General features: G+C 71.6%; 105 protein-coding genes and 6 pseudogenes (2 of these 111 cut by a window edge). 53 read left to right on the forward strand and 58 right to left on the reverse strand.

The genetic code is table 11. From position 1 onward, the window contains the following. A protein-coding gene (locus ACWDLG_RS24200) for an MFS transporter (RefSeq protein WP_449923458.1) crosses the window boundary here: on the forward strand, positions 1-1,108 show its 3' portion. Its footprint begins 386 nt before the window's first position; 1,108 of the gene's 1,494 nt are visible here — the last part of the coding sequence; the start codon falls outside the window, past its left edge; the stop codon is at positions 1,106-1,108. A 94-nt stretch (positions 1,109-1,202) separates the two neighbouring features. Here the strand turns inward: ACWDLG_RS24200 and ACWDLG_RS24205 are convergent, their stop codons facing one another. Next, entirely contained in the window at positions 1,203-1,931 is a 729-nt protein-coding gene (locus ACWDLG_RS24205) for an SDR family NAD(P)-dependent oxidoreductase (RefSeq protein ID WP_449923461.1), read from the reverse strand. 82 nt (positions 1,932-2,013) lie between these two features. Here ACWDLG_RS24205 and ACWDLG_RS24210 point away from each other — a divergent pair, with 82 nt between their 5' ends. Beyond that, a complete protein-coding gene (locus tag ACWDLG_RS24210; RefSeq protein ID WP_449923464.1) occupies positions 2,014-2,943 on the forward strand; it encodes an AraC family transcriptional regulator in 930 nt (309 codons plus the stop codon). A 52-nt stretch (positions 2,944-2,995) separates the two neighbouring features. Here the strand turns inward: ACWDLG_RS24210 and ACWDLG_RS24215 are convergent, their stop codons facing one another. Beyond that, the gene (locus tag ACWDLG_RS24215) at positions 2,996-3,994 is read right to left on the reverse strand and encodes a helix-turn-helix transcriptional regulator (protein ID WP_449923467.1); all 999 of its coding nucleotides are present in this window, start codon (positions 3,992-3,994) and stop codon (positions 2,996-2,998) included. Positions 3,995-4,054: 60 nt separating this feature from the next. Between ACWDLG_RS24215 and ACWDLG_RS24220 the strand changes: the two genes are divergently transcribed. Both ACWDLG_RS24220 and ACWDLG_RS24225 read left to right on the forward strand, forming a co-directional pair. After that, positions 4,055-4,642, forward strand: a complete 588-nt coding sequence (locus ACWDLG_RS24220) for a DinB family protein (protein ID WP_449923470.1) — start codon at positions 4,055-4,057, stop codon at positions 4,640-4,642. After that, positions 4,639-5,100 (forward strand): VOC family protein, encoded by a 462-nt coding sequence (locus ACWDLG_RS24225; RefSeq protein ID WP_449923472.1) that lies wholly within the window; start codon positions 4,639-4,641, stop codon positions 5,098-5,100. Before ACWDLG_RS24220 ends, ACWDLG_RS24225 begins: the two co-directional genes overlap by 4 nt. A 95-nt stretch (positions 5,101-5,195) precedes the next feature. Here ACWDLG_RS24225 and ACWDLG_RS24230 read toward each other — a convergent pair whose 3' ends face one another. Beyond that, the gene (locus ACWDLG_RS24230) at positions 5,196-5,849 is read right to left on the reverse strand and encodes a maleylpyruvate isomerase N-terminal domain-containing protein (RefSeq protein ID WP_449923475.1); all 654 of its coding nucleotides are present in this window, start codon (positions 5,847-5,849) and stop codon (positions 5,196-5,198) included. Between the two features lie 140 nt (positions 5,850-5,989). Continuing rightward, positions 5,990-6,895, reverse strand: a complete 906-nt coding sequence (locus tag ACWDLG_RS24235) for a LysR family transcriptional regulator (RefSeq protein WP_449923478.1) — start codon at positions 6,893-6,895, stop codon at positions 5,990-5,992. 131 nt (positions 6,896-7,026) lie between these two features. Between ACWDLG_RS24235 and ACWDLG_RS24240 the strand changes: the two genes are divergently transcribed. Next, entirely contained in the window at positions 7,027-8,349 is a 1,323-nt protein-coding gene (locus ACWDLG_RS24240) for an aspartate aminotransferase family protein (RefSeq protein WP_449923481.1), read from the forward strand. A 301-nt stretch (positions 8,350-8,650) separates the two neighbouring features. On the opposite strand, the gene ACWDLG_RS24245 is transcribed toward ACWDLG_RS24240, so the two are convergent. Continuing rightward, positions 8,651-9,286 (reverse strand): class I SAM-dependent methyltransferase, encoded by a 636-nt coding sequence (locus tag ACWDLG_RS24245; RefSeq protein WP_449923483.1) that lies wholly within the window; start codon positions 9,284-9,286, stop codon positions 8,651-8,653. 374 nt (positions 9,287-9,660) lie between these two features. Between ACWDLG_RS24245 and ACWDLG_RS24250 the strand changes: the two genes are divergently transcribed. Next, positions 9,661-10,956 (forward strand): UDP-glucose dehydrogenase family protein, encoded by a 1,296-nt coding sequence (locus ACWDLG_RS24250; protein WP_449923486.1) that lies wholly within the window; start codon positions 9,661-9,663, stop codon positions 10,954-10,956. 172 nt (positions 10,957-11,128) lie between these two features. On the opposite strand, the gene ACWDLG_RS24255 is transcribed toward ACWDLG_RS24250, so the two are convergent. Beyond that, positions 11,129-11,836 carry an SDR family oxidoreductase gene (locus tag ACWDLG_RS24255; RefSeq protein ID WP_449923488.1) on the reverse strand — a complete coding sequence of 236 codons (708 nt, stop codon included), beginning with the start codon at positions 11,834-11,836 and terminating at the stop codon, positions 11,129-11,131. A 102-nt stretch (positions 11,837-11,938) separates the two neighbouring features. On the opposite strand from ACWDLG_RS24255, the gene ACWDLG_RS24260 reads away from it, so the two are divergent. Further along, positions 11,939-12,769 carry a helix-turn-helix transcriptional regulator gene (locus ACWDLG_RS24260; RefSeq protein WP_449923491.1) on the forward strand — a complete coding sequence of 277 codons (831 nt, stop codon included), beginning with the start codon at positions 11,939-11,941 and terminating at the stop codon, positions 12,767-12,769. A gap of 89 nt (positions 12,770-12,858) precedes the next feature. After that, complete coding sequence (locus ACWDLG_RS24265; protein WP_449923494.1) at positions 12,859-13,521, forward strand: helix-turn-helix domain-containing protein; 663 nt, start codon at positions 12,859-12,861, stop codon at positions 13,519-13,521. Between the two features lie 152 nt (positions 13,522-13,673). On the opposite strand, the gene ACWDLG_RS24270 is transcribed toward ACWDLG_RS24265, so the two are convergent. From ACWDLG_RS24270 to ACWDLG_RS24280, 3 genes and pseudogenes are all read right to left on the reverse strand, one after another. Further along, entirely contained in the window at positions 13,674-14,096 is a 423-nt protein-coding gene (locus ACWDLG_RS24270) for a hypothetical protein (protein ID WP_449923497.1), read from the reverse strand. A 97-nt stretch (positions 14,097-14,193) separates the two neighbouring features. Continuing rightward, a pseudogene (locus ACWDLG_RS24275) lies at positions 14,194-14,457 on the reverse strand (hypothetical protein); the annotation flags it as partial. 79 nt (positions 14,458-14,536) lie between these two features. After that, on the reverse strand, positions 14,537-15,127 hold the full coding sequence (locus ACWDLG_RS24280; protein WP_449923500.1) for a TetR/AcrR family transcriptional regulator: 591 nt from the start codon (positions 15,125-15,127) through the stop codon (positions 14,537-14,539). 45 nt (positions 15,128-15,172) lie between these two features. On the opposite strand from ACWDLG_RS24280, the gene ACWDLG_RS24285 reads away from it, so the two are divergent. Then, positions 15,173-15,727: a GNAT family N-acetyltransferase gene (locus tag ACWDLG_RS24285; RefSeq protein WP_449923503.1), complete on the forward strand. Its 555-nt coding sequence runs from the start codon at positions 15,173-15,175 to the stop codon at positions 15,725-15,727. A gap of 150 nt (positions 15,728-15,877) precedes the next feature. Continuing rightward, positions 15,878-16,948 carry a glycerophosphodiester phosphodiesterase gene (locus ACWDLG_RS24290; RefSeq protein ID WP_449923506.1) on the forward strand — a complete coding sequence of 357 codons (1,071 nt, stop codon included), beginning with the start codon at positions 15,878-15,880 and terminating at the stop codon, positions 16,946-16,948. Positions 16,949-16,993: 45 nt separating this feature from the next. On the opposite strand, the gene ACWDLG_RS24295 is transcribed toward ACWDLG_RS24290, so the two are convergent. Further along, positions 16,994-17,692, reverse strand: a complete 699-nt coding sequence (locus tag ACWDLG_RS24295; RefSeq protein WP_449923509.1) for a winged helix-turn-helix transcriptional regulator — start codon at positions 17,690-17,692, stop codon at positions 16,994-16,996. 148 nt (positions 17,693-17,840) lie between these two features. Here ACWDLG_RS24295 and ACWDLG_RS24300 point away from each other — a divergent pair, with 148 nt between their 5' ends. Beyond that, positions 17,841-19,256: an FAD-binding oxidoreductase gene (locus ACWDLG_RS24300; protein ID WP_449923512.1), complete on the forward strand. Its 1,416-nt coding sequence runs from the start codon at positions 17,841-17,843 to the stop codon at positions 19,254-19,256. Here the strand turns inward: ACWDLG_RS24300 and ACWDLG_RS24305 are convergent. Next, a complete protein-coding gene (locus tag ACWDLG_RS24305) occupies positions 19,253-19,564 on the reverse strand; it encodes a helix-turn-helix domain-containing protein (protein ID WP_449923515.1) in 312 nt (103 codons plus the stop codon). The two genes, ACWDLG_RS24300 and ACWDLG_RS24305, sit on opposite strands and share 4 nt — an antisense overlap. Positions 19,565-19,600: 36 nt before the next feature. Here ACWDLG_RS24305 and ACWDLG_RS24310 point away from each other — a divergent pair, with 36 nt between their 5' ends. After that, on the forward strand, positions 19,601-19,822 hold the full coding sequence (locus ACWDLG_RS24310; protein WP_449923518.1) for a hypothetical protein: 222 nt from the start codon (positions 19,601-19,603) through the stop codon (positions 19,820-19,822). Positions 19,823-20,149: 327 nt separating this feature from the next. Beyond that, positions 20,150-20,488 (forward strand): annotated as a pseudogene (locus ACWDLG_RS24315) (class I SAM-dependent methyltransferase); the annotation flags it as partial. Positions 20,489-20,500: 12 nt separating this feature from the next. Here ACWDLG_RS24315 and ACWDLG_RS24320 read toward each other — a convergent pair. Then, entirely contained in the window at positions 20,501-21,352 is an 852-nt protein-coding gene (locus tag ACWDLG_RS24320) for a helix-turn-helix domain-containing protein (RefSeq protein ID WP_449923521.1), read from the reverse strand. Positions 21,353-21,615: 263 nt separating this feature from the next. Here ACWDLG_RS24320 and ACWDLG_RS24325 point away from each other — a divergent pair, with 263 nt between their 5' ends. The 7 genes from ACWDLG_RS24325 to ACWDLG_RS24355 all read left to right on the forward strand — a co-directional run bounded on the left by ACWDLG_RS24325 (position 21,616) and on the right by ACWDLG_RS24355 (position 29,050). Continuing rightward, positions 21,616-22,593 (forward strand): AraC family transcriptional regulator, encoded by a 978-nt coding sequence (locus ACWDLG_RS24325; protein ID WP_449923524.1) that lies wholly within the window; start codon positions 21,616-21,618, stop codon positions 22,591-22,593. 97 nt (positions 22,594-22,690) lie between these two features. Beyond that, positions 22,691-23,914, forward strand: a complete 1,224-nt coding sequence (locus ACWDLG_RS24330; protein WP_449923527.1) for a styrene monooxygenase/indole monooxygenase family protein — start codon at positions 22,691-22,693, stop codon at positions 23,912-23,914. Next, positions 23,911-24,393, forward strand: a complete 483-nt coding sequence (locus ACWDLG_RS24335; protein WP_449923530.1) for a flavin reductase family protein — start codon at positions 23,911-23,913, stop codon at positions 24,391-24,393. The genes ACWDLG_RS24330 and ACWDLG_RS24335 overlap by 4 nt, the downstream gene beginning before the upstream one ends. Positions 24,394-24,522: 129 nt before the next feature. Continuing rightward, a complete protein-coding gene (locus ACWDLG_RS24340; RefSeq protein ID WP_449923533.1) occupies positions 24,523-25,953 on the forward strand; it encodes an alpha/beta hydrolase family protein in 1,431 nt (476 codons plus the stop codon). A gap of 111 nt (positions 25,954-26,064) precedes the next feature. Next, positions 26,065-27,996, forward strand: a complete 1,932-nt coding sequence (locus ACWDLG_RS24345) for a fumarylacetoacetate hydrolase family protein (protein ID WP_449923536.1) — start codon at positions 26,065-26,067, stop codon at positions 27,994-27,996. Next, positions 27,993-28,607, forward strand: a complete 615-nt coding sequence (locus ACWDLG_RS24350; RefSeq protein ID WP_449923539.1) for a DUF2867 domain-containing protein — start codon at positions 27,993-27,995, stop codon at positions 28,605-28,607. The genes ACWDLG_RS24345 and ACWDLG_RS24350 overlap by 4 nt, the downstream gene beginning before the upstream one ends. After that, complete coding sequence (locus tag ACWDLG_RS24355; protein ID WP_449923542.1) at positions 28,604-29,050, forward strand: hypothetical protein; 447 nt, start codon at positions 28,604-28,606, stop codon at positions 29,048-29,050. Before ACWDLG_RS24350 ends, ACWDLG_RS24355 begins: the two co-directional genes overlap by 4 nt. Positions 29,051-29,119: 69 nt before the next feature. Here the strand turns inward: ACWDLG_RS24355 and ACWDLG_RS24360 are convergent, their stop codons facing one another. Both ACWDLG_RS24360 and ACWDLG_RS24365 read right to left on the reverse strand, forming a co-directional pair. Continuing rightward, a complete protein-coding gene (locus tag ACWDLG_RS24360; protein WP_449923545.1) occupies positions 29,120-30,400 on the reverse strand; it encodes an MFS transporter in 1,281 nt (426 codons plus the stop codon). After that, positions 30,397-31,626, reverse strand: coding sequence for an aminotransferase class V-fold PLP-dependent enzyme (locus ACWDLG_RS24365; RefSeq protein ID WP_449923548.1), 1,230 nt, complete (start codon positions 31,624-31,626; stop codon positions 30,397-30,399). Before ACWDLG_RS24365 ends, ACWDLG_RS24360 begins: the two co-directional genes overlap by 4 nt. Between ACWDLG_RS24365 and ACWDLG_RS24370 the strand changes: the two genes are divergently transcribed. The 3 genes from ACWDLG_RS24370 (at position 31,625) to ACWDLG_RS24380 (ending at position 36,406) form a co-directional block, all read left to right on the forward strand. Next, the gene (locus tag ACWDLG_RS24370) at positions 31,625-33,016 is read left to right on the forward strand and encodes an aminotransferase-like domain-containing protein (protein ID WP_449923551.1); all 1,392 of its coding nucleotides are present in this window, start codon (positions 31,625-31,627) and stop codon (positions 33,014-33,016) included. The genes ACWDLG_RS24365 and ACWDLG_RS24370 overlap by 2 nt on opposite strands. Before the next feature lie 253 nt (positions 33,017-33,269). Beyond that, positions 33,270-35,963, forward strand: a complete 2,694-nt coding sequence (locus tag ACWDLG_RS24375) for a DNRLRE domain-containing protein (protein WP_449923553.1) — start codon at positions 33,270-33,272, stop codon at positions 35,961-35,963. Next, the gene (locus tag ACWDLG_RS24380; protein WP_449923556.1) at positions 35,960-36,406 is read left to right on the forward strand and encodes a hypothetical protein; all 447 of its coding nucleotides are present in this window, start codon (positions 35,960-35,962) and stop codon (positions 36,404-36,406) included. The genes ACWDLG_RS24375 and ACWDLG_RS24380 overlap by 4 nt, the downstream gene beginning before the upstream one ends. Positions 36,407-36,482: 76 nt before the next feature. Here ACWDLG_RS24380 and ACWDLG_RS24385 read toward each other — a convergent pair whose 3' ends face one another. Further along, positions 36,483-36,689: a hypothetical protein gene (locus ACWDLG_RS24385; protein WP_449923559.1), complete on the reverse strand. Its 207-nt coding sequence runs from the start codon at positions 36,687-36,689 to the stop codon at positions 36,483-36,485. A 315-nt stretch (positions 36,690-37,004) separates the two neighbouring features. Further along, positions 37,005-37,646, reverse strand: a complete 642-nt coding sequence (locus tag ACWDLG_RS24390) for a TetR/AcrR family transcriptional regulator (RefSeq protein ID WP_449923562.1) — start codon at positions 37,644-37,646, stop codon at positions 37,005-37,007. Positions 37,647-37,731: 85 nt separating this feature from the next. Here ACWDLG_RS24390 and ACWDLG_RS24395 point away from each other — a divergent pair, with 85 nt between their 5' ends. The 4 genes from ACWDLG_RS24395 to ACWDLG_RS24410 all read left to right on the forward strand — a co-directional run bounded on the left by ACWDLG_RS24395 (position 37,732) and on the right by ACWDLG_RS24410 (position 41,173). Continuing rightward, positions 37,732-38,976: an NAD(P)/FAD-dependent oxidoreductase gene (locus ACWDLG_RS24395; protein WP_449923565.1), complete on the forward strand. Its 1,245-nt coding sequence runs from the start codon at positions 37,732-37,734 to the stop codon at positions 38,974-38,976. A gap of 56 nt (positions 38,977-39,032) precedes the next feature. Then, on the forward strand, positions 39,033-40,247 hold the full coding sequence (locus ACWDLG_RS24400) for a cytochrome P450 (RefSeq protein ID WP_449923566.1): 1,215 nt from the start codon (positions 39,033-39,035) through the stop codon (positions 40,245-40,247). Positions 40,248-40,287: 40 nt separating this feature from the next. Beyond that, on the forward strand, positions 40,288-40,488 hold the full coding sequence (locus ACWDLG_RS24405; RefSeq protein ID WP_354917836.1) for a ferredoxin: 201 nt from the start codon (positions 40,288-40,290) through the stop codon (positions 40,486-40,488). 289 nt (positions 40,489-40,777) lie between these two features. Beyond that, a complete protein-coding gene (locus ACWDLG_RS24410; RefSeq protein WP_449923570.1) occupies positions 40,778-41,173 on the forward strand; it encodes a hypothetical protein in 396 nt (131 codons plus the stop codon). A 40-nt stretch (positions 41,174-41,213) separates the two neighbouring features. Here ACWDLG_RS24410 and ACWDLG_RS24415 read toward each other — a convergent pair whose 3' ends face one another. Further along, positions 41,214-42,524: a serine hydrolase domain-containing protein gene (locus tag ACWDLG_RS24415; RefSeq protein WP_449923573.1), complete on the reverse strand. Its 1,311-nt coding sequence runs from the start codon at positions 42,522-42,524 to the stop codon at positions 41,214-41,216. A gap of 226 nt (positions 42,525-42,750) precedes the next feature. On the opposite strand from ACWDLG_RS24415, the gene ACWDLG_RS24420 reads away from it, so the two are divergent. Beyond that, positions 42,751-43,167: a hypothetical protein gene (locus ACWDLG_RS24420; RefSeq protein ID WP_354917827.1), complete on the forward strand. Its 417-nt coding sequence runs from the start codon at positions 42,751-42,753 to the stop codon at positions 43,165-43,167. A 206-nt stretch (positions 43,168-43,373) separates the two neighbouring features. Further along, entirely contained in the window at positions 43,374-43,928 is a 555-nt protein-coding gene (locus ACWDLG_RS24425; protein ID WP_449923922.1) for a helix-turn-helix domain-containing protein, read from the forward strand. A 116-nt stretch (positions 43,929-44,044) separates the two neighbouring features. Here ACWDLG_RS24425 and ACWDLG_RS24430 read toward each other — a convergent pair whose 3' ends face one another. From ACWDLG_RS24430 to ACWDLG_RS24450, 5 genes are all read right to left on the reverse strand, one after another. Continuing rightward, positions 44,045-45,214 carry a macrolide family glycosyltransferase gene (locus tag ACWDLG_RS24430; RefSeq protein ID WP_449923577.1) on the reverse strand — a complete coding sequence of 390 codons (1,170 nt, stop codon included), beginning with the start codon at positions 45,212-45,214 and terminating at the stop codon, positions 44,045-44,047. Positions 45,215-45,478: 264 nt separating this feature from the next. After that, positions 45,479-47,002, reverse strand: coding sequence for a carboxylesterase/lipase family protein (locus ACWDLG_RS24435; protein WP_449923580.1), 1,524 nt, complete (start codon positions 47,000-47,002; stop codon positions 45,479-45,481). Between the two features lie 404 nt (positions 47,003-47,406). After that, complete coding sequence (gene cydB / locus ACWDLG_RS24440; RefSeq protein ID WP_449923582.1) at positions 47,407-48,411, reverse strand: cytochrome d ubiquinol oxidase subunit II; 1,005 nt, start codon at positions 48,409-48,411, stop codon at positions 47,407-47,409. Between the two features lie 12 nt (positions 48,412-48,423). After that, positions 48,424-49,803, reverse strand: coding sequence for a cytochrome ubiquinol oxidase subunit I (locus tag ACWDLG_RS24445; protein WP_449923585.1), 1,380 nt, complete (start codon positions 49,801-49,803; stop codon positions 48,424-48,426). Positions 49,804-49,937: 134 nt separating this feature from the next. Then, positions 49,938-52,289, reverse strand: a complete 2,352-nt coding sequence (locus ACWDLG_RS24450; protein ID WP_449923588.1) for a DUF4838 domain-containing protein — start codon at positions 52,287-52,289, stop codon at positions 49,938-49,940. A 158-nt stretch (positions 52,290-52,447) separates the two neighbouring features. On the opposite strand from ACWDLG_RS24450, the gene ACWDLG_RS24455 reads away from it, so the two are divergent. Then, a complete protein-coding gene (locus ACWDLG_RS24455; protein ID WP_449923591.1) occupies positions 52,448-53,203 on the forward strand; it encodes an alpha/beta fold hydrolase in 756 nt (251 codons plus the stop codon). A 98-nt stretch (positions 53,204-53,301) separates the two neighbouring features. Here the strand turns inward: ACWDLG_RS24455 and ACWDLG_RS24460 are convergent, their stop codons facing one another. The 4 genes from ACWDLG_RS24460 to ACWDLG_RS24475 form a co-directional block, all read right to left on the reverse strand. Next, the gene (locus ACWDLG_RS24460) at positions 53,302-54,798 is read right to left on the reverse strand and encodes a hypothetical protein (RefSeq protein ID WP_449923594.1); all 1,497 of its coding nucleotides are present in this window, start codon (positions 54,796-54,798) and stop codon (positions 53,302-53,304) included. Positions 54,799-54,800: 2 nt separating this feature from the next. After that, complete coding sequence (locus ACWDLG_RS24465) at positions 54,801-58,412, reverse strand: outer membrane protein assembly factor BamB family protein (protein WP_449923925.1); 3,612 nt, start codon at positions 58,410-58,412, stop codon at positions 54,801-54,803. A 181-nt stretch (positions 58,413-58,593) separates the two neighbouring features. Next, positions 58,594-59,265, reverse strand: a complete 672-nt coding sequence (locus ACWDLG_RS24470) for a hypothetical protein (RefSeq protein ID WP_449923596.1) — start codon at positions 59,263-59,265, stop codon at positions 58,594-58,596. A 146-nt stretch (positions 59,266-59,411) separates the two neighbouring features. Then, positions 59,412-60,107, reverse strand: a complete 696-nt coding sequence (locus tag ACWDLG_RS24475) for a response regulator transcription factor (protein ID WP_449923599.1) — start codon at positions 60,105-60,107, stop codon at positions 59,412-59,414. 87 nt (positions 60,108-60,194) lie between these two features. On the opposite strand from ACWDLG_RS24475, the gene ACWDLG_RS24480 reads away from it, so the two are divergent. Then, positions 60,195-60,815, forward strand: coding sequence for a M15 family metallopeptidase (locus ACWDLG_RS24480; protein WP_449923602.1), 621 nt, complete (start codon positions 60,195-60,197; stop codon positions 60,813-60,815). Positions 60,816-61,172: 357 nt separating this feature from the next. Here the strand turns inward: ACWDLG_RS24480 and ACWDLG_RS24485 are convergent, their stop codons facing one another. Next, complete coding sequence (locus ACWDLG_RS24485) at positions 61,173-62,699, reverse strand: alpha/beta fold hydrolase (protein WP_449923605.1); 1,527 nt, start codon at positions 62,697-62,699, stop codon at positions 61,173-61,175. A gap of 620 nt (positions 62,700-63,319) precedes the next feature. Further along, positions 63,320-64,240: an NADP-dependent oxidoreductase gene (locus ACWDLG_RS24490; RefSeq protein WP_449923608.1), complete on the reverse strand. Its 921-nt coding sequence runs from the start codon at positions 64,238-64,240 to the stop codon at positions 63,320-63,322. 177 nt (positions 64,241-64,417) lie between these two features. Here ACWDLG_RS24490 and ACWDLG_RS24495 point away from each other — a divergent pair, with 177 nt between their 5' ends. After that, positions 64,418-64,822 (forward strand): winged helix-turn-helix transcriptional regulator, encoded by a 405-nt coding sequence (locus ACWDLG_RS24495; RefSeq protein ID WP_449923611.1) that lies wholly within the window; start codon positions 64,418-64,420, stop codon positions 64,820-64,822. A gap of 49 nt (positions 64,823-64,871) precedes the next feature. Here the strand turns inward: ACWDLG_RS24495 and ACWDLG_RS24500 are convergent, their stop codons facing one another. The 3 genes from ACWDLG_RS24500 to ACWDLG_RS24510 form a co-directional block, all read right to left on the reverse strand. Next, positions 64,872-65,525, reverse strand: coding sequence for a pyridoxine/pyridoxamine 5'-phosphate oxidase (locus ACWDLG_RS24500; RefSeq protein WP_449923614.1), 654 nt, complete (start codon positions 65,523-65,525; stop codon positions 64,872-64,874). A 99-nt stretch (positions 65,526-65,624) separates the two neighbouring features. Further along, complete coding sequence (locus tag ACWDLG_RS24505) at positions 65,625-66,569, reverse strand: hypothetical protein (protein ID WP_449923617.1); 945 nt, start codon at positions 66,567-66,569, stop codon at positions 65,625-65,627. A 124-nt stretch (positions 66,570-66,693) separates the two neighbouring features. Next, positions 66,694-67,176 (reverse strand): RrF2 family transcriptional regulator, encoded by a 483-nt coding sequence (locus tag ACWDLG_RS24510; RefSeq protein WP_449923620.1) that lies wholly within the window; start codon positions 67,174-67,176, stop codon positions 66,694-66,696. Positions 67,177-67,260: 84 nt separating this feature from the next. Here ACWDLG_RS24510 and ACWDLG_RS24515 point away from each other — a divergent pair, with 84 nt between their 5' ends. Then, positions 67,261-68,007, forward strand: coding sequence for an SDR family oxidoreductase (locus ACWDLG_RS24515; protein ID WP_449923623.1), 747 nt, complete (start codon positions 67,261-67,263; stop codon positions 68,005-68,007). 110 nt (positions 68,008-68,117) lie between these two features. On the opposite strand, the gene ACWDLG_RS24520 is transcribed toward ACWDLG_RS24515, so the two are convergent. Further along, positions 68,118-68,378 (reverse strand): hypothetical protein, encoded by a 261-nt coding sequence (locus ACWDLG_RS24520; RefSeq protein WP_449923626.1) that lies wholly within the window; start codon positions 68,376-68,378, stop codon positions 68,118-68,120. A 377-nt stretch (positions 68,379-68,755) separates the two neighbouring features. Continuing rightward, positions 68,756-69,301, reverse strand: coding sequence for a TIGR03086 family metal-binding protein (locus tag ACWDLG_RS24525; RefSeq protein WP_449923629.1), 546 nt, complete (start codon positions 69,299-69,301; stop codon positions 68,756-68,758). Between ACWDLG_RS24525 and ACWDLG_RS24530 the strand changes: the two genes are divergently transcribed. The 4 genes from ACWDLG_RS24530 to ACWDLG_RS24545 all read left to right on the forward strand — a co-directional run bounded on the left by ACWDLG_RS24530 (position 69,300) and on the right by ACWDLG_RS24545 (position 74,429). Beyond that, positions 69,300-70,127 carry an AraC family transcriptional regulator gene (locus ACWDLG_RS24530; RefSeq protein ID WP_449923632.1) on the forward strand — a complete coding sequence of 276 codons (828 nt, stop codon included), beginning with the start codon at positions 69,300-69,302 and terminating at the stop codon, positions 70,125-70,127. The two genes, ACWDLG_RS24525 and ACWDLG_RS24530, sit on opposite strands and share 2 nt — an antisense overlap. 661 nt (positions 70,128-70,788) lie before the next feature. Then, on the forward strand, positions 70,789-72,612 hold the full coding sequence (locus ACWDLG_RS24535; RefSeq protein ID WP_449923635.1) for a serine hydrolase domain-containing protein: 1,824 nt from the start codon (positions 70,789-70,791) through the stop codon (positions 72,610-72,612). A gap of 18 nt (positions 72,613-72,630) precedes the next feature. Continuing rightward, complete coding sequence (locus ACWDLG_RS24540) at positions 72,631-73,767, forward strand: sensor histidine kinase (protein ID WP_449923638.1); 1,137 nt, start codon at positions 72,631-72,633, stop codon at positions 73,765-73,767. Beyond that, entirely contained in the window at positions 73,764-74,429 is a 666-nt protein-coding gene (locus ACWDLG_RS24545) for a response regulator (protein ID WP_449923641.1), read from the forward strand. The genes ACWDLG_RS24540 and ACWDLG_RS24545 overlap by 4 nt, the downstream gene beginning before the upstream one ends. Positions 74,430-74,432: 3 nt before the next feature. On the opposite strand, the gene ACWDLG_RS24550 is transcribed toward ACWDLG_RS24545, so the two are convergent. From ACWDLG_RS24550 to ACWDLG_RS24580, 7 genes are all read right to left on the reverse strand, one after another. Continuing rightward, positions 74,433-75,350 carry an SPFH domain-containing protein gene (locus ACWDLG_RS24550; RefSeq protein WP_449923644.1) on the reverse strand — a complete coding sequence of 306 codons (918 nt, stop codon included), beginning with the start codon at positions 75,348-75,350 and terminating at the stop codon, positions 74,433-74,435. Between the two features lie 69 nt (positions 75,351-75,419). Continuing rightward, positions 75,420-76,394, reverse strand: coding sequence for a CapA family protein (locus tag ACWDLG_RS24555; protein WP_449923646.1), 975 nt, complete (start codon positions 76,392-76,394; stop codon positions 75,420-75,422). A gap of 676 nt (positions 76,395-77,070) precedes the next feature. Continuing rightward, on the reverse strand, positions 77,071-77,250 hold the full coding sequence (locus ACWDLG_RS24560; protein WP_449923649.1) for a hypothetical protein: 180 nt from the start codon (positions 77,248-77,250) through the stop codon (positions 77,071-77,073). A 383-nt stretch (positions 77,251-77,633) separates the two neighbouring features. After that, a complete protein-coding gene (locus ACWDLG_RS24565) occupies positions 77,634-80,306 on the reverse strand; it encodes a hypothetical protein (RefSeq protein WP_449923652.1) in 2,673 nt (890 codons plus the stop codon). 903 nt (positions 80,307-81,209) lie between these two features. Then, positions 81,210-82,364 (reverse strand): NAD(P)/FAD-dependent oxidoreductase, encoded by a 1,155-nt coding sequence (locus tag ACWDLG_RS24570; protein WP_449923655.1) that lies wholly within the window; start codon positions 82,362-82,364, stop codon positions 81,210-81,212. 69 nt (positions 82,365-82,433) lie between these two features. Further along, the gene (gene sigJ / locus ACWDLG_RS24575) at positions 82,434-83,306 is read right to left on the reverse strand and encodes an RNA polymerase sigma factor SigJ (protein ID WP_449923658.1); all 873 of its coding nucleotides are present in this window, start codon (positions 83,304-83,306) and stop codon (positions 82,434-82,436) included. Between the two features lie 396 nt (positions 83,307-83,702). Continuing rightward, positions 83,703-84,485 (reverse strand): SDR family NAD(P)-dependent oxidoreductase, encoded by a 783-nt coding sequence (locus tag ACWDLG_RS24580; protein ID WP_449923661.1) that lies wholly within the window; start codon positions 84,483-84,485, stop codon positions 83,703-83,705. A gap of 104 nt (positions 84,486-84,589) precedes the next feature. Between ACWDLG_RS24580 and ACWDLG_RS24585 the strand changes: the two genes are divergently transcribed. From ACWDLG_RS24585 to ACWDLG_RS24605, 5 genes are all read left to right on the forward strand, one after another. Further along, positions 84,590-85,171 carry a TetR/AcrR family transcriptional regulator gene (locus ACWDLG_RS24585; RefSeq protein ID WP_449923664.1) on the forward strand — a complete coding sequence of 194 codons (582 nt, stop codon included), beginning with the start codon at positions 84,590-84,592 and terminating at the stop codon, positions 85,169-85,171. 747 nt (positions 85,172-85,918) lie between these two features. Beyond that, the gene (locus ACWDLG_RS24590; protein WP_449923667.1) at positions 85,919-86,470 is read left to right on the forward strand and encodes an ArsR/SmtB family transcription factor; all 552 of its coding nucleotides are present in this window, start codon (positions 85,919-85,921) and stop codon (positions 86,468-86,470) included. Further along, positions 86,451-87,668 (forward strand): MFS transporter, encoded by a 1,218-nt coding sequence (locus ACWDLG_RS24595; RefSeq protein ID WP_449923670.1) that lies wholly within the window; start codon positions 86,451-86,453, stop codon positions 87,666-87,668. Before ACWDLG_RS24590 ends, ACWDLG_RS24595 begins: the two co-directional genes overlap by 20 nt. Positions 87,669-87,925: 257 nt before the next feature. Continuing rightward, positions 87,926-88,573, forward strand: coding sequence for a response regulator (locus tag ACWDLG_RS24600; protein ID WP_449923673.1), 648 nt, complete (start codon positions 87,926-87,928; stop codon positions 88,571-88,573). Positions 88,574-88,653: 80 nt separating this feature from the next. Continuing rightward, positions 88,654-89,313 carry an adenylate kinase family protein gene (locus tag ACWDLG_RS24605; protein ID WP_354917726.1) on the forward strand — a complete coding sequence of 220 codons (660 nt, stop codon included), beginning with the start codon at positions 88,654-88,656 and terminating at the stop codon, positions 89,311-89,313. 526 nt (positions 89,314-89,839) lie between these two features. Here ACWDLG_RS24605 and ACWDLG_RS24610 read toward each other — a convergent pair. Further along, positions 89,840-90,190 (reverse strand): ArsR/SmtB family transcription factor, encoded by a 351-nt coding sequence (locus tag ACWDLG_RS24610; protein WP_449923676.1) that lies wholly within the window; start codon positions 90,188-90,190, stop codon positions 89,840-89,842. A 42-nt stretch (positions 90,191-90,232) separates the two neighbouring features. Between ACWDLG_RS24610 and ACWDLG_RS24615 the strand changes: the two genes are divergently transcribed. Further along, a complete protein-coding gene (locus ACWDLG_RS24615) occupies positions 90,233-91,504 on the forward strand; it encodes an MFS transporter (protein ID WP_449923679.1) in 1,272 nt (423 codons plus the stop codon). A 62-nt stretch (positions 91,505-91,566) separates the two neighbouring features. On the opposite strand, the gene ACWDLG_RS24620 is transcribed toward ACWDLG_RS24615, so the two are convergent. Then, entirely contained in the window at positions 91,567-91,923 is a 357-nt protein-coding gene (locus ACWDLG_RS24620; protein WP_449923927.1) for a Tn3 family transposase, read from the reverse strand. Positions 91,924-92,068: 145 nt separating this feature from the next. Beyond that, positions 92,069-92,833 (reverse strand): annotated as a pseudogene (locus ACWDLG_RS24625) (GAP family protein); the annotation flags it as partial. Between ACWDLG_RS24625 and ACWDLG_RS24630 the strand changes: the two are divergent. Then, positions 92,832-93,305 (forward strand): pyridoxamine 5'-phosphate oxidase family protein, encoded by a 474-nt coding sequence (locus ACWDLG_RS24630; RefSeq protein WP_354917714.1) that lies wholly within the window; start codon positions 92,832-92,834, stop codon positions 93,303-93,305. The pseudogene ACWDLG_RS24625 and the gene ACWDLG_RS24630 sit on opposite strands and share 2 nt — an antisense overlap. A gap of 229 nt (positions 93,306-93,534) precedes the next feature. On the opposite strand, the gene ACWDLG_RS24635 is transcribed toward ACWDLG_RS24630, so the two are convergent. From ACWDLG_RS24635 to ACWDLG_RS24670, 8 genes and pseudogenes are all read right to left on the reverse strand, one after another. Further along, positions 93,535-94,494: an Acg family FMN-binding oxidoreductase gene (locus ACWDLG_RS24635; RefSeq protein ID WP_449923683.1), complete on the reverse strand. Its 960-nt coding sequence runs from the start codon at positions 94,492-94,494 to the stop codon at positions 93,535-93,537. A gap of 189 nt (positions 94,495-94,683) precedes the next feature. Next, positions 94,684-95,387 (reverse strand): annotated as a pseudogene (narI, locus tag ACWDLG_RS24640) (respiratory nitrate reductase subunit gamma). Continuing rightward, on the reverse strand, positions 95,384-95,986 hold the full coding sequence (gene narJ / locus ACWDLG_RS24645; protein WP_449923686.1) for a nitrate reductase molybdenum cofactor assembly chaperone: 603 nt from the start codon (positions 95,984-95,986) through the stop codon (positions 95,384-95,386). The pseudogene narI and the gene narJ overlap by 4 nt, the downstream one beginning before the upstream one ends. Continuing rightward, positions 95,983-96,165 (reverse strand): annotated as a pseudogene (gene narY, locus ACWDLG_RS24650) (nitrate reductase subunit beta); the annotation flags it as partial. The gene narJ and the pseudogene narY, both read right to left, overlap by 4 nt. Further along, a pseudogene (locus tag ACWDLG_RS24655) lies at positions 96,111-96,557 on the reverse strand (nitrate reductase subunit alpha); the annotation flags it as partial. The pseudogenes ACWDLG_RS24655 and narY, both read right to left, overlap by 55 nt. Before the next feature lie 245 nt (positions 96,558-96,802). Continuing rightward, on the reverse strand, positions 96,803-97,249 hold the full coding sequence (locus ACWDLG_RS24660; RefSeq protein ID WP_449923689.1) for a hypothetical protein: 447 nt from the start codon (positions 97,247-97,249) through the stop codon (positions 96,803-96,805). A gap of 188 nt (positions 97,250-97,437) precedes the next feature. Then, positions 97,438-98,571, reverse strand: coding sequence for a sensor histidine kinase (locus tag ACWDLG_RS24665; RefSeq protein WP_449923691.1), 1,134 nt, complete (start codon positions 98,569-98,571; stop codon positions 97,438-97,440). Beyond that, complete coding sequence (locus ACWDLG_RS24670; protein WP_449923930.1) at positions 98,568-99,221, reverse strand: response regulator transcription factor; 654 nt, start codon at positions 99,219-99,221, stop codon at positions 98,568-98,570. The genes ACWDLG_RS24665 and ACWDLG_RS24670 overlap by 4 nt, the downstream gene beginning before the upstream one ends. A gap of 112 nt (positions 99,222-99,333) precedes the next feature. Between ACWDLG_RS24670 and ACWDLG_RS24675 the strand changes: the two genes are divergently transcribed. Continuing rightward, a complete protein-coding gene (locus ACWDLG_RS24675) occupies positions 99,334-99,675 on the forward strand; it encodes a hypothetical protein (RefSeq protein WP_449923693.1) in 342 nt (113 codons plus the stop codon). A gap of 94 nt (positions 99,676-99,769) precedes the next feature. Here ACWDLG_RS24675 and ACWDLG_RS24680 read toward each other — a convergent pair whose 3' ends face one another. After that, positions 99,770-100,642 (reverse strand): universal stress protein, encoded by an 873-nt coding sequence (locus ACWDLG_RS24680; RefSeq protein ID WP_449923695.1) that lies wholly within the window; start codon positions 100,640-100,642, stop codon positions 99,770-99,772. Positions 100,643-100,777: 135 nt separating this feature from the next. Then, positions 100,778-101,443, reverse strand: coding sequence for an AIM24 family protein (locus ACWDLG_RS24685; RefSeq protein ID WP_449923698.1), 666 nt, complete (start codon positions 101,441-101,443; stop codon positions 100,778-100,780). A gap of 198 nt (positions 101,444-101,641) precedes the next feature. Here ACWDLG_RS24685 and ACWDLG_RS24690 point away from each other — a divergent pair, with 198 nt between their 5' ends. Further along, positions 101,642-102,094: a hypothetical protein gene (locus tag ACWDLG_RS24690; protein ID WP_449923701.1), complete on the forward strand. Its 453-nt coding sequence runs from the start codon at positions 101,642-101,644 to the stop codon at positions 102,092-102,094. Then, complete coding sequence (locus ACWDLG_RS24695; protein ID WP_449923704.1) at positions 102,081-102,605, forward strand: DUF3995 domain-containing protein; 525 nt, start codon at positions 102,081-102,083, stop codon at positions 102,603-102,605. The genes ACWDLG_RS24690 and ACWDLG_RS24695 overlap by 14 nt, the downstream gene beginning before the upstream one ends. Positions 102,606-102,609: 4 nt before the next feature. Here the strand turns inward: ACWDLG_RS24695 and argG are convergent, their stop codons facing one another. Next, positions 102,610-104,058 carry an argininosuccinate synthase gene (gene argG, locus ACWDLG_RS24700; RefSeq protein WP_449923707.1) on the reverse strand — a complete coding sequence of 483 codons (1,449 nt, stop codon included), beginning with the start codon at positions 104,056-104,058 and terminating at the stop codon, positions 102,610-102,612. Between the two features lie 142 nt (positions 104,059-104,200). Here argG and ACWDLG_RS24705 point away from each other — a divergent pair, with 142 nt between their 5' ends. From ACWDLG_RS24705 to ACWDLG_RS24725, 5 genes are all read left to right on the forward strand, one after another. Then, positions 104,201-105,058 carry an LLM class flavin-dependent oxidoreductase gene (locus ACWDLG_RS24705; protein ID WP_449923710.1) on the forward strand — a complete coding sequence of 286 codons (858 nt, stop codon included), beginning with the start codon at positions 104,201-104,203 and terminating at the stop codon, positions 105,056-105,058. A gap of 109 nt (positions 105,059-105,167) precedes the next feature. Continuing rightward, the gene (locus tag ACWDLG_RS24710) at positions 105,168-106,346 is read left to right on the forward strand and encodes a tryptophan 2,3-dioxygenase family protein (RefSeq protein WP_449923713.1); all 1,179 of its coding nucleotides are present in this window, start codon (positions 105,168-105,170) and stop codon (positions 106,344-106,346) included. A 64-nt stretch (positions 106,347-106,410) separates the two neighbouring features. Next, the gene (locus ACWDLG_RS24715; RefSeq protein ID WP_449923715.1) at positions 106,411-106,845 is read left to right on the forward strand and encodes an RrF2 family transcriptional regulator; all 435 of its coding nucleotides are present in this window, start codon (positions 106,411-106,413) and stop codon (positions 106,843-106,845) included. A gap of 105 nt (positions 106,846-106,950) precedes the next feature. Further along, complete coding sequence (locus ACWDLG_RS24720; protein ID WP_449923718.1) at positions 106,951-108,141, forward strand: globin domain-containing protein; 1,191 nt, start codon at positions 106,951-106,953, stop codon at positions 108,139-108,141. A gap of 54 nt (positions 108,142-108,195) precedes the next feature. Beyond that, on the forward strand, positions 108,196-108,645 hold the full coding sequence (locus ACWDLG_RS24725) for an ACT domain-containing protein (protein WP_354917660.1): 450 nt from the start codon (positions 108,196-108,198) through the stop codon (positions 108,643-108,645). Positions 108,646-108,692: 47 nt separating this feature from the next. Here the strand turns inward: ACWDLG_RS24725 and ACWDLG_RS24730 are convergent, their stop codons facing one another. The 4 genes from ACWDLG_RS24730 to ACWDLG_RS24745 all read right to left on the reverse strand — a co-directional run bounded on the left by ACWDLG_RS24730 (position 108,693) and on the right by ACWDLG_RS24745 (position 112,420). Beyond that, entirely contained in the window at positions 108,693-110,114 is a 1,422-nt protein-coding gene (locus ACWDLG_RS24730; protein WP_449923721.1) for an amino acid permease, read from the reverse strand. Between the two features lie 91 nt (positions 110,115-110,205). Further along, positions 110,206-110,664: an MSMEG_0567/Sll0786 family nitrogen starvation N-acetyltransferase gene (locus ACWDLG_RS24735; RefSeq protein WP_449923723.1), complete on the reverse strand. Its 459-nt coding sequence runs from the start codon at positions 110,662-110,664 to the stop codon at positions 110,206-110,208. 7 nt (positions 110,665-110,671) lie between these two features. Further along, complete coding sequence (locus tag ACWDLG_RS24740; protein ID WP_449923726.1) at positions 110,672-111,775, reverse strand: MSMEG_0568 family radical SAM protein; 1,104 nt, start codon at positions 111,773-111,775, stop codon at positions 110,672-110,674. A gap of 60 nt (positions 111,776-111,835) precedes the next feature. Next, the gene (locus ACWDLG_RS24745; RefSeq protein ID WP_449923729.1) at positions 111,836-112,420 is read right to left on the reverse strand and encodes a hypothetical protein; all 585 of its coding nucleotides are present in this window, start codon (positions 112,418-112,420) and stop codon (positions 111,836-111,838) included. 148 nt (positions 112,421-112,568) lie between these two features. On the opposite strand from ACWDLG_RS24745, the gene ACWDLG_RS24750 reads away from it, so the two are divergent. Next, on the forward strand, positions 112,569-112,945 hold the 5' end (the start) of the coding sequence (locus ACWDLG_RS24750; protein WP_449923732.1) for an FdrA family protein. It continues 1,072 nt past the right edge of the window; 377 of the gene's 1,449 nt are visible here — the first part of the coding sequence; the start codon lies at positions 112,569-112,571; the stop codon falls past the right edge of the window.

A 112,945-nucleotide genomic window follows, 5' to 3' on the forward strand; every position in this document is an offset into this window, starting at 1 on the left:
GCAGCGCGGGCAGGCCATCGCGATCTGGGCGACCTGCCAGTTCGCCGGCGGCGCGCTCGGACCCGTGCTGGCCGGATTCCTGCTCCAGCACTTCTGGTGGGGATCGGTGTTCCTGGTCGCTGTGCCGGCGATGGCGCTGCTGCTGCTCGCCGGGCCGGTCCTGCTGCCGGAGTTCCGCAGCGACCAGGCCGGCAGGACGGACCTGACGAGCGTCGGCCTGTCGCTCGTGGCGGTGCTTTTGATGGTCTACGGCATCAAGCAGCTGACCGTCGAGAGCGTGCCGGTCGTGCCGGCGGTGACCCTCGTCGTCGGCGCAGCCATCGGATTCCTGTTCGTACGCCGGCAACTGCGGCTGGAGACGCCGCTGCTGGACCTGCGGCTGTTGGCCAACCGCCCGTTCACGGCCGTACTCGTCGCGCTGGTCTTCGCCGGCATCGCCATGGCCGGCACGGGCCTGCTGGTCACCCAGTACCTGCAGAGCGTGCTGGGCTTCTCGCCGTTCGCGTCGGCGGTGCTGTTCGCGCCCATGGGCCTGGGTGTGGCGGTCGGCACCATGGCCGCGCCGGCGCTGGCCCGGCGGATGAAGCACACGACCGCCATCGCCGGAGGGCTGGTGGGATCGGCGCTGGGCAGCCTGCTGCTGGTCGCCGTCGACGGGGCGAGCGCCCTGCCGCTGGTGATGATCGGCATCGCCGTACTGGCGCTGGGCACCGGCCCGCTGTTCGCGCTGGGCACCGGACTGGTCGTCGGGTCCGTACCGCCGGAGCGGGCCGGCTCGGCGGCGTCGATGTCGGAGACGGGCAACTACTTCGGCGGTTCGCTCGGCTTCGCGCTGCTCGGTGTGGTGGCCGCGGTGGTCTACCGCAGCCGGATGGACGGCACGTCCGACTCGCTGGCCGGCGCGGTCGCCGCCAGCCGGCACCTTCCCGCCGGCCAGGGCGCGGAACTGCTGCACACCGCGCGGGAGGCGTTCACCGCCGGCGTGCACGTCACCGGCGTCGTCGCCGCGGTCATCTTCGCCGGGCTGGCCGTCCTGGTCCTTGCCATGCGCCCGGAAACCAGGACCACGCCGGCCGGGCTGCCCGAGTACGAGGCGACCCGCTCGTAGCGCCCTGCCGAGGCAGACATGGTCCTGCGGGCCACGGGCGCGGCGGATGACCGGGCCACCACGATAAGTCATGACGCCCAGGTGACGTTCGGTGTCATCCGTCCATGAGCCCGGCCGGGACGCCGGTCTCATGCCGATTCCGCGTGGCGTGCATGTCCCAGAGGAGGTCGGCAAGCTCGGCGGGGTCGGCGGCGGCCATGTCGGGCACGGGTTCGCCCTGGGCCCGGCGCCGCCGGTGATCAGAGTCGAAGGCGGTGCCGACGATGCGAGCGCCGACGTAGAGCACCCCGACGTGGACGCCCTTGCCGGCGACCTCGGCCGCGAGCGACTGAAGGTAGTTCCGCTGGGCGGCCAGCACCGTGGGCCAGCCGCTCATGTGCGGCCGGCCCCGGACCGCGGCGGCCCCCTGGGCGCTGAGGATGGCGCCGTCGCCCCGCTCGAGCATGGCGGGGAGGAACTCCCGGACCAGGGCCAGGAGCGTGTACATCGTGATCGGCATGCGGTCCTGCAACAGCTCCGGAGTGAGATCGACGGCGGGGACCAGCGCCAGCTCGGTGGGCGCCGGGCCGTAGTAGAGGGCCGTGGGGTCCCCGACGCGCGCGCGGATCCGCTCGGCGAGCGCCGGGACGGCACCGGCCTGGTCGAGGTCGGCGGTGATCACATGGGTGGTGATGCCCTCGCCGGACAGATCCCGCGCGAGCAGGTCCAAGGGGCCCTGGCGGCGGGCGACCAGGACGACTTCATACCCTTCCTTCCCGTATCGGCGGGCGATGGCCTGGCCCACACCTGGACCGGCGCCGAACACTGCGATGGATTTCGTCATGCCGTCCAGCCAACCGCAGCGGCGCCTGGACGATCCATGGGTGAACATCTGAAGTGCCTTTGTGATCGTCTAGGGTGACGGTGTGGACGTGCTGACGGACCTGCTGCACCGAGCCCGCGCGCAGAACGCCCTGGTGAGGCAGCTGATCCAGCGGCCACCGTGGGGGATGACGTACGCCGACGCGCCGCCGCTCACGGTCGCGGCCATGCTCGGCGGCCATGCGTGGATCCGGCTCGGGGACTGCGCTCCCGTGCGCCTCGCCGCTGGTGACATCGCCCTCGTCACCGCGCCCGGCGGGTACACGATCGCGGACGACCCGGCGACCACGCCCCGGTTCGTGATCCGCGACGGACGCAAGTATCTCCCCACCGGCGCCCCGGCCGACCCTCACCCGACACTGGCTCCCCGCACGTACGGCGACGGCCTGTCCGGCGCCACCGTCATGCTCCGCGGCGCGTACGAGTTGCACGGCGACGTGGCTTCCCGGCTGCTGGAGCTGCTTCCGCCACTGGCGGTCGTGCCCGCGGGGCCACGTACCCGGCCGGCCCTCGACCTGCTCTCCGCCGAGGCGGCCCGTGACGAGCCGGGCCAGGACGCGGTCCTCGCCCGGCTTCTGGATCTGGTCCTCGTGATCGCGTTGCGGGCCTGGTGCGCCAGGCCGGAGGCGACGCCGCCCGCCTGGTACCGATCGCTGGCCGACCCCGCGATCGGTGAGGCGCTGCGTCTGCTGCACGAGAATCCCGCCCACCGGTGGACGGTCGCCTCGCTGGCCGCCAAGGCCGGCCTGTCCCGCGCCGCCTTCGCCCAGCGCTTCGCCGCCCTGGTCGGCCGGCCGCCGCTCGGCTATCTCACCGACTGGCGCATGACCCTGGCCGCCGACCTGCTCCGCGACACCCGGCAGACCGTCGCCACGGTGGCCCGCCAGGTCGGCTACCAGGATCCGTTCGCGTTCAGCGTGGCGTTCAAGCGCGCCCGCGGACGCACGCCCTCGGCCTGGCGCGACTCCTCCTGACCGGCCGATGGTCGAGCACCTGACCGCGCGGGGGCGCCGGCGTGGTCGCGGCTCATGACTCCTCCGTGTCCGGCGCCGGGGAGATCGTCGCACCGGCCGACAGCAGCCTTCCCGCCAGCGCGCGGCAGCGCCTCGCGAGCTCCGGAGGGTCGAGGACCTCGAAGTCGTGCCCCAGCAGGAGCACGTGCACGAGCACGAAGTCGAGGCTGCCGGCGCCGCTGAGCACCTCGCAGCGCTCGCTCCCCCGCCGTCGGACGACGGCCGCCGACGCCGGGATCTGCGCGCGCACCGTGTCGGCCGGCGCGTGCACGAGGAAGCGCGCCTGGTGCGGGTAGACCCGGCTGGCCACGCTCTCCTGCACGTACGTCGCCGCGTCGGGCGCCGCGCGCGGGCGGAAGCGCCAGGTCCGCGCCGACACCTCGGTCATCCGGTCGACGCGGAAGCTGCGCCAGTCGTCGCGATCGAGGTCGTAGGCCAGCAGGTACCAGCGCCGGTCGGAGGCGACCAGACGGTACGGCTCGACCCGCCGCCGGCGTACCCGGCTCCCGGACGGGTAGTCGAAGCCGGCCTCGACCTCGTCGCGGCAGGCTCTGGCCAGCGTCATGAGCACCTCGGGGTCGACCGGCGTGCGGCCCCCGCCGAACGACTCCACCGAGCCGGAGAGCGCGCGCACCTCGTGCCGCAGCCGGGTGGGCAGCATCCGGTCGAGCTTGGTCAGCGCCCGGAGCGCGGCGTCGCCGGCGCCGGCGACCGCGCCACCCGCGCCGGCGAGCAGCGATACCGCGGTGGCGATCGCCTCCTCGTCGTCGAGAAGCAGCGGCGGCAGGTCCTGCCCAGGGCCGAGCTGGTAACCGCCGCCGACACCCTGGCCGGCATGCACCCGGTAGCCGAGCGTGCGCAGCCGCTCGACATCGCGCCGTATCGTGCGCGGCGTGACCCCGAGCCGGTCGGCGAGCTCGGGGCCGGTCCAGACCTGGCGCTGCTGCAACAGCCCGAGCAGGGCGAACACCCGCTCCGTCGTACCCCGCTCGGCACCGCTCGCCACGTCCATGTCGGCCACCCTGCCAGATAGCGGACCGATACTGTCCGCCAGGGATGCCAGTGTGGCTCCATGGACGCAGACGAACACGACTGGAACCGGACGCTGCGCGAGCAATGGGAGTTCCACTGGAACCATCAGCTCCGAGCCCGGCTCGACGGCCTCACCGACGACGAGTACTTCTGGTCGCCGGTGCCGGAGGCCTGGAGCGTACGGCAGCGCGGCAGCTCGACGGCGCCCGTGCAGGTCGGTGCCGGGCACTTCACGATGGACTACGCCTTCCCCGAGCCGGTCCCCGCGGCCTTCACCACGATCGCCTGGCGACTCGGTCACGTCATCGTCGGCGTGCTCGCCGCGCGCAACGCGGCGCACTTCGGCGCGCCTGCGGCGTCGTACGAGACCTGGGAGTACGCCGGCAGCGCGGCCACCGCGCTCGACCAGCTCGAGACCCAGCTCGACCTCTGGCTGGCCGGGGTGCGCGGCCTCGGCGAGGCGGGGCTGCGGGTCCCGGTCGGCGCGAAGGAGCCCTTCCCCGAGCTGCCCATGGCCGCTCTGGTGCTGCACATCCACCGCGAGCTGATCCACCATCTGTCCGAGGTCTGCCTGCTGCGCGACCTCTACCTGCACACGAATCCCGCTACGAACGGAGCAACCCGATGAGTCGTCACATCCAGGTCACCTTCGACGCCCACGACCCGCGGGCGCTGTCGTCCTTCTGGCGTGACGTGCTGGGCTACGTCCATCCCGGCCCGCCCGGGGTCGACCTGCCCGAGGACGCCGACCCGCTGGCCGCATGGGACGACTTCCTCGCGCGGATCGGCGTGCCGGAGGAGCAGCGCAACACGAGATCGGCCATCGAGGACCCGGACGGGCACGGCCCGCGGCTGTTCTTCCAGCAGGTGCCGGAGGACAAGGTCGCCAAAAACCGTGTCCACCTCGACGTCCGCGCGGCTCCCGGTCTGCTGGGAGAGGAGCGGATGGCGGCACTGGAGGCCGAGTGCGACCGGCTCGTCGCGCTGGGAGCGAAGCGGGTACGTCGGCACGAGCCCGCTCCCCCGATGAGTGCCGGCTTCATCGTGATGACCGACCCCGAGGGCAACGAGTTCTGCCTGGACTGACGCGGCTCGGCTGTTGTTGTCCGCCTACCGCCGCGCCCGCCGAACGCCGCCGGTGTGATCCGATGACCGGTGAGACAGTGCCCTCACCTCGCGACTCAGCCGAGGATGAGCGGGAGCTTCGCGGCGAGATCGCCCAGCGCGGCCTTCTCCGTGTCGGTCGGGGTGCGACGTCCGGTGCCGATCAGCAGCGTCTCCTTGTCGGAGAACGAGGCGGGAAAGGGGGTCCCGGCGATCTTCTCCAGGGACGCGCGTGCCGCCGCGAGGGTCTCGGCGGGCGGCTCGGCGGCCGACGGCAGATGCGCGATCAGGTCGAGGTGGTGCAGGGTCCATTCGAGCACGTACGCGGACAGGTAGTCGCCGACGGTCAGCACCTCGTCGCGGGTGCTGACCCGGACGGCGGGATCGGCGAGTACGGCGGCGCGGCCCGCGGCGGAACCGACGTCGTCGAGGTGGAACTTGAGCAACCGCGGTTCGCCGTATGCGGCGGCCAGCCGGGGGATCAGCGCGTCGAGCGGGTCCTCGCCGGTCGGGGGTTCGACGAGGTTCCAGTAGGTGACCGCGTCCACGGTCGGTTCGGTTCCGGCGGGCGTGACCAGGGTGATCAGGACGTCCTGGGCGTCGATGACCAGGTGGCACACCAGGTCCCGCACGAGCCAGCCGGTACAGCCGGACGGCCGTTCGAAGTCCTCGTCCGGGGTGTCGGCGACCGCCGCGCGCAGTGCCGTCCAGGAACGTGAGAAGAGATCCACTGCGGCACGGTAGTACCGGACCGGAACGGCGGACAAGCCTCCTCGAAGGGTGGGCTGGGACCGCGGCAGGACGCTTATCGCGGCGACCGGCGCAGCATGGCTGTGGCCGGTGGCGTCATGGAGGTGACCGGCGTCCAGGATCAGTTGTCTCGGGTCCCGCGGGCGCTGTCGCGAAGCTGTGCCACCGCCCGGGCGATGAGGTCGCCGCGGCGTCGGTCCTGGCGGGCGTGGACGACGATGCGCCGCGAGACGGTGGGGCGGACCAGGGGCCTGGCGACGACTCCGTCGGGGAGTTCCGCGACGGCCAGGCGCGGCAGGACGGTGACGCCGATGCCCGCCTCCACCAGTCGCAGCGCCGCCCGGTGATCGTCCAGGCGGGCGGCATAGCGCGGCGTGAATCCGGCGGCCCTGCAAGCGGTCACGATGATCTGTCCGATCGGGCTGTCGTAGATGTCGTGGTCTATCCAGGGCTCGCCTTCGAGGTCCCGGAAGGCGAGTTCGCGGGCATCGGCGAGGGGATGGGCGCCGGGGAGCACGGCGACGAGCTCCTCGACGGTGAGTTCATGACGCTGGTAGCCGTCAAGGTGTACTTCGGCGCCGTTGGCGGGCTCCGTCCGGATGTCGAGGTCCGGTCGTCGGCGGCCACGCCCGTCGACCGGTTCGTTGAGGCTGATCTCGACGGCGAGGTTGGGTTGGTGCCGGCGAACGGTCCGCACGACTTCCGGGATCCACCGCTCGGCCGCGGAAGCGAAGCAGGCGATCGCCAGCTGCTGCGCCTGACCGCTCCGAAGGTCCGCCACGACTCGTTCAAGCCGTCCGAAGTCGGCGAGGAGCGACTGAGCTTGGTCTGCCAGGTGCCGTGCGGCATCGGTGGGGCTGATACCGCGTCCCTGCTTCTCGAAAAGGACCAGTCCGGTCTCCTTCGCCAGGGTGGTCATGTGCTGGCTGATCGTCGCGGGAGAGTAGCTGAGGTTCCGCGCCGCTTTGTTGATCGACCCAGCTGCCAGGACAGCGCGCAGGATCGCGAGGCGTTGCGGGTTGAGCATGGCATCGACAGTAAGGCAATGCCGAATGATAAGTCGCATTTGTTTGCTTGTGACGAGTTTTGTCGTCGATTGAAGATGGCATCGAGCAGAAGATTCGACGTCGTCTCGGACGCGGTGAGAGAGGGTTGGCGATGGACACCACCTTTTGGGACGAGGCGGACCGCCTCCTGGTCCGCTACGGAGCCGGCTTCACCCCGCGGGTCATCGAACGTGCCTCCGGTGCGTATGTCTACGATCGCCAGGGCACGCCGATTCTCGACTTCACCTCGGGACAGATGAGTTCCATCCTCGGCCATGCGCACCCGGCCATCGTGGCAACGGTTTCCTCCGCGGTCGCGTCGCTGGACCACCTCTTCAGCGGCATGCTCAGCACTCCCGTGCTGGAGCTCGCCCACCGGCTCACCGCGACCCTGCCCCCGACGCTCAGCAAGATGTTGCTGCTCACCACAGGAGCCGAGGCGAACGAGGCCGCGATCAAGATGGCCAAGCTCTCCACCGGCCGCTTCGAGATCGTCTCCTTCGACCGCTCGTGGCACGGCATGACCCAAGGGGCCGCCGCCGCGACCTTCTCCGCCGGGCGGCGCGGCTACGGCCCGCCGACACCGGGAAACCTCGCGCTGCCCTCGCCGAACGCCTATCGTTCGCCGTTCCGAACCTCCGACGGGTCACACGACTGGGAGGCTGAGCTCGCCTACGGCTTCGCCCTGGTCGACCGGCAATCGGCCGGGAGCCTCGCCGCCTGCCTCATCGAGCCCATCCTGTCCTCGGGCGGGATCATCGACCTGCCGCCCGGGTATCTGCGTCGCCTCAAAGAGATGTGTGACGAACGCGGGATGCTGCTCATCCTGGACGAGGCGCAGACCGGCCTCGGCCGTACCGGGGCGATGTACGCGTTCGAGCGCGACGGGGTCGCACCCGACATCCTCACGTTGTCGAAGACCTTGGGAGCCGGACTGCCCGTGGCGGCCGTCGTCACGACCGCCGAGATCGAGCAGGTCTGCCACGACCGGGGTTTCCTCTTCTACACCACCCACGTCTCCGACCCCTTGGCGGCCGCCGTCGCACTGACGGTCCTCGACGTCATCGCCCGCGAGAACCTCACCGAACGTGCGGCGACGCTGGGCGATCAGCTCACCGACCGGCTGCTGGCGCTTCGCGACACCTACGAAGTCGTCGGCGACGTCCGCGGCCGTGGCCTGCTCCAAGGTGTCGAGCTCGTCAAGGACAAGAAGAGCAAGGCGCCCGCCGACGCGCTGGGCAACGCGATCACCTCGGCCTGCCTCGAACGCGGCCTGCACCTGAACATCGTCCAGCTACCTGAGATGGGCGGCATCTTCCGCATCGCCCCGCCTCTCACGATCGGGGAGGACGAGCTGCACGCCGGCGTGGACATCCTCGAGGCGTCCCTCAAAGCCGTGCTCGACGCCGGAGCCCGGACGCCCGCCAGGGCCTGACGACCAGCTCATTCCCCGCGTCCTGCTCGTTGCGATCACCGCCGTCATCTGGGCGCGCACGCGACGGACCGGTCCCGCCCTGCCGCCGGACAACAGCCCGTCCAGATCGGCGGCACGCTGACAGGTTCGAACGAACGAACCGACGTGCGCCGGTCCGGAGCCCGACCACAAGGGGTCCGACCTGCGAGCCGGACGGCCCCTCGGACGCTCCCGCGGCGGACCGACCACCGAAAGCCGGGGTCGGCCCCCGGCGTTCCGTCTCACCGGGGTCAGGCGGGTGACGCGCCGGCGTTCGCACAGGTCACCGGTGTCGGGTGGCGCGCACGACGACATCGTGGAGGGGGACCGTCCGGCCCCCGTGGCCGGCGAGCGTGCGGAGGTGCTCTTCGGCGGTGACGATCTCCCACTGCATGCCGTCCAAGCGCGCGGTGATGGCCGCTGAGGTGACCGACGCTTCGGCGGGAGGGTGGTGTCCGTGGCCGGTGGAGCCCGCGGTGTGCAGGTGCCCGACGATGAGCAGCGTGCCGCCCGGAGCCACCCATCCGGCGATGCGGTCGTAGAACTCCAGCTGCGGCATCGCCGGGTGAGCGTAGTGGGTCATGACCAGGTCGAACTGCACGCCAGGGCTCCAGACGCGCAGATCCGCCTCAACCCACTGCAGGCGCTCGGGTGCCCGGCCCGTCGCCGCGCGCTCGGCGGCGCGGGCAAGGGCCTCGGACGAGATGTCGGCTGCGGTGACATGCCAGCCATGGGAGGCGAGCCAGATCGCCTCGGCACCGCCGCCGCACCCCGCATCCAGTGCCGTGCCCGGTGTCAGGCCGCTGGTCTCACGAGCGAGGTACGGGTTCGGCGGGTTGCCGCCCATGGACGCGGGGCCCCCGGCTCGCCCCTGCTGCCAGCGCTGCTCCCAGAAGTCCTTGTCGAATCGGGGCGTCAAAGGTCGTCCTCCTCGTTCGCGGTGATCTATCTCTCCGCCTGCAGCCCCATCGGCGCCGACAGGTCGCGCACCCCCTCGGCGGGCGCGTTCCTGATGGTGCGGACGGACCAGGCGGATCTGCAAATGCTGTTGCCGAATGGCAAAAAGGACGTCGTGGGCGGCGGCTTCGGCCGGCCGGGTGGCGTTGGTCGTGGTCCGGTGCCGCCATGCGGCGTCGCCGCGGCATCTGGTCGTCTCGCCTGCCAAGTCGGACAGCCGAGTGACACCGGGGGTTGCTGGTGGAGCGTATGGTGGAGCGTCCTTCGCAGACGTGGGCAACCCGGGGCAGCGGCCCTGCTGTGACGTTCGACCGCGGAAGAAGTGGATGGTCTGCCATGCATGACAAGCCCGAACGGCGGGTTGCGGTGTTCGGCGCCGGCTACATCGGTCTGGTGACCGGTGCCTGTCTGGCCGAGCTCGGCCACCGGGTGGTGGTACGGGACATCGACCCCGAGAAGATCAGGCTGCTGCGGTCCGGCGATGTGCCGATCTACGAGCCGGGGCTGGGTGACATGATCGCCCGGAACAAGGAGCGGCTGACCTTCACCGTGGATCTGCAGGAGGCCTTGGACGGGGCCGAGATCGTGTACGTGTGCGTGGACACGCCGCCGTCGGCGTCCGGTGACGCGGACCTGTCGCGGGTCTGGGCGGTGGTGAAGTCGCTGGAGGGCGCATCACACCTCCGGGCCGTGGTGGTGAAGTCCACGGTGCCGGTGGGGACGGGCACGCTTGTACGGGCCGCGCTGGATGCGGCCGGTCTCGGGCACGTCGGGTACGCCGCGAATCCCGAGTTCACCGCTGAAGGCACGGCCGTCCACGACTTCCTGCACCCGGACCGCGTCGTCGTGGGAGCCACCGACGAGGCGACCGCACACCTGATCTCGCAGCTGCACCAGGGCGTGGACGGGCCGGTCGTGGTGATGGATGTGCGGTCCGCCGAGATGGTCAAGCTCGCCTCCAACGCCCTGCTCGCCACGAAGATCAGTTTCATCAACGAGATCGCCACCTTGTGCGAGAAGACCGGCGCCGACGTCGAGGAAGTGGCTCACGCTGTCGGCCTGGACCACCGCCTTGGCCGCCACTTCCTGCGTCCCGGCATCGGCTGGGGCGGTTCCTGCTTCCCCAAGGACTCCGAGGCGTTGCGGCAGTTGGCCAGCAACACCGGCTACCACCTGCAGCTGCTCACGGCCGTGATCGAGGTCAACAACCTGCAGAAGCGCAGGGCGATCCAGAAGCTCAAGGACGTCCTCGGCAGCCTGGCGGGCGCGCGGGTGGCGCTGCTCGGGCTGACGTTCAAACCGGGAACCGACGACATGCGGGAGGCGCCCAGCACCGTGTTGGCGGCCCGGCTGCTGGCCGAGGGTGCCGAGGTGCGCTGCTGGGATCCGATGGCTCGGCTGGCCGAACGGGAGCCGTGGACGTCGACGAGCCGCCACGCGAGCCCGGAGTTGGCAGTCGAGGGCGCGGACGCGGCGATCGTGGTGACGGAGTGGCCGCAGCTGACGGAGGTCGACTGGGCGCGGGCCGCTTCGGTGATGCGCAGGCCCGTGCTCTTCGACGGCCGCAACCTGCTGGACCCGGCCGAGATGCGGGCTGTCGGTTTCACCTATCTCGGCGTCGGCCGGCCGTAGGTTCATGCTGCTGCCCGTGTGGCCGACGGTTCCGGCCGCACGGGGCAGCAACCTGCTTGACGGATGGCGGTGGATGCCGGACTGCCCCATCCGGCCGAACTCCTCGGAGAACAGGTCGTCGTGGTGGCCGCGTCCCTGGAAGCCGGCGTACCCTCCGTCCGCCAGAAGGGACCTACCAGGGCACGGTGCCGTCGTCCTGGAGGTAGGCGCCGCTCGGGCCGTCGGCGTCGAGCGTGGCCAGCCGTACCGCGATCGCGGCGCCCTGCTCGGCCGTACGGAAACCGGTGTGCGCGTTGAGGTCGGTCGCGCAGTAGCCGGGGTTGGCGGCGTTCACCTTGATCGGGGTGTCCCAGAGCTCCTTGGCGTAGGCGACGGTGATCATGTTGAGCGCCGACTTGGAGGAGTTGTAGGCCGCGTAGTTGTGCGGCCAGAAGGGGCTGTCGGGATCGATCGCCAGGGCCAGCGAGCCCAGTTCGCTCGACATGTTCACGATCCGCGCCGCGGGCGCCTCGCGCAGCAGTGGCATCATCGCGTTGGTGACGGTGACCACGCCGAACACGTTGGTCTCGTAGACCTGCCTGAACGTCTCGGCCCCGGTGACGCTGGGGCGCGGGTCGTCCTGCCACACCGTGATCCCGGCGTTGTTCACCAGGATGTCGAGCGCGCCGTACTCCTCCTCCAGCCATTTCGCCGCCGCCTGCGCGGAGGCCGGGTCGGTGACGTCGAGCCGCACGTAGGGCTGGCCGAGCCGCTCGGCGGCGGCCCGCCCGCGTTCCTCGTCGCGCGCCCCGATGACGGCGGTGATGCCGCGCTCGGCGAGCAGCCGCGCGATCTCGAAGCCGATTCCCTTGTTGGCACCAGTGATGAGAGCTGTCGTCATGGCGACCACCTTCCGGTCGGCGCGCCAGGAGCGGGAGAGACCTCCGGAGGCTGGGATCGGCAGTACCACCCACGTCGCGCGGACCTGCCGCAGGATGGGGTCATGAACCGTGACCAGCTGGCCGAATTCCTCCGCAGCAGGCGTGCCAGGCTCACGCCGCGCGAGGCGGGGCTGCCGCAGGGCGAACGCCGCCGCACGCCGGGCCTGCGCCGACAGGAGGTGGCCCAGCTCGCGGGCATGTCGGTCGACTACTACATCCGGCTGGAACAGGCCCGCGGCCCGCACCCGTCGCGCCAGGTGCTCAACGCGCTGGCCAGGGCGCTCATGCTCACCACCGACGAGCGCACGCACCTGTTCCACCTGGCCGGCCAGCCGCTGGAGCCGGCCAGACGGCGCGCCGACGTGCCCGCGAGCACATTGCACCTGATCGCGTTCCTGGAGGAGGTGCCTGCCTACGTCCTGGACGCCAAGTACGACATCCTCGCCTGGAACCCGCTCGCCAGCGCGCTGATGGGCGACCTCGACGCCCAGCCGCGCGACCAGTTGAACGTCATCCGCTGGGTCTTCCGCTCCCCCGACCTGGCCGAGCACCTGAGCGACGAGGAGAAGGGCCGCTTCGCCCGCGCCTCGGTCGCCGACCTGCGCTGGGCGGCCGGCCGCTACCCCGACGACCGGGAGATCCAGGCGCTGGTGGCCGAGATGCTGGCGCTCAGCCCCGAGTTCGCCGCGTTGTGGGCCGAGCACGAGGTGGAGGTGCGCAGGGAGCAACGCAAGCGCATCACCCATCCGGCCGTCGGCTCGATCGACGCGATCTGCCAGGTGCTGCCCGTCCCCGAGCGCGACGACCTGCGGCTCGTCCTCTACACCACAGAACCCGGTTCGCCCTCGCACCAGGCCCTGCGCAGGTTGCGGGAGGTGATTCCAAGCTCGTGAGACGACCGGCCGAACCGGCCGTCCTGGTCGCCTACGACCGAGCCGGCGCCCGCCCACCTGACGGCCCGCGAGCACGTACCGTTGCCGACATGACCGACGACCTGCATCGGCTCGTGCGCGGCCTTGAGCAGCCGAAGGCCGGGCGTGCCACTTCGAGGCCCACCTCGGTTGACCGCACTCTTGACGCTGTCGGAGCGAGGTTGAAGCGCCTTCGGCTGCAACGCGACGTCACGCTCGCCGACCTCGCGGCGGAGACCGGCATCTCCACCAGTACCTTGTCCCGGCTCGAGGCGGGCCTGCGACGTCCCACGCTCGAGCAGTTGCTCCCGCTCGCGCGCGTCTACGGGGTCACACTCGACGAGCTCGTCGACGCGCCGCCGACCGGCGATCCCCGCATCAATCTGCGTCCCATCCCCTGCGGCGACGGCTCGGTCGTCCTGCCGCTGACCCGTCGGCCCGGAGGAATCCAGGCCTACAAGTTCGTCCTCCCGGCCGGAAGCGACGACACCGAGCCCGACCTGCGCGCCCACGAGGGCTACGACTGGATCTATGTCCTCAACGGAACGCTCCGCCTCGTCCTCGGGGAACACGACCTCGTCCTCAGACCCGGGGAGGCCGCGGAGTTCGACACGCGCACCCCGCACTGGTTCGGGGCCACCAGCGCCGGTCCCGTCGAGTACCTGAGCCTCATCGGGAAACAAGGCGAACGCGCGCACGTCCGCGCAGCACCGCGACACGTCCCGCCCGAGTAGGAAAGGCCAGGGACCTCGATCCTGGGACCTGCCCAGCTCGTTCACGCTGCGAAGACCCCGCGGGACCGCACGAGCCGCGGGCCGGCGCGGGGGGCCGGCGCCTCCGCGCGGACCCCTCGGTCCTGCGCGAGGCCGCCGGGGCGTGGAGCGGCTCAGGCGGTGCGCTTGAGGAGGAGGGTGACGAAGCCGAGAATGCCGCGGTAGCCGTTCAGCCACATGTCGCGGTGTTCGAGTGCGGCCGCGAGAGCGCGGTCGGCGTCGGGGCCGGGGTGGTCGAGGGCCCAGCGGGTCAGGGTGCCGGTCCAGGACCATTCGTAGTCGTCCCATTCGGCCGGCTGGCTGGTGTGGGCGTAGATCGTGCGCAGGCCCGCGCTCTCGGTGGCCGCGACCGTGCCCGGCAGGTCGCTGTAGTCGTCCGGGGTGGCGCCGAGCTTGGTGAGGGCCTGCGGGGTGGGCGGGCGCTCCCAGAAGCCGTCGCCGATCAGGGCCAGTCCGCCGGGTTTGAGCTGGGCGTGTACGGCGGTCGCGGTCGGGGTGAGGCCGCCGAAGGCGTGCGCGGCGCCGACGCAGAGCACCAGGTCGTACGGCTCGGCGGCGCGGAAGCCGTCGGCGGGCGTCTCGTGCAGGCGCAGGCGTTCGGACAGGCCGCGCGGCGGCGGCCTTGGCGGCGGCGGTGAGGGCGTGGGGGCTGATGTCCACGCCGTCGGCGGTGGCGTCCGGGTAGAGCTCGAGGGCTCGAAGCGTCCAGGTCGCCTCGCCGCAGCCGAGGTCGAGGATCCTGGCCCGGGCGGGGAGTGCGGCGCGGCGCAGCAGCCGTTCCTGGTTGGCCTCGGTGATGGGGGCGGCGATCGGGTGATCGGCGTGGGCGATGGCGCTGATGAGCTGACGATCCATCGGACCACCATGGCGCAACGGAATCACCGGTTGCCACCGCATTTGCCGTACGGAATCTCCGCGGCCGCGGCCCGGTCGGCGAGGTCGCGCCCGGCGTCGAACGGCTACCGCTTCGAGGGCGTCAGCAGGTGAGCGAGGCCAGGAAGCCGTCGACCAACCGGGTCTGCTGATCGGGCGGGAAGCCGTCGGGGTCGAAGAGCGCCTGCACCACCAGGCCGTGCGTGAAGGACAGCGCGGTCACGGCCAGGCGCTGCGCGTCAGCGCTTTCCGGCAGCTCGCCCAGGTGTCGCGCGTCCTCGACGGCGGCGCTCAGGTCGGCGCGGATGCGCTCGTACCTGGCCGTCTGCGCGGCGAAGAGCTTCGGGTCGGACAGGGCCACGTCCCAGGAACCGACCCAGATGCGGTTCATCGCCACGCCCTCGGGGGTCAGCGGCAGGATGTTGAGCAGGTGGGTGCGCAGCGTCGCCAGTCCGGGAGCGGGCGCCTTCAGGCGTGGTCGCTGCTGCGAGCGGGCCTCCAGGATGTCCAGGGCGTGCGCGACGAGCTCCCGTTTGCCCGCGAAGTAGTGGGTGACCAGCCCGGTGGAGGCCCCCATCGCCGCGGCGACCGCACGCAGGGTGAGCCCGGCGAAGCCGTGTTCCGCCAGGACGCGCCAGACGGCCTCGGAGACGTCACGGCGTCGGGCGTTGTGATCGGCACGGGCGGGGCTCATGTCCTGTAGCGTACATACCAAACATTTGTTATGTATGGAGGCCGGATGTTCTCTCTCCCCCTCACCGCCGACGCCGAACTGCGGCCGCTCGACCCCTGGCTGGCTGAGGAGTTCCTGGCCAACCTTGACCGGGCACGCGAGCACATCGCGCCGTGGGTGTCGCCGTCGTTCGTGGCGGCCGACCTCGCCGAGGCGCGTGCGGTGTTGCAGCGCTATGCCGACAAGCGGGCCAGGGACGCCGGCGGCATCTGGGGGATCTGGCTGGAGGGCAGGCTGGTCGGCGGCGTGCTGTTCGTGTCGTTCGACACCGAGCAGGGCGGCTGCGAGGCGGGCTGCTGGCTGGAGCCCGGCGTGCAGGGGCGCGGGCTGATCACCCGCGCCGTCGAACGGATCGTCGGCTGGGCGGTCGAGGAACGCGGCATCCAGCGCGTCGAGTGGCGCGTCATCGCGGGCAACACGCGCAGCATCAACGTCGCCAAGCGGCTGGGCATGAGCCGCGACGGCGTCCTGCGCCAGTCCGTCCGGGGCGAGAACGGCCGGCTCGATGTCGAGGTCTGGTCGCTGCTGGCCGGCGAATGGCGTGCCCGCACGGCTTCATAGCGCGAGCCTGAAGGGCGCGTTCCAGGAGTACGAACTTGTTCCCCCCTGAAGGCCGCTGCTTCGCTGTTGGGGGGATCACGCTGCCTGCCGTTGAGCCGGGCGCCACCTGCCGTGCCTTCGCGCGTCACCGAGCCGGTCTAGCCTGCGCGCATGATTCTGCGCAGGTTGCTCGCCGGTGTTACGGTCGCCGTCGTGCTGATCCAACCCCAGCCCGCCGCGGCCCATGGGCACAAGGACCCCGTCGTCATCGGGCACCGGGGCGCCAGTGCCCACCGGCCCGAGCACACGCTGCTCTCCTACGAGGCCGCCATCGCGATGGGCGCCGACTACATCGAGCCCGACTTGGTCGCCACCAAGGACCACGTGCTGGTCGCCAGGCACGAGAACGAGATCTCCGGCACCACGGACGTTGCCGTCCGGCCCGAGTTCACCGACCGGTACACCACCAAGACCATCGACGGCCGCCCGGTCACCGGGTGGTTCACCGAGGACTTCACGCTGGCCGAGCTGAAGACGCTGCGCGCCAAGGAGCGCATCCCGGACATCCGCCCCGACAACGCCGCCTTCGACGGGCTCGCGGAGATCCCGACCTTCGAGGAGGTCGTCCAGCTCGCCCAGCGGCACGGGGTCGGCGTCTACCCCGAGACCAAGCACCCCTCCTACTTCGACTCCGTCGGGCTGTCGCTGGAGGAGCCGCTGCTGGAGGTGCTGGGACGGTACGGCGTGCGCAAGGCGTTCATCCAGTCCTTCGAGACGGCCAACCTGCGCGAGTTGCGGGGCAAGACACGGCTGCCGCTGATCCAGCTCATCACCTTCGGCGGCAAGCCGTACGACTGGGTCGTCTCCGGCGATCCCCGCACCTATGACGACATGGTGAAGCCAGAGGGGCTGCGCGAGGTCGCCTCCTACGCCAACGGCATCGGTGTCGACACCCGCCGCATCCTCCCCGTCGGGCCGGACGGCAAGCTCCAGCCGCCCACCACCCTGATCGAGGACGCCCACCGGCGGCGGCTGGACGTCCACGTCTGGACCATCCGCAACGAGAACTCCCAGCTCCCGCTCGAGCACCGCCTCGGCAACCCCGACAGCCCCGTGTTCGCGCGCGCCACGGGTGACGTGATGGGCTTCCTCGGACGGCTGGTCTCCCTGGGCATCGACGGCGCCTTCTGCGACGACCCCGCGATGGGCCGCGCCGTCATCGCCAAACCCGCCCGCCCCTGAGGGTTGCCGCGGACTCCCCGCGGTCATGGACGCAGCGCGCGAATGTCAGCCCGGCGTGCTCGCCGCGGTCCGGGAGAGCGGCTTGATGTGGGCGAACATGCTGCGGGCGTTCCAGGTGGGGAAGGCCCGTACGAGCCACCCGGGGCCGTGGAGCTGGATGCGGCGGTCGGCGGTGGCTTCGGCCCAGGTGAGCTGGCCGGCATGCCATTTGACGAAGGCTTCGGCTTCCGCCGTGACGTAGAGGTCCTCGTCGAGGCCGGGGTACTCCTTGCAGATCTCGGTGTCTCCGTGCTCGATCAGCAGCCAGAACCGCTCGCGGCGCCGGCGGCCGGTGAAGTCGAAGCGGATGACGACGCGTCGGTGCGGGAGCAGGTCGCGGCGGAGCGCGTTGCACATCGACCACAGAGCCACGAAGGGGTCGAGGTGCTCGGGGGCGATCTCAAGCCAGGCGGCACCCCATTCGCCGAGCGACGCGCAGACCTTGAAGAGGTCGTGACCCGCTTGGGTGAGCTCGTAGTGGCGCCCGTGCCCGTCGGGCTTGGGCGCCGACTCGACGATGCCGAGCCGTTCGAGCTGCTTGAGCCGCTGCGAGAGCAGGGTGCGGGACAGCCCCGGCGCGCCCTCGAGGATCTCGCTGAAGTTTCCGCAGCCCAGGTGCAGGTTGCGGATGATCAGTGGCGTCCAGCGCTCGGCGAAGATCTCGGCGCCACGGGCGATGGGGCAGTACTGGCCGTACGTCCGCATGACACCAGTGTCGAACGCCCGATTTCGAGTGTGAAGTCCAGATTGTTGACTTCACGGCCGCGGCCCACGGTGCTGCGATGGGACCGTCGAGAGCGGAGGACCGCTGACGACACCGAACCCATCGGCACGCGAGCAGGAGGCGACCGCGATGGAGATCGACGGATTCCGAGGCCGGCTGATCACCGCTGAGCACGCCGGCTACGACAGCGCCCGTGCCGTGTGGAACGGTGCCGTCGACCGGCGCCCCCGGCTGATCGCCCGATGCGGCGGGACCGCCGACGTTGCCGCGGCCGTGCGCTTCGCCCGCGACCACGACCTGGAGATCGCCGTACGCGGCGGGGGCCACAACGTCGCCGGCACCGCCGTGTGCGACGACGGCATCGTCATCGACCTCTCGCCGATGCGAGCCGTGCGGGTCGACCCCGCCGGCCGTACGGCCCGGGTCCAGGGCGGCGCGCTGTGGGGCGACGTCGACCACGAGACGCAGACCCACGGTCTGGCCACCACCGGCGGCATCGTGAGCCACACCGGGGTCGCCGGGCTCGCCCTCGGCGGGGGCATCGGCTTCCTCATGCGCAAGCACGGGCTCACCGTCGACAACCTGCTGGCCGCCGAGGTGGTCACCGCCGAAGGCGGCATCGTCCAGGCGTCCGCCGACGAACACCCCGATCTGTTCTGGGCGCTGCGAGGCGGCGGCGGCAACTTCGGCGTCGTCACCTCGTTCAGGTTCGCGCTGCACCCCGTCGGACCGACCGTGCTGGCCGGACCGGTCTTCTGGGCGGCCGAGGACACCACCGACGTGCTGCGCTTCTACCGGGACTTCGCCGCCGCGGCGCCCGACGAGCTCGGCAGCGTGGTCAGGCTCGGCACCGTCCCTCCACTGCCGACCATCCCCGAGCACCTGCACCATCGGCCGGCCATCGCCGTCGCCTGCTGCTACGCCGGCGGCGTCGACGACGGCGAACGTGCGGTGCGGGCCCTGCGGCGGTTCGGGACGCCCCTCGTGGACCTGCTCGACCCCACCCCCTACGTGGCCCACCAGAGCGGCCTGGACGACACCGTCCCGCACGGATGGCACTACTACTGGAAGTCCACGAACCTATCGGGCCTGTCCGACGGAGCCGTCGACGCCATCGCCGATCACGCCTACGCCGCCGGCTCACCCAGGACCTACGCGGCGATGTTCCACCTGGGCGGCGCCGTCGCCCGAGTGCCCGGCGACGCCACCGCCTACGCCGGTCGCGACGTGGCCCACAACATCATCATCGACGCCGTGTGGCTCCCGGACGAGTCCGGCGAGCACGCCGCGGCCGAGACCGCCTGGGCCCGAAGGTTCCTCGCGGCCCTTCGACCGCACCGGGCCGGCGGCGTCTACGTCAACTTCCTCGATTCCGACGACGACGCCGGTCGCGTCCACGAGGCCTACGGCGATCACATCGTGCGGCTCGCCGAGGTCAAGGCCACGTACGACCCCGACAACGCCTTCCACCACAACAAGAACGTCCGCCCCGGTCGAGCGGGGGCGGGCGCGATCGGCCGGGAAACGGTGGCACCACAGCACTAGGCGGGCGCGGCCGGTCCCTGGCCTGTCCCGGGGCCGAACCGGTGCCGGTACTCCAAGGGAGTGAGCCCGGTCCTGCGGCGCATCAGCGCACGCGGATTGGCGGCGGTGCCCAGCCCACTGTGCCGTGCGACCATCTCGAAGCGCGACTCGCCCCGCTCGATCAGCCGGCACGCCAACGCAAGCCGCTCCCCTGTGAGCCACTGCAGCGGTGTGGTGCCCAGCTGTGCCTGGAAGCGGCGATGCAGTGTCGCCGGGCTGACCGAGGCACGCGCTGCGAGGTCGGACACCGTGAGCGCGGCGTCCAGCACTCACGCCGGTCGCACCCCATGGGCCAGGATTCAGCCGTGAACAACGCCCTGGCCTCCTTCGACGCCCTGTGGAGCCCCCGCATCGTCACGCGCGTCGCGGTGTTCACCGTCCCCCGCGGCACGGAGCACAAGCCGTCCGCTCCCGCCGGAGCCGCGATCCTCATGTTCGAGCCCGCCGGGACACCGACGGTCGGCGACCGCCCTGCCGAGATTCCCGACCACATCGACGCAACGACAGGGCACGCGCTCGGCTCCTGAGGCGAGCGGGCATCCCACTCGGCCGTGTCCACCGCCGTTCGCGCCGGATCCAACCACGGAAGGGCACCGTGACGGGCCGATCGCGTCGCACATCCACATCTGGCGCACCCGGCCACCGGTGTTACCCGCGAGGGCCGTCGAAGACGATCGAGGCCGGTGCGGGCCGACCTGAGCGTTTCGTTCAAGACCGCGGCGTGCCGTGCCGCCGAGACTACGGGCATGACCGGAAACACCTTCACTCCCGCTCTGGGACGCATGGCGCCCACGCGCTTCTACGATCCGATCGTCGCGGTGACCCGCGAACGGCTGTGGCGCACGCTGATGGTCATGTACGTCGCGCCGCGACCGGAGGAGGTCATCGTCGACGTGGGCTGCGGCACCGGTTCGACGGAGCTGTTGCTGAACCGGATCGAGCCGCGCGCACGGGTCATCGCCGTGGACCCGGACCCTGACGTGATCGCGGTGGCACGACGCAAGGCCGAGGCCTCCGACGCGGCGGTCGAATGGAAGATCGGCATGGGCGACGCGCTGCCGGAACTCCTTGGGACCAGTGTCGCGGACACGGTGGTGTCCAGCCTGGTGTTCCACCAATGTTCGCTCGCCATGAAGCGGGCCATCCTCGCGTCGATGTACGCGGTGGTGCGGCCCGGCGGAAAGCTGGTCATCGCCGACTACGGGCTACAACGCACCGGGCTGATGCGGCTGGGATTCCGGCTGGTGCAACTCGCGGACGGATTCGAGGACACCCGGCCCAACGCCAAGGGCATCCTGCCGCACCTGATCGCCCAGGCCGGCTTCCGTGACGTGAGAGAGGCCGAGGTCGTCTCGACACTCACGGGTTCGATCTCGGTGTACGTCGCGTTCCGCCCCTGAGGAGCGCAGCAGCGGGTTCACCACCTTCGGGGTCAGCCCCATCATCTCGCGCATCCAGCGCGTCAGGTGCGCCTGGTCGGCGAAGCCGCTCGTCATCGCGGCGCCGGCCGGCGACTCCCCGTTCCGCAACGCCTCGACCGCTGTGCGCAGCCGATACCAGGCACGCCAGCGCGCCAGAGGCATGCCCAGCTGGCTGCTCGCCAAGGAGCGCAGACGTTGGCGAGACAGGCCGACTGTCGCGGCCACATCCGCCAGCAGGACCGACCCGTCCGCCAGCGCCGTCATGGCCGCGAGCAGACGGGGATCAAGTTCGCCGGCCGGCCGGGCCCCGGCGTGGCGAACGTCGCTCTCGTCGAGATGGCGCAGTTCGGGTACGCCGGTGATCCCGGGACCGTAACGCCGGCGCAGCCGGTCGGCCATCGCGCAGTGGGGTTCGACGAAGAACACCCGAAGGTCGCCCGTCGCGAGCATCCGATGCCGCACCATGGGCGGCACGACGAGCGCGGGCGCCTGATGACGGACGCCGTCGGCGTCCGCCATGGCCGCCTCGCCCACGGCGGCGACGACGATCTGAAAGGCGGCGTGCCGGTGCAGAGAACTGTCCACCGACGGGCCCTGGTAGAAGGCGTAGCCACGGCCGACGACGAAATCCGGCATCAGCCTCCCGCCGCCCCTTTCATCATCACGTGTGGCAACTGTAATCGGCCCTTGGCGTGTGACGGACGGGCGGACAGTCGCCTGTCATCATCGTGCGGAACTACGCGGGTCACTCACCGGCGGGACTGATCGGGGTCGCGGGCCACGCCGCAGTCCTACCGGTCCTCCTTCCGGGCGAACGCCTCCTGAAAGTCGCGGAACCGCCCGGCCCGTGTGCGTCGTTTTACCTGGAACGCCGGCGCCTGGCCCGGGGACCATCGGCTGTGCTTCTCAGCAACCGACCGATCTTCGCCAGCACCGACCTCGACGAGGTCCGCGACGAGGTGGCCAAGGTGTTCTGCGCGCACCGACTGGACCTGGCGGGAGACAGCGCCCCGCTGTCGGCCTGGTTCAACTCCGTCCAGTTCGGCTCGGTCCGCGTCAGCTACCTCGACTACGGGGCCGACGTCCGCATCGAGCCGGGCGACCTGGGCACTTTCTTCCTGGCCATGCTCCCCCTCGCCGGCCGCAGCCTGATCAGGGGCGGCGACCAGGAGATCGTCTCCACCCCGGCCACGGCCGCGCTGCCCTCGCCGGAGCGCCATCTCGACATGCGCTGGGCGGCGGGCTGCCCCCAGCTGCTGGTCAAGTTCGAGCGCACCGCGATCGAGCGTTCGCTGGAGCAGATGCTGGGCGAGCCGCTCGACCAGCCGGTCATCTTCGATCTCGGGGTGGACATGGCCGCGGGCTGGGCCCGGGCTTGGCGAGGCATGATCGACCTGATCGTCCGGGAGGCCGAGCACGACGACGGGCTGGCCGTCCAGCCGCTGGCCGTCGCGCATCTGGAGAACGCGCTGATCACCTCGCTGCTGACCATGCAGCCGTCCAACTACCTGGAACGGCTGAGCGCCCCCCGCCGGCCCGCGGTGCCGAAGGTGGTGCGCAGGGCTGTGGAGTTCATCGAGGGACACGCCCATCTCCCGCTCACCACGGACGACGTCGCCAGGGCGGTCGCGGTCAGCAGCCGCTCGCTCCAGGAGGGTTTCCGCGCCCATCTCGGGCTCACCCCGATGGCCCATCTCAGGCAGGTACGGCTGACGCGGGTGCACGACGAGCTCGCGGCCGGGGACCCGGCGCGGGTCACGGTCACGACGGTGGCGGCCCGCTGGGGCTTCCTGCACCAGGGGCGGTTCGCCGCGCTGTATCGCCGGAAGTTCGGGCGGAGCCCTTCGGAGACGCTGCGCTTCGCGCCAGGTGGATGAGATCCGCGCTCAGCGGATGGCCCGGCCGGCGGGGCCTGCCATACCGTCGGATCAGGCGCCGATCGACAACCACCACCTGACAGAGGGAACACCCACCATGCGCAGCATTCTCGTCGTCGGCGCCGGACAGGCCGGCCTGCACCTGGCCCTCGGCCTCCTCCAGAACGGCTACGACGTCACCGTCGTGTCCAATCGCACCGCCGAGTCCCTCCGGGACGGCCGGGTGATGTCCGGCCAGGCCATGTTCGGCACCGCCCAGGCGCACGAGCGTGCCCTCGGCCTGGACTGGTGGGCGGGCACCTGCCCGCCCGTCGAGGGCATCGAGCTGTCGGTGCCCGGCCCCGAGGGCGGCAAGGCGATCGACTGGGCCGCCCGCCTGCACACCCCGGCGGTCTCGGTCGACCAGCGGATGAAGATGCCGGCCTGGCTCGCCGAGGTGGAACGGCTCGGCGGCAAGGTCGTCATCCACGACGCCGGCGCCGAGGACCTCGAGGGCTACGCCGCGCAGCACGATCTGGTCCTGGTCGCCGCCGGCAAGGGGCAGATCGCCTCGCTCTTCCGGCGGGACGCGGCCCGCTCGCCGTACGGCAGCCCGCAGCGCGCCCTCGCGCTCCTCTACGTCAACGGCCTGCGGCCGCGCCCCGAGCACTCGGCCGTCTGCTTCAACCTCATGCCCGGCGTCGGCGAGTACTTCGTCTTCCCCGCGCTGACCCACACCGGCCCCTGCGAGATCATGGTGTTCGAGGGCACGCCCGGCGGCCCGATGGACTGCTGGGGCGGCCTGGACGGCCCCGGCGCGCACCTGGACCAGGCCCGCCGGATCCTGTCGGACTTCTTCCCCTGGGAGGCCGAACGCTGCGACGGGGTCGAGCTCACCGACGCCAACGCGGTGCTGACCGGCCGCTTCGCCCCCACGGTGCGTCATCCCGTCGCCTTCCTGCCCTCGGGCGCGCCGGTGCTGGGCGTGGCCGACGTGGTCGTGCTCAACGACCCGATCACCGGGCAGGGCAGCAACAACGCCGCCAAGTGCGCGGCCGTCTACCTCCAGGCCATCCTGGAGCGCGGCGACCGGCCGTTCGACGCCGCGTGGATGCAGCAGACCTTCGACCGGTTCTGGGCGCAGGCGCAGCATGTCACCGCCTGGACCAACGCCCTGCTCGCCCCGGCCGAACCGCATCATCTGGCGCTGCTGGGCGCGGCCGGCCGGTTCCCGGCGATCGCCTCCCGCTTCGTCAACGGCTTCGACGACCCGGCCGACTACGCCGAGTGGTTCATGGACGGCGCCCTCGCCCAGGCCTATCTCGACCGGGTGGCGGCATGAGGTCGCTACGTGACGCCTTCGGGCAGTTCGCCACCGGGGTGGCGGTGGTCACCACGGCGGCCGGCGGCCAGCGCGCAGGGGTGACGGTCAACTCCTTCACGTCGGTCTCGCTCGACCCGCCGCTGGTGCTGTGGTGCCTGTCGGACCGCGCCCCCAGCGCGCCGCTGTTCCTGCGGGCCGGGCGCTTCGCGGTCAACGTCCTGGCCGCGGGGCAGGGCGAGCTGTCCCGGCGCTTCGCCACGCCCGCGCCGGACAAGTTCGCCGGGGTGGACCTGCTCGACCACCCGCTGCCGATGCTGGCCGGCACGCTGGCCGGATTCGCCTGCCGTACGGTGCACACCTTCAGCGGGGGCGACCATCACATCTTCGTCGGCGAGGTGGAGCGCTACCAGCGGGCCGGAGGGGACCCGCTGGTCTTCCACTCCGGCCGCTACCGGGAGCTGGCCGCCCCGGTGGCGGTGCCCGCCCACAGTCCCTGACCGCCGGCGGCGGCCGGGCTCGGGTGCGACCCCGATCGCACCCGCCCCCCGGGGGTCATACCGGAGTGGCACACGGGTCTGGGCCCTCGAGCCGATGCCGGGCAGGGGTGGCGCGCCAAGAATGATCACATGTCTGTGACGATTCTCGGGCTGTCGCTCGTGGAACTCCTTGCCCTGGTGGCCGCCGTCATGCTGGCGCTGGCCCGCTGGCTCCCGCCCGGCGCGCGCCGGCCGGTCAGGACGGTCGCCGGCGGGGCGCTCGCGCTGTCCGCGGCGGTCCTGGCGGTGCTGGGGATCCGCTGGCAGCTCCTCCCCGTCCTCGCCGGCGGGGCCATGGCGCTCGCGCTGGCCGCGCTCCCTCTGCTGAGACGGCGTGCCGAGCGGCCCGCGTGGCGGGCCCGGTGGTGGATGGCACTGCCGGGGTCGGTGTCCTGCCTGGCCCTGATCGTCGGCGGGGCGGGGGCGGCGTGGGCGCTCCCCCTGCCCGTGTTCCCCGAACCGTCGGGGGCGTACGGGGTCGGCACCACCGTCATCCAGTGGACCGATCCCGACCGCGACGAGATCGCCACGGCCGCGCCCGACGACCGGCGCACCGTCGTGGTGCAGCTCTGGTATCCCGCGCGCGGCAATCCCGAGGGAGCCCGGCGCGCGCGATACCTCGGCCGCACCGAGCAGGAGGCGCGCCTCGTCGCCGACGGCACGGCGGACTACCTCGGTGTGCCCGGCTTCATGCTGGACGAGGCGGTGCGCGCGTACGCGCGCTCGACGCCCGACGCCCCGGTGGCCGACAAGGGCGGACGGTTCCCCGTCGTGCTGTTCTCCCCCGGGCTGGGCGGCGTGCGCACCCAGAACACCGCCTGGGCCGAGGAACTGGCCAGCCGCGGGTACGTCGTCGCGGCCATCGACCACCCCTACGACTCGGCCGTCGTCACCCTGGACGACGGCCGGACGGTCCGCACCCGGGTCAAGGCGACCGGCGACGACGCGGAGGACACGAGGCGGGCCGCCGGGTGGACGGCGGTCCGGGCCGGCGACCTCAGCTTCGTCCTCACCCAGCTGGGCCGCCTGCACCGCGGCGAGATCCCGGGCCCGCTGACCGGACGGCTGGACACCCGGCGGGTCGCGGCGACCGGCCACTCTCTCGGCGGTGCCGCCGCCCTGCAGGCCGCGCGCCAGGACTCGCGTTTCGCGGCCGTCATCGTCCTGGACGGTTTCCCCCGCGACCCCGCTCCGCGCCCGTTCGACCAGCCCGTGCTCGCGCTCACCCACGAGATCGTGCCGGGCGAGGAGGCGGACTACCTCTCCCGCCTCGCGCAGGTGCTCCAGCTGAGCACAGCGCCGAGCTACCGGCTCACCGTCCCCGGCTCGGCGCACCTCACCTTCACCGACTCCCCGCTGTACCTGCCGCCCCTGCCCTCGCTCGTCGGCTCTTTCGGCCGCGCCGGCGGCCCGCGCGTCACCGTGGCGACCACCGTCGCCTTCCTGGACGCGACGCTCCGCGGCGAGCCGGGCGACCTGGCCGGCACCCTGCGGAGGTACGGCGACCTGACCGCCTACTGACGGAGGCAGGGGCGCGGGCCCGGCAGACGGACGACCCTGGCATGCCGGATGGCAGAGCAAATGTCGTGAGGTATAGCCTATGTCAGCCAACATAGAACTGAGGAGGTTCTCATGCGTTGGGTGACCTATGCGACGGACGCCGGAGACCGCGCCGGGGTGATCGGCGAGGATCGGATCCACCCTGTCGCGCCGGGCGTCAGCCTGATCGAGCTCATCGGCCAGGGCGCGGAAGCGCTGCGCGCGGCAGGGGAAGCGGCGTTGGCCTCGCAGGCGCGGACGGTTCCGCTGGCCGAGGCCAGGTTGCGCGCCCCGATCCCGCGCCCGCCCTCGGTCCGCGACTGCCTGTGCTTCCTGGACCACATGCGCAACTGCCAGCAGGCCGCCGGTCAGCCGCGCACGCTCAAGGACACCTGGTACCAGATCCCGGCCTTCTACTTCGCCTGCCCCTCGACCATCACCGGCCCGTACGACGACGTGACGATCTCCCCCGGCAGCGCCTGGTTCGACTTCGAGCTGGAGATCGCCGCGGTCATCGGGCCGGGCGGCCGAGACCTCACGCCTGAGCAGGCCGAGGAGCACATCATCGGCTACACCATCTACAACGACTGGTCGGCACGCGATCTGCAGCTGCGCGAGACGCCGCTGGCGATCGGCCAGGCCAAGGGCAAGGACGGCGCGACCACGCTCGGCCCGTTCCTGGTCACCCCCGACGAGCTCGAGCCCTACCGCCGCGACGGCAGGCTCGCCCTGCGGGTCGAGGCCACCGTCAACGGCAGGACCATCGGCTCGGGCCGTACCGACGCCATGGACTGGAGCTTCGGCGAGGTCGTCTCCTACGCCTCTCGCGGCGTGGACCTGGTGCCCGGAGACGTGTTCGGCTCGGGCACGGTCCCCGGCTGCTGCCTCATCGAGCACCTGTCCCTCGCCGATCCGGCCGCCTTCCCCGGCTGGTTGCGGGACGGCGACGTCGTCGAGCTGGTCGTCGAGGGGCTGGGCCGTACGCGCCAGACCGTCCGCGCGTCCGCCGTTCCGCACCCGCTGGCGCCCCGGCACAACCCCGACCGGCGGCCTTCACCCCCGCGCGTCAACCGCGCCCCGTCGAGGCTGCCCTACACGCGCGGGCTGCACGAGGTGGGCGCGGGCGTGTGGGCCTGGCTGCTGCCCGACGGCGGGTACGGCTGGAGCAACGCGGGACTGGTCGCGGGCGAGGGCGCCTCCCTCCTGGTCGACACCCTGTTCGACCTGCCGCTGACCGCCGAGATGCTCGACGCCATGCGCCCTATCACCGATCGGCACCCGCTCACCCACGCCGTCATCAGCCACTCCAACGGCGACCACACCCACGGCAACCAGCTGCTGGGCGAGCGCGTCCAGATCATCGCCGCCGAGGCCACCTGCACGGAGATGCGGCACGAGATGCCCCCCGAGATGCTGACCGCCGCCCAGGTCGTGGACATCGGCCCGGCGACCCCCTACTTCCGCGAGCGCTTCGGCGCCTTCGACTTCAGCGGCATCCGCATGCGACTGCCCGACCTGACCTATGACCGGGAGTTCACCCTGGACATCGGCGGCCGCGAGGTGCGCGTGCTGAACCTCGGCCCCGCCCACACCGCCGCCGACTCCGTCGTGCACGTGCCGGACGCGGGCGTGCTCTTCGCGGGCGACCTGCTGTTCGTCGGCTGCACCCCGATCGTGTGGAGCGGCCCGATCGCCAACTGGATCGCCGCCTGCGACCGGATGATCGCCACCGGCGCCGACACGATCGTCCCCGGCCACGGCCCGGTCACCGATCCCGACGGGATCCGCGCGGTGCGCGGCTACCTCACCCACGTGGTCGAGCAGGCGGACGCCGCCCACGCCCGCGGCCTGTCCTTCGCCGAGGCGGTCGAGGCGGTGGACCTGGCCGAGTACGCCACCTGGCTGGACGCCGAGCGGATCGTGGTCAACCTTCACCGCCGCTACCGCGAACTCGACCCCACCGCCACACCTGTCCTGGACCAGATGACGCTGATGGCCATGATGGCCGCAAGAGCGCTCTCGTGAGGCTGCCGAAGACCGCGCACGCCTCCCTCCCGTGGCGTATCCACGAACTCGCGGGTGACTTCTCGATCGAGGACGTGTGGTCGTTCCGCACCCCCGGGGCCCGGCCTGACGACTTCCCGGCGATGCTGGCGGCGATGCGGACGTTCGGCGGGATCGCGGGACAGACCGGGCCGGTGCGGTTCCTGTTCGCCCTCCGGTGGAAGCTCGGCGCCCTGTTCGGCTGGGACGACCCCTCAGCGGGCATCGGTGCGCGGGTCGCCTCGCTCCGCGACCGCCTGCCCGCCGACATCCGCGACGCCCCCCGCGGCCCGGACGACGACCGCATGCCCCTCAAAGCGGTCTACGAGCTCGACATGGAGGCCGCTCGCGAGCTGGCGAACAAGACCGTGCACACCGTGATGCATCTCGGCTGGGTCCAAGGAGCCGGCCGCGACCACGAGCTGCGGATGACCGTCCTCGTCAAGCCCAACGGCTGGTTCGGGCGGCTCTACATGGCCGCCATCGCGCCGTTCCGCTACCTCATCGTCTACCCGGCTCTGACCCGGCAATGGGAGCGAGCCTGGCGCGACCGCGACCGCGCGGGGGCCGGGTACGAAGAAGGGACATCATGATGAACTCCAGGAAGCGGCTGCTCCGCTGGGCGAGCGCGATCATGGTCGTGCTGGGAACAGGGCATCTGTTCTTGCTGGCGCTCATGGCCTGGCAGGACGTCACCGGCTGGGTGGACCGGGGGCTGTGGGCGGCCGTCCCGCTCGTCCTCGCGGAGGGGGGCGCCGTTCCGACGGTGGAGTCCCTGCAGAGCAAGGTCACCTTCTGGGCCGGTCCGGGAGGCTTCGCCGTGCCGCTGATCGTCTTGGGTTGCCTGACGTGGCACCTCGCCGGACGCGGGGTGGCGGTGCCCGCCGGAATCGGCTGGGGCATCGCGACCTGGTGTGTGCTGGGCGGCGTCCTTCTCGTTCCGTCCCCGTTCTTCGCCGGGACCGTCTCCGGGATCCTCATCGTCGTGGCGGCGCGGAAGAAGGACCGGTCGGGAGCAACCCCGGACCTGGCGTGATGGGCGCCCCAGCCGACCCCGCACCCTCCGGAAGCGGCCCGGAGAACGGCGGGGTGGCAGAGGTTCGCGCTACGCGAGCGCCGGCCGGTGGCCCGACTGGGTGTCGACCGGGTCCGGCGTGGGCGCCGGCATCTCGCGCAGCCGGCTCACCGGCGAGACGAACAGGCCGACGACCACGGCGGCCGAGGCGGCGGCGGCCACCGCCAGAGCGGCATGCGCGCCGACCGCCCCGGCGAGCAGGCCCGCGCACAGGCCGCCCAGCGCGCCGCCGCCGAACAGCAGCGTGCGGAACACCGCGGTCATCCGGCCCATCATCGAGGGAGGGGTGACGGTCTGCCGCAGGCTGACGATGATGACCCCGGCGACGCCGAGCCCGAGGTAGGTGGTGAAGAAGGACAGCGTGAACAGCGCCGTCATCACCGGCGGGGGCCCGGCGGCCACGACGACCAGCGTGGGCCCGAGCAGCAGGGCCGACTGGGCGACGAGGTAGACCCGGCCGACGGGGAATCGGCTGATCACCTTGCGGGAGATCAGCGAGCCGACGAGCCCGCCCACGGACGCCGTGGCCAGGATGCCGCCCAGCGTGGCGGGCTCCAGCCCCGCCTCGCGCGTGCCGTACAGCAGGAACATGGTCCACACGGTGACCATCGAGAAGTTGCAGCAGAACCCGACGATCGCCAGCCAGCGCAGGACGGGGTCGGCCAGCACCCAGCGCAGCCCCTCGCGCAGCTCCCTGCCGAGGTGGCGTTCCCGCGGCGCCGGGCGAGGTTCCCTGGTACGGATCAGCAGCAGGGAGATCACCGAGGCCAGGTAGCTGCACGCGTCCACCACCAGCGCCACCGGCGCCGTCAGCGCGCCGACCAGCACGCCCGCCAGGCCGGGACCGGCGACCTCCGCCGCGGACGAGCTGACGCCCATCCTGGCACTGGCCTCCACGTAGTGTTTCGGATCCCGGACCAGCGTGGGCACGTAGGACATCCAGCTCACGTCGAACAGCACCGAGGCGACGCCGACGGCGCAGGCGATGACCAGTAACACGCCCAGGTCCAGCAGATGCAGGCCGTACAGGGCGGGGATCAGGCCGAGCAGCGCCATCCGGGTGATGTTGGCGCCGAGCATCACCCGGCGGCGCCGGGCCCGGTCGACCCACACCCCGAAGATCAGCGCCAGGCCGAGGTAAGGGACGAGTTGCAGGAAGCGCAGCAGGCCCACCTGCTCGTCGGTGGCGTGGAAGGCGTGGATCGCGGTCAGCGGGAGGGCGAGGTTCGTCACCTGCGTGCCCAGCAGGGAGACCGTCTCGCCGAACCAGAAGCGCAGGAAGTCGTGGTAGCGCCACAGGGCCGAGCTCACCGCGCGCCGTCCTTCGCCAGCCCGGCGACCGTGTCGGCCACCCGGTCGACCTCCTCCTCCGTGTTGTAGTAGTGCGGCGACAGGCGCAGCGCCCACTCCACGTCCTTGTCGGCGAAGTCGTACTGGGCGAACTCGCGGAAGCTGAGAGCCGAGTTGATGCCGCGGGCGTCCATCGCCGCCTTGAACGGCTGGGGCCGCCACCCCTCGACCTCGAAGGTGACCAGCGCCGCCAGCTCCCGGCCACGGTCCAGCACGCGTACGCCCGGGACGGCGGCCAGCCGGTCGCGCAGGCGGGAGGCGAGCGCCGGAGTGCGCAGGGAGATGCGCTCCAGGCCTACCCCCAGGGCGTAGCGGACGGCCGCCGCGCAGCCGAGCACCGCCGAGTAGGGGAACTCCCACTCCTCGAAACGCGCGGCGCCGTCCACCGGCTCGTAGCGGTCGGCGGCTGTCCACCGCGCGCCGTACATGTCGATGAACAGCGGTTCGTACCCCTGCGCGAGCACGCGGTCGGAGACGTACAGGAAACCGGAGCCGCGCGGCCCGCGCAGGAACTTGCGGCACGTCGCAGTGAGCAGGTCACAGCCGATCTCCTCGACATCGACGGGGTACTGGCCGACCGACTGGCAGGCGTCCACCAGGTAGAGCAGGTCGAGCTCGCGGCAGTGCCCGCCGATCTCCGCGACCGGCTGGACCAAGCCGGAGTTGGTGGGCACATGGGTCGCGGCGACCAGCCGTGGCCGCCTGGCACGCATCATCGCGGCCATCGCCGCCACGTCCACGCCGCCGCCGTCGGGACGGTCGGGCGCGTGCGCGATCTCCACACCGAACCGCCTGCGCAGCGCCATGAAGGCGATCTGGTTGGAGATGAAGTCGTTGCGCGTGGTCAGGATGACGTCGCCGGGCTCGAAGGGGATGGCCGACAGGGCCTTGCTGTAGGCGTGGGTGGCGCTGCCCGCGAAGGCGACGTTCTCCGGCCGGCAGCCGATCAGGTCGGCGATCGAACCGTAGAAGTCGCGCACCTGGACGGCACGGGCGGCGGAGGCCTCGTAGCCGCCGATGGCCGCCTCGAGCTTCAGGTGGTCGACCATCGCCTCGAGCGCCGGCGTGGGGAGCAGGCCGCAGCCGGCGTTGTTGAAGTGGATGACCTGCTCGCAGCCGGGGGCGTCGGCCCGGAGCGCCTGCAGCGCTTCTCCGCTGAAGAGGAAAGCGTTACTCTTGTCTCTCATGTCCGAGAGTAGCATTACTGAGCGGCTTGTCGTGAGCCTCCGCGCGGAGATCGACGGGCTCGCCCCCGGCGACCGGCTGCCCAGCGCTCGCGAACTGGTGCGCCGCCACGGGGTGAGCCCGGTGACGGTGACCCGCGCCTTCGCGCTCCTGGCGGCCGAGGGCACCGTGGTGACCCGCCCGGGCAGCGGCACCTTCGTCGCCCAGCGGCGGGCCCCCTCCGGTACGGCGCCCGCCGACACGTCCTGGCAGGCGGTGGCGCTGGGCGACCGCAGCGTGGACACCGCGCGGGTGAGCCACCTGCTCGGCCCGCCGCCGCCCGGCGCGATCACGATGTCGGGCGGCTACCTGCACCGCTCGCTCCAGCCGACCAGGCCGCTGGCCGCCGCGCTGGCCAGGGCCTCCCGCCGTCCCGACGCCTGGGACCGCGCCCCCGCCGAGGGGCTGGCGCCGCTGCGCGCCGTCTTCGCCCGTCTGGCCGCCGCCGACCCCGAAGACGTGCTCGTCACCGGCGGCGGCCAGGGCGCGTTGTCGATGGCGTTCCGCGCCATCGCCCCGCCGGGCAGCCCGGTCCTGGTGGAGTCGCCCACCTACCCAGGCGCCCTGAGCGCCGCCAGGGCCGCCGGCCTGCGACCGGTGCCGGTGCCGATGGACGCCGACGGCATCCGCCCCGACCTGCTGGCCGAGGCGTTCGCCATGACCAGCGCCCGGCTGCTGTACTGCCAGCCGACCTTCCACAACCCCACCGGCGCCGTCCTGTCGCCCGAGCGGCGCCGCCAGGTGGTCGAGGTGGCCCGCGCGAGTGGCGCCTTCGTCCTGGAGGACGACTTCGCCCGCCTGCTCGGCCACGGCGGACCGGCCCCCCGCCCGCTGGTCGCCGACGACCGCGACGGCACCGTGGTGTACACGACGTCCCTGACCAAGCCGGCCTCGCCCAGCCTGCGCATCGGCGCGCTCGTCGCCAGAGGCCCGGTGATGGCCAGGTTGCGCGCGATGCGGCTGGTCGACGACTTCTTCATCGCCCGGCCGCTGCAGGAGGCCACGATCGAGCTGGTCAGCACGCCCGCCTGGGACCGGCACCTCCGCGCGCTCTCGGCGGCGCTGCGCGAGCGCTGCGCCGCACTGGCCGCCGCGCTGGCCGAACACGTGCCGGGCTGGCGCGTCACCCGCGTCCCCGCAGGGGGCCTGCACCTGTGGGTCGAGACCGGCCGCTCCCCCGATGCCGCCGAGGTGAGCAGGCGGTACGGCGTGGCCGTCGAACCCGGCCAGGACTTCTTCGCCGCCGAGGCGCCGGGACAGTTCGCCAGGCTGGGCTTCGCGGCCGCGGCCGGTCTGGAGGATCTCGCCGAAGGCGCGCGACGCCTCGGCTCGGCCACGCGGCCTGACGCCTGATGATCAGGCGTCAGATCCTGGTGCACGCCGCCGGCAGTTCGGCCAGGACGGTCAGGAGCAGCCGGCGCTCCCGCTCGTCCTGGCGGGCCTGTCGGCCGTAGCTGCCGCCGCCGTGTGCCGCCACGTCGCCGTGGCGCTCATCTATCTGGACTCAGGTGGTGAATACGGCCCGCAGGTAAACGCTCGTGATCAAATCCGCTCATTACAGCAGCCTTGACAATAATTGACGCACGAATGACCATGATCAGGCTCCTTGATCACCAATTTCTGGAGGAGAACCCTGGTGAGGCGATCGTCCTCGGTCATCCTTGTCGCCAGCACGGTGGCGACGCTGACCACGGCACAGGAGTTACCTGCGGCCGCGAGCCCGACCCCGAACCCAGCGTCCGCAGCAACGCAGACCCCGCCACCTGGTGAGATGCTCGGTGCCGCGGCCCAGAACCGCCGCGTCACCCGACAGCCTGATGGGCGCCTGACCATCGAAACATGGACCCAGCCAGTGCGTGTACAACGCGACGGAGCCTGGCAGTGGATCGACCCGACACTCGTGGAAGCGGACGGTGTACTGCGCCCCAAGGTCACCGCAACGCAGGTCGAGTTCACCTCTGGCGGCGCCGGCAAACCACTGGCGACGCTAACGGCCCCGGACAACAAGCAGATCACCTTCACCTGGCCGACCACCCTGGCCCGACCGACAGTCACCGGCGGCAAAGCCACCTACGACGGTGCGGCGGGGCCCGGCTCGTCGCTGGTCGTCACAGCGCTGGCCACCGGCTTCCGCTGGGAACTCATACTCAAGACTCGCCCGTCGAAGAAGGCCACCTTCACGCTTCCTCTTCAGGCACGCGACCTCACGATCCAGCCAGGCAAGAACGGCGCCGCCACCATCGTCGACCACGAAGGCCGCGAAGTCGCACAGTCTACTCCGGTCTCCATACGATCCTCATCGACACCCGGCCACCGTGCGATCTCCGCCAAGACGACGGCGCAGGCCCTGACCGTCGAACCGGACGCTGCGCTCTTGGCCGACCCGAAGATGAAGTACCCGATCACCATCGGTGCCACCGTCGACACCAGGGCCCACAGCGACGTGGACATCAGTGACGCGGGAACCCCGTCAGACCCAGGCGCGGCCACGCTCACGGCAGGCCGCATCTTCGGCGTCCTCAACCGCTCCTACCTGAGGTTCGACAGTACAGCGCTGGCCGGCCAGGACGTTGTGGACGCCAAGCTGACACTGACCAACACCGACGGCCCCGGATGCGGAGAGACCGCCAGTGGCATTCAGGTACGCCGCGTGACGAGCGGCTGGGACGCGACCACGCTCACGTGGAGCACGGCGCCGTCCTCCACAGCCGAGGGCGCGAGGACCATCACCCAGTCCTACGGCCCGGATTGCGGCATCGGTCCGCTGGAGTGGCCGATCATCGACATCGCCAAGGCCTGGGCGGCAGGCGAACCCAACTACGGCGTGCTGCTGCAGGCTCCCGACGAGACCGGCTCCGACGACGATTACCGGATGCTGGCCTCCACCGAGTACGGCTCGCCGGATCTGACTCCCAAGATCACCGTGACGGCTCAGCCGGCGCCCGGCCCCACCGTGGTAAGCCCCGCCGGACCCGACGGCGTCGAGGTGTTCACCGCCCCCCCGGCGTGGAAGCTCGACTCGCTGCCCGTCTCGACGACCGACACGCACGCCTTGAACGGCGCATACGACCGGGCCCAAGCCAACGCCGCCACCCTGGCGCCGCCCTACTTCGATCCTGCGACCGGAAAGGTCGTGGCGCCGGCGACACCGGCCGGAAAAGACATCGCAGGCCGGCTACTCACCGGCACTGCGACAGCCAACGGCGACGCCGACGAGACCATCCCCGGCGTTCCTGCCCCCGACGAATCGGCAGTAGCCCAAGCCCGCCTTGTGGCTCCCGAGGAGACCGCCTATTCGATCACTCCGACGGTCGTCGAGGTCGCCAACAGCTACCAGGCCCTCAATACCGTCGTCGATGAGGTCCTCGACCTCGACGACACGATCCCGGCAGGCACCAAGCTGTTCGCCACCCACATATGGCCTGAGCGTAACCTCGTCGTGGTGCAGTCCACCGACGCCTCCCCAGCGTTGCGCAAGGCACTCGCCGATCGGTACGGCACCTACAACGTCGCCATCTGGCTGCAAACGGAGGCTGAACGCCTCGGCCTCATCGGCCACCTCAGCGGCCAGACAATGGGCTCTGCCGTCGCCGAAACCCGGCAGAGCGACGTCGGCAAGGTCGACGGTGGGGCCAAGTTCTTCGCGACCACCGAAAACCCCGGCAAGCTGAAGGAGTGCACGACCGGATTCACGATGGGCAGCGGGACCGACAAGCTGGTGGTGACAGCCGGCCACTGCCTTCCCAGGCAAGGCGGCGACACGGACGCAGGTCCCGCCCGGTGGTCCAACTGGCAACCCGGAACGGGCACGGTAATACTCCCCGGCCAACCGACGTATTACGGCGATCTGGGCCTGATCTACGCGGATATCCGCGGCACGAACCCCAAAATCTTCATCGGCGCCGAGAACTCCACCGAAAAGCGATATGTCACCGGACGCTTCTCGATCCCTGCCAAGGAAAACGACCAATACTGCACTGGTGGATTCAGCACCGGCCAGATCTGCCGATGGAAGGTTACCGACATCGCATGGAAGGTCGACATGAAAGACTTCACCACCGGCGCGTCCACAGGGACGACGCGCTGGGTTCAGGTGGGTAAGAAGCGCGGCAGGTGTGTGATCGGCGGCGACTCGGGCGGCCCGGTATACACCTTCCGCCCTGACGGTACCGTCGTGGCCAAGGGGATCACCAGCGGTTCCAACACCAAGACGGAACGGATCAAGGATGTGTGCATTCACACCTTCACCGATTTTCATGACGTCATGAAGGCCGTCGGCAAGGACATCTACAAGAAATGAACCTAGCGAGCCCGTCCTCCTTCCAGCGCGCCGGATGTATCCTCATCCTCGGTGTTGTGACTGCAGCCTGCGCACAGGAGCCAGCCAAACCCTTCGACGCGCAAGTGTCCGTAGTCGAGGTGGCCCCCGGAGGGCGGGCCCTCACCCTGCACGCCAGCGGGATCCAGCAGTCTGACGGCACGATCTGCACCGTGGTTGAACAGGCCGAGGCCATCGAATCACCGACCGGCGTGACCGTGCGGGTATCGCTCCGCCCTGCCTGCCCTGAGTCTTCTGAGCTGCAGGTGGGTACCGGTGTGGACCACGCCGTGCCCGTCGCACTGAAGAAACCTCTGGCTAAACGTAAAGTCTTCAGCCGAACAGGCCAGGAGATCCAAGTCTGCCCCACGACAGCGGGCTCGTTCATCGAGACCATACGACGGTGCAAGGAGAAGCCTCGCTGACGCCGACCTTCCGATAACGGATCACCCGTCTCGGTCCCCACCGACCAGCGGCACGCCGCACCGACCGCCGACGGAATCAGCGCCGACGCCGAGCCTTCGCCAGGCGGGCGCGGCGCGCCCTGGCTTCGACGAGGCCGACGACCTCGCGCAGGTCGGCCAGATCCACCACCTGCGCGACCTCGCGCGCGTCCCGCAACGTCTGCGGCAGGTCCTCCGCCGGGCCGTACGCGTGGTCGAGGGAGGCCCAGTCGATGTCGTCGATGCCGTCGAGGGCGGCCGTCATCCGTGTTCGTCCTTCCCGTCTTCCGACGTGATCGGCGGCCAGCCTAGCCCTCACGACGGCGCCGCCGTGTCCGCTCGTTCGCCGGCCGGTGTGACCGGGGGCCGCCGTGTCCGCTCGTTCGCCGGCGGGTGTGACCGTTCGCCGGCCGGTGTGACCGGGCGTGGCGGGCCTGCCTCCGGCGCCTGGCGCGAGAGGCGCTCCCACAGGCGCATGGCGCGCGGCTTGGCGGGCTCGCCCGTATCGCCGTCGGCGCGCACCTCGATGTCGGCGTCATCGGTGCGGGCGCAGGGCGACGGCCGGGGTCCGGGTCCGGCCTCAGCCGGGCGTGCGGGTGTCTACCTGGTAGAGCGCGTTCAGCAGCGGCCAGGTCAGGGCGGCCATCTCGGCGGGGGGCAGCGGACGGCCGCGCCGGAGCCAGTCGGTGGCCACGCCGATGAGCGCGCTGGCGGCGAAGGCGGCGGGAACGTCGTGCGGGATGTCCAGCGGCATGTCGGCGTGCTCGGCGTGCTCGGGGAGGTCGCCGCCGCCGGTGGCCTGCCGTACGCGGTGGTGGACGGCCGCGGTGATGCGGCGGCGGATGTGGTCGGCGACGCGCGCGCTGCCCTGCGGCCCCAGCAGGCTGGTGTAGAGCCCGGCGTGCTCGGCGAGGCTGGCGAAGAACGCCACCAGCGACTGGGTCGCGTCCCGCGCCGGGTCAGGCGAGTCGGGACCGGGGGCGGGCAGGGACTCGACCAAGCCGTCGATCATCGCGGTGCAGGCGGCCTCGGCCAGCTCGTGGACGTCCCGGTAGTGGTCGTAGAAGGTCGAGCGGCTCACTCCGGCGTGTTCGGCGACGTCGGCGACGCTGATGCGGGACAGGTCCTGCTCCTCGACGAGCTGGATCAGCGCGCGTGCCAGGGCCGTCTGGGTGCGGCGCACGCGCCGGTCGCCGGTGGGGGTGCTGCTGTCTCTGGCCACGCTTCCCACCCTATCGCCACCCTACACATGCAGGTTTACCTACACATGTAGGGTAATGTGCGTGACGGGACCACCGAAAGGACGCATGACATATGCGGACAGCCCTTCACCTGGGCGACGCCTCGTGACCTCGCTCGGGAGCATCCTGATCGTCGGCGCGTCGGCCGCCGGCCTGAGCACGGCCGAGGCGCTGCGGCGGCACGGCCACCAGGGCCGGCTGACGCTGCTGGACGCCGAGCCGCACCTGCCCTACGACCGGCCGCCGCTGTCGAAGCAGGTCCTGGCCGGGGCATGGGAACCGTCCCGCGCCCGGCTACGGAACCAGACGCAGCTGGAGGCCCTGCACGCCGAACTCGTGCTGGGCGATCCCGCCATCGCGCTGGACGCGGCCGCCCGCGCCGTCACCACCGCTTCGGGCCGTGTGCTGCGCGGCGACACCCTGGTGATCGCCACCGGTCTCAGCCCCTGCCGGCTCCCCGGCCAGGACGGCCTGGCAGGCGTGCACGTGCTGCGGTCGCTGGACGACGCGCTCGCCCTGCGCCGCCACCTGACCGCCGCCAAGCGGCTCGTGGTCGTGGGCGAGGGGGTGCTCGGCTCGGAGATCGCCGCCACCGCCCGCGCCATGGGACTGGACGTCACCCTCGCCGGGAAGGGCCGCACCCCTCTGGGTGACCACCTCGGCGACGAGGTCGGCGCGATGCTCGCCCAGGCGCACACCGAGCGCGGCGTGCACCTGCGCCTCGGCGTCGCCGTCGAAGAGCTCACCGGCGCCGACGGACAGGTCACCGGGGTACGGCTGGCCACCGGCGAACTCCTTCCCGCCGACGCGGTCGTGGTGGCCGTCGGCTCCCGCCCGGCGACCGGCTGGCTGGACGGCAGCGGGCTCACCCTCGGCGACGGTGTCGTGTGCGACTCGCGCTGCCGCGCCGCCGAAGGCGTCTACGCCGTCGGGGACGTGGCCGCCTGGGAGCACGAGGGGCTCGGCAGGCGGCTGCGCCTGGAGAACCGCACCAACGCCACCGAACAGGCGCAGGTGGTGGCAGCCGACATCCTCGGCGACGGTCACCCGTACACGCCGATCCCCTACTTCTGGACCGACCAGTACGACATCAGGATCCAGGCCCACGGGCTGCCGTCGCCGGCGGCCGAACTGACCATCGCCGAAGGCGACCCGGCGCAGCACCGCTTCGCCGCGCTCTACCGCGAGGACGGCCGGGTCACCGGCGTCCTCGGCTGGAACATGCCCAAGCAGGCCCGCCTCCTGCGGCAGCAGACCATGCACCAGGCCGGGAAGCAGGCCGTGGGCACCCGGCCCGTCGTGTCCGCGTGACAGCGACGAGAAGCACCACCGCAGGCGGTCAACCATCCGTTCAGAGGAGATGCCGAATGAGTCTCGACGAGCAGGTCCTGAACTACCCGATCCCCAGCCACGCGGCGCTGGAGCCGCCCGCTGAATGGGCCGAGCTGCGCGGGCGCTGTCCGGTGGCTCACGTGAAGCTGCCCAGCGGCGACCAGGCGACGCTGCTGACCCGCTACCAGGACGTCAAGCAGGTGCTGGCCGACCCGCGCTTCACCCGCCTGCTGAACGCCCCCGACGCGGCCCGGCTGTCGGCCAACGACGACGGCGGGCTGTTCAGCAGCGAGATGGCGCAGGTCATCCCCGACGGAGGTGAGGAGCACCAGCGCTGGCGGCGCCTGGTCGGCAAGTGGTTCACCGCCAAGCGGATGGCCGCGCTCCGGCCCGCGATGGCGGAGATCGCCGAGCGGCTCATCGACGACATGGTCGAGCGTGGCCGGCCCGGTGACCTCAAGGCCAGCCTCGGCTTCCCGCTGCCCGTGTACGTGATCTGCGACATGCTCGGCGTGCCAGCCGCCGACCGGGACCGGTTCTCGTACTGGTCCGACACCCTGCTGAACCTCACCCGCTACAGCCAGGCCGAGGTCGACGCCGCCCAGGGCGAGTTCGTCGCGTACATGTCCGGACACATCGCGGCCAAGCGGCGGCAGCCTGGCGAGGACCTGCTGAGCGAGCTCATCGCGGCCGGCGGCCCCGAGGACGGCGGGCTGTCCGACGTCCAGCTGCTGGCCACCGGCATGGGGCTGCTGGTCGCCGGCCACGAGACCACCGCCAACATGATCGGCAAGATGGTCTCCATGCTGCTGGCCGACCGCAGCCGGTGGGAGCGGCTGCTGGCCGACCCGTCGCTGGTGCGCACGGCGGTGGAGGAGGCGCTGCGCTTCGACGCCAACCCCGGCTTCGGCCTGCCGCGCTACCTGCGCGACGAGATCGAGGTCGGCGGCACGGTCCTGCCCCGCGGCACCACCGTGGTGTGCAGCATGGCCGCGGCCAACCGCGACGACAGCGCCTTCGACGACGCCGGCGAGATGGACCTCAGCCGCAGCCCGAACCCGCACCTGGCCTTCGGCGCCGGCGCCCACTCCTGCCTGGGCCAGGCGCTGGCCCGCACCGAACTGCAGGTCGTGCTCGAGGTACTGCTGCGCAGGCTGCCGTCCCTGGAGCTCGCCGTTCCCGTGGAGGAACTGGAGCGCGTGGAAGGGCTGGCGGTCGGCGGGCTGCGCGAGGTCCCGGTCCGCTGGTGACCCGGCACCGCCGTAACCGCCCCGGAGAGAGGAACCAGGTATGAAAGTGACCGTGGACGAGGCCAAGTGCTGCGGCGCGGGCCAGTGCGTGCTGATCGCTCCTGAGGTGTTCGACCAGCGCGACGAGGACGGTGTCGTCGTCCTCTTGGAGCCCGAGCCCGGTGAGGACCAGCACGCCCTGGTGCGGGAGGCCGCCGCCGTCTGCCCGGCCGCCGCCATCGAGCTGAGCGAGGAGGCGTGAGCCCGCGGCCGGCTTGATCTCGTCCGGCATCGTGGACGGCCCGAGCCGACGATCGTGCGCAGGCGCGCAGGCCGCCATCGGCGCGTCGGCCGTCCGCACCCGCTGCGGCCGGGCCTTGGCGGTCTTGCGCATACGGTCACCTTCCGGCTCCGTGACGCCCCGGGTTGAGGCTGTCTGGTGGCCACGGCCCCTCCGGGGTTCGGTCCGTCCAGCGGCGGGATCCTGTGTCAGGACCGCCGGGGCGGTGCGAGAGACTCCAGGCAAACGGAGCGGGCAGGGTGGTGGCGCGTTGCGGGAATCCGCGTGGCGTGAGCTGATGCTGGAGCGTGGACCGGTCGGGCGCTGGCGCTCGGCCCTGGGTACGGCGGCCGCGCTCGTCGGCGAGGAGGTGGTGTTCGCCGCGGACGGGACGGGCCTGTTGCGCTCGTACTCGGCCCTCTTCGGCGAGGACGAGCCGCTTGCGTTCCGGTGGCGGATGGAGGGGCGCGCCCAGGTGCGCATCCTCCTCGTCGGCCCGGAGGAGGAGGGCGAGGAGGACGACGAGGGATTGGTCGTGACCATGGAGTTCCGCCGGCACGATACCGACACCGGCGCCACCACGGTCCTCGCCGAGCCCGGGCGTGATGCCTTCTGGCCGGCGACCTGGCCGCTGGAACCGGTCACGGAACCGCCAGGAGGCGCGTAGCCGGTCATCGTCAGTCGTCGTCAGTCGTCGTCAGTCACTGTCAGTCGCCGTGGCCGGTGGCCGGCGCGGATGGCCGCGGGCTCGCCGGCGAGGCGGGTGTCGTGGGCGATACCGGCGACGTGGGCGAGGCGGGTGCGGGCGACGCCGGGGACGCGGGCAGGACGAACACGTGGTCGGGCGTCACGACGCGCGTGACGGCCTGCCCGACGAGGGTGCCGGGTGCCACGCCCTCGTACCGGATGTCGGTGTTGACCAGGGCGACCAGCGTCGCCCGCGCCTCGGGCAGGTAGATCGTCAACGACTCGTAGCCGGGCAGCGAGCCGTTGTGCCCGACCCAGCCGTGCACGGTGAAGATGCCGAGGCCGTAGCCGGTGCCGGGGATTCCCGTCGGGCCCATGGCGAGCCGTTCGGCCTGCGTCTTGGGCGTCAGCAGCGTGCCGGTGGCCACCACGCGGGCCCACGTGCGCAGATCGGGCAGGTCGGAGATCATCGCTCCCGCGGCCCAGCCCCAGGAGGGGTTCCAGTCGGTGGCGTCCTCGACCTCGCCCGAGGCGGTCTGCCTGGTGTAGCCGTGGGCGTGCGGGTTCGGGAAGGCGGCACCGGTCGGGAAGACGGTGTGGCGCAGGCCGGCCGGCGCCACGACGTTCTTCTCGACGAACTCGGGCAGGGGGCGTCCGCCAATCTTCTCCACCACGAGCCCCAGCAGGATCGTGTTGGTGTTGCAGTAGGCGAACGTCTCGCCGGGCTGGAACTGCACCGGGTGCTTGAAGGAGTAGGCCAGCAGTTGCCGCGGGGTGAAGGGCCGTTCCGGGTCGGCGAGGAAGGCTTTGACGAAGGCGTCGTCCTCGGTGTAGTTGAACAGTCCGCTGCGCATGCCCGCCAGGTGGCGCAGGGTGATGCGGTCGCCGTTCGGGACTCCGTCCACGTACCTGGCGATCGGGTCGTCGAGACCGAGCTTGCCCCGGTCGACGAGCTGGAGCAGGGCGGTGACGGTGAAGGTCTTGGTCTCGCTGCCGATCCGCATGTACAGTCCCGGGCTCATGGCGACACCGCTCGCCTTGTCGGCGACGCCGAAGGCCCGCACGTACGACCCCTTGCCGGGCGCTGACAGCCCGACGATGACGCCGGGCACCCCGGCCTCCCGCATGACCTGCCGGATCGCGGTGTCCAGCCGCGCGGCGACGGCAGGGGTCAGCTCGGGGAAGTCGGCCCGCTGTGACGGGCCGGGAACCGCCGCGGTCTCGAGCGCGGGGATCGCCCCGGCGGGCGCGGTGTAGGCGGGGAAGGCCAGCAGGCCGGCCATCGCCAGCCCTGCGCAGGTTCCGCGCCGAAGCGCCCGTGACCACCTCATGACAGGCCTCCCGCCGCACGAGGACGACACTCCCCTACCAGCCTAGGCGTCCCCGACCCTCGCCTGCCCCGAAGTGGCGCTCTCACTGTTGGCGGTGAGTTGACCACTCTGGGTAAGAGCCATGTGCTCGATGGGGGTATCACCCCGTCCGGGTCGCCGCTCAGGCGATCCCTTCACCACCGGCGGACCCTGGCGGCGCCGCCGGTCGATCGCGAGGGAGCTTCGCGTGGCAGTCATCTCCGATGGCATCTACAAGATCGAGTTCACCCCCGAGCAGCAGCTCACCGCACTCGAGCCCAGGCCGGGGGGCCACCTCTGCCTGCTGCCGCCGGACTCCGGCTACGGGCAGACCTGGCAGGTGAGCAGCGACGGCAACGGTTCCCACACGATCCGCGCCACCGACTCCGAGCTGTACGTGAGCTTCGACGGCGACCCCGACATGCACGAGCTGGCCCTGGTGCTGCCTGAGGCCCGCCCCTGGCGGCTGGCCCCGGCGGCGGAACCCGACACGTTCGTCATCTCCGTCCCCGCGACCCCGATGCGTCTCGGTCTGAGCCTGCTGCGGATCTTCCCGCCCCGGGTGGCGCTGGCGCCCGACTTCGGCGACCCGTACCAGGCCTGGACCTTCATCAAGACCGGCTGAGCCTGCTGACCCGCCGCTCCGGAGGCGGCATTCCGGGTGACGCGGCGGACGCCTGTCAAGGCGTCCGCCGCGTCACCCGACGGCGGTTCAGGGACGCTCCCGCTCCGCGCGGGAGGGGCGGGGTCGCAGGCCGTGCTCGAGGATCTCCAGGCTCCGCCCGATCTCGGCGTCCACCACACCGGCATCGATGCACCCTCGACCTGCTCCTGCACCCGGTCCGGCTGCGCATCGTGCACGCCATGTCCGGCGGGCACGCCCACACCACCGCCGAGCTGTGCGCCGTCCTGCCCGACGTCCCGAAGACCACGGTGTATCGGCACGTCGGCCTCCTGGCCGAGGCCGGGGTGCTGGAGGTCGCCGGCGAGCAGCGCGTGCACGGCGCCGTCGAACGCCACTACCGGCTGCGCCGCGACCGGACCGTGATCGACGCCGACGCGGCCGCGTCGATGTCCCTGGACGACCACCGCCGGGGCTTCACCGCGGCCATGGCCACGCTGCACGCCGAGTTCAACGCCTACCTCGACCGGGACGGCGCCGACCCGACCGCCGACCTGGTGGGCTACCGGCAGCTCGTCCTCTGGCTCAGCCACGACGAGCTGGCGGAGTTGATGGGCGAGTTGCGCGAGGTCTTCGCGAAGCGGTGGGGCAACGGGCCCGCTGCGGATCGCCGCCCCCACCTGGCGAGCGTGATCGTGTTCCCGGCCGAGCAGCCGCCGCGGGACGGCGTCGACGGGCCGGGCGACCACCACGCCGATCGCTGAGCGCCCCACCGTGCGGTGCCGTGGCAGCCGGCGCGGGAGGCGGCGGTTGACCACCGAGGCCGGGGTGTACGGCCGGCTCCGCGCGCGGCCCGTCCCCTCGGCGCCGGCCGCCCGCCTCAGGGCAGCAGGCTCTCCACCACGTCGGCCGCCCGCCCGGCCCCGCCCTCGGCGCGTACCTCCTCGCGCAGCTCCGCCGCCCTGCGCGCCACCGCCGGGTCGGAGGTCAGCTCCAGCAACGTACGGCGCAGCAGCCCCGCGGTGGCCTCGGCCGTGTCCACCCGTCGGGCGACGCCCAGCTCCACCAGCCGGTCGGCGTTGTCGAACTGGTCGACCGCCTGCGGCACGGCGATCATGGGCACGCCCGCGAACAGGCCCTCGCCGCACCCGCCCATGCCGGCGTGGGTGACGAACGCGTCCGCCTGCAGCAGGACCGCCGGCTGCGGCACCCAGGGGCGCACCTCGACGTTGCCCGGCACGCGGCCCAGGTCGGCCGGGTCGACGTGCCTGCCGATCTGGAGCACCACATGCCAGCCGGGCAGGTCGCCGAAGGCGGCCAGGCACGCGCGGTAGAAGGCGGGCTGCCGGGTGAAGGTCGACCCGAGCGAGACCAGCAGCACCTTGTCGGCTCCGGCGGGACGGCTCCAGCCGCCCTGGTGCGGGCGCTCTCCCAGGCACGGGCCGGTGAACGTCACCGCCTCGGTCTCGACCAGGTCGGCGTTCGGCTGCATGGCTCGCGGGATCAGCGCCACGGCCCGTTCCGGCCGCCCGGGGAAGGAGTCGACGTCAGTGGTGGTCGCCCCGGAGGTGGCCAGCCATGCGGCGAACGCCGCCCGGTAGGCGCCGGCGCCGGGCAACTGCCACAGGTGCGCGGCGACCTGCTCCTGGTATCCCTTCCACGCCACGTAGGTGGGTGACAGCTGCACCATCGGGCGGTCCTGCGACTCGGCGAGCGCCCTGGCGGCGTAGCCGCCGATGTCGTACAGGTACAGGTCGGCCGGGTCGCGGTCGTAGACGGCGCGCAGCTGCGGCAGCATGCGGATGTTGTCGTCGAGGAAGACCCGCATCGCCTGGATGGGATCGGCGGGCCAGCCGTCGTCGGCGACGGGCAGGCTCGACTCGTACGGGACCAGCTCGGCACCCGTGGGCGTGATCAGGTGTGCCACGGCCGGGTCGTTGGCGTAGGTCACCCGGTGCCCGCGGCCCACCAGCTCGCGGATGACTTCGAGGCCGGGCAGGACGTGGCTGACGGCCGGGATGCCGACCATGGCGACATGCTTGCGTGACATGACAGAACTCTCTTCAGATCCACGGCCGTGCGGCGGTCGGGCTCCGGCGCCGGCCTGCGTATTCCCCAGCGGAGTCCTTCCCCGGGAAAGGATCAGGCTGCCGTCTTTCCGCTGCTGGAGAACACACTGGCCGCGGGTGGAGCGCACGGGCGCGCCGGGCATGGGTGGAGCGCACGGTCGCGCCGGGCGCCGTTCGCCCGGTGCCGGCCGGGTGAGCCGCGGCTGCCCGGCCGGCACCGCGGTCGTCGCGTGCGACCGGTCCGGCTACTTCCAGAAGTCGAGCCGGTGCGCGGCGGCGTAGTCGATCGGCCGGATCGCGCCCGGCGCGAGCGACTGGGTGCCGTGGGCGAGCCTGCGCCAGACCGGCAGCCCGCGGCCGTTGGGCGAGCCGGTGCGGGCGAAGTTCGTCCAGTACCCGACCATCTGTTCCGACAGCCTTTCCTGGGCGGGGCTCAGCCGGGCCTTCTCTTCCGGGAAGAGGTACGGCAGGTCACCGGCGTGGTAGGCGCCCCAGTCGAAGTCCACCTGCAACGGCAGGAACATCGGCGCCTGGCGGTCGGCGAACTCGTAGCCGTAGACGGGCACGTGCCTGGCGAGCAGGGTGTTCTGCTCGTGGGTGCCGCGCGCCCAGATCCTGTCGGTCATCACCGCCGCCCACGCCTGGCCGGGCGAGGCGTGCTCCGACAGCGGGTACCTGCGCATCACCCGGTCGGCGTCCTTGCCGAAGGCGGTCTTGAGCAGCGTGCCGTACTGCTCGGCGGTGACCGGCTTGCCGGCCGCGTCGTAGGTCATCCCCACGAAGATCCGGTGCTCGTCCTTGGTCGCGCCGGCCAGCACGGGAACCCGGTGGAAGCGGCCCTTCCTGATCGCCGTGGACGGCAGTTCGGGAAGCACCCTGTTGCCGTAGGCGTACACCTGGAAGGCGTTCATGATCTGCGGCACGTCGAGGATCTTCTTCACCGGCAGCGCGCGCAGGCACGCCAGGTCCTGGCAGCCCAGCCTGGCGGCGTACTCCTTGCCGACCGCCTCGGCGTCCCCGGCGCTGCGCCAGGCGAAGGTCGGCAGGGCCGGCATGCCGGGGACCAGGCTGCCCGCCGGCATGTCCATCATCGTCTCGCCGCTCTGCATGGCCACCCGCTGGAACAGGCCCTTGGCGCCGGGTGAGGTGAGGTGGCCGCCGATGGCGAGCGCGCCGAAGGAGACGCCGAACGCCGTGACGTTCGACGGGTCTCCGCCGAAGGCTGCGGCGTTGCGCCTGACCCAGCGCAGGGCCTCCTGCTGGTCCTGCAGGCCGTAGGTGCCCCCGTCCTCGAGGCCGGGGTAGCTGAAGCCGTTGAACACGCCGAGCCGGTAGTTGATCGTCACGACGACGCCGCGGGAGGCCAGCTTGCGGGCGTCGGAGAAGTGCCCGCCGCCGACCGCCCCGTCCCCGTGGATCCACACCATGACGGGACGGTCGCGTCCCGGCTCGCGAGGGGCGGTGACGTTGAGGACCAGGCAGTCCTCGGTCGTGCTGGAGATCGGGGCGTAGGGGGAGCCGACCTGCGGGCACAGCGGGCCGGGCCGGGTCGCGTCCTTGACGCCGTTCCAGCGCCCGGCGGGCCTGGGGCTCTCCCACCGGCCCGCGGTGGCGTACGGGATGCCCTGGAAGACGCGGTGCTGGTCGGTCACGACGCCGCGCACGGCTCCGGTGTCGGTCGTGACGACGGCACCGTCCGACGGCCGCTGCGCCGGGCCGGTGCCCGTGACCATCCCGGCCACGGCGAGTGTCGCAAGAAGGATTCGCATGCCTCAACGCTGCTGGATCCCGCCCCGGCCCAGAAGATTCATCGATCCTCGATGATCCAGGACAAACGTCCCGGGACCCGGGTCCTCGGCGTCGCCGCCGCCCCCGGCCGCGCCATCGCCGCCAACACCGCCGGCCCCGAGCCGTACACGCGAGGTCGGCCGATGAGGCCGTCTGCCGGGTTCTTGATGTCTGGACTGCGAGGCGTTACCGCCCGAGAGTGGCGGGCGGACACGGCCTCACCGGTGTCTTGTCGTCAGCCCCGGAAAGGGTTCACGCCACCGCGGGTCCCCGCGAAAATCGCCGCGGCGGATCGTACCAGGGGGCGAGCACGCACTAAGAAGGCCCTCCGCTCGGGTCCGTGTCACCGGACGCGAAGCAGCCGTGAGTGGCCGGGTTGACGAGGTCAGTGGGACGAGGCGGGGATGTCGCGGACGCTGATCCTGCGGCGGAAGACCCAGTAGGTCCATCCCTGGTAGAGCAGCACCACCGGCAGGAAGACCACCGCGACCCAGGTCATGATGCCGAGCGTCTTCGGTGTCGCGGCCGCGTTCTCGACGGTCAGGCTGTAGGCCGGGTTGATCGTGGACGGCAGGACGTTGGGATAGAGGACGGCGAACAGGCTGATCACCGCCACGCCGATGGCGACCGCCGAGAACAGGAACGACCAGCCCTGACGCCCTCTGGCGATGGCGGCCAGCGCGCCGGCGAAGGACAGGACGGCCAGGGCGGCCAGGATCACCGTGCCGGCCTGGCCGCCCGCCAGCTGCGTCCAGGCCAGGAAGATCACCGCGAGGACCGCCGCCACCACGCCCGTCCGCAACGCCACCCCGGCCGCCCGCCCGCTGATCTCGCCGGTGGTCTTCAGGGCCACGAAGACGGCGCCGTGCGCGGCGAACAACGCCAGCGTCGTGAGCCCGCCGAGAAGGGCGTACGGGTTGAGCAGGTCCCAGACCGTACCGACGTACTCGTGCCGGGCGTCGAGCTTCACGCCGCGCACGATGTTGGCGAACGCGACGCCCCACAGCAGCGCGGGCACGAACGACCCCGCGATGATGGCCGCGTCCCAGCGCCGCCGCCATGTCCGCGAGTCTCGCTTGGCGCGGTACTCGAAGGCCACCCCGCGCACGATCAGCGCGAGCAGGATCAGCAGCAGCGGCAGGTAGAACCCGCTGAACAGCGACGCGTACCACTCGGGGAAGGCGGCGAAGGTGGCGCCGCCCGCGGTGATCAGCCACACCTCGTTGCCGTCCCACAGGGGGCCGATCGTGTTGATCATCACGCGGCGTTCGGTGTCGTCCCTGGCGATGACGGGCAGCAGCATGCCGACGCCGAAGTCGAAGCCCTCCAGGACGAAGTAGCCGACCCACAGGACCGCGATCGCCACGAACCAGATGTCGGTGAGCTCCACTGTCCGATCCTCCTAGTAGGCGAACGACATCTCGCCGCCGTCGCGCGGTTCGCTCTCGTCGACGTCGGGCGGGGCCACCCTGGCGTACTTGATCATCAGGCCGGCCTCCACCACGGCCAGCACGCCGTACAGGGCGGTGAAGGCGATCAGCGAGGTCAGCACCGTGCCGGCGCCGACGCTGGGTGAGACGCCGTGGAGGGTCCTCATCTGGCTGAAGACGATCCACGGTTGCCTGGCCATCTCGGTGAAGATCCAGCCGAAGCTGTGGGCGAGGAAGGGCAGCACCACCGACCAGACGGCGGCCCGCCAGACCCAGTCCTTGCCGCGGATGCGCCGTCCGCGGGTCAGCCACAGGACGGCGACCGCCACCGCGGCCGCGAGCAGGCCGAATCCGATCATGAGCCGGAAGCTCCAGTAGGCGACCGGGATGTAGGGGCGGTAGTCGCCGGGGCCGAATCGCTTCTGGTACTCGGCCTGGATGTCGTTGACGCCTTGGACCTTGCCGTCGAACGAGCCGGTGGCCAGCTGGGACAGCAGGCCCGGGATCTCCAGCGAGAAGATCGGCTGCGTGCCGTCGAGCGTCCCGATGGTGAACAGGGAGAACGGCGCCGGCTGCTGGGTCTCGTAGAGGGCCTCGGCGGCGGCCATCTTCATCGGCTGGGTCTGCGTCATGATCTTGCCGAGCAGGTCGCCGGAGACCAGGCCGCCGAGGGCGCCGATCAGCACCACGACCGCGCCGAGCCGCAGCGACGGGCGGAAGACGTCGACGTCTCTGTGCCTGGCCAGATGCCAGGCGGAGACGGCCATGAGGATCACTCCCCCGGCCAGCCAGCAGCCGAAGACCGTGTGCGGGAAGGTGGCCAGCAGGACCTTGTTGGTCAGCACGGCCCCGAAGTCGGTCAGCTCGGCGCGGCCGTCGACCTTGAAGCCCACCGGCCACTGCATGAAGGAGTTGGCGGCCAGGATGAAGTAGGCCGACACGATCGTGCCGATCGCGACCACCCAGATGCACGCGAGGTGCACCCGTTTCGGCAGCCGGTCCCAGCCGAAGATCCACAGCCCCAGGAACGTCGACTCCAGGAAGAAGGCCAGCAGCGCCTCCAGCGCGAGCGGGGCGCCGAAGATGTCACCGACGAACCTGGAGTAGGAGCTCCAGTTCATGCCGAACTGGAACTCCTGCACGATCCCCGTCACCACGCCCATGGCGAAGTTGATCAGGAAGAGCGTGCCCCAGAACTTGGTCGCCCGCAGGTACGCCTTCTTCCCCGTGCGCACCCAGGCCGTGTTCAGGATGGCCACCATCAGCGACATCCCGATCGTGACGGGCACGAACAGGAAGTGGTACACGGTGGTGATCCCGAATTGCAGGCGCGCGAGATCCAAGGCATCCATGGGATGACTCTAAGTGTCCGATCGTGTTCCTATTGTCATGGCGCGCCGGGATCGCGAGCGGGGCGATCACCGCGATCGCGCCTCCACCCCCACCCTGCCGACACTACCCGAAGGGCACCGCTCGGGACCCTGGCTCATTTCGCGACGTTGCGCAGGTCGACGTCGTCGAAGTCGACGCTCACGTCGGCCGCGCTGTCCACCAGGAAGATGAGGCGCACCATGCCGACCTGCTTGCCGCGGGCCGTGGCGGGGATCTCGCAGTCCAGGCGCAGCGGTGTCCACACCCCCGTCGGGCGCAGGGTGATGACGGGCGAGCGGACCGAGCTGCCGGTGATCGGCGTGCCGTTCTGCTCCAGCAGGTCGAGCGCCAGCTGCACGCTCGCGCGCGTGCCGGCGGGCGCCCGGTAGCTGGTGGTCAGGCGGGCCAGCCCGGGCTCGATGTCGATGACCTGGCTGGGGCCGCCCCAGCCCTGACCGGTGACCCGCAGCACCGCCTCGCCGGGCGGGCGGGAGATGGCGCGGGTCCCGGTGGAGCGGTCGAGCAGCTCCCACGGGGCCAGCCCGTCCTCGAAAGAGGGGTTTCGCACGAGCGACGGCGCCGGCACGCCGCGCAGGATGAGGGCGGCGTAGGGGTGTTCGGCGGCCAGGGCGCGGGCCCGGTCGGTGACCGGGCCGCCGTCCGGCTCGCGCACCCGCAGGTAGTCCACCAGCGTCCAGTACTCGCCGGGGTTCCAGCCGGTCCAGGTCAGGTTCGGGTGGGAGGCGGGGTTCATCTGCAGCACGAGCACCGGGTCGCGGGAGAACTCGGTGATCAGCGCCTGGCGGCGGGCGGCCAGGTCGAGGCGGCGCTGGAAGGCCTCGACGCCGCTTTCGAGGAGGGCGAGCGCGGCGGCCTGGTCGGCGGGGGCCTGGACGGGGCGGGGGTAGCTGAGCGCGGAGGCCTCGAAGAACTCGAAGGCCCGCCGCATGATCGTCGCCCTGGCCCGTTGCGCGGGCGTGACCGTGGCCGAGACGACCGAGTCGAGCAGGCTGCGGCTGCGCTCCAGGTCGGCCTCCTCCACCAGGTCGAGGTACTGCGGCAGGTTGAAGGTCTGGTAGGTCGCATCGGGCAGGAACCAGGGCGAGCCGGGCACCCGCTCGGTCCAGAACCGCTCCCACAGCGCGAAGTAGGCCGACAGGGTGTCGGCCGCGGCGGTGCCGACCGCGCGCTCGCACCACTCGCGGTTCAGCCGGTCGACGTCGGCGCCGGCGTTCCACAGCAGCTTGGCGGTGATCCAGGGCTTGGGGCCCTCGCCCCAGTTCGGGTACAGCTCGGCGTAGTGGGCGACGACGCCCTTGGCCTTGGCGTACCGGAGGGTCTCGGCGTAGCGGCGGGAGAACATCCGCGGTAACAGGTACGGCGCGCCGTACAGGTAGTCGTAGAAGCCGAGCCGCTCGCAGACCGCCAGCCACCGCTCGGTCAGCGCGTGCCCGTCCGCCTCGACCGCCGGATCGACCCACGCGTACCGGTCCTGCGTCAGGAACGGCACCACCCTCGGGTGCAGCGGGAAGGCGGGCGGCGTCTCCAGCGTGCGGTAGGCCAGCAGGCCGAAGTCCTTGCCGGGGTGGCGCTCCAGCACGCGTCGCACGACCTCGTTGACCCAGGCGTAGTAGGCGGGCACCGGGTCGGTCTCGGCGAAGCCTTCGCCGTCGTTGACGCCCAGGGAGAAGGAGCGGGCGGCGGGGTTGGCGGCGAAGTACTCCAGGATGCCGGTGACGGCCGCGTCGATGGTGCCGGGCACGGAGAAGGCGGGCTGCCAGCCGGTCAGCTTGCCCGGCGCGGGCGGTCTGCCGCCCGGATAGTACTCGGGGTGGGTCTGGCCGTACCTCTCGACGGGGAACAGGGTGTGCAGGTTGTGGTGGAAGGCGATGGGTTCGGTGCCGACGCCCTGCATCCTGTTGCGCTGCGCCCACTGCTGCTGCAGCGGGTACCTGGCATCACGCAGCGGGCTGAGCGAGCGCTGGGTGAAGGCCGGCTGCTCGTACACCTGGACGACGGGGATCCGCAGGGCCGCCAGCGCCGGCACGTCGTCGCCGTCGGGGCCGGGCAGCAGCCACCGGACGCCGACGTAGCGTTCGAGGAACTCGCGCACGCCGTTGGCGGTGCCCGCCGCGCTCGGGCCGGCGACGGTGACGGTGCCCTGATAGATCCTGATCACGAATCCGTCGGGGTCGAGCCCGGTGAGCAGGCGCGGTACGGAGGGGTCGGGCCCCGGCCCGCCCACGTGGATCGGGGTGAGCCCGGGCGCGGCCGAGCGGGGCAGGCGGACGCCGGTGGCCCGCTCGACGTAGGCGACGAGCTCGTCGGCGAGGGCTTCGGCGCCGGGAGCGGCGATGACGGCGGCCCTGGCCGTACCGGACAGGACGACGGGCAGTCCCTCCTCGGGCAGGAGGGCGGGGACGAGGGGGATGGCCCCCATGAGGCCGAGCAGCTGGCGACGGTTCATGGCGACTCCTATCGAGGACCTAAGACATAGGACATACCCTCGCCGCGACGCGCGTCAATGCCGGGGCCATAACGGCATAACATGCGCGCCGTTATCGGGCCCGCGAAGGTTATAAACGGCACGACATAGGTGCATACCAGGCGATAAGGTCCTCCCTCGTGACTCTTTCTCATGACGTGGCCGGTGACGGCCCTGCCCTCGTACTGCTGCATTCCGGAGTGTGCGACCGGCGCATGTGGGATCCGCAGTGGGCGGCTCTCCTCGATGCCGGCTACCGGGTGATCCGCTGCGACTTCCGCGGCTTCGGCCGATCACCGATGCCCGACCGCCCCTACAACAACGCCGATGACGTGGTCGACCTGCTCGACCACCTCGGCATCGAGCGGGCGGCGCTGGTCGGATCGTCCTTCGGCGGCCGGGTCGCCCTGGAGGTCGCGGCGCGCTGGCCGGACACCGTCACCACGCTGGCGCTGCTGTGTTCCGGCTCGCCCGAGCTGGTGCCGGGCCCGGCGCTGCGGTCCTTCGCCGAGCAGGAGGACGCGCTGCTCTCCGCCGGCGACGTCGACGCAGCCGTCGAGCTGAACCTCACGACCTTCCTCGGCCCGGAGGCCGACGACGCGACACGCGAGAACGTCCGCCTGATGCAGCGGCACGCCTTCGACGTCCAGATGGCAGGCGGCGAGGAGTTCGGGCAGATCGCGGCGGAGATCGACCTGAAGGCGATCACCGCCACGTGCCTGGCCGTGTCCGGCGGCCGGGACCTGCCGGAGTTCCGCGAGATCGCCACCGGCCTGCCGGGCCTGCTGCCCCGCGCCCGCCACGTCGAGCTGCCGTGGGCCGCCCACCTGCCCAGCCTGGAACGGCCCGCCGAGGTGACCGCCCTGCTGCTGGACTTCCTGGGCGCCTCCGACTGAAGCTCTCTGCGGGCGCCGGGGAGCGCGACGGCCGGCCCCGCCTCGACGGACAGGTAGCAGCGCGGCCCCTCGGGATCCGTCCCGAGGGGCCGCGAGGCTCAGGCGCCGGCCAGCGCCGCGGCGGCCAGCAAGGTGGCCGCCAGACCGCCCGCCACCACCAGGGCGGCCGCCGCCAGCGGCAGGCGCAGGCTCACCGCGCGCACCCAGGGCCGCGCCGCCGCGCCTGCCAGCACGTCCCGCCCGCGCAGGACGGCGAGGCCGACGCCGGCCAGCGTGAGCGCCAAGCCCACGCCGAACGCCGCCACCATGGCCAGCGCGAGCGCCGCCCTGCCGGTGATCAGGCCGGTGAGCAGCAGCAGGAACGCCGAAGGCGAGGGCAACAGCCCACCGGAGGCGCCGATCGTCACGATCCCCCGCCAGGTGAGCAGGGAGGCACCCGGCCCCTCCCCATGACCGTGGCCGTGCCCATGCCCATGCCCATGACCGTGCCCATGCCCATGACCGTGCCCATGCCCATGACCGTGCCCATGCCCATGACCGTGCCCATGCCCGTGGCCGTGCCCATGTCCGTGGCCATGGCCGGGCGTACGGCGGGCGCGGAGGTGCCGCAGGAGCAGGCCCACGCCCACCCCCAGCACGATGAGCGCGGCCACCAGCTGCAACCACGACGTCACCACACCCAGATCCGGCGCCGCGTCCATCGTGATCCACCACCCGACCGCCAGCACGCCCACCGACACCGTGTGCATGACCGCCACGACCACGCCGAGCAGAAGCGCGTCCCTGGCCCTGCCGTTGCCGCCGACCAGGTAGCCGGCCGTCAGCGTCTTGCCGTGACCCGGCGCGCAGGCGTGCGCGGCACCGGCCACCAGCGCCACCAGCAGGGCCAGCGGAAGCACCACCCCCGAGGTGAGCAGCGACGACAGCTCCGCCGTCCAGACCGCGGCCGGGCCCGCCGAGACGGGCACGCCCGACCCGCCGTCGAGCGCCAGCGGATGGGCGGGAGCCGTGGCCGTGTGGAGCGCGCCGTGTCCGGCCGGGGTGGTGGACACCGTCCGGTAGTTCGCGTTGACGTCGGTCAGCGTGGTGATCGTCAACGTCACCGTCCCGACCTTCGCGGGGCAGCGGAAACGCAGAACCGCCCCGGAGGTGGCAAGAGCGTCGGTGCGGATCGTCGTCACCGGGCACGCCCTTCCCGCCTGCCCCACCGTGATGCGCGCGCCGAGGTAGTCGCGGACGGCGCCGGCCACCGGCCCGTCCCGCCAGGCGGGCCCGCCACCCGGCGAGGACGCGGGCCCGGTGGAGGAGGGCGAGGACGGAACAGCGGGAGGCGGCGTGCGCGTCCCGGTGGAGGAGTGCGAAGGCGCAACGGCGGGAGGCGGCGTGCGCGTCCCGGTGGCCGCCGCGACAAGGGCCGCGAGGTCGTCCTCGGCCGCCGACCAGGTCACCTCGACCGCATCACCGTCCGCGGTGACCTTCGCCACGAGCGGCGGGCCGAAGGGGTGCGCCCACCCCTGGCCCGCCGCTCCCAGCAGGACCGCCGCCGCCATGCCCGCCACCGCGAGCAGGCGGACCAGGACCCGTCGTCCAACCACGGTCACCGACCGGAACCGCCGCGCGGCTTCCTGGCCACCAGGGCGTGGACGGAGCCGTCGTCGGTCAGCGCGTAGAGCACGTTCCCGCTCACCGACAGCGCCGAGGCCACACCCCCGCCCAGGTTGTACTCGGCCAGCTTCCGCCCGCTCGCCCGGTCCAGCGCCACGACGCGACCATCCCAGGTCGCGGCGTACACCACGGACTCGGTCGCCAGGGCGTGCATGGCGGGCGAACCCGGCCCCGCGCCCGCGCACCCGGCCGCGACCCGCCACTTGTCGTCCATCGGGCTCTCGCCCGGCAGGTACCCGAGCGGCGTCTCCCACACCGGGGTCGCCGGCGTCGCCGAGGCCGTGTCGTAGGCCCTGACCACGCCGTCCATGCCGGCCACGTACGCCATCGCACCCCTGGTGGCGGGGCTGGTCACCGGCGGAGGCCCGGGCTCGCACGTGCTCGAGGTGCCGAGCTTGGCGTGCCAGACGACCTTGCCCTGCGCCTGCACGTCATGGCCGCGGACGCCCGACATGGTCGCCGTCACCAGCCCCGCGTCGGTCAACACCGGGGAGGACTGGCTGAACAGGTCGCCGCCCGTGTCGACGGAGGACTGCTGCGTGCAGGTGGCCAGATCCATCGCGATCAGCGTCTGGCTGGACCCCGAGTGCAGGTAGGCGGTGGTCGAGCCGGGCCGCCGTACGGCGACGCTGTGGTACTCGCCCCAGCCGCCCGGCGCGGCGAACCCGCCGGGCAGGCGGGTGCCGGTCCTGGCGTCGCGGCAGCGCACGCCGTCCCACTCCTGGTAGACCGCCACGCTGCGGCCGTCGGGCAGGTCGAACACGCTCACGGGGCCACCGGCGCGGCCGTAGCGGCGCACCGTCGACCCGGTGACCTGCTCGGCGTCGATCGTCTCCCAGACCACCTTGCCGGTGCGCGCGTCGAGCGCGTAGACGCGGCCGACACCCGTGGTGAGGTACACCTTGCCGTCGTGAACGGTCGGGTAGGACTCGGCGTCGCCGTCCAGGTAGGTCCGCCACCTCTCGGCGCCGGTCCGCGCGTCGTAGGCGAGCATCATGCTGTACGGCGAGTCGAAGGCCTGCGAGGCGACGATCACCTTGCCGTCCCACACGGCGGCGCCGTTGAGGTGGAACTGCTCGCCGGTGCTGGCCGCCCAGCGCAGGTCGAGCGTGGCGCCCGGGTCGTCCTCGGCCGACGAGCGGCCCTGCTCGTCGCCGCCCTGCCTGGTCCACTCCCGGCCGGGCGACGGCCTGCCGAGCCGCGGCTGGCCGCTCACCGTGAAGCTGGTCGTGACCGCCGGCCAGGTCGCCCCCGCCGTGTCCTTGACGACCAGCTCGGCGGTGTAGCTGCCGGGCAGCAGGCCGGTGACCCGCTCGCTCACCCTGGTCCACGACACGTGCGCCTGCGGGCACGGCTCGGCCGTACCGCCCGGCGGGGTGTAGCAGTTGACGATGCCCTTGGGCGAGGTCGCGCGGCCGAACGGCATCGCCTTCTCGTGCCAGACGGTTCTGCCGTGCCGGCGCAGGGTCAGCGAGGCGGTCGCGGGGGTGCGGCCGTCGTCCTCGGCGTACACCTCGACGGGCACGCCCGAGCGGGCGCTGTGGACGCTGTCCTGGGCGGGGCTGACCAGGGCGACGTCGTCGTCGACCTCGAACTGGCGGCGGGTGCCGGTGATGTAGCCCTTGTCGTCGCCGGTGACGCCGCTGAAGTCGAGCACCTTGTAGTCGGGCCTGGCGGAGTCGATGCCGTAGGTGCCCATGTTGTTGACCTCGACCGACCTGGCGAACGCGCCGCGCCGGTACTCGGCCTGCTGGTTGTGACCCGCGGCGAACATCCGCACGTCGTACTTGGCCAGCTCGTCCACGGTCGGCTGCATGCCGGCGCCGGGGCCCCAGCGGGTGAACAGCGAGCGGTGGGCGAACACCAGCACCTGCTTGCCGGTGGCGTGCCTGCGCAGGTCCTCGCGCAGCCAGGCCAGCTGCGGGGCCAGGCCCCTGGCGTCGTAGTTGTCCTCGAGCACCACGACGTGCCTGCCGTTGCGGTCGAAGCTGTACCACTCGGGGCCCAGGTTCCTGCGCCAGTACTCCAGGCTGCCGCCATACCCGGTGGAGGTGGCGGTGCCACCGACGTCGTGGTTGCCGATGACCGGATAGAACGGCATGCCGAGCCTGCCCTTGCGCAGGCCCTCACGCAGCAGGTCGTAGCCGCCCTGGCGGCGCGGCTCGGCGGCGTAGTCGGTGACGGTCAGGTCGCCCGTGGTGATCGTCATGGTGGCGCGGTGCACCTCGGACATCGCCTCGACGTGCCCCTGCCACTGCGGGAGGGCGGACCTGGCCTCGGCGTCGGTGCGGTTGCCCACCTCGACGTCGGAGACCATCAGCCACTTCTCCTTGGGGTCGGCCGCGTTGGTGTCGGGCACCAGCGCGAAGTCGAGCCGCTGCCCTTCCTTCGCCTCGCGGAAGAAGGTGGGCACGTAGTCGTCGCGCAGCACCGGCGTGTAGCCGTCCGGCGAGACGACGGAGACCAGGTCGGTCTCCCTGCGCGCCCGGTCGACGGTCAGCGTGTAGCCGCCGTCGGCTCCGGTGGTCGCCCAGACCGCGCCGTCGGTGACGGACACGTTCGGCAGCCCCTTCTCGCCCTGGTCCCTGACGCCGTCGGCGTCGCGGTCGGCGAAGACCACGCCCTCGACGGTCACCGGCTCGGCGGCCGCTCCGGCCAGCGTGAACGTCACGGGCGCGGCGAGCGGGTCGTAGCCGTCGTCGGCCAGGAAGTGCGCGCTCCAGGCGCCTTCCCCGAGCGCGGCGGTGGACAGGGTGACGGTGCCGGAGGCGAGCGGCGCCCTCACCCAGGTGCGGGAGGCGACCTGGCCCGGCTTGTCGGCGGCCGCGTACAGGCCGACCCAGTTCAGCGCGCCCGGCTTGTCGGTGGTGTAGCTGAAGGTGACCGGCTGGCCGGCCTTGGGGTTGGGGGTGGTCAGCGCCAGGGTGCCGGCGGCCGTCGCGGAGGGCGTCCCGCTGGGGGAAGGACTCGCGGCCGTCGCCACTGTCGTCGCATCTGTCGTTGCCTCTGTCGTCGTCTTCTCCGTGCCCTGCCCGGGGTCGGCGAGCGCGGCGCCGGGGGCGAGCACGACCACGGCCAGCACCGCCGCGACGGCCGTACCGACGGCCCGCCTCGGCGTGCGCCGGTCCGCCGGCCCGGAGCCCGGCAGGCGGCTGCCCGCCCGGCCCGTACGGCGGCGCAGCGCCGCCACCGCCACCCCCATCAAGCTCAGCGCAAGGATGAGCGCCAGGCCCAGGAGGACCACCGTGAGCCGGCCGGGGCCGGCCGCGTGCGCGCCGGCGGCGTCGACCACGGGCAGCTCGGCCGTCACGTTGACGGTGGTGCCGTCGAACTCGGTGATGATCTCCGACAGGCCGCCGGACTTCAGCACGGCGCCCAGATCGAGCCTGTCCACCGCGCACGGCCACGCGAGCTCGATGACCACCCCGTCCGGAATGCCGCCGGTGTCGCCGGACACTCCCTGCGCGGTGACCGGACAGCCGCCCGCGAGCAACCCCTTCGCCCAGGCGCCCGCCTGGGCGGGAGTGACGACATCCTTGTGCACAACCAAGCGACCGCTTGTTGAACTGGATGTGGCGTGCACGACGAGCTCGGCATGCTGCCTGCTGAGGTGTGCCGCAGCCGGAGCTGCGACGACCAACGAGCCGATCACGGCGACGATTAACGCACAGAAGATCCGGACGGCATTAAATGTGTGATATGGCCTATATTGCATGCCGACTAAGCTAGACAAGTTGCCTGCCGCCGGACGAGCACCGGCAACGATGTTCACCCACCCGCCCCAAGAATTCACCCGTCGTCACCTCCTGGACCACGCCGGGCGGATCCACTCGGCGGCTGCCGGGCGATCCGTGCTGATAAATGACGCCCCGCCTCGCCCCCGGCACGGACCTGGACGACCTCCTGCAGGCGCTCATCACGCCGAGGCGCTCAACGCCCGAAGTGCCGCCGGCAGCCCGGGACAACGCCGTCCATGCCCTGCGGAGCAGCGTCAGCGCACCCGACATGGGCCGGGTGGCTGTGCAGCAGTTGCTTTGTCCGTCATCCGCCGGGGTGCGGGGGTGTGGCGGATAGGCGCACGGCGACGCTGAGCCCGCCGGCGGGACGCGCGGTGACGGCGAGTGTTCCATCTGCAGCAGGAGCACGTGTGAGCCGGTGGTTCGGTTGACCTCGCCGGACGTCTGGATGGTGACTGCGCGCTTCTCCGCGAGAGGTAGCAACGTCTCGGTGGCTTCCTCGACCACCAGGGACAGATCGACGCCCTCCCGGGTGAAGGACCGCTGGCCGGCACGGCTGAGCAGGAGCAGCGCCTCGGCCAGGTCGATCGCTCGGGTGTTGACGATGTGGAGGCGTTCGACGAGCTCGTCGGCCTGCCGCCGCGGATCGTTGCGGGCCACGTCGAGAAGGGTCTGTGTGATCGCCAGCGGGGTGCGCAGGGAGCCAGCATGCTACCGGCGAGAATCCACCCTCCCAGGAGGCCGAACACCAGCAGGAAGGCCAGCACCGCGACCGCGGCCGGACCGAAGGCGCGCAGCCAGGCGCCCTACTCACCGTCCCCTCCCCCGAAACCGGTGCCGGACGCCGTGCCGATGCGGTACCCGACGCCGGGCACCGTCGCGATGACCCAGGGTTCGCCGAGCCGCTTGCGCAAGGCCGAGACCGTGATGCGCACGGCGTTGGTGAAGGGGTCGGCGTTCTCGTCCCACGCCCGTTCCAGCAGCTCCTCGGCGCTGACGACACCGCCTTCGGCGGCGACCAGCACCTCGAGAACGGCGAACTGCTTCCTGGTCAGCGCGACGTACCGCCCGTCCCGGTAGACCTCCCGCCGGAACGGATCCAGCCGCAGACCGGCGATCTCCCGCACGGGCGGCCTGCTGTGGGCGCGACGGCGGTCGAGTGCCCGGAGCCTGAGCACGAGCTCTTTGAGCGCGAACGGCTTGGTGAGATAGTCGTCGGCGCCGAGCTCGAAACCCGAGGCCTTGTCGTCGAGCCGGTCGGCGGCGGTGAGCATGAGGATCGGCATGCCGCTGCCGGAAGCGACGATGCGTCGCGCGATCTCGTCACCGGACGGTCCGGGAACATCGCGGTCGAGGACGGCGATGTCATACGGATTGACACCCAGCAACTCGAGAGCGGTCTCGCCGTCACCGGCGATATCGGCCGAGATCGCTTCCAGACGGAGCCCATCACGGATGGCTTCCGCCATATAGGGCTCATCCTCGACGATCAGTACGCGCATTCTGCCGATACTACGAACCCGAACATATCGTCGGCGTATCGGAAATCACATAAGCGCTGGTAACACCACGCTGCCTTGACTGGCGGCATGAGTCTTCACACACCGGCGCGATCAGGAGTCGGCCGCGCCCGCCGGCTCGTAGTCGTCGGCCTGGCAGCGGTCATCGCCGCGATCGTCGCAACCCTCGGTTATCAGCTGGTCTCGTCGTCGGCCACCTCGTTCAGCGATGTTCTCGGCGAGCACCGGGGGGCTGCCGGGGAGGCTGACGGCGTCGTCCCCGACGGCGTGACGGTCTTCGACGACGAGTTCCCGGCTGTGGCCAAGCTCGATCCGGACCTGCTCGAGGCCCTGCGCCGAGCCGCGACCGACGCCGCTGAGGACGGCGTCGAGTTCCACGTCAACAGTGGATGGCGTTCTCCGCGGTACCAGCAACAGTTGCTCCGCGATGCCGTCTCCAGGTACGGCTCGCAAGAGGAAGCCGCGCGGTGGGTCGCCACAGCGGACAACTCCGCCCACGTGTCCGGGGACGCCATCGACATCGGACCCTTCGACGCGACGGCGTGGCTGTCCAGGCACGGCGCCGACCACGGGCTATGCCAGATCTACGGCAACGAATCCTGGCACTACGAACTGCGCCCCGAAGCAGCCGACCGTGGGTGCCCACCGATGTATGCCGACCCCACCGACGATCCAAGGATGCGGCACTGACCAACGCCGTCGGCGTATCCCGTCCCGGTGACCCCCACTCACCCTGCAGACCTTTCCCGACCGTGGCAGGAAGGCTGCAGAGCGCCGGGATCCGGTTGGAGCTGCTGATCGGGCCGCTGACGGGAATCTACGACCCGAACGGGCTGGGAGGCGTGGCGCCGGTGGCACGGCCAGGCTGCTGGACGTGGGGGTCACGGGGCGGACGGCCGTACATCGTGAGCGAGTTCATCGCGGGATCGCGACCCTCGACCGGCTCGAACGGCCGCGAAGCGGCCGGCGACCACGACAGGCGCCCGGCGCCGGCCGCGGAGCCGCCGCCGGCACGGCCGGGGACGCGAACAGGCCAGGTCGACGCGCTCAGCCGGTGGTGAAGGGCGGAACGGTGAGCGTGTCGACGCAGGAGGTGTCGTAGCCGCCGGAAGGCTGGTCGAAGAAGCCGACCAGTATCGCGCGGGCGCATGCGGATTGGTCGAACACGGAGTGGCCCAGCCCGGGGAACACCAGGACGCGCGAGCGGGACAGGCCGGTGGCGGCGGCAGCGGCCCACCGCGTTCCGGCGGGCCCGTCGAAGGTTCCCGACATCAGCAGGGCGGGCACGTCGCTGCGGGTCTGGGCCGTCACCCGCCGATCGGCGCGTCCGACGTCCCAGGCCGCGCAGTCGGGGAAGATCCGGGCGACGAACTCCTGCTGCGGCGGCAGTGACAGCACCCGGTCGGGGAAGTCGGGCAGCGCGGCCTGGCCCGCGGCCTGCACCTTCCGGCGGTCGGTGAAGGCCGCCTGCTCGCGGCAGACCACCCCGTAGAACAGGCCCCAGCCGACGAAACCGGGCGGGGAGTTGCCGGCCAGCACCGTCCTGGCCGCGGGCAGGCCGTCGCCGGCGGCCAGGGCGTGCACCGCGGCGGGCACGGTGGTCAGCGCCCAGGGCGGCAGGGCCGCCACCACGACCATGTTGGCCAGCTGGTAGCCGTCGAACACCACGGTGGTGGGCGGGGCTCCCGCCTGGCCGGGCACGGGCACCGTCAGCGGCCGGCGGTTCAGGCGCCGCACGGTGGCGGTGAACTCGGCCCGCAGGCCGGGGTAGGCCGCCTGGCAGGCCGGCTGGGCCGCGCACGCGGCGAACATGGCCTGGTACTGGTCGGCGGCGTTGGGCCACAGGCCTTCCAGGAGGTTGAGGTGGGGTGTGACGACGGAGTCCAGCACCATGCTGCGGATGCCCTGCGGATGGTCGCGCAGCAGCTGCAGGGCCAGATCGCTGCCGTAGGACACCCCGTAGACGTTCCATTCCTTGACGCCCAGCGCCGTGCGCAGATCGGCGATGTCGGCGGCGTTCTCGGTGGTGTTGTACGCCGACAGGTCGTAGCCCGTCCTGGCCAGCCGGTCGCGACAGGCCCGGGTCGCCTCGACACCCTTGCGGGTGGTGTCCGGGTCGGTGGCCACCATCGTGACCGCCCGGCGGGTGAAGGCGTCGATCTCCGGACAGCTCAGGAGCGGCTCGGCGCGCCCCGTCCCCCGCTGGTCGACGAAGACGACGTCCCGGTCGGTGTTGATCGCCGGAGAGAGCCTGGAGACGGTGAAGGCGTCCAGCAGCCCGGACCCGCCGGGCCCGCCCGTCAGCCACACCACCGGGTCGGGCCTGGGCCGCGCCGCGGCGGCCTTGAGCCGGGCCACAGCGATCTTGATGGTGCGTCCGCCGGGCCTGGCGCGATTCTCCGGCACGGTCAAGTACCCGCAGCTGAACTCCGGCCCCAGCGCGGGCACACCGGGCAGGATCGGCGCCGGACACGCCGCCGGGGCGTAGCGCGCACGGGCGGCCGGCTTCGGCTCCTCGTTCGCGCACCCGGCGGCCCCCGCCGCCAGCAGCACGGCGACGGCGAAGCCTGCCACCGCGCGCAGCCGGCGACCGGCGCGCCCGCTCGCCTTGACGCGCCTGTGGCTCGGCCAGAAGGTCCGCGTTTTCCTGTCCGGCCACGGACAGGTTCTCGACGGAGGTCGCCCGGCGTGCGTGCGCACGTCAGCGTGCCGCGCGGCGCCCCGCCCTGCGCGGCAGCCCGGTTCGCCGTGCCCTGGTTCGCCGTGTCCCGGGCTGCCGGCGTGGACGGACACGGCGTCGGGTGGTGTGTCGGTCATCGTCCCTCCCGGCCGAGCCCGCGGGTCTGCCCGCCGGCGAGCCGGGGACGGCCTGGCGGCCGTCGCTTCCCAGCGGAGGCGTCGATGCCGGTACTGCCGGCGCCGGCGTTCACGCCGTCCGGCCGGAGCGGTCCGGGATGAGCCCACCGGCCGGGGCCGGACCCACTACCCATTAGGCACCCGCCCCTGCGCATCCCGCAAGCCGCCCTTCGCGGCGGCACCGCAGGGTCCCGCCGGACGCCCGCCACGGCATTCCCTCACTGGCCGGACCGGCCGGACCGGGCCTCGGCGGTCCGTCGCGGACGCCCCCTCGCCGGCAGCAAGCGGCCCCGAAGGCGGCGATCAGCGGTGCCGCCGCACCCGGGTCCGGGCGGGCTTCACCCGACGGTCACCGCGATCTTGCCGACCGTGCCGCCGGTGAAGTCGGCGACCGCCTGGGCGCCGTCGGCCAGGTCGTAGGCGCGGGCGAGCGGCACCCGCAGGCGGCCGGCGACCACCTCGGCGGCCAGGAAGGCCAGCGTGGCCGGGCTGGGGTCGGCCATGATCGCGGTGGCCTTGACGTCCTCGCCGTCCGGGACGAAGTGCAGCGTGGAGGCCAGCCGTCCGCCCGGGACCAGCAGGCCGGCCACCGCGGCGCCGTCGCCGGCCAGGTGCAGCGCGGCCTGCACCCCGCCGGGCGCCACCGCCTCCACCTGCGCCCGCAGGTCGTCGGGATCCACGACGTAGCGGGCGCCGAGCGCGGTGACGAAGGCGGCCTGGGCGCCGGGCCGGGCCGTGGCGATGACGGTGGCGCCGCGGGAGGCGGCCAGCTGGACGGCGTAGGCGCCCACCCCGCCGGTCGCGCCGGAGATCAGCACGCTCTCCCCGGGAGCCGGGGCCACGGCGTCGACCGCGTTGAGCGCCGCCGTACCGGCCAGGCCCAGCGCGCCGGCCCTGGCGTGGTCGAGCCCGTCGGGGATGCGGCTGATGCCGTACTGCTCGCCGACCACCACGTACTCGGCGAAGCCGCCCTGTCCGAGGGTGGGCCGCATGACCACGCCGAACACCTCGTCGCCCACCGCCAGGCCGCTCACCCCGGCCCCGACGGCCGCGACGCTGCCGGCGAAGTCCTTGCCGAGCACGACAGGGAACTCGTACTCGTAGACGCCCTTGAGGAGTCCGCCCAGGACGCCCAGGTCGAAACCGTTGACCGAGGCGGCCCGCACGCGCACGAGCACCTCGCCGGGGCCGGGCTCGGGGGTGGGCAGCTCGGTGAGCGCGGGAGCGGCTCCGAAGCCGGAGAACGCGACAGCACGCATATCTGGTCACTCCTTGTTCGATGACGATGACGTCTGGCGCCGGCAGGCGCGGGACGGTTCCGGTCGCGGACGGTCCGCCCTCGTCGGGAAGGCCGTCCGGCCGGGCGCAGGCCTACCGCACTTTCTGTGCGTTGGTTATGCCTTGTGCGCGCCTCGAGTCTGGTCCAGAATGCCGCCATGACGGAAGAAGGCACTTTGACCAGCCCACCGCACACCGATGTGCGCGTCTCCGAGGACCACCATGTGTGCCAGCTGCGCGATGTGCTGGATCGGGTCGGCGACAAGTGGAGCGTGCTGGTCATGAGCCTGCTGGGCGACGGCCCCAGGCGTTACTCCGAGCTGCAGCGCGCCATCGAGGGCATCTCCCAGCGCATGCTCACGCTGACGTTGCGCAGCCTCGAACGCGACGGCCTGGTCGAACGGACGGTCACCCCGACCTCGCCGCCGCGCGTCGACTACGCCCTGACCCCTGTCGGCCAGACGCTGTCCGGCCAGGTGAGCGGGCTGATGCGCTGGGCGGAGGAGCACCGCGCGTACGTGGCCGAGTCCCGCCGCCGCCACGACCTCGCGGCAGCCGGTTGACGCGGCAGCGGGCCGCCTGCCGTACGGCGGGGCCACCGCCCGGCCGCGATCACGGCCACAGCCGGCCGCGCAGCCAGGCCGATCCGGTGCGCTCGTAGCGCAGGCGCGTGTGCCTGCGGTCGTGGTCGGCCTGCCAGAACTCGACCTCCTCAGCGGTGAGGGCATACAGCGTCCAGGCGGGGGCGACCAGGTCCGGGTCGGCCGTCACCCGGGCGTAGGCCTGCTCGAAGGCGGCGTCGAGCTCGGCCGGGTCGTCCAGCGGCTCGGACTGGCGGCCGATGAGCGCCTCGGCACGCGAGGCCGGCGGGCGCGCCAGGAAGTCGGCGGCGCCGGCCTCGGCCCCGGCGGGCGTGACCGGGCCGCGGACGCGGATCTGGCGGCCCAGCTCGGGCCAGTAGAAGACCAGGGCCGCGTGCGGGTTGCCGGCCAGGTGGCGGCCCTTGGCGCTGTTGGCGCCGGAGGCGAAGAACCAGCGGCCGTCCTGGCTGACGTCCTTGCAGATGAGCACGCGGGCGGCGGGACGGCCGTCGGTGTCGGCGGTCGACAGCGTCATGGCGTGTGGTCCGAGCACCCGCGCCTCGATCGCCTCCCCCAGCCACCGCGAAAACAACGCCACCGGCTCGTCCGGAGCGGCCGCGGCGTCGAAGTCCGGCAGCTGGTCGGGGAAGACCGGAAGGGACCGCAACAGATCGCGCACAGTCATCAGGCCATCTCCTCCTGGGTCACGGCGGGTGGGACCTTCGCCATCATGCCGAAGCCGGACCGCCGGCGGGTGAGCGGGTGCTGCCGGACGGAGGCGTCCCTACCGGTCGAAGTGCCGGATCGGGTGGCCGGACGGATCGGTGGTGAGCCATGATCCGTCCGCCAGGGGTTCGAGGTCGTAGGGGTTGCCGGCGTGCCCGTCGAGTTCGTCTTCGACCCGGCCCGTGCGCAGGTTGACGCGCCAGTGGCGCAACCACTCCCGCTCGTCGTCGCTCTCCCCGCCGAGGGTGACGACGACCGTGTCGGCAGTGAGGTAGCCCCCGCCCCATTCGACGAAGGTGTCGTCAGGATCGTGGCCGAAGGCCTCGACCGGCAGCTCGAGCGTGACCTCACCGTCCGGCCAGGCGTGGAAGGCGACGTCGGCCTGCTCGTGGTCGACGGTCATGAACTGGGCGCCGTCGGGCGCCAGGGCGATGAGGCACCGGTCGTCCCACGGGTAACGGACCAGGTCCAGCCGGTCGCCGCTCAGCCTGCCCCGGAACAGGGCCGTGCCGTCCTGGCCCTCTCCCACGTCCAGGAGAAGGTGCTCGCCGTCGGGGTGGCGCACGTGCCGGCCGCCGTGCCCGGCCGTCTCCAGCTCCGCCTGCGCGATGACCTGCCCCGTGTGCGCGTCCAGGGTGACCCATCGGTCGGGCCGGTCCCGCCCGGCCATGCTGTCGGGCCGGTAGACCCAGACCACACGGCCGTCGAGGGACAGCACGCAGCCGGGCCAGTGCCCGTACGGCTCCGTCGACAGCGGCTCGAACGGCGAGCGCCAGAGCTCGCTCCCGTCACCGGCGACGCAGACGGCGGCGTCCAAGGTCGTGTAGACGGCGCGGCGCAGATCGGCCGCGGCCGTATGGTCGACGACCTCGTCGCCCGCCGACGGCCGGAACACCCGCGCCGGCGACAGCGTCCCCCGGCCGTCGCCGGCCAGGTCGTAGGCGCAGATGCCGCCGTCGACGAACCGTGTGAAGATCTGGAGCGAACGAGGGGTCCGAAGCATGTCCAGGAGGTTAGCGCGAACTCCCGGGCCTGCCCGCCGGGGCTGTCGTCCGGCGGCGGCCGGCCGGGAGCCCGTCGAAGGTGCCGGCACCGAGGAATCCCGGCATCCGGCCGGCCGTACCCGATCAATCGGGCTGTCCCGTTCCGGCCAGGCGCAGGCGGGTGCGGGACGGGGCCGACGGGGGCAGCGCGGCGAGGATGTCGGCGAGGGTGACCCCGGTGAGGCTGCCTCGCCACGCCTGGTGCGCCTCGGCCATCTTCTCAGCGAGGATGCAGGTGCTGCGGCAGTCCTCGGCAGGCAGCGCTCCGCGCCCCTGCCGGCGGATCTCCCGGCACTCGTACGGCGAGGAGTTGCCGTCGACGGCCTCGACGATCTGCAGGAGCGTGATGTCGGCGGCGGGCCGCCCGAGCCGGAACCCGCCCCGCGGCCCCGTGGTGGCGCTCAGCAGACCGGCTTTGACCAGCGCCTTCAGCTGCTTGGCCAGATAGGGCGCCGGAAGGTCGTAGTACTGCGCGAGCTGTGTCGTCGACGCGCTGACTCCCGGTTCGAGCTGTGCCAGCGTCGTGGCGCAGTGCAGAACCCATTCCGTGCTCACAGGCAGCTTCACGACCCCGAGCCTATCGCAGACATTACGGACCTTTTTAGTCCGTGATACGTTCCGGTGGAACCCCTTCGAACAGGAGAGACCACCATGAGGATCGCAGTCGCCGGCGCGACCGGGCACATCGGCGCCCTCACCGTCGCCGCCCTCGAACGGGACGGCCACGACGTCGTGCGCATCAGCCGCTCGCTCGGCGTGGACCTGTCGACCGGCGACGGCCTCGACGCCGCCCTGACCGGCGCCGAGGCCGTCGTGGACGCCACCAACACCCTGGCGGCCGGCCCGGCCGAGACGGTGGCCCGCTTCGGCACCGCCACGCGCAACCTGCTGGCCGCCGAGGAACGAGCCGGCGTCCGCCACCACGTGCTGCTGTCGATCGCCGGCATCGATCGCGTCGAAGGCAACGCGCACTACGCCGGCAAGCGGGAACAGGAGCGCCTGGTGGCCGCCGGAGCGGTGCCGTGGACGATCGTGCCGGCCACCCAGTTCCACGACTTCGCGGAGATGGTGACCGGCTGGACCGAGCAGGACGGCATCGCCACCATCGCGCCCCTGCTCGTGCAGCCGATCGCACCCGCGGACGTGGCCGACGTCCTGGCCGAGATCGCCGTCGGCGAGCCGCAGGGACGCTACGCCGACGTCGCCGGTCCCGAACCGCAGGACCTGGTGGACATGGCCCGGCGCACCCTCCAGGCGCGCGGCCGCACGGTCAGGCTCGTGCCGACGTGGTCGTCGACGGTGTTCGGCCCGGAGATGGCCGGGGACACGCTGCTGCCCGGCGAGGGCGCCCGCATCGCGCCCACCACCTTCGACGAGTGGCTGGCCGCCCAGCGATAGAGCCGCCGGCCGATCACCCGCTCACCAGGGGCGGGTGGCCGGGCAGGCGTGGCCGGCCGGCCATGCCTGCGTCACAGATCCTTCGGTGCTCCTTCGGAGGCGTCCCGGCGTCACTCGTCGATGCCGGAGCCGGAAGGATTGGTGATGTTGTCTTCGTCATCCATGGGCCCGCCACCGCCCCAGCGGGCATAGCACGCGGCGGGATCCTTGTGGAAACGGCAGGGATGGGCCGCGAAGGAGGTCACCGGCGCGGCCGACAGCGCCTGGGCGACCGGCTCGGCGCCTGCGACCTGGGCCGATGTCGCCACCGGCGCGACGAGGGTGGCACCGCCCAGCGCGGCGGCCAGGAGAGCGTTCCTTATCGTGATCATGACTGAGACTCCATGGTGGATTCCTGGGCGATCCCAGGGCTGACGGAGCGCCGAATCGGCATCACGTCCGCACCGATTCAACAGAGGAACGGATTTCCACGCTAATGAGCGGGAACTGCGGCGGTCACCTAGAGAAATCCAAAGCCTGAAGGCGGTCGGATTACTCTCCCGCTCCCCAGAGCGACCACGACATCACTCGAGGCGACAATCGCTCGCCGCGCGGCCTCGCAACCCCTGCGCCGTCCCGGGGACGCCGCCGCTCCCCGGGCAATGTTCCGGCAATCGTCCCGGCCGACGCACTGGCCGCGCCCCGGTTCCCGGCCTGCGCAGGCACACCGAGAACCCGGACCATGCTCACAGAAGAGTCTCCACGCGCCTCACGGGGTCCAGGCCGGATCCCGGCCGATGACGCCGAGCAGGCGGTCGAACGGCGGGGCATGGTCGGCCACCGCCACCGCCGCCCCGAAGGCGCCGCGCTGCCTGCCCATCTCCGCCATCCGGTCGGTGAAGTGCAGCGCCCGAGAGACGGCCTCGGGGTCCGGCTCGTAGTCCTGGCCGGTGGCTCGGGCCAGGTCCCAGCCGTGCACGACCAGGTCGACGAGGTACATGTGAGCCAGGACGCCCATCGGCAGGCCGCCCATGGCGGGGCTGGCACCCTCCCACGCCTCCGGCCGCGACCAGGCGGCCAGGGTGCGCTCCGCCCGTTCGGGGAAGTCGCCCGCGTAGGGACCCTGCTCGGGGCGCGGCCCCTGACGGCCCAGCGACTCGAACATCTCCGCCACCCACTCCAGGTGGTTGATCAGGTCCCTGACGTCGAACTTCTCGCACGGCGTCGACAAGCCGAGCTGCTCCTGCCGTACGGCGCGCACCAGGCCCGCGGTCCGTTCGGTGGCGCGTGTCATCAGCGGCATCATGTCTTCCATGGCAGCGATCGTGCCGCGCCGGCCGGAGGCGCGGCTTGTAGAAAGGCGACAGCGCGGCTGGGTCGACCCGTACGCGGGGCTCGACGCCTTCGACTACGTCCGCCATGCGCCCTCACCGGCGATGTCGGCGTACGTGGAGCACTTCTGGGTCGTCACGTGGACCGGCCTCGCCGAGCCGTACGAACAGCGCATCGTCTCCCACCCCAGCGTGAACATGACGATCACCCACGACTTCCACCAGATCGCCGGAGTGATCAAGGGCGGGTTCTCCTACACGATGCGCGGCAGCGGCCGCGTGCTCGGCACCCGCTTTCGCCCCGGCGGCTTCCGGCCGTTCCTCGACGGCCCGGTCTCCCAGCTGACCGGCCGCTTCGTGGAGATCGGCGAGATGTTCGGCGCGGCGGGCGCGAACCTGGTCGAGCACGTCCTGGCCGAACCCGACGCCCGGGCCGCCGTCGCGCTCGTCGACAGGTTCCTGCTGAACCGGGGGCCGCATCGCGATCCGCAGGCCGACGAGGTCGCGGCGCTGGTGGCGACGATGGAGAGCGACATGTCCATGACCCGGGTCGACGAGCTGGCCGCAGGCTCGGGACGGTCGGTGCGCTCGCTGCAGCGGCTGTTCCGCGACTACGTCGGGGTCGGCCCCAAGTGGGTGATCCGCCGCTTCCGGCTGCACGAGGCCGCCGAGCGCGTCTACCAGGGCCTCGACCTCGCCACGCTGGCGGCCGAGCTCGGCTACACCGACCAGGCGCACCTGACGCACGACTTCACCGCCGCGGTCGGCATGCCGCCCGCGGCCTACGCCCGGCTCGGCGGCCGGGCCTGATCGTCTCCTCCGGCGTGCGCCCGCCTGCCTCGGCCCGGCGCCGGGAACCGGGCCGGGCATCGCGGGTTCGCGGGTTCGCGGGGGCTCGCATGGGTTCGCATGGGTTCGCGGGGGCTCGCGGGGGTTCGCGGGGGCTCGCGGGGGTTCGCGGGGGCTCGCGGGGGTTCGCGGGGGCTCGCGGGGGCTCGCGGGGGCTCGCGCGGCGAGTCCGCGCGAGGACGGCCTGCGACGTGGCCCGCCGGCCGCCGACGCAAGCCAGATGAAAGTCCGTCCGCGGTGAACAAAGGCGGCTGACCGGGCTCGCCACACGGCGCCGCGCCGCCCGTATCCCGGAACCGCGCGGTCGACAGAGACGAACAGGAGGTCCATCACACGACAGGCCAAGGCCGCGCCGGCCGCCACTGTGCCCGGCCTTCCCACCGCCCGACAGGAACCACCCAACACCGAGGACTGACAGTGGCCACGCCGCGCACCGACTGGAACCGGAGCCGCTGGCGGGGAGCACTCTCGCCGGACCGGCCAGCCATGTCCGGCCGCGCGGCCGCCGTGCGGGCCGAGGCCCCGTCGCCGCGAAAGCCTGCTCTCTCCCCCGGGCGGCGGAGGGACGAATGGGTGGCGTCGGCGATGTGCCGCCAGGGGCCGGCGCAGCACCCTTGACGGCATGTTGCTGAAACTCATGACCACTCTGGTCCTGATGACCGCCCCGGCGCAGGCCGTCGAGCCGCCGGCCCTGCAGGGGCTCGGCGCGTTGGTCGACGAGCACGTCACCACGACGATGGCCGAGGAGAAGATCCCGGGCGTGGCCGTGACGGTGGTGGCCGGCGGCGAGCGGGTGGTGCACAAGGGGTACGGCTGGGCCGATACGGAACGGCGGGTGCCGGTGGATCCCGAGCGCACCCGGTTCCTCATCGGCTCGGAGACCAAGTTGTTCACCGCCCAGGCCGCCCTGCAACTCGTCCGGGCCGGCAAGCTGGATCTGGACGCCGACGTGAACACGTACCTGAAGACCTTCAAGATCCGTGACACCTACCCGGGTCCGGTCACGCTGCGGCACCTGCTCACCCATACGGCCGGGTTCGACGAGGATTACGTCGTGGGCAGCGGCGCGGACGTGCTGCCGCTGGGCGAGGCGCTGGCCGCCCACCAGCCCGCGCGGGTCCGCCCGCCCGGCACCGGGGTGTCCTACAGCAACTACGGGGTGGCGCTGGCCGGGTATCTGGTGCAGACCGTGTCAGGGATGCCCTTCGAGGAGTACGTCAGGCGGCAGGTGTTCGAGCCGCTCGGCATGAACGACTCGGTCATCGCCTGCGGCGGGCTGCGCGGCACCAAGGCCTACCTGGTGGACGGGACGCCGACGCCCATCGACTGCGCGGACTTCGCCGCCTCCGGCGCCGGGCCGGCCTCGACCGCCGCCGACATGGCCACCTACCTGCAGGCCCACCTGTCGCGGGACGCGCGGCTCGGGGCCGGGGTCGCGACCGAGATGCAGCGCCGACAGTACAGCGAGCATCCCAGCCTGGCCGGGATGGGCTTCATGTGGGAGGAGCGGCCGTACAAGGGGCGTCGGCTGCTGTTCAAGGGCGGCGACATGCCCGGCATGCACTCCTCCATGTTCCTCTTGCCCGAGCAGGACATCGGCATCCACGTGATCTCCAACGGGGACGGCACCGGGCGGCACGGGCTGGACGGGTTCGCGCTGATAGAGAAGATCATCGACCGGTACCTCCCGGAAACGGCGCCACCCGAGGTCACGGCGCTGGCGGGCGCGTCCTCCCGCGTCTATGAAGGCTGGTACCGAAGCAGCGGCGTCAGCCGCGGCAGCCTGCTCAAGGTGCAGGCGTTGACCGACACGCCGGTGCACGTCACCGCCGCCGCCGACGGCAGCGTCGTCACCACGGGGTTCGGCGACGGGCAGAAGCGCTGGATCCAGTTCGAACCCGGTGTCTTCCAGCAGGAGGGCGGGTGGAGCCGCATCGCCTTCCCCGAGCCCGGTCAGCTCGCGCTCGGCGGCGGCACGGTCGTGTTCGATCAGATCGGCCTGCTGGAGCATTCGTGGCCGCATCTCGGCCTGCTGGCGTGGGCGGTGGTTGTGTCGGTGATCGCCATGGTGGGGTATCCCGTGGCGCTGGCCGTACGCAGGATTCGCGGGCGGGTGATGCGCGGGCCATGGGTGCCGCGGCTGGCGGCCTGGCTCGGCGGCGTCGCGGTGGTGGTGTTCGTGGCCGGGTTCGGCTCTTTGCTCGCTGACGAGGGCCGGGCGTTGCCGCTGGTCCTGCAGGGGGCGCCGGTACTGATCGGCCTGCTGGTGCTGGCGACGCTGACCGTGGCGCTGGCCGTCGCCTTGCTGGCCGGTGCGATCCTCGCCTGGTGGCGGCGCTGGTGGCGACCCTGGGCCAGGCTCGGCTACACGCTGGTCACGACGGGCGTCGTCGCGTTCGCCGTCGTGGCCGTCCTTTACAACTTCGTCGGCCCGCCCTACACCTGAGTAGGATTTCGTCACGATATGTCAGCTATCGCCAGATCAATCCGCCGCATTCCTCCGCAGGCCGCGGACCTCGCGATCGCCCTGGCGGTACTCGCCGCACATTCGGCCCCCTTCATCCTCACCATCCGAGAGGCCGACCCGGTGACCGGCTACACGCACGGGCAGTACCTGCCCGTGCTCGGCCTGACGCTGCCGCTGATCTGGCGGCGGCGCGCACCGCTGGCCGTCCTGGCAGCAGTGACAGCCGCCACGGGCGCATACCTGCTCAACGACCCCGACACCGCCCCACAACCGATCCCCTACGCGCTCCTGATCGCGATCTACACGGTCGCCGCGCACGGCTCACGCCGCATCCGCGCCTGGGCCATGGCCCTGCTCATCACGGGCACCGGCGCCCAACTCGCCGGGCTCGTCCTCAACCCACCGAGCGCGGACACCACCGCACGGGCACTGGTGATGTACATCGCGGCCTGGGCCATGGGCCGGGCCGCGGCCAACCGGCACACCTACACCCGCCAGCTCGAACGCGACAAACAGCGCGAAGCGGAGCGAGCCGTCGAGCGGGAGCGCGCGGCGATCGCCCGGGACATGCACGACGTCCTCGGCCACGCCATCAGCCTGATCGTCGTGCAGGCAGAAGCCGGACCCCTGGCCATACGTCCCGACCCGACACGGGCCGAAGCCGCCTTCGACGCCATCGCCGCGACCGGACGCGAGGCGATGGACCAACTACGCCGCCTCCTCGGCCTGCTCGGCACATCCTCACCCGGCGCCCCGCCGACCGTGGCCCGCATCGAAGCACTCGTGCACAGCGTGGACCGGGCCGGGCAACGCACCACACTGACCATCCACGGCACACCACGCCCCCTACCCGCCGACGTGGAGGCCGCCGCCTACCGGATCGTGCAGGAGTCGCTCACCAACGCCGTCAAGCACGCCAAGGCGACCGCGGTGACCGTCGAACTGAACTGGAGACACGACACGCTCATGATCGCCATCACCGACGACGGCCGCGGCCACACCGGCGGCTCAGGTCACGGACTGATCGGCATCCGCGAGCGGGCCGCGGCATGCGGCGGGTCGGCGACCTTCAGCCCCGGACCGGACGGGCACGGCTTCGCCGTCACGGTGCACCTGACAGGAGCCGCATCGTGACGATCCGCGTCGTGGTCGCCGACGACCATGAACTCATGCGCAGCGGCTTCGCCCTGATCCTCGACACCCAGCCGGACATCACAGTCGTCGCCGAGGCCGGCGACGGCGCCCAAGCCGTCGCGGCGGTCCGCGCACACGCACCCGACATCGCCCTGCTCGACATCCACATGCCCGTCATGGACGGCATCCAGGCCGCCAGGACCATCTGCGCCGAGACCCGCACCAAGGTCGTCATCCTGACCGTCTTCGACCAGGACGAATACGTCTACGAAGCCCTGCACGCCGGAGCCAGCGGCTTCCTCCTCAAGGACGTACGGCGCGACGACCTCGTGCACGCCGTCCGGGTTGTGATGGCCGGGGAATCCCTGCTGGCCCCCGTAGTGACCAGAAAGCTGATCGACGACCTGGTCCGCCGTGACGCCCGCCCACCGATCGCGATACCAGGAATGGACACCCTGACCACCAGGGAACGAGAAACCCTCACCCTGCTCGGCCAGGGGCTGTCCAACCCCGAGATAGCCGCGGCCCTGACGGTCAGCGAGCACACCGTCAAGACCCACGTCAGCAACGTGCTGTCCAAGCTCGGCCTGCGCGACCGGATCCAGGCGGTCATCTGCGCCTACGAGTCCGGCCTCGTCCACCCGGGCCACTGGCGCCGTTGAGACCTAACGCCGCTCGACCTCCTCGCCGGCACCACGAACGAAACTCTCGCGCACCACCTCGTCCGCCGACGCCAGCTCAAGCGTCGCCGGATCAGGCAACTCCTCCCGCCGGGCAACCGGCCGCTGCTTCGGCACCTCCGCGCCGCGCTCGCCCGCCTGCTCCCCCACGCCCGCCAGACGGTCGAAGTAACGCAACAGCTCCACCGGCAACGGCATGACCAGCGTGGAAGACTTCTCCGCCGCGACCTCCACCACCGTCTGCAGCAACCGAAGCTGCAACGCACCCGGAGTTTCTGACATGATCGCCGAAGCGTCGGCCAGCTTGCGCGCAGCCTGGAACTCACCCTCCGCGGTGATCACCCGAGCCCGCCGCTCCCGCTCCGCCTCTGCCTGCCGAGCCACCGAACGCTTCATGGACTCAGGCAACTGCACATCCTTGATCTCCACCCGATCGATGTGGATGCCCCAGCCCAGCGCCGGACTGTCGATCATCAGCGCCAGACCCTTGTTCAGCTCCTCACGGTTGGACAGCAGATCATCCAACTCGCTCTTGCCGATGATCGACCGCAACGAGGTCTGCGCCACCTGCTCCACCGCGAACAGATAGTTCTGCACCTCCACAGCCGCCCGCAGCGGATCCTGAACCCGGAAGTACGCCACCGCATCGACCTGAACCGAGATGTTATCACGAGTGATGCCCTCCTGCGTCGGCACCGGCATCGTGACGATCTGCACGTTCACCTTCCTCATCCGATCCGCGATCGGAATGAGCAGGTTGAACCCCGGCTGGCGAATACGCTTCTGGGCCTGGCCGAACCGGAAGACCACGCCACGCTCCACCTGATTGACGATCCTGATGCCGCTCAGCACCACCCCGACACCGCAGAGGGCCACGAGCGCCAGCACGACTTCGTTGATCATGGGCCTATCCCCCCCGTTCAAGGCTAGGTCCGGGCCACGTACGGAAAACCCCACGACATCGTCAAGAAATCACGGGGTTCCCACCACCAGCACACCCTCCTCCACACGAGCCTCCGTGCCCAGATCCGCGCACGCACCCACGAACCGCTCACAGATCCACGCACACTCCGACCCCCGCGCCAGATCCGTCCTGCCGTACTCCAACTTGATCGGTACGGCCCGCAACCCCACCACCCGCGAACCATCGAAGCTCACCAGGAACAACAACGACAGATCGTTACGCAGATCAGGATCGACCGCATAGTCATCCAGGAAGTCCCCCAGATCAAACAGCACCGGCAACGCCACCCCATGAACGACATGAGCGGAATGACCCGCCACCAACGTCGCCCCCGACGCCACCAACGCCTCAGCCGCCGCCCGCACATACGGCAACGGCCGCACCGTCATGTTCGGCCCCCAATGCGGAGTCACCAGCACCACATCCACCGGCATACCGCACCGCATCGCCGCCACCGTCTGCGTCAACCACACCGGCACCCGATGCAGCAGATCGACATAAGCCACACCAGGCCGATCGGCCCGCGCCGCGAAGTCCGCCGGATGATCGGTCACCCCCACCACCCCGACCCGCAACCCACCGGCCACCAGCACCGCCGGCCGCCGCGCCTGAGCCTCGTCCGCACCCGCGCCCACCGCCTGGATACCCACCCGGTGCAGATGGTCCAGCGTGTCGAGCAACGCGTCGTAGCCGTAGTCCAGCGCGTGATTGTTGGCGAGCGTCACACAACCGACCCCCAACTCCGCCAGCAGATCAGCCGCCTGAGGCGGTGCCCGGAAATGGAACGGCTTGCCCGCCTGCGCCCACCTGCTGCCCCGCGCCGACACACAACACTCGAGGTTGAGAAGGAACAGGTCAGCCTCGGCCAGATGGTCGCGCACGCCGCGAGAAAGATAGGCGGCAGGATCGGTCGTGCTCTCCAGCAAGGTGGCGACGCCACGCCCGAGCATCGTGTCACCCGCCAGCGCGAGTGTGACGGACATACCTGTCAGCTACCCCGGCTCAGCAGGATGTCGACCTGGGCCGCCGATTTCTGCCGAGCCGCCTCGGCCTTGTTTGTCGATGAGTCTTCAGTCCTTGAATGAGGGGCGGCTGAAAGCCGCCCAGCCGGGGCGCCTTTACAAAGTAGATTTATTACAGAAACCGAAGATCATCCTTCGGGATCGCGGCTTCGTCCACACCGCGCCCTCGATGGCGTGTTCCTCCCAGCCGACTCCGGCAGACACTCCGGACAACACCGGCCGGCCTTTGCCGAGCCGCCTCACCTGCAGACGACAGGCGTCAACACCGATGGAGCCGGGTGCGGACGTCCACCGTCCAAGAGATCGCCGGAAGGCGATCGAGGTCGCTACGTCAGCCATAGGAGCGGTTTGAGATGCCTCTCCCCTACCCATGACCAGGCACGACGCCTGGTCGGAGAGGCTCACCTCGGGGACGATCATGTATGCGCGCTCGAATGCCTGCGGCGGCTTGCCGAGGAATCAACGAGGCGATGCCGCACCTGCTGCGTTCACAAGCTGAGGTGAAACCTCCGCTTGGCGGCCGCCAACCGCGGCATCTGGAAGGCCGGCGAGCTTCAGCGGATGCTCGCCGAGCATGGCCTGAAGATGCGCAGGCAAGATGTGATCACGTCGTTCCAACTTCCTGGTCGCGGCACGATCATTGTTCGCGTACTGCCGCAAGCAACGCAGGATCTTCCGCAGCCCCACCCAGGGCATCCGCGTCGGCCAGCACCCCTACGGCGTTGCCCAGCGACTTGACCAGGACGACATCGACCAGGCAACCGAGGCCGCCACCGCCCCGGCCGCTCGGCTGGTCCTCATGCTGGCTGCCGTCCACGCCGCCCGCACCGGAGCCATCCGCGCCCTGCTCCTCGATGACGTCGACCTCGGCAACCGGCGACTCACGATCGCCTGGCCGGACCCGCCCGATCGACGAATTCAGCCACCAGATCCTGCTCGAATGGCTGGACTACCGCCGCACCCGCTGGCCGAACACCGCCACGGACAGCCATTATCGGCAAGAACGATCTTGCTAGGGCGCCGAAGAGCAGAAGCGGGATGCGGGTGGGATAGCCGCTGGTCAGCGGCGCGTGCGTCGGGCGGTGGCCGGGGTGGCCCTTCTTGCCTTGGGTGATGACCGGCCGGGCGGAGAGGTGTTCCTTCACCGCTGCCGCTGATGGTGAGTCACCATCAGCGGCAGCGGTCGGCGGGGGCGTGGTGTCAGGCCTGGTCGTGGAGTTCGGTGCGGGTGGCTTCGGCTTGTTCGGCGATGGTGGCCAGGACCGGCGGCGGGACGTGCTTGTCGCGGAAGGTGTCGACGAGCTGGTCCAGGACGGCGTCGGCCTGTTTGAGGTCGTGGGCGCGGGCGTGCACGCGGGCCAGGCGGCGCATGGTGGCGTTGAGGGTGATGTTGTCGACCCCGGCGTCGGTGCCGGTGTCGAGGGTGGTCTCCACGACCGCGCCGAGCTGTTCGATGCTGGTGGTGGTGTCGGCGGGCCGCACTTCGATGCCGTTCTTGCCGAGGGTCAGGAAGTGGCGTCCGGCGTTGGTGCCCTTGACCATGAGCGCGTAGACCGCGAGCGGGTGGTCGGGGTGGGTGGCGATGAGCTGGTCCAGGGCGGCGTTGCCGTCGGCCAACTGGGGGGCGTCGGAGCCCAGGAAGGCCAGCAGGGTGCCCTGCTGGGAGCCGATCAGCAGGTCGCCCGCGCGCCGGTCCTGTTCGCTGGCCGGCGGGCTGATCTGGATGGTGTGCTCGGGTGAGGTGACGGTGGAGCCGTCGGGGGCCTTGCACAGGGCGCGCAGCCGGTAGGTGCCGGGCTGGGTGAAGGTGAGGCCGTCGGCCCCGTAGCCGAGGTAGGCGCTGTCGTAGAGGGCCGGGGTTCGGGCGTCGAGGGTGACGCGGCGGTCGGGGTTGCCGCAGTGGCGGGCGATGGGCCGGAAGGGGCGGATGGCTCCGGCCGGGTCGGTGACCAGGATGGTCAGGTTGTCGCCGCGGGGGCTGAGGTTGGGGAAGGCGTCGGCTCGGGGGGTGCTGCCGTCCAGGGACAGCTTGATCTCGGTGACGACGGGTTCGCCGTGGGAGAAGGTGTCGCGTCCGAACAGCTCCAGCCGCAGCCCGGACCGGCTGGCCGGTGGCAGGTCGAACTCCTTCGGAGCAGCGCGATAGGCGGCACCGACACCGACCTTCAAGCCCAAGCCGCCCATGACGACGTTGCGGTAGAAGCCGTGGCGCAGATGCCGCAGCTCATTGGCGGTGAACTGGTGGGTGAAGGCCTCCCAGAAGGCGGCCTCGCCCTTCTCTCCGTTCGGCCCCTGGTACAGATGCTCGTAGTTCATCCACGACAGGTCGCCGTAACCGTTGCGCGGACCGAGCGGCTGCGGGGGAACGGCGGTGGTGGCCTTATCCCAGCTGTGCACCAGGTTGAAGGCGTGGCCGATCTCGTGCACCCAGGTGTGAAGCTCCGTGCGGGTTCCGGCCACCTGCTGCATGGCCATCTCGGTGTGGAACACCGCCATCCCTTGGCGGGGAGATCCTTCGCGGTCGAACATGACGCCCTGGGTGGCGTCTTTGTCGACGTGGCGGGTGGCGATGAAGCTCCACAGCTTCCACTGCTCGCTGTCGCGGTGGCCGCTGAAGTTGCTGACCATCGCGGCATGCAGCTCGGCATCGTCCCACCTCAGGTCCGCGCCCGCCCCGGCGACGGCGACCTCATTGACGACGGTGCCGGACGTGCGCAGCTCGATCCCGACCTCGGCGTAGACCGACTGGACGGTGGCGATCTTCTTGTCCAGACCCGGCGGGCGGGGATGAGTGCCGGTGAAGTACTCGGGGGCCGGTTGGGTGCCCGCCATGGCGTCGACTTCCCAGTCGATGGTGCGCAGGAACCGGGAGACGTAGGCGCAGGTGTAGGTGGTGGTCTGCGTTCCGTCGGCCGTGCTGCGGGTGAGGGTGGCGGTGCCGCCGGGGGCGAGCTTGTCCACGACCACCGAGATCTTCGGCATCTGGGTGGATTCGGCGAACTTCGCGGTGCCGGTGATGGTGGCGGGCAGCGTGACGGGCTGGCTGCCCTCCAGGACGAAGGAGTTGATGTAGGCGCCGTCCGGGACCCCGAACGTGTCACCGGAGATCACCGGCACCGGGCCTGTCAGGTCGACGCGGAGATCGATTCGCTCATCGTCGGCCGTGCCGGAGAAACGCCCGGCGGCCGGCAGCCGAGGAGTCTGGTAGGGGGCGGGTAAGGCGCCGAGGCCGGGCAGGACCTGCGCCCACGGGCCGATCTTCGTGGGCCCGTCGATCCAGTGGAAGTCCATCGCCTGGTCGCCCTTGATGAACACGGTCCGGTTGTTGCCTCCGGCATACAGCATCAGGGCGTCGTCGAAGTCGCCTCTCATCTGCGCGGGTAGCTTCGCCCATCCCGCCTCACCTCGTTGGTACAGAGGTCCTTCGTACTCGACGCCCCGCCCCCAGACGATCAGCGCGCACCGCTCGCCCTTGATCAGGAGGGTCTTGTACGGTACGCCCGGCACCTGCATCGCGACGTCGATGTCGCTGCGGTATTCGGCCGGGAGGTAGGGCCCGAAGTCCGGCAGGCCGGTGACCGGCCCCTCGTACTTCTGTCCGACGGTCCATTCCCAGTCCAGGCACCGGTCGCCGGCGATGAACACCATTCGCGTGCTGGAGGACGGCACCTCGAGGTCGAGCGCCGCCTCGCTGCAGCTGGCGTACGGCTCGGGCAGTGTCAGACACCCCTGGTGGACATCCGTCAGCGGACCCTCCCACACCAGCCCTGTCTCGCTGATCTGCGCGACCCGCTCGCCCCGCAGGAACATCGCCCTCCACGGGGCTTCCCGTGTCGGGATGATCCCGGTGAACCCTGTGGTCTTGGCCCGCATGAACGCCATTGTTCGCCTCCCGGCCGGGCCCCGCGGGCCCACGCCGATGACGCTAAAAGAGCACATTGATGCTCACAATAAGCAAAAAGAGATCACGCCCTGTCGGGTTGGACCGAAACAAACAGAGTGGGCTCACCTTTCAATTGCGGGCCACCTCTTACCCTCGTGCCTTCGCCTTGGCTTCCCCCTTCGCCACGATCGACGGCGCCGGCACCGCTTTCCTGTCTCGGCGCGACGCCGCAGGTCCGGGTCGGAAGCACCCAACCTTTGACCTGGCCGCCAGGAGGAGACCATCGGCTCTGCCACCCCCTGCCCCGTCAGCCTCGGGACCAGACAGCCGTAAACATCGCCATCTCGTGGCCTCATCCGGCCACCACCGGTGCAGCAGCCCGGCGATCGACCCGCAGGCGACACTCGCCGACCACGACCACGCCTTGATGGAACGCGAACAGGTGGCACCGGCCGTGGGAAGGCGACGGAGCGATGCCCAGCAAGATCGTTCTCATCGATAACCGCTGTCCGCCGGCTCCTCAGCCCCGAGCTCGTCGCTTTGTATCGCCCCTTCAGCGCCCACCTGGCCGGCATGCTTCTCATGATCGGCATCGACGCGTGCGCGAGGTCAGCAGCGCACATGTCGACCGGGATGACGCCCCCGACTGGTCCTTGGACACCGGCGCCCGTGATCAGCGCCGCTCAGGACCCCTGCTGGTCGCCTACGGCCGGAATCTCCCCCGCCCGATCAGCTCAGGCCAGCGACACGACCTGGTTTCCACACTCGCGCAGGACGGCCATGACGTGGGCAGCCGAGCGGCCCCACCGCTCATATTTCCAGCGTTTCATGGGGCCGCTCGGCCGGCGCCGCGGCGAATCCCGGACGTGCGCTGCGCGGACGGCCGGAGATCGTTATGCGGTTGGGGCGGTCTCGTCCTCGTCTCGGGGGAAGAAGGGGAGCTCAACGTAGACGCGGTCGGCGGCGGCGAGGATCTTCGGGGCGTCGTCGACCGGCGGGTGGATGTGGTGGTTGATCCGCTTCTTGACCTCCTTGGCTTCGGCGCCCGAGGCCATCACCCTGCGGTCCCAGCCCCGGGTGAAGATGGCCCCGGCACCGCCCAGGTCCAGGCAGGTGACGTACGGGCCGGGGGTGAAGTCGCGCAGCGGCAGGTCGAGCAGGTCGGCCGCCGCGTTGTACCCGGCGACCTTGCCGAGCGGGGTGGCGTGCTGGCAGGCCTGCATGACCGTGTGCTCGGCGTCGAACGGCGCCGCGGCCGTGTCCCCGGCGACGAACACCTCGGGAAGGGCGCGCAGCCGCCGGTCCACCGGCACCCGGCCGAGGTGGTCGAGGTCGTCGGAGATCTGGCTGGTGAGCTCGCTGGCCCTGACCCCCACGGACCAGACCACCGCGTCCGCCTCGACCTTGGTGCCGTCGGACAGGACGGCGTATCCGTCCCCTACCTCCGTCACCGTCGTCCCGAGGCGGCGTTCGACGCCCACACGGTCCAGCGCTGCCTCGATCTCCTCGCGCGGGCCCGGGCCGAGCTGGTCCCCGACCACCTGCGCCTGGTCCACCAGCAGCACCCGGCCCCGGGCGGCCAGTTCGGTCGCGGCCTCCAGCCCGACGAACCCGGCGCCGACGACCACGGCGGAGTAGTGCTCGCGGTCGCGCAGATGGTCGGTGAGCCGCCGCGCCCCGTCCAGGGTGTCGATGTCGAAGAGCCGTTCAGCGCCGGGCAGGCCCTGCGGCTGGACGAGCTTGCTGCCCGCCGCCAGCACCAGGCGGTCGTAGCCGACCTCCTGGCCGTCGGCCACCACCACGCGGCGGTCGGTGTCGATCCTGCTCACCGAGGCTCGCAGGTGCTCGACGCCGATCGGCTCGAGGATCCTGCCGAGCTCAACCTTGGCCAGGTCCGGCTCCGGCTCGTACAGGCGCGGCCGCAGCACCAGGTGGTCGTTCGGCGCGATGAGCGTGATGCGCAGCTCCGCCTCTCCGCGCGCCAGCGCCGCTCCCGCCGCGCTCCACACGCCCGCGAAACCGCCTCCGATGATCACAACGTGCGCCACTGTGTCTTCCTCTCAGCCTCGCCCCCCGAGGATCGGGGGGTCGGTCGGCAGGGAGACAAGATGGCGGGTTCAGATGTGACCGATGTGGGCGAACTTCTCGGGATTGACCAGTCTCCTGAACGCCGTGATCCGCCCGTCGGCGACCTCCACGGTGTCCAGCCAGACCAGCTCGCCGCCACTGTAGGTCGCCAGGGCCGGGTGACCGTTCACCTCGATGATCTGGAACGCGTCGGGCCGCCTGAGCTCGATCTGCCTGACCGCCAGCAGGGCGATCCGCTCCGCGCCCCGGACCGGCCTGCGCGCCGCGGTCACCTTGCCGCCGCCGTCGGCGACATAGACGGCCTCGGGGTCCAGCAGCGCGACGAGCCCCGCCATGTCACCCGCGTCGGCGGCCGCCTTGAACGCCTTGAGCACGCGTTCGGTCTCGGCCTTGGACGCCTGGGGGCGCTCCCGGACCGCGGCGACCCGCGCCCGCGCGCGGGAGGCGAGCTTGCGGCTGGCGGCGGGCGTGCCGCCGAGCACCTCGGCGATCCGGGCGAACGGGAAGTCGAAGACGTCGTGCAGCACCAGCGCCACCCGTTCGGCGGGGGTGAGCCTCTCCATGACCACCAGCATCGCGGTGCTCACCGACTCGTCCATGAGCATCTGAGCGGCGGCGTCGGGCCCGGTCAGCAGCGGTTCGGGCAGCCAGGGCCCGACATAGGACTCGCGCCGGACGCGCGCCGACTTCAGCATGTTGTAGGACGTACGGGCGGCCAGGGTCACCAGCCAGGCCCGCAGGTCCCGAACCTCGGACAGGTCGGCGGCGACGGCGCGCAACCAGACCTCCTGCGTCACGTCGTCGGCCTCGGCCACGGTGCCGAGAATCCGGTAGGCCGCCCCGAAGACCGCGGAACGGTGCGATTCCCAGTCAGCCTCCCCCAGCACGCCGGTCAGCTCCACCTCGGCCTCCTGCCCCCTCCGGATCAGTGATCGGCCTCCGATCCTAGGCAAACCACCCCCGACCACCCCAAGCGCGGGGGCGAGATTGGCGATGGCGTCCAGGGCGAGATCAGCGGAGGCGTCGAGCGGTCTGGGGCGGACCGGGGCAAGCGCGAAAGGGGACCCGGCCCCAGGCGGGTGATCCGCGGGCGCCTCGGCGGGCGGCGGAATGCGACTGCCGGCCCGCCCCAGGCGGGTGATCCGCGGGCGCCTCGGCGGGCGGCGGAATGCGACTGCCGACCGTGCTCGTGCTGACCGGGCACCGCTCCATCACGGACATTCTGCGCTGGTCAGACCGGCGCCGCCGTCACCAGGCCACCGCCCGACGCTGCCACTACCAGCGCAATCACTGGGGTATTAGGCGGTCTTGACCGAGCCGCCGTCGATGATGTGGTCGGCGCCGGTGGTGCTGCCCGCGAGCGGCGAGGCCAGGTAGGCGATAAGGGTCCCGACCTCGGCCGGTTCCACGAGCCTACCGGTGGTCATCCCCATGGCCGCGGGCAGGCCGGCGACCAGCTGCTCCCTCTCCAGGCTCATCGAGGTGGCAAGCGCGGCGCCGTACCCGTTCGGGTCCTCCCACATGGCTGTACGGACCGGGCCGGGCGACACCGTGTTGACGCGCACGCCCTGCGGCCCGAACTCCTCGGCCAGTGCCTTGCCGAACGCCGTCAACGCCGCCTTCGCGGTGGTGTACGGGACTGGCCCGGCGTGCGGCATCCGCGCCCCGTTGGACGAGACGTTGACGATGGCGCCGCGCTGCCGTACCAGGCTGGGCAGCGCGGCACGCGTCGTACGCACGGCGGCGAAGAGGTTCAGGTTGTAGATCTCCTCCCACGCCTGGTCATCGAAGGAAAGGAACCCGCCGACCGCTCCCCCGTCGCCTCCGCCGACGTTGTTGACGAGCACATCGAGCTCGCCCAGCTCCGCCAGCGCGGCCTCGACCAGGGTCCGCGGCCCGTCCGCGGCGGCCAGGTCGACCTGCACGATGATCGCCCCGGTCTCCTTCAGCTCCGGCGTGGCGGTCCGGGCCGCCGCGACCACCTTCATCCCCTCGCCTACCAGCGCCGTCACTGTCGCCAGCCCGATGCCCCGGCTCGCCCCGGTCACCACCGCGCCCTTGCCGTTCAGCAGCATGTCCATGAGATCTCCCATCGCTGCGCCATTGATGATGCGGCTACAGTATTAGTCGCAACACAAATGTTGCAAGTCGAAGGTGAGCGGCTACCCTCCTGTAGTGTTTTCATGTGACGAAGCAGCCAGTGCACGCCAAACCTCTGCGCGCGGACGCCGAACGGACGGTGCGCGCGATCCTGGCGGGCGCCGAACGCGCGCTCTCGGCGAACCCCGCGGCCACGATGGAGCAGATCGCCGAGGCGGCGGGCGTCGCCCGCACCACCGTGCACCGCCGTTTCACCACACGCGAGGAGCTGGTGCAGGCGCTGACCGCCTGGGCGACCGCGCAGTTCGCCGAGGCCGTGGACACCGCGACGTCCGAGACGGCGCCACCGCTGGTCGTCCTCCACCGGGTGACCGCGAATGTCCTACGTGTGAAGATCGGCTGGGGCTACGCGATGAACCGGGCCGCCGCGTCGTCCGATCCCGAGATCGCGCGCGTCCACGCGGACGTCCTGGACAAGTGCGACCGGCTCTTGCGCCGGGCGAGGGCAGAGGGGCTCCTGCGCGCCGACGTCGACATCGAATGGGCACGCCGCTGCTACTACGCCCTCATCCACGAGGTGACCCAGGATCGCGGCGCCACCGAGATCGACGCCGACGCCCTCACCACACGGCTCGTCGACACCCTGCTCAACGGCCTGGGCGCCTGACCGGGCGCCCCAGCCCACGCCGTCATCGGACAGGACGGCGTGGGCGTCACGACTGCGCGGCGCCGACCACCAACAGCCCGCTCGAACCGTCCGGCCCCGTTCCACCGGCCAAGCCCGATGCCGCCGCGAAATCGACTTCACCAGCCTCCGCGAAAAGCTCGACACCACCACCCCCGGCGGCTGCCTCGTCTTCCACGTCTTCGCCGCCCAGGCCGAATTCATGCGCGAACTCATCGTGGCCGGCGCCTACGAGGGGGCCTGGCCGCCGCCGAAGCCTGAGGCCGCACCGGCCGGCGCCCCACCGTCGTCAACACCGACCCACTCAAGGCCACCGCGACCTGCTATCCGACCCCGAACGCCCGGTCACCTCCATCGCCAAGCTGCTCGGCATCTCGGTCGGCACTCTCTCCAACCACATCCCCGGCCTACAACAGCTGCGCCTGCGCGAACGCAACAGCGAAGCACCTCCGAACGGAAAGTCACGGTAAGCACGCCCCCACGCTCGCCTTAGCGAGACCTTCGTTCCGATGCTCGTCATGCCCCTTCACCGAGACCGGAACCGCCTTCACCTGAACGCCGCACCGGGCCACGGCATCTCGCCGCGGCTTCGTCCCGGGCCGGAGGCGAGACTCGCGTTCCGTCACTCCGGCGCGCCGAACAAACCCGGCGCCTTTACAAAGTAGATTTCTACGCCAACAGTCAAAGAAGTCTTTGACACTTCCGGAAAGCCAAAGATATCTTTGGCACATGCGCATCACTGATCCGCGGGCCGTGCGTGCCCTGGCGCACCCCCTACGGCTGGAGCTGATCGACCTGCTCGGCAGGATCGGCCCCGCGACGGCCGCCACCTGCGCCAAGCACCTGGAAACCTCCCAGGCGTCCTGCTCCTTCCACCTTCGCCAGCTGGCCAAGTACGGCTACGTCACCGAGGCCGACCCCTCGACGGACAAGCGGGAACGCCTGTGGCGGTTGGCCGACCACGAGCAGGCATGGTCCGCGGCGGAAGGCGGCCCGGCGGCGCTCGAACTGGAGCGCGTGTTCATCGAGCGGGAGGCCAGCCGCATGGCCGCGTGGGCCCAGGCCCGGTCCTCCGCTCCCCCGGCCTGGCAGGAGGCGGCGTTCGCGTCCGGCGTCAGCGTCCCTGTGACCCCCGAGGAGCTCGACGCCATCGGCAAGGACTTCATGCGGCTGCTCCAGCCGTACATCGCCCGCCTGTCCGACCCGTCGCTGATCCCCGAGGGCGCCGAGTCCGCCCGCGTCTTCCTCCACGGAGCCCCCCATGCGCCTCTTGGTGCGTAACCCGCGCTTCCGCCGGCTGCTCCTCGGCGACGCCGTCTCAAGTTTCGGCGACAGCGCGCTGTTCTTGTCCCTGGCCATCTGGGCCAAGGACCTGACCGGCTCGGCCGCCGCCGCCGGGATCGTCTTCCTGTGCATCACCGCCCCGGGCCTGGTCTCCCCTCTCTACGGTCACCTGGTCGACCGGGTCCGTCGCAAACCATTGCTGATGGCCATGTACGCGGCGATGGCGGTCATCGTGCCCGCCCTGCTCCTCGTGCGTACGGCGGGCGACATCTGGATCATCTACGCGGTGGCGCTGGCCTACGGCGTCCTGTTCTCCACACCGGCCTACGGCGGGCTGCTGAAGGACCTGCTGCCCTCCGCCGACGCGGCCGCGGCCAGAAGCATGCTGATCACCGTCCGTGAGGGGTTACGCGTTCTTTCACCGGCCGCCGGCGCGTGGATCTACCTGACCTTCGGCGGTGGCACGCTCGCCGTCGTCGACGCGTTCACCTTCGTCGTCGCCCTCCTCGTACTCGCCTCCATCGACGTCGTCGAATCGCCGCCCGAGCCCGCCCGCGCCGGCGACGGCTTCTGGAACGCCGTGACCGCCGGATTCCGCTACCTGCGCGACGTACCGCTGCTGCTGCGACTGTCGGTGGCCTTCGCCGCCTTCCTCGCCGGAGCCGGTCTGCTCGACACCGCCACCTTCGCCGCCATCGAGGGCCTCGGCCGGCCCGCCGCCTTCTTCGGCGTCGTCACCGCGGTCCAGGGCGCCGGGTCGGTCCTGGGCGGCCTGCTGTCGGGCAGGCTCATCGCCCGGCTGGCCGAGACGCGCACCACCGCCGTCGGCTACGCGGTCATGGCGCTGGGCGTCGGCCTCTGCCTCGTCGAAGCGGTCCCGGTGTACCTGCTGGGCACTGCCCTCCTGGGCGCCGGACTACCGCTGCTCCGCGTCGCTCTCGGTACGGCGCAGCAGCTCTACGTGCCCGCCCGCCTGCAGGGCCGGGTCGGCGCGGCGATCGGCATGGTGTCGGACCTGACGCAGACGCTTTCGATCGCCCTCGGCGCCGCGGTGGTGGGGCTGCTCGACTACCGGGTGATGCTCGGCGCCGTCGCCCTCGCGGCCCTGCTCTGCTGCCTGGTGGTGCTCGTCCGTCCCGCGCCCACCCCCGCGATCGTCCCCTCGATCGCGGACACGCCCCAGCCGGTCGGATAGCGCCCCCTACGGCGGGCACCCCTCCAGTGGGTGTCCCGTCGCGCGTCCGCGGGCGACGCCTTGCCGCCACCCGCTCATCGGCACCCCGAGACCGCGCCCCGTCACCGCACCTCGTCACCGCACTCCGTCGCCGCACCCGTCGCCCGCACCCAGCACCGCGCCCCGTCGCCGCCACCCGACACCGTGCCCTCACCGCGCCTGACCGCGCCCCGAGACCGCCGAGTCACGCCGACCGCGGGAGGGCTAGGGTCAAAGCCATGATTCGCGTGTTTCTCCTCGACGATCACGAGGTGGTACGCCGGGGCGTCGCCGCCCTGCTGGAGGCCGAAGACGACATCGAGGTCATCGGGGAGGCGGGAACGGCCGAGTCGGCCATCGCCCGCATCGCCGCGCTCAACCCGGACGTGGCCGTCCTGGACGTCCGGCTGCCCGACGGCAACGGTGTCGACGTCTGCCGCGAGGTGCGCTCCCGCCTGCCCGACCTGAGGTGCCTGATGCTGACCTCCTACGCCGACGACGACGCTTTATTCGACGCGGTCATGGCCGGGGCCTCCGGCTACGTGCTCAAGCAGATCCACGGCTCCGACCTCGTCGGCGCCGTCCGCACGGTGGCCTCGGGGCAGTCGCTGCTCGACCCGCAGACCACCGCCGCGATGCTGCACCGCCTGCGCGACCAGGCCACCCGCCGTGACCCGCTGGCCGCCCTGACCGACCAGGAGCGCCTGATCCTCGACCTCATCGGCGAGGGTCTCACCAACCGGCAGATCGGCGAGCGCCTCTACCTGGCGGAGAAGACCGTCAAGAACTACGTCTCCAACCTGTTGGGCAAGCTCGACATGCAGCGCCGTACCCAGGCGGCGGCCCTCGCCGCCCGTCTCAAGGCGGATCGCAAGGAGAAGCACTGACCAACGCCCCCGTCCGGGCCCTCGGCGGTTCGCCCGCGGGGGCCCGGCGGGCGAACCGCCGGCGTGTGTCAGAGTGCAGTATGCGCAAGTACGTCATCATGGGCGTCCAGGGCAGCGGCAAGGGCACGCAGGGCACCCTGCTCGCCCGGGACCTCGACCTGGTGCACATCAGTGTCGGCGACATCTTCCGGTGGCACGTCCAGAACCACACCAAGCTGGGGGCCATGGTCCGGCGCGTGATGGCCGCAGGGGAACTGGTCGGCGACGACCTGGTGGAGAAGGTCGTGCGCGACCGGCTGGCGCAGCACGACTGGAACTACGGCTTCGTCGTCGACGGGTTCCCCCGCAACCAGCGGCAGGCCGAGTTCTTCCTGGAGAGCTACGACATCGACAGCGTCGTCCATCTCGATCTGCCTGATGAGGACGTCCGGCGCCGGGTGCTGGCCCGCCGCCTGTGCGCCCGCTGCGGCATGGACTACAACCTCATCGCCCACCGCCCGAAGGAGAACGGCCGGTGCGACGTGTGCGGCGGCGAGCTCGTCACGCGGGAGGACGACACGCCCGAGGCGCTCGCCGGCCGGCTGCGGGACTACCACGACAAGACCGACCCGGTCCTCGCGCTGTTCCGCCGCAAGGAGTACGTCGTCACGGTCGACGCGAGACCCGACCGGGTCTCGGTGCAGCGGGAGATCCGTACACGTCTGGGCCTTCCGCCGTACGAGCCGGACGGCTCCGGCTGAGCCGCCTCGCCGACCCCGGAGGACGGCCGCCAGCGGCCGGCGAAGGCGGGCCCGGAAGACCCGCTCCATGGACACGCCCTGGCCCACCCCCGCGCCGGCGGGTTCGATGCGCGCGACGAGAGCCCTCCGCTCCCGAACGTGTCCCCCGGCCCCACAGCAGGTTGAGCGGTGCTCGCTGACCCTCCACTCCGAATGCGTGGTTCTACCCGTGTGAGCCGGCCCCACTTACCCGTCAGGTCCGGCCCCCCCTTCACCGCACGGCGTCCGCCGCGCAGGTCGGCGCCGAGCACCGGATCCTGCAGCGGCTACGGCAAGCCGGACTTCCCTTCCAGGTGCCTGAGCCGGTCCCCGCGCCCGGCGGGGGCACGATGATCGAGACCGCGGCCGGGCCCGCCGCCGTCTGCCGGTGGATCGCAGAGGTCACCAGTCGGCTTGGCCCCCGGCCATCAGGGCTACCGCTCTCGCGTGACCTGGGGAGTGGATATCGGGGAGCGAGCTCGTTTGACGGGTGCCGGGGAGCGCAGGTCTACGGCGCCTCGATAGTGCCGGCGGTCGTGGCATCACGTGTTCGGCGCTGTGCGCTCAGTACGGAGTCGAGCAGGCCGGGGAACAGTGATTCGAGGTCCTCTCGGCGCAGGCGTACCAGCCGGGATCGGCCCTGCACCTTCGTCCACGTCACGCCGGCCTCGCGCAGCACCCGGTAGTGGTGCGACAGCGTCGTCTGATGCACGTCGATGTCGGCGCCGATCGTGTTGCAGAAGTCCTCGCCCATCCGGTCGAGCCGCAGGACGAGGTCCAGCCGTACCGGATCGGCCAGAGCGCGCAGCACCTCCACCAGCCGGATGGCCTCGGTCGCCGGTTGTGACACCTCACGCATCGCCGCCCCCTGTGTTGAGCACACCCGCCACGCTACCAACACATGGATATATGGACAAGTATCCATGTATTGCCTAGGGTTCCCCTCGGCACTTCTGAGGTTCCTCTGGAAAGGCGGCACCACCCGGTGTTGAAACGACTTCTTCCTCTGGCCCTGGCGACCTTCGCCGTCGGCACCGACGGCTACGTCATCGCGGGCCTGCTCCCGGCCATCGCCACCGACCTGCAGGTCTCCACTCCGGCCGCTGGGCAGTTGGTGACGGCGTTCGCCCTGGTGATGGCCCTGTCGGCGCCCGTCATGGGCGCGCTCACCAGTGGACTGGACAGGCGGTCCGCGCTGCTGATCGCGTTGAGTGTCTTCGTGGTCGGCAACGCTGTCACCGCCCTGGGCACAAGTTACGAGGTGGTGATGATCGCCCGTATCGTCACCGCGGTCGGGGCCGGGATGATCAACTCCGCCGCCTCCAGCACTGCCGGGGCCATCGCACCCCCGGAACGCCGAGGCAGGGCACTTGCCTTTGTGTTGGGCGGCCTCACGTTGGCGACGGCGTTGGGTCTTCCTCTCGGCACGCTGATCGGCGATACCGACTGGCACATCACCATGTGGGCCGTCGCCGGGATCGGCCTCGTCGCGGCCCTCGGGATCGCCGCCGGCCTGCCCAGGGTGACGCTTCCCGCCGCATCACTGGGCGATCGGCTGCGCCCGCTCAAGCAGGGCCGGGTCCTCGCGCTGCTGGCCGTCACCACGCTGGTCTTCCTCGGCGCCTACACCCTCTACACCTACATCGGCCCGACCCTACAGGATGCGACCGGCGGCTCCGAACCGCTGCTCACCGTCATCCTGCTGGCCTGGGGAATCGGCGTCCTGGCCGGAAACATCATCGCCGGACGGCTGGTCGACCGGCACGACCCCGCGCACGTGCTGACCGGTCCCATCGCCATCGCCGCCGTCGCGCTTGCCCTCACTTCGGTGGCGACCGCCACGCTCGTGTCCACCCTGGCATGGGCCGCGATCTGGGGCGCGGCCCTGGGCGTCATCGTCGTGCCCCAACAGCACCGGCTCATCGCCCTCAATCCGGCCGCAGCACCGGTTCTGCTCGGCCTCAACTCCTCGGCCATTTACGTCGGGATAGCTCTTGGTGGCGGCCTGGGCGGACTGGCCCAGAAGTGGTTCGCCATCGCGCCCGCCGCGCTGGGGCTGCCAGCCGCCGGTGTCACGACCTTGGCGCTGCTCTACCACCTGACAACCGCACGCCACCATGCGCCCTCAGCGCCTGAGCCGGCTCCCTCCACCCCGAAGCAGGCTGAGGCGTAACGCCCCCGCTGGGGCCCGCCACGAGCGTTGCCGGTTCCGGGGCTCGAACGCTACCCGTCTACTCACGGCACGGGACTGAGCGGGCGGAGCCCGCCGGGCATCTCCGGGAGCTGGCGGCCCATCAGGTTGATGTGGTGCCGCACGAACGGCGCCAGGCGGGCCACATCCTCCTCGCGCGCCTCGGACCCGCTCGTGCGCAGGTGGGTCAGGGCGGCGTCCATGGAGCGGGTGTCGAACAGCACGATCGCGTTCGACACCAGGCCCAGCGCGCCGATCTGGTCCTCCACGCCCTCCTGGTAGTTCTGGTAGAGCTGCCCGTTGCGGCCAGGTGGATGAGCTTGCGGGCCAGGGCGTGGCGGCCTTCCTGCAGGTTGGCCTGGACCTTGATCTGGGGCCGCCGCTCCTTCCAGTTCCCGGATGCGCTGCGGGCGTCAACCGCTCAACCCCATCCCACGAGCGGGGACGCGTATCACTCGAGATGGGCGAACACAGGCGTGCCGCAGCGTCCCGGGCGACCAGGAATCCCGCTATGGCGAGCACCCATCCAGTGGCACCGGCGCCCTTGTCGGTGATCCAGATGGTGATCCGATGCAGGACCGGCTCGATCCGGGCCGCAGCGATCATCCGGGCCAGCAGCAGTACCCCAGCGGGAAGCACCATGACCAGGCAATACCCGGCGAGCAGCAACGCATCGGCGGCGGCGTCGAGATCGGAGGTGGCCAGCATGGCGATCGCCCCCAGGTAGGGCTGCATCGTGGCGAGCTCGGCCAGCGCCGCCAGCAGGGCGAGCCCGGCCAGCCATGCCGATGAGGAAGAACCTGTCGTGACGCGTTCTCGCCATCGGGTGATCCCGTCGCGGCCCGCGCGCCGTTGGGGATCGAAGCGAATGCTCAGTGCGAACAGGCCGACACCAACGGCGAGCTGGACCCACAGCGCGGCACGGCTGTCCAGTGCCGCACCGACCGCGTCGGCAACCGAGCCGGCACCACCGATGACGAGCAGGCCGAGGGCGAAGTAGAAGGCCGCGAGGGTCGCCAGGTACAGCAGGACGCGTCCGGCCCGGGGACGCCCGGGTCCCAGCAGCAACCACACCGGGATGAACAGGGTGCCGATGCTGGTGCTGTCCAGCAGCGCGAGTCCGGCCAGAGACAGCAGCAGGGCGGTACTCATGAGTGCTCTCCCTTGCGGATGTTTCCCCCGGGTGAAAACCCTGTCGAGGTAACCAGAGGGGGCAGCCGGCGGCATATGTCCGTGATGTCGATCGGCGGAGGAGATCGGGACTTTCGGCCCTAACGGGGCCGCGTGTGCGGACGGCAGGCTGTCTGGCATGCATGTCGACGGTTCCGGCCTCCAGGTACTCTCCCGACGGGAATGCCTGAATCTCCTCGCCTCGGTGCCGATCGGCCGGATCGTGTTCACCGACCGGGCACTGCCGGCCGTACAGCCGGTCAATTTCCTCCTGGACGGCGAGCACGTCGTGATTCGCACCGCGACCGGGTCGAAGCTGGCCGCGGCCACGCGCCAGGCCGTGGTCGCCTTCGAGGCCGACGAGTTCGACGTGAGCGAACGCACCGGATGGTCGGTCACCGCGGTCGGCCACGCGCGCGCCGTCTCCGACCCCGAGGAGCGGGAACGGCTGGCCGCGCTGCCGCTGGAGCCGTGGGCGCTCGGCGAGCGGGACCACTTCATCGTCGTGCGGGTCGAGCACATCTCCGGGCGGCGGATCACGGCGGGACGGCCCAGCCCGATCGTCGCGTCCCCGGACGAGCGGCTCGAGACTCCCGAGTGCCGGGCCGGCTAGCCCGATCGGCCACGTCTCCCCCGGGATGTCCCCGGGATGTCCCCGGGGCGGGCGAGGCCGACCACCGGGGACGCCGACCACCGGGGACACCATCGGGGACGCCACCGGTGACGCCGCTACCGGGACGCCATCGGGGACACCGCTACCGGGGACGCCGTCGGCCGCGCGCCGTTGGACACGCGCCGGTGGGCACGCGCCCGCCTGCCGGTCGCGTGCGCCTGCGTCCCGTTCAGTCCAGGACTTCCGACAGCGGGCGGCGCACGCCGCGGCTGTCCTCGAAGGTGATGCCGAGCCGCATGATCATCTGTGGGTACTCGTCCGAGCACAGCTCGTGCCGCAGGAACTCGCGCAGCTGGTACATCTCCAGCGCCTGCGTGTGGAAGGCGGCGCTGACGCCGTAGGCGGAGGCGTGCAGCAGCACCCGCTGCAGTGCCTGGCCGGTGGCGATCCAGTCGTGGTGGCCGTCCCCGGGTGTCGTCATGATCGCCACGATGCCGGTGGAGGTCGACGTGCTCTGGTCCGTGGTGGTGCCCCAGTCGTGGCCGTGGGCGTAGTCACGCTGCGGGAAGCGCTCCTGACCGCTCTTGCGGGGGTAGGCGTCGGCGGGCACGCCGTCGCGGCGTGAGCTGCCCGGCGGGCGCGCCCAGCGGATCACCTCCAGGCTGAAGGCCCGGTCCCCGCTCTGCACGCGCTGGGCGGCCTGGGTGAGGGCGGCCACGACGTCGACCGCTTCGGGCATCCGGATCGGGGTCAGCGTGGCCTTCTCCGCCGCCGCCTGCCCGACCAGCCGCTCGATCAGGCGGTCGGGAACCGGCAGGTCGGTGAACCCGGCCCGGTGGGTGCGCCGCCGTTTGATCTCGCCGGCCAGGATCCCCGTGATCTCGTCCGGGGTCAGCGGGGAGCCGAGCCGTACGGTGGCCAGCAGCGCCGGGCGGTCGGGGTCGGGCAGCACCCGCACGATCGGCTCGTAGCCCTCTGCCCGCAGCGCGGTGCGCAGGGTGAACAGTGCCGCGCCGCAGCTGATGAACAGCTCGCGGGCCTGCGGGTCGCTCACCCGGAGCTTGCGCTCGACGTCGGCGCGGACCCTGATCTCCTCCCCGGACACCGCGAAGGTCCAGGGCTGGGTGTTGTGGACCGAGGGGGCCCAGGTCGCGGCCTCGATCGCCGCGTGGATCGCCTTGTCCTTCATGGCGGTTGCACCTCCTGCGCATTACCACCAGCGCATCACGCGGCGGACCGCCGGGTGAGGGCCGAAAGTCCCATCGTGGGGTGCCATCGGCCCCGTGCGCCGCCGCGGGGATGCCGTGGATGGGACAGGGCCGTCCGCCCCCCGGATCCTCTGCCCTGCCGGGAGCGGTCCACCGCCTCGCGCCGCATGTCAGGAGGCCTCCCAGCCGCGCCGTGGCGCGGGCGCCTGCCTGCTGCGGTAGACGATGTAGGGGCGGGTCAGGTACCCGACCGGCGCGGTCAGCATGTGCACCAGCCGGGTGAAGGGCCAGATGGCGAACAGCAGCATGGCGCTCAGCGCGTGGAACTGGAACAGCGGCGGCGCGCCTGCCATCAGCGACGGGTCGGGGCGCAGCACGAAGATGGAGCGGAACCACGGGGAGACGGTGGTGCGGTAGTCGTAGCCGCCGCCCAGGATGTTGGCGGCGACGGTGGCGGCCAGGCCGAGGACGATCGTCACCGCGAGCACGGCGTACATGGCCTTGTCGTTGCGCGTGGTGGCGCTGAAGACGGGGCCGACGGTGCGGCGCCGGTAGATGAGGATGGCCAGCCCGCCCAGGGTGCACACGCCCGCGACCGTGCCCAGGCCGACGGCGGCGACGTGGTAGGCCGCCTCGGTGACGCCGACGGCCGCCGTCCAGCTCTTCGGGATCACCAGGCCCCCGATGTGGCCCAGCATCACGACGAGGATGCCGAAGTGGAACAGCGGGCTGCCGACGCGCAGCAGGCGCGACTCGTACAGCTGCGAGGAGCGGGTCGTCCAGCCGACCTGTCGTAACGGTAGCGCCACACGTGACCCAGGACGAACACCGTCAAGGCCACGTACGGTGCCACGACCCCGAGCAGGACGCTCATGGGCGTTCTCCGATCGGGTAGGGCTCCAGCCCGACCGCCTCGGCCGGCGGCCCGTCGGCGGCCAGGCCGCGGGCGGCGCGCAGGTCGCGCGCGGTCGGCGGCGGCAGCGTGGCGATGACGGCGTCCACGACGCGGGCGTACGGCGAGCCCTCCGCCGCCAGCCCCTGGGCCAGCACCTCCAGCCCGGCGCGATGCTCGCGCAGCAGCCGTACGGCCTGCTCCGTGCCGCCTCGCGCCGACAGCTCGCACACCACGGCCAGGTGGTCGGGCAGCTCGCCGTCGGCCGGCTCGAACCCCGCCTCCCGGAAGGCCTGCTTGAAGCGGAGCAGGGCCATGCCGCGCTTCCGCGTGTCGCCGTAGGCGTAGGACGTCAGGTAGGGGCAGCAGCGGCGCTTGAAGTCGAACACGGCCACGTAGTGCTCGGCCAGCTCCTGGGGGCGCACCGTCGCGAGGTGGTCGAGGAAGCCGGTCAGCGGCGTGGACGGCACGGTCGCGACCGCTTTGCGCAGCAAGGGGACGGCCTCGAACAGCCTCGCGTCCGGGTAGCCGAGCAGGACGGAGGCCACCAGGTGGACGGTGCGTACGTGGTTTTCGGTCATGAGTCCTTCTTGGGTGGGAAGAGTCCGTCGGGCAGGCCGGTGCCGTCCCAGTTGAGGAGGTTCACGCGGCCGCGCAGGTCGCTGGTCTGGCGGCTGCGCAGGGCGTGGAAGTTCTCCACCGCGACCGGGTCGGGCTCTCCGGGTCCGTGGTGACCTCCGCCCAGGCGGCAACCGGGTCCAGACCGCCGCGCCGGGCCTCGCCGTACATGGCGACCAGGACGCCGCGGGCGTACGGGTAGCGGACCCGGGTCGGCGAATAGGTGTACCAGGAGAAGGCCGCTCCGCGCGGGCAGCCGCGCGGCTCGTACTCCGGCCGGTCGCCGCCCACGCTGGGGTAGTCGGTCTGCTGCGCCTCCCAGGTGATGATGCCGTCCCTGACGTACACCTTCCACGAGCAGGAGCCGGTGCAGTTCACGCCGTGCGTGGAGCGCACCACCTTGTCGTGGCTCCACCGGTCGCGGTAGAACACGTCGCCCTCGCGCCCGCCGACCAGGTGCAGGCTCCGGCCGTCGGCCGACACCTTCCCCGGCCGCAGGTGGGTGGCCAGCCTGAGCAGGGCGTCCATCGTCATGCCGCGCTCTCCCGCCGAACCGGCTCCAGCCGTCCGGTCGGGGTCGGCCGCGCCCGGGCCCGGCGGTTCACCGCGAACGCCCGCGTGAGAGCCGTCACCCGCTGGGCCGTGGTCGGCGTCGCCGCAGAGGAATCGGACGTCATGCTCCTGCCCTCGCCTTCAGGTCCCATGGCCAGAATCCACGGCGCGCACTGCCCCCGGTAAGGGTCTTTAGTCCCTTCTGTGCTCGCGGCCGGGTCCGCGGATCACGCCACCAGCGCCGATGCCAGCAGGATCACGCCCACCGAGCCGATGAGCGAGGCGATGGCCATGACGCGGGCGGCGGTGGGTCTGCCGGATCCGGAGGCCCAGCCGTGCAGGCCCGCGGTGGCCAGCACCGCGCAGAAGAGGACCAGCTTGGCGGCGAGTGTCCGGCCGTAGCCGGGCTCGGCCAGCGAGGCCCAGGTCACACCGGAGTGCCAGGCCAGCGCCAGGCCGGTGGCGATCTGGACCGGCAGGAAGCCGGCGAGCGTGATCAGCCCGAAGCGGCGTCCCACCGCGCGCAGCAGGGCGGCCCGCTGTCCCTCCGGCAGGCCGCGGCGGGCCAGCGGGAGCACCACCAGGGAGACGGCGAGCTGCCCGCCGACCCACAGCGCGGCTCCCAGGATGTGCAGGAAGCGCACGATCGTCCACCACGTCATCGGCTCGGCCACGTCCAGTCGCGGGTCTCCGTCGCGGCGTGCCAGTACGCATCGATCCTGTCCATGGTTGCGAGCCTTCCGTGCGCCCGATCGATCGGATAGAGACCTTGGTCCCTATCCGATGAGGACGACGGACCACCGGGCGATTTCACGACTTTTCCGGTACTGCGCAGCGCGCCGGCCGCGTCGCCGGACAGGCGTCACTCCGCGGCCGGTGAGCCATGACGCCGGCGGTTGCGCGGATCGTCCGGGGGGTCGAGGGCGACGATCACCTCGAGCCCCCCGTCGCGAAGCGGACGGACCGCCAGCGTGCCGTGGTGTGCCTCGACGATGGCGGCCACGATCGACAGGCCCAGCCCCAGGCCGTCGCCGTCGGCCTTCCTGGCGCTGTCCAGACGCTGGAAGGGCTGCAGGAGCAGGGGCAGCCGGTCGGCCGGAATCACCGGACCGCTGTTGGAGACTCGGAGAGTGGCGCGTCCGGACCGGACGCTGGTTTCCACCCTGACCCACCCGCCGGGCACGTTGTGCCGCAGCGCGTTGTCCAGCAGGTTGGCGACCAGCCGTTCGGCCAGTGCGTGGTCACCGAAGGCGGGTGCCGGCCGCAGAGAGGACTCGACGCGCGGCTCAGCGTCGGCACGGTGGCCGAGCGCCTGCGCGGTGATCTCGGCCAGGTCGAAGGGCCGGCGGTGCCGCAGGCCCTGCTGGCCCCGGGCCAGCGTGAGCAGCGCCTCGACGAGCCGCTCCTGGTGCCTGCCCGCGGCCACCACGCGTTCCAGCACCTCCCGCAGGGACGCCGTGTCGGCCGCCGGATCGGCGAGCGCCACCTCGGCCATGGCCCGCTGCAACGTCATCGGGGTCCGCAGTTCGTGGGAGGCGTTGGCGACGAACCGCCGCTGGGCGGTGAACGCGGCCTCCAGCCGGTCCAGCAGCTCGTCGAAGGTGTCGGCCAGCTCTTTGAGCTCGTCGTCCGGCCCGGTGGCGGCCAGCCGCCGGTCGAGCCGGTCGGCCGTGATGCGCCGGACGGTGGCGGTCATCTCGGCCAGCGGCCGCAGCACGCGCCCGGCCATGAGCCGGCCCAGCAGCAGCGCGGCGAACGCCATGGCCGCCAGCGCGATCAACGAGTTGACCAGCAACCGGCGCAGGTGCTCGGTGGAGGCCGCCAGGGGCGCCGGAGCGGGAGGGGCCGATCCGCCCGGCGCCGCGGGAGCGGCCGGTGGCGCCGGGAAGGGCGAGTACTCGACCAGAAGGTAGATGAGGGCGACCAGCAGCACCGCGGCCACCAGGAACAGGCCGCCGTAGAGCAGGGTCAGCCGCGACCGTATGGGCTGTCTCATATCCGGTATCCGGCCTGCGGGACCGTCTCGATGAGCGGCGGGTCGCCGAGCTTCCGCCGTAACCGGCTGATCGTCACCTTCACGGTCTGCGTGAACGGATCGGCGAACTCGTCCCAGCCCCGCTCCAGCAACTGCTCGGCGGAGACCACCGCGCCCTTGGCGGCCATCAGCAGCTCCAGCACGGCGAACTCCTTGGGACTCAGCGGCAGCCGGCGCCCGTCACGGGTGGCGATCCGGGTGGCCGGATCCAGCCGCAGGTCGCCGTGGACGAGCACCGGAGGCAGGGCCCGGCTGGGTCGCCTGGCCAGTGCCCGGATCCGGGCGACCAGCTCGGCGAAGGCGAACGGCTTGGGCAGGTAGTCGTCGGCGCCGATGCCCAGTCCGGTCACCCTGTCATCGATGGTCACGGCGGCGGTGAGCATCAGCACCCGCGCCGGGTGGCCGGCGCCGACCAGCGACCGGCACACCTCGTCACCGTGCAGGCCGGGCAGGTCCCGGTCGAGGACGACCACGTCGTAGTGGTTGACCGAGGCCCGCTCGATCGCGGCCAGACCGTCCAGCACCACGTCGACGGCCATGCCCTCGCGGCGCAGCCCCGCGGCCACCGTCACGGCCAGCTCCTCGTGGTCTTCGACGATCAGCACTCTCACGATCTCCAGCATGCCCCGTCTCCCGGTTACAGCGGGGTAACCGCCGCCGTTGCGGCCCGGTAACCGGCCCTCGGCTTGTCTGGGCGCATCGACAGCAACGAAAGGAGCCATCATGGCCGGCTCGACGATCCGAAGAGTGGTCCTCACCGTCGCGGTCCTCACCGCCGCCGCCTTCGCCGCGGGCGGGGGCTGGGTGACGAGCGCCTCGTCCGCGGCGCCCGACGACGACGGCAGGGCGTTCACCACTTGCATGCGCGCGCAGGGACTGCCCGGCTTCCCCGAGGTCGCGCTCTCCTCGGACGGGCTGATCAACTTCGACATCAGGGGAGAGCGCGTCGACGTCCTGTCCGACAAGTACGGGGCGGCGGTGCGGGCCTGCGGGTCGCTGCTCCCCGCTGGTTCCCGGCTGCCCGGCGCGCCCGCGGCGCCGTCCGCCCCATCACTGCCCTCCTGAGAACCACGGCTGACAACCATGGCCCCGGCGGTCAGCGCGGGCGGGCGTCCTCGCCCGGGCTGCCGGGCCGTCCGGGGGCCCGGCCGCCGGGCGCTCAGGCCGTGCTCGCAGACGCCATGGTGGGGCGGACCACCGCGACGGGACAGCGCGACTCGTGCAGGACGCCGCGGCTGACCGAGCCCAGCAGCGCCGAGCCGAACAGGCCGCGTCCCCGCGAGCCCACCACGACCAGGTCGGCCGACGCGGAGGCGCGGCAGATGGCCGCCACGGCTCCGCCCGGCACGATCTCCTCGACCACCCGCACCTGCGGGTGCCGGTCCCGCCACCGCTGCAGCACCAGCACCGCGCGGTGCCGCGCGGCCGCGAAGAGCTCCTCGAAGATCGGATCGGCACCGAGCACGAACGGCGAGACCGTCGGCGGCTGCCAGGCGTGGACGGCCCGCAGCCGGGCGCCGCGCCGGGCCGCCTCCTCGAAGGCGAACCGCAGCGCGGCAGCGGAGTGGTCGTCGAATCCGACGACGATCTCGCCGCGCTCCCGGGCGGGCGGGTCGCGCACGATCACCACCGGGCACGGGGACCGTCCGGCCAGCCCGGCGCTGACCGAGCCGAGGCGGGCCGGGGAGAAGCGGCCGTACCCGCGGCTGCCCACGACCAGCGCCGTCGCCTCCGTGGCCGCCTGCCTGAGCACGTCGGCGATGACGCCCTCGCCCAGGACGGCGCCGATCGGCAGGTCCGGGTGCCGCCTGCGGGCCAGGGCCCCGGCGTCGTCCAGCACGGCCCGGCCGTAGTCCTCCGGGGTCGCGAAAGCCTGGACGACCTCGCGCGGCGGGATGTCATAGGCGTAGACGCCGGTGACGTGCACGATCTGCAGCGGGCAGGCCCGCCTCATCGCCTCGTCGGCCGCCCACCGCACCGCGTTCAGCGCCTCGGGCGAGCCGTCCACGCCGACGACGATGTGTCCGTTCATGGCGCGCTCCCTTCCCGTCCAGGAAAGCCCATGACGCGCGGTGATCGCCGCGGTCGAACGGCCCCGGTGCGTGGGACCAACGGCCCGCCAGCGGGACACCCGCGCGCACCGGGAAGCCTCGGCCGGGGTGAGCGGCTACTGCGCCGAGACCACCGGCGGGCCCTCGCTGGCCTGCACGAGCACGAACCCCTGCCCCTGGAAGGCGAGCTGGACGGCCTCGCCGCTGCCGCGGCCGATCAGCGCGCCCGCCTTCATCGTGCGGTTGACGCCCACGTGCAGGTCGGCGCTCCAGCACACCGCGGACTGGCCGTCGGCGAAGGTCGGCATCCGCGAGGTGTCGAGGAGCACGGGGGAGCCGTGGGCGGTGACCGCCACCCAGCCGGTGCCCTTGACCGTCATGTTGAACAGCCCGCCCGCGGCGATGCCCGCGCCCTGCACGCGCCTGATGTCCCAGGTGAGCGCGGAGTCGAAGGCCAGCAGGTTGCGGCCGTTGACGGTGATGGCCTCGTTCTCCAGGTAGAACAGGTGGATGTCGTCGGCGTTGTCGGCGAGGAACAGCAGGCCCTGCCCCCTGACGCGCATGAGCGGCGCGCCCTCGCCGGTGACCATCTTCTTGAACAGCTTGCCGACGCCGCCGGCGCCCTCGTAGTCGAAGTCCATCTGGCCCTGGAAGGCCACCATCGACCCCTGCCTGGCCAGCACCTCGTGCGGGAGTTGGACGCGGAGCATCTTGGCGTTCTGGAGAGCGAAGTTGGCGGGCACCTGTGAGCTGTCCAGGTTCCCGAAAAGCGCGCTGCGCATGATGGCCCTTTCCGCGACGTGATCGACACGATGATGACGAACGAGCCGATGCTACGGGTTCCCAGGTCAGCGGACGGCTTTCGCGTCGGGCGCGGGATCGGCGGCCAGGACGCGCGCGGGCGGATCCCTCTGGCGGGGGAGGCCTCTCCCCCATGCTTGGGAGTCGCCGCCCGGGGCGCCGTGGCTACGGTCGCGGTCATGACTGGTTCTGTTCGTGTGCGACGCTGGCCGGCGTACGCGCTGGCCGTGCTGTTCCTCGGTTACGCCGTGGGGAAGGCCGGCTACGCCATGCAGGCCCGGCTCGGGTTCCCGAGCGGCCCGCCCGTGTCAGCCGCCGAGGCCGCGGATTACTTCCTCGACCCGAGCACGGCGCAGTGGCTCGCGACCCTGTCCGGCGTGCTGGGCGCGTGCCTCGCCCTCGCCACCGTCACGCCGCTGGGCCGCAGGGTGCCGCGAAGAGTGATGCTGCTCCTGCTGGCCGCGATGCTGCTGGCCGTCGGCGGCGGCGCGGGCATCATGATCGTGGACGGGTTCGTCGGTATCGGCGTGGGCTGGCACTGGTACCACGGGGTGCTCGGCGTCGTCGTGATCGGGCTGCTCGCGGAGATGATCCGCTCCTACGCCGTGGCGCCGAGACATGCCGCGCGCTGACCGGGCGCGGCTGGGCGCGTACGGCGCGGCGGCCTGCGCGGCCGTCTACGGGTCGATGAAGCTGGCGCAGGCGCTGGGGGCCAACGCGCTGGCCGACAAGGACCCGCTGCCCCCGGAGATGCGCGAACGGCTGCTCGCCCGTGATCCGCTGTTCGTGGCGAGCCACTGGCTGCTGGCCGGCGCCGCGGTGATCGGTGTCATCGTGGCGCTGGCCACCGTACGGCCGTGGGGCGCGGTGCTGCCGCGCCGGCTGGCGGCCGTCGTCGCCTGGACGCTGGGCATCTTCATGATCGCCCGCGCCGCCGGCGCGCTCGGGTTCGGCTTCGCCGGCGACGCGCTGCTGCTGACCGGGGTCCGCCCGGCCTCCGGCGAGCACGCCGAGCTGGCTCGCACCCTGGCGCGCTGGGACCTGCTGCTGTGGTCGCCGTTCTTCCTGCTCTGGGGGGTGTGCTGGACGGCGGCCGGATGGCGGCTGACCAGCGGCAGGGCCGTACGGGCGCGCGGTGGGTGAGGCGTCAGTCGGTGCCTGACTCCATCGCGGCGTGGTCGAGCAGCTCGTCGTCGCCGGTGACCTCGCCGCGGGAGGCGATCGCCTCGGCCCCGCCCTCCGGCATCGCGCCGATCAGGCCGGTCGGGGTCACCTGCGTGACGCCGATCAACGTCGGGTGCGGGCTGCCGACCATGCCGAGCCTGGCGTACTGCTCCAGCTTGGCGCGAGAGTCGGCGATGTCGAGGTTGCGCATGGTGAGCTGGCCGATGCGATCGACCGGCCCGAAGGCGGAGTCCTCGGTCCGCTCCATGGACAGCTTGTCCGGGTGGTAGCTGAACGCCGGCCCGGTGGTGTCCAGGACGGAGTAGTCCTCGCCGCGCCGCAGTCGCAGGGTCACCTCGCCGGTGACCGCCGCGCCGACCCAGCGCTGCAGCGACTCGCGCAGCATCAGCGACTGCGGGTCCAGCCAGCGGCCCTCGTACAGCAGCCTGCCCAGCCGCCGCCCGTCACTGTGGTAGCTGGCCAGAGTGTCCTCGTTGTGGATGGCGTTGACCAGCCGCTCGTAGGCCGCGTGCAGCAACGCCATTCCCGGCGCCTCGTAGATGCCCCGGCTCTTGGCCTCGATGATCCGGTTCTCGATCTGGTCGGACATGCCCATGCCGTGGCGGCCGCCGATGGCGTTGGCCTCCAGCACCAGGTCGACGGCGGAGGCGAACTCCTTGCCGTTGATCGTCACCGGCCGTCCCCGCTCGAAGCCGATCGTGACGTCCTCGGCGGCGATCTCCACGGCGGGGTCCCAGAACCGCACGCCCATGATCGGCTCGACGATCTCGATGCCCGTGTCGAGGTGCTCGAGGGACTTGGCCTCGTGGGTGGCGCCCCAGATGTTGGCGTCGGTGGAGTACGCCTTCTCGGTGCTGTCGCGGTACGGCAGGTCGCGGGCGAGCAGCCACTCGGACATCTCGGTACGGCCGCCGAGCTCGCTGACGAAGTCGGCGTCGAGCCACGGCTTGTAGATCCGCAGGGAGGGGTTGGCCAGCAGACCGTAGCGGTAGAACCGCTCGATGTCGTTGCCCTTGAAGGTGGAGCCGTCACCCCAGATCAGCACGCCGTCCTCGAGCATCGCGCGCACGAGCAGGGTGCCCGTGACGGCCCGCCCGAGCGGGGTGGTGTTGAAGTAGGTACGGCCGCCGGAGCGGATGTGGAAGGCCCCGCACGCCAGCGCCGCGAGCCCCTCTTCGACGAGGGCGGCCCGGCAGTCGACCAGCCGGGCGATCTCAGCGCCGTACGCCGTGGCGCGCCCGGGCACCGAGGCGATGTCGGGCTCGTCGTACTGGCCGACGTCGGCGGTGTAGGTGCACGGCACCGCACCTTTCTCGCGCATCCACGCGACCGCTACCGAGGTGTCGAGGCCGCCAGAGAAAGCGATCCCGACACGTTCGCCGACAGGCAGGGAGGTGAGTACCTTAGACACGAGTAGAAATATATACACACCACCGCATGAACATGCAAGACCATGACGGCGTGGCGCGACACGCCTCTCAGGTCTCCCCGCGCGGCGATCACTCCTCGTAGCCTGTTGACCAGGCACGATGTCGACCCGAGGAGCCCGAGAGATGACCAGCACGCCTTCACCCGCGCCCGCCGGAGGCGGCCTCCGCTCGGGACTGTGGTTGCCGCTTTTCGACGAGCTCGCCGACCCCCTCGTCGTCACCAGCCTGGCCGCCGAGGCCGAGGAGGCCGGATGGCACGGGGTGTTCGTGTGGGATCACCTGCGCTGGGGCGAGCCGGTCGAGGAGGTGGCGGATCCGTGGATCACACTGGCGGCGATCGCCATGGCCACCGAACGCGTGCGCATCGGCCCGATGGTGACCGCGCTCCCCCGCCGCCGGCCGGTGAAGGTGGTCAAGGAGACCGTGACGCTCGACCAGCTCAGCGGCGGGCGCCTGACCCTCGGCGTCGGCCTCGGCAGCGACCGGTTCGGCAGCGAGCTGTCCACGACCGGCGAGGAGCTGGACGACCGGGTCCGGGCCCGGATGCTCGACGAGTCTCTCGACGTGCTGGCCGCGGCGTGGTCCGGCGAGGCCGTACACCATCGGGGCGAGCACTACACGCTCGACGGGGTACGGCTGCTGCCCAGGCCCGTGCAGCGGCCGGGGATCCCCGTGTGGGGCGCGGCGCTGCCGGGTAAGCAGGGACCGTTGCGGCGCGCCGCCCGCCTCGACGGCTTCTTCCCGGTGGCGTTCGCCGGTCTCGACGAGTTCGCGGAGCTGGTGGCCGCCGTCATGCGGCTACGCGCGGCCGAGGGGAAGGATCAGGCGGGCTACGACGTCGCGGCGTCCCTGCCGCCCGGCACCGATCCCGCGCCCTACGCCGGAGTGGGGGCGACGTGGTGGATGGTGGAGTTCCCGTGGGGCGCGGTGTCCGTGGACACGGTGCGCGGCGTCCTGCGCGAGGGCCCGGCGCCGTCCTGACCGGAAGACGCCACGTCCCCTGCAAGTGGTACGAAAGGGACTGACAACCACGAAAGCCTACAAATGGTCACAAGTCGCCCAGAGGGGGCGCCATCTGGAGTGACCCATAATGATCAATCTCGAGCACGCCACCGAGGGAACGGAATGCCGGGGGCTGTCGCTGGCCCGCCTGGTCGCCGACGAGGTCCGGCGAGCGGGAAAGCACTTCCTGCCAGAACGCCTGCTCGTCGAGCTGAGTGACGTCCGCCGCCGGCGCGGCGCGCGGGAACCGCTTCTCGACGCGTTCCTCGACTGCGTCCTGGACAAGCACGAAGGGCGCTTCTGGAACCGCACTTACCTGGCGCTCCCCCTGCTCGAGCTGCTGCTGGACGAACGGCACGCCGGGCTGAGCCCGGCCAGGCTGGCCACCCTGCTCGTCTCCGACGTCGTCCGCTTCGAGATCGAAGCGGCGAACGGTTCCCCGCACGCGCCGGGCGTGGACCGGCCCGACCCGATGACGCTGCGCAAGCGGCTGCGGCACGCCATGCGGTTCGTGGCCGACGACCTCGACGGCGGGCCTTCCCTGCCCGCGCGCACGACGGCCGGGTCCAGGCCGGAGGATCTGCTCGACCGCCTGCCGAGGCCGCCGGCGACCGGGGCCGCCCGGTGGTTCGACCTCACCGTCCAGCCGGTCTACGTCCTGCACGACGAGTACTTCTTCATCCGCGTGCTGCAGACCCACGAGATGATCTTCACCACGATCGTGTCGGACCTGCGCGCGGCGATCGCGGCGTTGCGCGACGGGCGGATGGACGCCTGCGTGGCGCGAGTGGATCACGCGGTCGCGGTGTTCGAGCGCGCGGCGTCGCTGTTCCGGATGGTCGCCACCCTGCGGCCGGCGCACTTCCACGGGTTCCGCCGGTTCACCCAGGGCGCCAGCGCCATCCAGTCCGAGCAGTACAAGCGGTTCGAGATCCTGTGCGGCCCCCCGCCGGCCGCGCGGCTGGGGTCGGCGGCCTTCACGAGCGTGCCGGTCGTGCGGGCCGAGGCGGAAAGCGGCCAGGACAGCCTCGCCGGAGCGTGCCGCGAGCTGCGCGCCGAGGGGCGGTTCAGCCCGGCGGAGTGGACGGCGCTCGAGGCCGCGCTCGGCCGGCTGGAGGCCATCCATCAGCGCTGGAAGTCGACGCACCGCACGCTCGCGGTCCGCATGCTCGGCCAGGCGCGGGGCTCGGGCGACACGGCCGGCGTGCCGTACCTCGACCAGTGCGTGGGCAACCGCCTGTTCCGGCAGCTGGGCGCGGCCTCCTGAGCCGGCCGCAGGGCCGTCTCGGCGCGCGGGCCACCCTCCCGCGGTGAGCCCCTACCGTGGAAGCATGCGCCTGACCGCTTTCACCGACATCTCGCTCCGCATCGTGATGCGGCTGGCCGTGGCGGACGAGGGCGAGCTGCCGACGACCCGCTCGGTCGCGGAGGCGCTCGCGGTGCCGTACACCCACGCCGCGAAGGCGGTCGCGCGTCTCGGCGAGCTGGGCCTCGTGGAGACCAGGAGGGGAAGAGGCGGCGGCCTGCGGCTCACCGAGGCGGGGCACCACGCGTCGGTCGGCCGGATCGTCCGCGAGCTGGAGGCCGCGGGCGACGTGGTGGGCTGCGAGGACGACCCGCCGTGCCCGCTGCGGTCCGCCTGCCGCCTGCGGGGGGCGCTGCGCCAGGCGCAGGAGGCGTTCTTCGCCGCGCTCGACCCCGTGACGGTCGACTCCCTGGTGACCGCCCCCACGGGACCGGTGTTGCTGTCGCTGTCCGTGCGCTGATCCGGGGCCGGGTGCGAGGGCACTCGGCGCGGTCCTTAATATGAATTTGAGATTCCAATTTGTTTCCCCTGGGATCTCGTCCCACCGTCGTTGCCAGGAGGCCCCATGCTGTCCCCGGAATCCGCCGGGATCATCCGCGCCACGCTCCCCGTCGTCGGCGCGTCGCTCGACGCCATCACCACGCGGTTCTACGGCACGATGTTCGCCGAGCGCCCCGAACTGCTCGACGGGATGTTCAACCGCGGCAACCAGGCCAACGGCGAGCAGCGCAAGGCCCTCGCCGGCTCCATCGCCGCGTTCGCCGCCGCGCTGGTCGAGCACCCCGACGAGCGGCCCGACCGGCTGCTGGCGCGCATCGCCCACAAGCACACCGCGGTCGGCGTCGCCTCCGAGCACTACATCATCGTGCACAAGTACCTGTTCGGCGCGATCGCCGAGGTGCTCGGCGAAGCGGTCACCCCCGAGGTCGCCGCGGCATGGGACGAGGTGTACTGGCTGATGGCCGGCGCGCTGATCGCCCTGGAGGCGCAGATCTACGCCGCGGCCGGCGCGCGCGACGCGAGCACCTGGCGCCGGTGGCACGTCGTCGAGCGCCGCGAGGAGACCCCTGACGTGGCCTCCTTCCTGCTGCGCCCCGTCGGCGACGACCCGGTGCCGCCCGGCCGTCCCGGCCAGTACGTCAGCGTCCGCACGCGCATGCCGGACGGCGTGCACCAGCTGCGCCAGTACTCCCTGTCGGGCGCGGGCCAGGACGGGCTGCGCCGGATCACGGTCAAGCGGGTGAGCGGCGGCGGCGCCCCGGACGGCGAGGTGTCCACCCTGCTGCACGCCACCGTCGGCGCCGGCGACGAGCTCACCCTGTCGGCGCCGTTCGGCGACGTGTGCCTGGAGGAGGGCGACGCCCCGCTCGTCCTGGTCTCGGCCGGCATCGGCTGCACCCCGATGGCCGCGATGCTGGAGCACCTCGCCGCCACCGGCTCCACCCGCCGGGTCCTGCTGCTGCACGCCGACCGGACCAGGAAGGACCACGCGCTGCGGGAGGACATGGAACGGCTCGCCGACGCGCTGCCCGGCGCCGAGCGGATCTTCTGGTACGAGGAGGCCGACGGCGACGCCCGCACCGGCCTGATGGACCTGACCGGCGTGGCGATCCCCGAGGGGGCCGTCACCTACATGTGCGGGCCGCTGCCGTTCATGCGCGACGTGCGCGCCCAGCTCGTCACGGCGGGCGTGGCACCCCGCGACATCCACTACGAGGTCTTCGGCCCCGACCTGTGGCTGGGCGCCGACGACTGACCGGGCGCCGCGGCCGTCCCGCCGCGCCGGCCGTCGTGAGAGGATTGAGGTGCCATGCCGACGAACATCACCGTTGTACTGGATGATCGGCCGGGAGAGCTGGCCCGCCTGGGGGAGGTCACCGGCGAGTCCGGCGTGAACATCTGCGGCCTCGCGGCCTTCACCGGAGACGGCAAGGGCATCGTCCATGTGCTGGTCGACGACGAGGACGCCGACCGGTGCCGGCAGGCGCTCGAAGCGGCGGGGATGGGGATCGCGGACGAGCGGACCGTGCTGGTGGTGGACGTCGCGGACCGGCCGGGGACGCTCGGCGAGCTGACCCGGCAGCTCGCCGAGGCGAACGTCAACATCGACCTGGCCTACACCACCTTCGGCGGCGTGAAGCTCGTCGTCGCCACCGACGACCTCGAGAACGCGCGCGCGGCGCTCGAGTGGTCCGCGGACCGGCCCTGGGCCGCCGGCCGCGCGCCGGAGGTCCCGAGCATCTGGGATCAGCCGGAGTAGGCCGGCGGCCCTCAGCGGACGAAGTCGCGCGCGGGCCGTCCTGACCGTCAGGGTGTCTGCTGGCGGTTCAGCTCGGAGTGGCGGTAGCTGTAGGTGAAGTAGATGATCAGGCCGATCAGGAACCAGACCGCGAAGCGCAGCCAGGTCAGCGGGTCGAGGAACGTGATCAGCCACACCGAGAAGACGATGCCGACGGCCGGGGTCACCGGCATGCCGGGCGTGCGGAAGGTCCGCGGCAGGTCGGGCCGCCGGTACCGCAGGACGATGACGGCGATGCACACCACGACGAAGGCCAGCAGGATGCCGATGTTGGTCAGCTCGGCCGCCTCCCTGATCGGCAGGAATCCGGCGATGAGCGCGGAGACCGCCCCGACGATCCAGGTGATGCGGGTCGGCACCCGGCGCACCGGGTGGAGCTTGGCGAACCAGTGCGGCAGCAGCCCGTCACGGCTCATCGAGAACCACACGCGGGTGACGCCGAGCATGAAGGTGAACATCACGGTGAGGATGCCGATGATCGCGCCGACCGCGATGACACCGGCCAGCTTGGTCAGCCCGACGGAGGCGAACGCCGAGGCGAACCCGCTCTCCGGGTCGATCTCCTTGTAGTTCTGCATGCCGGTGAGCACCAGCGTGGCCAGGACGTACAGCACCATCGAGATGGCCAGCGAGTAGATGATCGCCTTGGGCATGTGGCGCTGGGCGTCCTTGGACTCCTCGGCGGCGGTGCTCATCGCGTCGTAGCCGAAGACGGCGAAGAACACCGTGGCCGCGCCGGTGATCGCGCCCGCCACGCCGTACGGGAAGAACGGGGTGTAGTTGGCGGGGTTGATGAAGAAGAAGCCGACCACGATCACCACCAGCACCACCACGACCTTCACGGCGACGACGGTGGTCTCGAACCGCGCGGCGGTCTTGATGCCCAGGTTGAGCAGGAACGCGATGAGCAGGCACAGGATCACCGCGAACAGGTCCACCGCTCGGCCCGGCCCGGTGCCCGGCGCGCCCAGCATCCATGCGGGCAGCTCGATGCCCAGAGCGCCGACGAGGAAGCCGAAGTAGCCCGAGATGCCGATCGCCACGACCGCGACGATGGCGGTGTACTCCAGCAGCAGGTCCCAGCCGATGAACCACCCGGTCAACTCGCCGAGGACGGCGTAGCCGTAGGTGTAGGCGGATCCGGCCTTCGGGATGAGCCCGGCGAACTCCGCGTAGGAGAACGCCGCGGCCGCGCTGGCGACACCGGCGATGAGGAAGGAGACGAGCACGGCGGGCCCGGCCGTCTGGTTGGCGACCGCGCCGGCCAGCGCGAAGATCCCCGCGCCGATGATGCCGCCGATGCCGATCGCGGTGAGCTGCCACAGGCCCAGCTCCCGTTTCAGTTCGCCTTCGTGCTCGCCGGCGATCTGCTCCACCGGCTTGCGCCGGAACACTCCCGAGCCGCCTCCGAACAGATGCTGATGCGACATCGTCTCGCCTCCCTCGTCACGATCGCTGTCATTTGTGAGGGGGAATGGTGCGAAGTATCTGCTGTGGAGGCGATGGGCCTGGGCCGGGGTGTCAGCGCAGCTCGATCGCCATGGGCTGGTGCGGGAGGCCGGCGTAGACCTCCACCTCACCGGCGCGGTGCCAGCCCAGATGCTCGAAGTAGCCGACGTTCCGCAGCTGGATGTGGGCGACCATGAGCAGGCCGCCGCGGCGCGCCGCGGCGGCGACGGCGTACCTCACCAGCGGGGCGCCGAGTCCGTGGGCGCGGTACTCGGCGAGGACGGCGAGGCGGTCGCCCTGCCAGAGCTCGCCGGCCCCGTCGAGGGGGTAGAGACGGACCGCCCCCGCGACCACCTGGTCGGCGTAGGCGACCACGTGGATGGTCAGCGGGTCGTCGTCGCGGGCGTCGCGGTCGGTGCCGGGGAACAGGCGCTGCTCGTCGACGAAGACGCGGTGCCGTACCGCGTGGTGGGCCGCGAGCTCCTCCGGCGTGGCGGCCGGGTGGCAGTCGGTGCCGAGCGTGCGCAGCATGACCGGCTCAGGCGGCGGGACGCGGGCCGATGCGGAGCAGGCGTTCCATCGAGCTCAGCCCTGAGCACGCCTGGCAGCGGGCGCAGCCCGCCCTGGAGGTGGCCGACGTCATGCCGCGCCTGGCCATGTAGGCGAGGACCTTGGCGTAGATCGGCCGCGTGTAGGACCGCGGCGGCGGCTGCCAGCCGGCCATGGGCGTGCCGACGACCGGGCGCAGCGGCACGATGAACGGGTAGACGCCGGCGTCGACGGCCCGCTTGCAGCCGTCGATCGTCAGCTGGGGGCTCTCCCCCATGCCGAGGATGACGTAGGTGGACACCTGTCCGGCGCCGAAGACGGCCACCGCCCGTTCCCACGCCCTGAAGTAGCCCTCGATCCCGGTGCGCGCCTTGGCCGGGGCGACGCGCGCCAGCACGGCGGGGTCGAAGGTCTCGATGTGGATGCCGACGGAGTCGACGCCCATCGCGCCCACCTCGTCGATCACGTCCAGGTCCGCCGGCGGCTCGAACTGCGCCTCGACGGGGAGTCCGCTGGCCTGCTTGACCGCCTGGCCGCAGCGCCCCACGTACAGGGCGCCGCGGTCGGGGCCGCGCGTGCTGCCGGTCGTCAGCGTGGCGTCGACGGCGCCGTCGAGGTCACGCGCCGCCACCGCGACCTCGGCGAGCTGCTCGGGCGTCTTGCGCGCGACGGTACGGCCGGACGACAGCGAGAGACCGATGCCGCAGAACCTGCACTGGTCGTCGTTGCCCCAGTAGGCGCAGTGCTGCACGACGGTGCTCGCCACGGAGTCCAGGTGCAGGAGGGCGATCTGCCAGTACGGCACGCCGTCGGCGGTGCTCAGGTCGTAGAAGCGCGGACGGCGCTGGGCGGAGGCGTCGGCGAGCCGTACGCCGTCGCGGTAGATGCCGTACCCGTCGTCCTCGGCGCGCAGGACGTACGGGGAGTCCTTGGCGATGCCCTCGGTGGGCGCCGTGACGGGAAGCCCGTCCACCCAGAGCATCCCGCAGTCGGTGGGCCCTGCGCCGCCGGTGCGTCGCTCCATCTGCGCCTCGAGCCGCAGACCCCGGGCCTGGAGGTCGAGGATGAGCTCGCTGACATCGGTAGCCGTCACGACAGGCACCTCCCGTGCCGTACGACCGGACGCCCCGATTCTACCAAGATGGGATCGGCGTTAACTTTCCGATGCGAGCGCCTGCCGTACCTGGTCGATCGCGGCGAGCCAGGCATCGCGCGAGGTGAACTCCTCCACGCGGACCGCCTCGCCGGTGACCTCCAGCCGGTAGGTGATGACCGGCACGGCGACCACCGAGCGGACCATGACGGTGCCGGTCGGGACGTGCACCTCCACCCACCGCGCCGAACCGCCGCGCCAGGCCGCGTCGTCGGGCTCCTCGAGGACCGCCCAGTCCAGGCCGGCGGCGCGGGCGCGCTCCACGGCCTGCGATCGGTAGGCGGTGAGCAGCTCGCGGAACCGCTGGGACATCGCGGCCTCGATCACCAGCTGGGCGTCGAGCCCCTCCACGGAGACGCCCACCTCGTCGAGCCAGCCGCGCATCTCGCCCTCCGCGGCGGCCAGGGCCGCGTAGTCGCCGGCCAGGGACAGGCGCCGGGCGAGCGCGCCCACCAGCTGCAACGCCCGCTGGTAGCGTTCGGCGTCGATCATCGCGAGCGGGAAGAGCCGGTCCTCGGCCGCGCGCAGCCGCCGGGCGAGCTCGGCGTACTCCGCGGGGATGGGACTGCTTGGCAAGAGCTTCACTCGTTCACTATCGTCAGTGTGACAAGTCGGATCCTAGACGGCATTCGGGTGATTCGCCAGGACGGCGAAGGGTGGACCCCGTGAACAGGACTGCGGTCGTCACGCTGGGGGGCGACGCCTCCACGCGCCGGGGACGGGCGGGGGCGGCGTGAAGCCGGCCGTGCGCGTGCTGCGCGACACCTACCTGGACTCGGTCCTGCAGCTCCTCGGCGCCCGGGCGATGCGCGGCGCCGACGGCGTGGAATGGGCGACGGCCGTGATGGCGACCGCGGCCAACCTCGACGCGCTGCGGCGGGAGGGGTTCGACCCGCCGGAGGCGTCGCCGTACGACCTGGTGCTCGCGGTGCGGGCGAGCGACCCGGAGGCCGCCTTCGCGGAAGGTGAGCGGGCGATGTCCGGCCCCCGCGAGAGCGGGCCGGCCGAGCAGCACCCGCGCTCGCTGGCGGAGGCCCTGGAGCGCCGGCCTGGCAGCACCGTGGCGGTCGTCTCCGTTCCCGGCGACTACGCCGCCCTGCACGCGCACAA

The organism is Nonomuraea sp. NPDC003727 (assembly GCF_053586935.1).

Coding starts and splice junctions, on each gene's coding strand:
- ACWDLG_RS24205 (WP_449923461.1), bottom strand. CDS start 1,931: ATGACGAAATCCATCGCAGTGTTCGGCGCCGGTCCAGGTGTGGGCCAG.
- ACWDLG_RS24215 (WP_449923467.1), bottom strand. CDS start 3,994: ATGGACGTGGCGAGCGGTGCCGAGCGGGGTACGACGGAGCGGGTGTTC.
- ACWDLG_RS24220 (WP_449923470.1), top strand. CDS start 4,055: ATGGACGCAGACGAACACGACTGGAACCGGACGCTGCGCGAGCAATGG.
- ACWDLG_RS24225 (WP_449923472.1), top strand. CDS start 4,639: ATGAGTCGTCACATCCAGGTCACCTTCGACGCCCACGACCCGCGGGCG.
- ACWDLG_RS24235 (WP_449923478.1), bottom strand. CDS start 6,895: ATGCTCAACCCGCAACGCCTCGCGATCCTGCGCGCTGTCCTGGCAGCT.
- ACWDLG_RS24240 (WP_449923481.1), top strand. CDS start 7,027: ATGGACACCACCTTTTGGGACGAGGCGGACCGCCTCCTGGTCCGCTAC.
- ACWDLG_RS24250 (WP_449923486.1), top strand. CDS start 9,661: ATGCATGACAAGCCCGAACGGCGGGTTGCGGTGTTCGGCGCCGGCTAC.
- ACWDLG_RS24255 (WP_449923488.1), bottom strand. CDS start 11,836: ATGACGACAGCTCTCATCACTGGTGCCAACAAGGGAATCGGCTTCGAG.
- ACWDLG_RS24260 (WP_449923491.1), top strand. CDS start 11,939: ATGAACCGTGACCAGCTGGCCGAATTCCTCCGCAGCAGGCGTGCCAGG.
- ACWDLG_RS24265 (WP_449923494.1), top strand. CDS start 12,859: ATGACCGACGACCTGCATCGGCTCGTGCGCGGCCTTGAGCAGCCGAAG.
- ACWDLG_RS24280 (WP_449923500.1), bottom strand. CDS start 15,127: ATGAGCCCCGCCCGTGCCGATCACAACGCCCGACGCCGTGACGTCTCC.
- ACWDLG_RS24285 (WP_449923503.1), top strand. CDS start 15,173: ATGTTCTCTCTCCCCCTCACCGCCGACGCCGAACTGCGGCCGCTCGAC.
- ACWDLG_RS24290 (WP_449923506.1), top strand. CDS start 15,878: ATGATTCTGCGCAGGTTGCTCGCCGGTGTTACGGTCGCCGTCGTGCTG.
- ACWDLG_RS24295 (WP_449923509.1), bottom strand. CDS start 17,692: ATGCGGACGTACGGCCAGTACTGCCCCATCGCCCGTGGCGCCGAGATC.
- ACWDLG_RS24300 (WP_449923512.1), top strand. CDS start 17,841: ATGGAGATCGACGGATTCCGAGGCCGGCTGATCACCGCTGAGCACGCC.
- ACWDLG_RS24320 (WP_449923521.1), bottom strand. CDS start 21,352: ATGCCGGATTTCGTCGTCGGCCGTGGCTACGCCTTCTACCAGGGCCCG.
- ACWDLG_RS24330 (WP_449923527.1), top strand. CDS start 22,691: ATGCGCAGCATTCTCGTCGTCGGCGCCGGACAGGCCGGCCTGCACCTG.
- ACWDLG_RS24335 (WP_449923530.1), top strand. CDS start 23,911: ATGAGGTCGCTACGTGACGCCTTCGGGCAGTTCGCCACCGGGGTGGCG.
- ACWDLG_RS24340 (WP_449923533.1), top strand. CDS start 24,523: ATGTCTGTGACGATTCTCGGGCTGTCGCTCGTGGAACTCCTTGCCCTG.
- ACWDLG_RS24345 (WP_449923536.1), top strand. CDS start 26,065: ATGCGTTGGGTGACCTATGCGACGGACGCCGGAGACCGCGCCGGGGTG.
- ACWDLG_RS24355 (WP_449923542.1), top strand. CDS start 28,604: ATGATGAACTCCAGGAAGCGGCTGCTCCGCTGGGCGAGCGCGATCATG.
- ACWDLG_RS24370 (WP_449923551.1), top strand. CDS start 31,625: ATGTCCGAGAGTAGCATTACTGAGCGGCTTGTCGTGAGCCTCCGCGCG.
- ACWDLG_RS24365 (WP_449923548.1), bottom strand. CDS start 31,626: ATGAGAGACAAGAGTAACGCTTTCCTCTTCAGCGGAGAAGCGCTGCAG.
- ACWDLG_RS24380 (WP_449923556.1), top strand. CDS start 35,960: ATGAACCTAGCGAGCCCGTCCTCCTTCCAGCGCGCCGGATGTATCCTC.
- ACWDLG_RS24385 (WP_449923559.1), bottom strand. CDS start 36,689: ATGACGGCCGCCCTCGACGGCATCGACGACATCGACTGGGCCTCCCTC.
- ACWDLG_RS24395 (WP_449923565.1), top strand. CDS start 37,732: ATGACATATGCGGACAGCCCTTCACCTGGGCGACGCCTCGTGACCTCG.
- ACWDLG_RS24400 (WP_449923566.1), top strand. CDS start 39,033: ATGAGTCTCGACGAGCAGGTCCTGAACTACCCGATCCCCAGCCACGCG.
- ACWDLG_RS24405 (WP_354917836.1), top strand. CDS start 40,288: ATGAAAGTGACCGTGGACGAGGCCAAGTGCTGCGGCGCGGGCCAGTGC.
- ACWDLG_RS24415 (WP_449923573.1), bottom strand. CDS start 42,524: ATGAGGTGGTCACGGGCGCTTCGGCGCGGAACCTGCGCAGGGCTGGCG.
- ACWDLG_RS24430 (WP_449923577.1), bottom strand. CDS start 45,214: ATGTCACGCAAGCATGTCGCCATGGTCGGCATCCCGGCCGTCAGCCAC.
- ACWDLG_RS24435 (WP_449923580.1), bottom strand. CDS start 47,002: ATGCGAATCCTTCTTGCGACACTCGCCGTGGCCGGGATGGTCACGGGC.
- ACWDLG_RS24445 (WP_449923585.1), bottom strand. CDS start 49,803: ATGGATGCCTTGGATCTCGCGCGCCTGCAATTCGGGATCACCACCGTG.
- ACWDLG_RS24450 (WP_449923588.1), bottom strand. CDS start 52,289: ATGAACCGTCGCCAGCTGCTCGGCCTCATGGGGGCCATCCCCCTCGTC.
- ACWDLG_RS24475 (WP_449923599.1), bottom strand. CDS start 60,107: ATGCGCGTACTGATCGTCGAGGATGAGCCCTATATGGCGGAAGCCATC.
- ACWDLG_RS24480 (WP_449923602.1), top strand. CDS start 60,195: ATGAGTCTTCACACACCGGCGCGATCAGGAGTCGGCCGCGCCCGCCGG.
- ACWDLG_RS24490 (WP_449923608.1), bottom strand. CDS start 64,240: ATGCGTGCTGTCGCGTTCTCCGGCTTCGGAGCCGCTCCCGCGCTCACC.
- ACWDLG_RS24495 (WP_449923611.1), top strand. CDS start 64,418: ATGACGGAAGAAGGCACTTTGACCAGCCCACCGCACACCGATGTGCGC.
- ACWDLG_RS24500 (WP_449923614.1), bottom strand. CDS start 65,525: ATGACTGTGCGCGATCTGTTGCGGTCCCTTCCGGTCTTCCCCGACCAG.
- ACWDLG_RS24505 (WP_449923617.1), bottom strand. CDS start 66,569: ATGCTTCGGACCCCTCGTTCGCTCCAGATCTTCACACGGTTCGTCGAC.
- ACWDLG_RS24515 (WP_449923623.1), top strand. CDS start 67,261: ATGAGGATCGCAGTCGCCGGCGCGACCGGGCACATCGGCGCCCTCACC.
- ACWDLG_RS24520 (WP_449923626.1), bottom strand. CDS start 68,378: ATGATCACGATAAGGAACGCTCTCCTGGCCGCCGCGCTGGGCGGTGCC.
- ACWDLG_RS24530 (WP_449923632.1), top strand. CDS start 69,300: ATGGCAGCGATCGTGCCGCGCCGGCCGGAGGCGCGGCTTGTAGAAAGG.
- ACWDLG_RS24525 (WP_449923629.1), bottom strand. CDS start 69,301: ATGGAAGACATGATGCCGCTGATGACACGCGCCACCGAACGGACCGCG.
- ACWDLG_RS24535 (WP_449923635.1), top strand. CDS start 70,789: ATGTTGCTGAAACTCATGACCACTCTGGTCCTGATGACCGCCCCGGCG.
- ACWDLG_RS24540 (WP_449923638.1), top strand. CDS start 72,631: ATGTCAGCTATCGCCAGATCAATCCGCCGCATTCCTCCGCAGGCCGCG.
- ACWDLG_RS24550 (WP_449923644.1), bottom strand. CDS start 75,350: ATGATCAACGAAGTCGTGCTGGCGCTCGTGGCCCTCTGCGGTGTCGGG.
- ACWDLG_RS24555 (WP_449923646.1), bottom strand. CDS start 76,394: ATGTCCGTCACACTCGCGCTGGCGGGTGACACGATGCTCGGGCGTGGC.
- ACWDLG_RS24565 (WP_449923652.1), bottom strand. CDS start 80,306: ATGCGGGCCAAGACCACAGGGTTCACCGGGATCATCCCGACACGGGAA.
- ACWDLG_RS24580 (WP_449923661.1), bottom strand. CDS start 84,485: ATGGACATGCTGCTGAACGGCAAGGGCGCGGTGGTGACCGGGGCGAGC.
- ACWDLG_RS24590 (WP_449923667.1), top strand. CDS start 85,919: ATGCGCATCACTGATCCGCGGGCCGTGCGTGCCCTGGCGCACCCCCTA.
- ACWDLG_RS24595 (WP_449923670.1), top strand. CDS start 86,451: ATGCGCCTCTTGGTGCGTAACCCGCGCTTCCGCCGGCTGCTCCTCGGC.
- ACWDLG_RS24600 (WP_449923673.1), top strand. CDS start 87,926: ATGATTCGCGTGTTTCTCCTCGACGATCACGAGGTGGTACGCCGGGGC.
- ACWDLG_RS24605 (WP_354917726.1), top strand. CDS start 88,654: ATGCGCAAGTACGTCATCATGGGCGTCCAGGGCAGCGGCAAGGGCACG.
- ACWDLG_RS24610 (WP_449923676.1), bottom strand. CDS start 90,190: ATGCGTGAGGTGTCACAACCGGCGACCGAGGCCATCCGGCTGGTGGAG.
- ACWDLG_RS24615 (WP_449923679.1), top strand. CDS start 90,233: ATGGATATATGGACAAGTATCCATGTATTGCCTAGGGTTCCCCTCGGC.
- ACWDLG_RS24630 (WP_354917714.1), top strand. CDS start 92,832: ATGCATGTCGACGGTTCCGGCCTCCAGGTACTCTCCCGACGGGAATGC.
- ACWDLG_RS24635 (WP_449923683.1), bottom strand. CDS start 94,494: ATGAAGGACAAGGCGATCCACGCGGCGATCGAGGCCGCGACCTGGGCC.
- narJ (WP_449923686.1), bottom strand. CDS start 95,986: ATGACCGAAAACCACGTACGCACCGTCCACCTGGTGGCCTCCGTCCTG.
- ACWDLG_RS24665 (WP_449923691.1), bottom strand. CDS start 98,571: ATGAGACAGCCCATACGGTCGCGGCTGACCCTGCTCTACGGCGGCCTG.
- ACWDLG_RS24675 (WP_449923693.1), top strand. CDS start 99,334: ATGGCCGGCTCGACGATCCGAAGAGTGGTCCTCACCGTCGCGGTCCTC.
- ACWDLG_RS24680 (WP_449923695.1), bottom strand. CDS start 100,642: ATGAACGGACACATCGTCGTCGGCGTGGACGGCTCGCCCGAGGCGCTG.
- ACWDLG_RS24685 (WP_449923698.1), bottom strand. CDS start 101,443: ATGCGCAGCGCGCTTTTCGGGAACCTGGACAGCTCACAGGTGCCCGCC.
- ACWDLG_RS24690 (WP_449923701.1), top strand. CDS start 101,642: ATGACTGGTTCTGTTCGTGTGCGACGCTGGCCGGCGTACGCGCTGGCC.
- ACWDLG_RS24695 (WP_449923704.1), top strand. CDS start 102,081: ATGCCGCGCGCTGACCGGGCGCGGCTGGGCGCGTACGGCGCGGCGGCC.
- ACWDLG_RS24705 (WP_449923710.1), top strand. CDS start 104,201: ATGACCAGCACGCCTTCACCCGCGCCCGCCGGAGGCGGCCTCCGCTCG.
- ACWDLG_RS24710 (WP_449923713.1), top strand. CDS start 105,168: ATGATCAATCTCGAGCACGCCACCGAGGGAACGGAATGCCGGGGGCTG.
- ACWDLG_RS24715 (WP_449923715.1), top strand. CDS start 106,411: ATGCGCCTGACCGCTTTCACCGACATCTCGCTCCGCATCGTGATGCGG.
- ACWDLG_RS24720 (WP_449923718.1), top strand. CDS start 106,951: ATGCTGTCCCCGGAATCCGCCGGGATCATCCGCGCCACGCTCCCCGTC.
- ACWDLG_RS24725 (WP_354917660.1), top strand. CDS start 108,196: ATGCCGACGAACATCACCGTTGTACTGGATGATCGGCCGGGAGAGCTG.
- ACWDLG_RS24730 (WP_449923721.1), bottom strand. CDS start 110,114: ATGTCGCATCAGCATCTGTTCGGAGGCGGCTCGGGAGTGTTCCGGCGC.
- ACWDLG_RS24735 (WP_449923723.1), bottom strand. CDS start 110,664: ATGCTGCGCACGCTCGGCACCGACTGCCACCCGGCCGCCACGCCGGAG.